This window comes from Marinobacter sp. NSM (assembly GCF_052380025.1).
In the GTDB taxonomy this organism is placed as follows: Bacteria; Pseudomonadota; Gammaproteobacteria; order Pseudomonadales; family Oleiphilaceae; genus Marinobacter.
Genome location: NZ_JBQTCK010000008.1, coordinates 1 through 115,343, shown reverse-complemented (window position 1 = coordinate 115,343; position 115,343 = coordinate 1). Strand labels below are relative to the sequence as shown.

General features: G+C 57.4%; 98 protein-coding genes and 1 tRNA gene (1 of these 99 running past the window's edge). 36 read left to right on the top strand and 63 right to left on the bottom strand.

The annotated features are described in order from the left end of the window. The 18 genes from pheS to ACTZWX_RS15935 all read right to left on the bottom strand — a co-directional run. On the bottom strand, nt 1–566 hold the 5' portion of the coding sequence (gene pheS, locus ACTZWX_RS16020) for a phenylalanine--tRNA ligase subunit alpha (protein ID WP_444714762.1). The gene continues 433 nt to the left of window position 1, outside the view; 566 of the gene's 999 nt are visible here — the first part of the coding sequence; the start codon lies at nt 564–566; the stop codon falls past the left edge of the window. Between the two features lie 138 nt (nt 567–704). Next, nucleotides 705–1,058 carry a 50S ribosomal protein L20 gene (rplT, locus tag ACTZWX_RS16015; protein WP_022989373.1) on the bottom strand — a complete coding sequence of 118 codons (354 nt, stop codon included), beginning with the start codon at nt 1,056–1,058 and terminating at the stop codon, nt 705–707. A 50-nt stretch (nt 1,059–1,108) separates the two neighbouring features. After that, nucleotides 1,109–1,300: a 50S ribosomal protein L35 gene (gene rpmI / locus ACTZWX_RS16010; protein WP_007151842.1), complete on the bottom strand. Its 192-nt coding sequence runs from the start codon at nt 1,298–1,300 to the stop codon at nt 1,109–1,111. A 94-nt stretch (nt 1,301–1,394) separates the two neighbouring features. After that, entirely contained in the window at nt 1,395–1,940 is a 546-nt protein-coding gene (gene infC, locus ACTZWX_RS16005; protein ID WP_072677721.1) for a translation initiation factor IF-3, read from the bottom strand. Next, the gene (gene thrS, locus ACTZWX_RS16000) at nt 1,937–3,862 is read right to left on the bottom strand and encodes a threonine--tRNA ligase (RefSeq protein ID WP_444714761.1); all 1,926 of its coding nucleotides are present in this window, start codon (nt 3,860–3,862) and stop codon (nt 1,937–1,939) included. The genes infC and thrS overlap by 4 nt, the downstream gene beginning before the upstream one ends. A gap of 151 nt (nt 3,863–4,013) precedes the next feature. Beyond that, nucleotides 4,014–6,614, bottom strand: coding sequence for a TRAP transporter permease (locus tag ACTZWX_RS15995; RefSeq protein WP_444714760.1), 2,601 nt, complete (start codon nt 6,612–6,614; stop codon nt 4,014–4,016). A gap of 81 nt (nt 6,615–6,695) precedes the next feature. Then, nucleotides 6,696–7,679 (bottom strand): TAXI family TRAP transporter solute-binding subunit, encoded by a 984-nt coding sequence (locus ACTZWX_RS15990; protein WP_444714759.1) that lies wholly within the window; start codon nt 7,677–7,679, stop codon nt 6,696–6,698. A 186-nt stretch (nt 7,680–7,865) separates the two neighbouring features. Beyond that, complete coding sequence (locus tag ACTZWX_RS15985) at nt 7,866–10,250, bottom strand: efflux RND transporter permease subunit (protein ID WP_444714758.1); 2,385 nt, start codon at nt 10,248–10,250, stop codon at nt 7,866–7,868. A 46-nt stretch (nt 10,251–10,296) separates the two neighbouring features. Further along, the gene (locus ACTZWX_RS15980) at nt 10,297–11,445 is read right to left on the bottom strand and encodes a WD40/YVTN/BNR-like repeat-containing protein (RefSeq protein ID WP_444714757.1); all 1,149 of its coding nucleotides are present in this window, start codon (nt 11,443–11,445) and stop codon (nt 10,297–10,299) included. Nucleotides 11,446–11,585: 140 nt separating this feature from the next. Then, nucleotides 11,586–12,974, bottom strand: coding sequence for a DUF1329 domain-containing protein (locus ACTZWX_RS15975; RefSeq protein ID WP_072677725.1), 1,389 nt, complete (start codon nt 12,972–12,974; stop codon nt 11,586–11,588). A 177-nt stretch (nt 12,975–13,151) separates the two neighbouring features. After that, on the bottom strand, nt 13,152–15,794 hold the full coding sequence (pepN, locus tag ACTZWX_RS15970) for an aminopeptidase N (protein WP_444714756.1): 2,643 nt from the start codon (nt 15,792–15,794) through the stop codon (nt 13,152–13,154). 30 nt (nt 15,795–15,824) lie between these two features. Continuing rightward, the gene (locus ACTZWX_RS15965) at nt 15,825–16,661 is read right to left on the bottom strand and encodes a DUF2797 domain-containing protein (RefSeq protein WP_444714755.1); all 837 of its coding nucleotides are present in this window, start codon (nt 16,659–16,661) and stop codon (nt 15,825–15,827) included. After that, nucleotides 16,658–16,957, bottom strand: coding sequence for a YeaC family protein (locus ACTZWX_RS15960; RefSeq protein WP_058093123.1), 300 nt, complete (start codon nt 16,955–16,957; stop codon nt 16,658–16,660). Before ACTZWX_RS15960 ends, ACTZWX_RS15965 begins: the two co-directional genes overlap by 4 nt. A gap of 175 nt (nt 16,958–17,132) precedes the next feature. Next, complete coding sequence (locus ACTZWX_RS15955; protein ID WP_197492793.1) at nt 17,133–17,822, bottom strand: rhomboid family intramembrane serine protease; 690 nt, start codon at nt 17,820–17,822, stop codon at nt 17,133–17,135. A gap of 2 nt (nt 17,823–17,824) precedes the next feature. Beyond that, nucleotides 17,825–18,838, bottom strand: a complete 1,014-nt coding sequence (locus ACTZWX_RS15950) for a metallophosphoesterase (protein ID WP_444714754.1) — start codon at nt 18,836–18,838, stop codon at nt 17,825–17,827. Nucleotides 18,839–18,840: 2 nt separating this feature from the next. Next, nucleotides 18,841–19,725, bottom strand: coding sequence for an NAD(+) kinase (locus ACTZWX_RS15945; protein WP_058093152.1), 885 nt, complete (start codon nt 19,723–19,725; stop codon nt 18,841–18,843). A gap of 112 nt (nt 19,726–19,837) precedes the next feature. Further along, on the bottom strand, nt 19,838–21,067 hold the full coding sequence (locus tag ACTZWX_RS15940; RefSeq protein WP_072677731.1) for a DNA repair protein: 1,230 nt from the start codon (nt 21,065–21,067) through the stop codon (nt 19,838–19,840). Nucleotides 21,068–21,206: 139 nt separating this feature from the next. Beyond that, a complete protein-coding gene (locus ACTZWX_RS15935) occupies nt 21,207–23,270 on the bottom strand; it encodes an oxidoreductase (protein WP_444714753.1) in 2,064 nt (687 codons plus the stop codon). 139 nt (nt 23,271–23,409) lie between these two features. Between ACTZWX_RS15935 and ACTZWX_RS15930 the strand changes: the two genes are divergently transcribed. Next, nucleotides 23,410–24,453 carry an AraC family transcriptional regulator gene (locus tag ACTZWX_RS15930; protein ID WP_444714752.1) on the top strand — a complete coding sequence of 348 codons (1,044 nt, stop codon included), beginning with the start codon at nt 23,410–23,412 and terminating at the stop codon, nt 24,451–24,453. A gap of 24 nt (nt 24,454–24,477) precedes the next feature. Here ACTZWX_RS15930 and ACTZWX_RS15925 read toward each other — a convergent pair. Next, nucleotides 24,478–24,554: transfer RNA gene (locus tag ACTZWX_RS15925), tRNA-Asp, on the bottom strand. Nucleotides 24,555–24,677: 123 nt separating this feature from the next. After that, on the bottom strand, nt 24,678–25,709 hold the full coding sequence (locus tag ACTZWX_RS15920) for an AraC family transcriptional regulator (protein ID WP_138436662.1): 1,032 nt from the start codon (nt 25,707–25,709) through the stop codon (nt 24,678–24,680). A gap of 247 nt (nt 25,710–25,956) precedes the next feature. On the opposite strand from ACTZWX_RS15920, the gene ACTZWX_RS15915 reads away from it, so the two are divergent. Further along, complete coding sequence (locus ACTZWX_RS15915; protein ID WP_444714751.1) at nt 25,957–26,829, top strand: MaoC family dehydratase; 873 nt, start codon at nt 25,957–25,959, stop codon at nt 26,827–26,829. Between the two features lie 47 nt (nt 26,830–26,876). On the opposite strand, the gene ACTZWX_RS15910 is transcribed toward ACTZWX_RS15915, so the two are convergent. The 3 genes from ACTZWX_RS15910 to ACTZWX_RS15900 are packed head-to-tail and all read right to left on the bottom strand — an operon-like array spanning nt 26,877 to nt 31,561. Further along, nucleotides 26,877–28,442, bottom strand: a complete 1,566-nt coding sequence (locus ACTZWX_RS15910) for an ATP-binding response regulator (RefSeq protein ID WP_444714750.1) — start codon at nt 28,440–28,442, stop codon at nt 26,877–26,879. A gap of 51 nt (nt 28,443–28,493) precedes the next feature. Continuing rightward, complete coding sequence (gene fixJ / locus ACTZWX_RS15905) at nt 28,494–29,114, bottom strand: response regulator FixJ (protein ID WP_058093114.1); 621 nt, start codon at nt 29,112–29,114, stop codon at nt 28,494–28,496. 38 nt (nt 29,115–29,152) lie between these two features. Continuing rightward, the gene (locus tag ACTZWX_RS15900) at nt 29,153–31,561 is read right to left on the bottom strand and encodes a Lon protease family protein (protein WP_444714749.1); all 2,409 of its coding nucleotides are present in this window, start codon (nt 31,559–31,561) and stop codon (nt 29,153–29,155) included. Between the two features lie 239 nt (nt 31,562–31,800). Between ACTZWX_RS15900 and ACTZWX_RS15895 the strand changes: the two genes are divergently transcribed. After that, the gene (locus ACTZWX_RS15895) at nt 31,801–32,178 is read left to right on the top strand and encodes a PilZ domain-containing protein (protein WP_444714748.1); all 378 of its coding nucleotides are present in this window, start codon (nt 31,801–31,803) and stop codon (nt 32,176–32,178) included. Here the strand turns inward: ACTZWX_RS15895 and ACTZWX_RS15890 are convergent, their stop codons facing one another. The 3 genes from ACTZWX_RS15890 to pncC all read right to left on the bottom strand — a co-directional run bounded on the left by ACTZWX_RS15890 (nt 32,179) and on the right by pncC (nt 34,540). Beyond that, entirely contained in the window at nt 32,179–32,649 is a 471-nt protein-coding gene (locus ACTZWX_RS15890) for a flavodoxin family protein (RefSeq protein WP_444714747.1), read from the bottom strand. Nucleotides 32,650–32,832: 183 nt separating this feature from the next. Then, nucleotides 32,833–33,876 carry a recombinase RecA gene (gene recA / locus ACTZWX_RS15885; RefSeq protein WP_374786946.1) on the bottom strand — a complete coding sequence of 348 codons (1,044 nt, stop codon included), beginning with the start codon at nt 33,874–33,876 and terminating at the stop codon, nt 32,833–32,835. A gap of 163 nt (nt 33,877–34,039) precedes the next feature. After that, nucleotides 34,040–34,540, bottom strand: coding sequence for a nicotinamide-nucleotide amidase (gene pncC / locus ACTZWX_RS15880; RefSeq protein WP_444714746.1), 501 nt, complete (start codon nt 34,538–34,540; stop codon nt 34,040–34,042). 103 nt (nt 34,541–34,643) lie between these two features. Here pncC and mutS point away from each other — a divergent pair, with 103 nt between their 5' ends. Together mutS and fdxA are read left to right on the top strand one after the other, a co-directional pair. Next, nucleotides 34,644–37,277, top strand: a complete 2,634-nt coding sequence (gene mutS, locus ACTZWX_RS15875) for a DNA mismatch repair protein MutS (RefSeq protein WP_444714745.1) — start codon at nt 34,644–34,646, stop codon at nt 37,275–37,277. A gap of 163 nt (nt 37,278–37,440) precedes the next feature. Further along, a complete protein-coding gene (fdxA, locus tag ACTZWX_RS15870) occupies nt 37,441–37,764 on the top strand; it encodes a ferredoxin FdxA (protein WP_011785560.1) in 324 nt (107 codons plus the stop codon). A gap of 111 nt (nt 37,765–37,875) precedes the next feature. Here fdxA and ACTZWX_RS15865 read toward each other — a convergent pair whose 3' ends face one another. The 5 genes from ACTZWX_RS15865 to ACTZWX_RS15845 all read right to left on the bottom strand — a co-directional run bounded on the left by ACTZWX_RS15865 (nt 37,876) and on the right by ACTZWX_RS15845 (nt 44,260). Further along, the gene (locus ACTZWX_RS15865) at nt 37,876–38,901 is read right to left on the bottom strand and encodes a hypothetical protein (protein ID WP_152437647.1); all 1,026 of its coding nucleotides are present in this window, start codon (nt 38,899–38,901) and stop codon (nt 37,876–37,878) included. A 132-nt stretch (nt 38,902–39,033) separates the two neighbouring features. Continuing rightward, entirely contained in the window at nt 39,034–39,984 is a 951-nt protein-coding gene (locus ACTZWX_RS15860) for a DegV family protein (RefSeq protein ID WP_444714744.1), read from the bottom strand. A 118-nt stretch (nt 39,985–40,102) separates the two neighbouring features. Then, nucleotides 40,103–40,921: a metal-dependent hydrolase gene (locus ACTZWX_RS15855; protein WP_444714743.1), complete on the bottom strand. Its 819-nt coding sequence runs from the start codon at nt 40,919–40,921 to the stop codon at nt 40,103–40,105. 246 nt (nt 40,922–41,167) lie between these two features. Continuing rightward, nucleotides 41,168–42,538 carry a solute carrier family 23 protein gene (locus ACTZWX_RS15850; RefSeq protein ID WP_354444125.1) on the bottom strand — a complete coding sequence of 457 codons (1,371 nt, stop codon included), beginning with the start codon at nt 42,536–42,538 and terminating at the stop codon, nt 41,168–41,170. A gap of 93 nt (nt 42,539–42,631) precedes the next feature. Beyond that, nucleotides 42,632–44,260 (bottom strand): acyl-CoA synthetase, encoded by a 1,629-nt coding sequence (locus ACTZWX_RS15845; protein WP_444714742.1) that lies wholly within the window; start codon nt 44,258–44,260, stop codon nt 42,632–42,634. A 149-nt stretch (nt 44,261–44,409) separates the two neighbouring features. Here ACTZWX_RS15845 and ACTZWX_RS15840 point away from each other — a divergent pair, with 149 nt between their 5' ends. Continuing rightward, nucleotides 44,410–45,900 (top strand): sensor histidine kinase, encoded by a 1,491-nt coding sequence (locus ACTZWX_RS15840; protein ID WP_444714741.1) that lies wholly within the window; start codon nt 44,410–44,412, stop codon nt 45,898–45,900. Nucleotides 45,901–45,906: 6 nt separating this feature from the next. Then, nucleotides 45,907–46,563, top strand: coding sequence for a response regulator transcription factor (locus ACTZWX_RS15835; protein ID WP_152437642.1), 657 nt, complete (start codon nt 45,907–45,909; stop codon nt 46,561–46,563). Here the strand turns inward: ACTZWX_RS15835 and ACTZWX_RS15830 are convergent. Further along, complete coding sequence (locus tag ACTZWX_RS15830) at nt 46,544–47,971, bottom strand: aminotransferase-like domain-containing protein (protein WP_354444133.1); 1,428 nt, start codon at nt 47,969–47,971, stop codon at nt 46,544–46,546. The genes ACTZWX_RS15835 and ACTZWX_RS15830 overlap by 20 nt on opposite strands. Before the next feature lie 203 nt (nt 47,972–48,174). On the opposite strand from ACTZWX_RS15830, the gene ACTZWX_RS15825 reads away from it, so the two are divergent. The 3 genes from ACTZWX_RS15825 to ACTZWX_RS15815 are packed head-to-tail and all read left to right on the top strand — an operon-like array spanning nt 48,175 to nt 50,519. Then, nucleotides 48,175–48,480: a hypothetical protein gene (locus ACTZWX_RS15825; RefSeq protein WP_444714740.1), complete on the top strand. Its 306-nt coding sequence runs from the start codon at nt 48,175–48,177 to the stop codon at nt 48,478–48,480. Continuing rightward, nucleotides 48,477–49,283, top strand: a complete 807-nt coding sequence (locus tag ACTZWX_RS15820) for a PhzF family phenazine biosynthesis protein (protein ID WP_444714739.1) — start codon at nt 48,477–48,479, stop codon at nt 49,281–49,283. Before ACTZWX_RS15825 ends, ACTZWX_RS15820 begins: the two co-directional genes overlap by 4 nt. Before the next feature lie 45 nt (nt 49,284–49,328). Then, entirely contained in the window at nt 49,329–50,519 is a 1,191-nt protein-coding gene (locus tag ACTZWX_RS15815) for an NAD(P)/FAD-dependent oxidoreductase (protein WP_444714738.1), read from the top strand. A gap of 6 nt (nt 50,520–50,525) precedes the next feature. On the opposite strand, the gene ACTZWX_RS15810 is transcribed toward ACTZWX_RS15815, so the two are convergent. Genes ACTZWX_RS15810 through ACTZWX_RS15800 form a run of 3 tightly spaced genes read right to left on the bottom strand, consistent with a single transcriptional unit; the run spans nt 50,526 to nt 54,519 of the window. Continuing rightward, entirely contained in the window at nt 50,526–52,085 is a 1,560-nt protein-coding gene (locus tag ACTZWX_RS15810; protein WP_444714737.1) for a phospholipase D family protein, read from the bottom strand. A gap of 17 nt (nt 52,086–52,102) precedes the next feature. Next, nucleotides 52,103–53,029: a universal stress protein gene (locus ACTZWX_RS15805; protein ID WP_444714736.1), complete on the bottom strand. Its 927-nt coding sequence runs from the start codon at nt 53,027–53,029 to the stop codon at nt 52,103–52,105. A gap of 2 nt (nt 53,030–53,031) precedes the next feature. Next, nucleotides 53,032–54,519, bottom strand: coding sequence for a SulP family inorganic anion transporter (locus ACTZWX_RS15800; RefSeq protein WP_444714735.1), 1,488 nt, complete (start codon nt 54,517–54,519; stop codon nt 53,032–53,034). A 319-nt stretch (nt 54,520–54,838) separates the two neighbouring features. Here ACTZWX_RS15800 and ACTZWX_RS15795 point away from each other — a divergent pair, with 319 nt between their 5' ends. Further along, entirely contained in the window at nt 54,839–56,119 is a 1,281-nt protein-coding gene (locus ACTZWX_RS15795) for an MgtC/SapB family protein (RefSeq protein ID WP_444714734.1), read from the top strand. On the opposite strand, the gene alkB is transcribed toward ACTZWX_RS15795, so the two are convergent. Beyond that, a complete protein-coding gene (alkB, locus tag ACTZWX_RS15790; protein ID WP_444714733.1) occupies nt 56,078–56,773 on the bottom strand; it encodes a DNA oxidative demethylase AlkB in 696 nt (231 codons plus the stop codon). The two genes, ACTZWX_RS15795 and alkB, sit on opposite strands and share 42 nt — an antisense overlap. Before the next feature lie 86 nt (nt 56,774–56,859). On the opposite strand from alkB, the gene ACTZWX_RS15785 reads away from it, so the two are divergent. Both ACTZWX_RS15785 and djlA read left to right on the top strand, forming a co-directional pair. Continuing rightward, nucleotides 56,860–59,661, top strand: a complete 2,802-nt coding sequence (locus ACTZWX_RS15785; protein ID WP_444714732.1) for an HD domain-containing phosphohydrolase — start codon at nt 56,860–56,862, stop codon at nt 59,659–59,661. Between the two features lie 50 nt (nt 59,662–59,711). Next, nucleotides 59,712–60,494 (top strand): co-chaperone DjlA, encoded by a 783-nt coding sequence (gene djlA, locus ACTZWX_RS15780; protein ID WP_444714731.1) that lies wholly within the window; start codon nt 59,712–59,714, stop codon nt 60,492–60,494. 9 nt (nt 60,495–60,503) lie between these two features. On the opposite strand, the gene ACTZWX_RS15775 is transcribed toward djlA, so the two are convergent. Further along, a complete protein-coding gene (locus ACTZWX_RS15775; protein ID WP_444714730.1) occupies nt 60,504–61,112 on the bottom strand; it encodes a methyltransferase family protein in 609 nt (202 codons plus the stop codon). Between the two features lie 184 nt (nt 61,113–61,296). Between ACTZWX_RS15775 and ACTZWX_RS15770 the strand changes: the two genes are divergently transcribed. Continuing rightward, nucleotides 61,297–62,763 (top strand): amidase, encoded by a 1,467-nt coding sequence (locus tag ACTZWX_RS15770; RefSeq protein ID WP_444714729.1) that lies wholly within the window; start codon nt 61,297–61,299, stop codon nt 62,761–62,763. Here ACTZWX_RS15770 and ACTZWX_RS15765 read toward each other — a convergent pair. Together ACTZWX_RS15765 and ACTZWX_RS15760 are read right to left on the bottom strand one after the other, a co-directional pair. Continuing rightward, a complete protein-coding gene (locus ACTZWX_RS15765) occupies nt 62,733–64,601 on the bottom strand; it encodes a sensor domain-containing diguanylate cyclase (RefSeq protein ID WP_444714728.1) in 1,869 nt (622 codons plus the stop codon). The two genes, ACTZWX_RS15770 and ACTZWX_RS15765, sit on opposite strands and share 31 nt — an antisense overlap. Before the next feature lie 164 nt (nt 64,602–64,765). Beyond that, a complete protein-coding gene (locus ACTZWX_RS15760) occupies nt 64,766–65,482 on the bottom strand; it encodes a pseudouridine synthase (protein WP_444714727.1) in 717 nt (238 codons plus the stop codon). A gap of 167 nt (nt 65,483–65,649) precedes the next feature. On the opposite strand from ACTZWX_RS15760, the gene ACTZWX_RS15755 reads away from it, so the two are divergent. Next, the gene (locus ACTZWX_RS15755; RefSeq protein WP_444714726.1) at nt 65,650–67,275 is read left to right on the top strand and encodes a methyl-accepting chemotaxis protein; all 1,626 of its coding nucleotides are present in this window, start codon (nt 65,650–65,652) and stop codon (nt 67,273–67,275) included. Here ACTZWX_RS15755 and ACTZWX_RS15750 read toward each other — a convergent pair. Continuing rightward, entirely contained in the window at nt 67,272–70,355 is a 3,084-nt protein-coding gene (locus tag ACTZWX_RS15750) for an efflux RND transporter permease subunit (RefSeq protein WP_444714725.1), read from the bottom strand. The genes ACTZWX_RS15755 and ACTZWX_RS15750 overlap by 4 nt on opposite strands. Nucleotides 70,356–70,360: 5 nt before the next feature. Next, entirely contained in the window at nt 70,361–71,443 is a 1,083-nt protein-coding gene (locus ACTZWX_RS15745; protein WP_444714724.1) for an efflux RND transporter periplasmic adaptor subunit, read from the bottom strand. A gap of 341 nt (nt 71,444–71,784) precedes the next feature. Between ACTZWX_RS15745 and ilvG the strand changes: the two genes are divergently transcribed. The 3 genes from ilvG to ilvD all read left to right on the top strand — a co-directional run bounded on the left by ilvG (nt 71,785) and on the right by ilvD (nt 75,550). After that, nucleotides 71,785–73,482, top strand: coding sequence for an acetolactate synthase 2 catalytic subunit (ilvG, locus tag ACTZWX_RS15740; RefSeq protein WP_444714723.1), 1,698 nt, complete (start codon nt 71,785–71,787; stop codon nt 73,480–73,482). Beyond that, the gene (locus ACTZWX_RS15735) at nt 73,479–73,760 is read left to right on the top strand and encodes an ACT domain-containing protein (protein WP_444714722.1); all 282 of its coding nucleotides are present in this window, start codon (nt 73,479–73,481) and stop codon (nt 73,758–73,760) included. The genes ilvG and ACTZWX_RS15735 overlap by 4 nt, the downstream gene beginning before the upstream one ends. Nucleotides 73,761–73,873: 113 nt before the next feature. Next, nucleotides 73,874–75,550 carry a dihydroxy-acid dehydratase gene (gene ilvD / locus ACTZWX_RS15730; RefSeq protein WP_444714721.1) on the top strand — a complete coding sequence of 559 codons (1,677 nt, stop codon included), beginning with the start codon at nt 73,874–73,876 and terminating at the stop codon, nt 75,548–75,550. On the opposite strand, the gene ACTZWX_RS15725 is transcribed toward ilvD, so the two are convergent. The 5 genes from ACTZWX_RS15725 to ACTZWX_RS15705 all read right to left on the bottom strand — a co-directional run bounded on the left by ACTZWX_RS15725 (nt 75,547) and on the right by ACTZWX_RS15705 (nt 79,744). Beyond that, complete coding sequence (locus ACTZWX_RS15725) at nt 75,547–75,726, bottom strand: hypothetical protein (protein WP_444714720.1); 180 nt, start codon at nt 75,724–75,726, stop codon at nt 75,547–75,549. The two genes, ilvD and ACTZWX_RS15725, sit on opposite strands and share 4 nt — an antisense overlap. Before the next feature lie 322 nt (nt 75,727–76,048). Beyond that, nucleotides 76,049–76,492, bottom strand: coding sequence for a cyanase (gene cynS, locus ACTZWX_RS15720; RefSeq protein ID WP_444714719.1), 444 nt, complete (start codon nt 76,490–76,492; stop codon nt 76,049–76,051). A 28-nt stretch (nt 76,493–76,520) separates the two neighbouring features. Further along, complete coding sequence (locus ACTZWX_RS15715; protein WP_444714718.1) at nt 76,521–77,429, bottom strand: ABC transporter ATP-binding protein; 909 nt, start codon at nt 77,427–77,429, stop codon at nt 76,521–76,523. Nucleotides 77,430–77,486: 57 nt separating this feature from the next. After that, on the bottom strand, nt 77,487–78,317 hold the full coding sequence (ntrB, locus tag ACTZWX_RS15710) for a nitrate ABC transporter permease (protein WP_444714717.1): 831 nt from the start codon (nt 78,315–78,317) through the stop codon (nt 77,487–77,489). Between the two features lie 2 nt (nt 78,318–78,319). Beyond that, nucleotides 78,320–79,744 carry an ABC transporter substrate-binding protein gene (locus ACTZWX_RS15705; RefSeq protein ID WP_444714716.1) on the bottom strand — a complete coding sequence of 475 codons (1,425 nt, stop codon included), beginning with the start codon at nt 79,742–79,744 and terminating at the stop codon, nt 78,320–78,322. A gap of 302 nt (nt 79,745–80,046) precedes the next feature. On the opposite strand from ACTZWX_RS15705, the gene ACTZWX_RS15700 reads away from it, so the two are divergent. Then, nucleotides 80,047–81,945 carry a sigma 54-interacting transcriptional regulator gene (locus ACTZWX_RS15700; protein ID WP_444714715.1) on the top strand — a complete coding sequence of 633 codons (1,899 nt, stop codon included), beginning with the start codon at nt 80,047–80,049 and terminating at the stop codon, nt 81,943–81,945. Nucleotides 81,946–82,401: 456 nt separating this feature from the next. Here the strand turns inward: ACTZWX_RS15700 and ACTZWX_RS15695 are convergent, their stop codons facing one another. The 4 genes from ACTZWX_RS15695 to ACTZWX_RS15680 all read right to left on the bottom strand — a co-directional run bounded on the left by ACTZWX_RS15695 (nt 82,402) and on the right by ACTZWX_RS15680 (nt 87,939). Next, on the bottom strand, nt 82,402–83,736 hold the full coding sequence (locus ACTZWX_RS15695) for a sodium-dependent transporter (RefSeq protein WP_444714714.1): 1,335 nt from the start codon (nt 83,734–83,736) through the stop codon (nt 82,402–82,404). A gap of 553 nt (nt 83,737–84,289) precedes the next feature. Next, nucleotides 84,290–85,468: a thiolase family protein gene (locus ACTZWX_RS15690; protein ID WP_444714713.1), complete on the bottom strand. Its 1,179-nt coding sequence runs from the start codon at nt 85,466–85,468 to the stop codon at nt 84,290–84,292. Between the two features lie 480 nt (nt 85,469–85,948). Then, a complete protein-coding gene (locus ACTZWX_RS15685; protein WP_444714712.1) occupies nt 85,949–87,097 on the bottom strand; it encodes an acyl-CoA dehydrogenase family protein in 1,149 nt (382 codons plus the stop codon). Nucleotides 87,098–87,177: 80 nt separating this feature from the next. Beyond that, entirely contained in the window at nt 87,178–87,939 is a 762-nt protein-coding gene (locus ACTZWX_RS15680) for an SDR family NAD(P)-dependent oxidoreductase (protein ID WP_444714711.1), read from the bottom strand. Nucleotides 87,940–88,043: 104 nt separating this feature from the next. Here ACTZWX_RS15680 and ACTZWX_RS15675 point away from each other — a divergent pair, with 104 nt between their 5' ends. From ACTZWX_RS15675 to ACTZWX_RS15620, 12 genes are all read left to right on the top strand, one after another. Next, nucleotides 88,044–88,454, top strand: coding sequence for a MerR family transcriptional regulator (locus ACTZWX_RS15675; RefSeq protein WP_444714710.1), 411 nt, complete (start codon nt 88,044–88,046; stop codon nt 88,452–88,454). A gap of 76 nt (nt 88,455–88,530) precedes the next feature. Then, entirely contained in the window at nt 88,531–89,697 is a 1,167-nt protein-coding gene (locus tag ACTZWX_RS15670) for an isovaleryl-CoA dehydrogenase (protein ID WP_138435632.1), read from the top strand. Nucleotides 89,698–89,929: 232 nt separating this feature from the next. Continuing rightward, entirely contained in the window at nt 89,930–91,537 is a 1,608-nt protein-coding gene (locus tag ACTZWX_RS15665) for a carboxyl transferase domain-containing protein (protein ID WP_444714709.1), read from the top strand. A gap of 14 nt (nt 91,538–91,551) precedes the next feature. Next, nucleotides 91,552–92,355: an enoyl-CoA hydratase-related protein gene (locus tag ACTZWX_RS15660; protein WP_444714708.1), complete on the top strand. Its 804-nt coding sequence runs from the start codon at nt 91,552–91,554 to the stop codon at nt 92,353–92,355. Nucleotides 92,356–92,360: 5 nt separating this feature from the next. After that, nucleotides 92,361–94,355, top strand: a complete 1,995-nt coding sequence (locus ACTZWX_RS15655) for an acetyl/propionyl/methylcrotonyl-CoA carboxylase subunit alpha (protein ID WP_444714707.1) — start codon at nt 92,361–92,363, stop codon at nt 94,353–94,355. Then, complete coding sequence (locus tag ACTZWX_RS15650) at nt 94,355–95,263, top strand: hydroxymethylglutaryl-CoA lyase (protein ID WP_444714706.1); 909 nt, start codon at nt 94,355–94,357, stop codon at nt 95,261–95,263. The genes ACTZWX_RS15655 and ACTZWX_RS15650 overlap by 1 nt, the downstream gene beginning before the upstream one ends. Before the next feature lie 226 nt (nt 95,264–95,489). Continuing rightward, on the top strand, nt 95,490–96,065 hold the full coding sequence (locus ACTZWX_RS15645) for a peroxidase-related enzyme (protein WP_432210645.1): 576 nt from the start codon (nt 95,490–95,492) through the stop codon (nt 96,063–96,065). A gap of 53 nt (nt 96,066–96,118) precedes the next feature. Then, nucleotides 96,119–97,819 (top strand): AMP-binding protein, encoded by a 1,701-nt coding sequence (locus tag ACTZWX_RS15640; protein ID WP_444714705.1) that lies wholly within the window; start codon nt 96,119–96,121, stop codon nt 97,817–97,819. A 282-nt stretch (nt 97,820–98,101) separates the two neighbouring features. Next, nucleotides 98,102–98,698 (top strand): PIN domain-containing protein, encoded by a 597-nt coding sequence (locus tag ACTZWX_RS15635; protein ID WP_444714704.1) that lies wholly within the window; start codon nt 98,102–98,104, stop codon nt 98,696–98,698. A gap of 98 nt (nt 98,699–98,796) precedes the next feature. Then, on the top strand, nt 98,797–99,414 hold the full coding sequence (locus tag ACTZWX_RS15630) for a hypothetical protein (RefSeq protein WP_444714703.1): 618 nt from the start codon (nt 98,797–98,799) through the stop codon (nt 99,412–99,414). Nucleotides 99,415–99,630: 216 nt separating this feature from the next. Next, nucleotides 99,631–99,909 carry a type II toxin-antitoxin system RelE/ParE family toxin gene (locus ACTZWX_RS15625; RefSeq protein ID WP_152437606.1) on the top strand — a complete coding sequence of 93 codons (279 nt, stop codon included), beginning with the start codon at nt 99,631–99,633 and terminating at the stop codon, nt 99,907–99,909. A gap of 10 nt (nt 99,910–99,919) precedes the next feature. Continuing rightward, nucleotides 99,920–100,234, top strand: coding sequence for a HigA family addiction module antitoxin (locus tag ACTZWX_RS15620; protein WP_444714702.1), 315 nt, complete (start codon nt 99,920–99,922; stop codon nt 100,232–100,234). Nucleotides 100,235–100,301: 67 nt separating this feature from the next. Here ACTZWX_RS15620 and ACTZWX_RS15615 read toward each other — a convergent pair whose 3' ends face one another. Continuing rightward, the gene (locus ACTZWX_RS15615; RefSeq protein WP_189571006.1) at nt 100,302–100,556 is read right to left on the bottom strand and encodes a Txe/YoeB family addiction module toxin; all 255 of its coding nucleotides are present in this window, start codon (nt 100,554–100,556) and stop codon (nt 100,302–100,304) included. Further along, nucleotides 100,553–100,804: a type II toxin-antitoxin system Phd/YefM family antitoxin gene (locus ACTZWX_RS15610; protein WP_444714701.1), complete on the bottom strand. Its 252-nt coding sequence runs from the start codon at nt 100,802–100,804 to the stop codon at nt 100,553–100,555. The genes ACTZWX_RS15615 and ACTZWX_RS15610 overlap by 4 nt, the downstream gene beginning before the upstream one ends. Before the next feature lie 269 nt (nt 100,805–101,073). Here ACTZWX_RS15610 and ACTZWX_RS15605 point away from each other — a divergent pair, with 269 nt between their 5' ends. Next, entirely contained in the window at nt 101,074–102,000 is a 927-nt protein-coding gene (locus tag ACTZWX_RS15605; protein ID WP_444714700.1) for a TauD/TfdA dioxygenase family protein, read from the top strand. A 53-nt stretch (nt 102,001–102,053) separates the two neighbouring features. Here the strand turns inward: ACTZWX_RS15605 and ACTZWX_RS15600 are convergent, their stop codons facing one another. Next, complete coding sequence (locus ACTZWX_RS15600; protein WP_444714699.1) at nt 102,054–103,331, bottom strand: MFS transporter; 1,278 nt, start codon at nt 103,329–103,331, stop codon at nt 102,054–102,056. A 37-nt stretch (nt 103,332–103,368) separates the two neighbouring features. Continuing rightward, entirely contained in the window at nt 103,369–104,259 is an 891-nt protein-coding gene (locus ACTZWX_RS15595) for a LysR family transcriptional regulator (RefSeq protein ID WP_444714698.1), read from the bottom strand. 109 nt (nt 104,260–104,368) lie between these two features. Here ACTZWX_RS15595 and ACTZWX_RS15590 point away from each other — a divergent pair, with 109 nt between their 5' ends. The 3 genes from ACTZWX_RS15590 (at nt 104,369) to ACTZWX_RS15580 (ending at nt 106,138) form a co-directional block, all read left to right on the top strand. Then, on the top strand, nt 104,369–104,809 hold the full coding sequence (locus ACTZWX_RS15590) for a DoxX family protein (protein WP_444714697.1): 441 nt from the start codon (nt 104,369–104,371) through the stop codon (nt 104,807–104,809). A gap of 36 nt (nt 104,810–104,845) precedes the next feature. Beyond that, nucleotides 104,846–105,610, top strand: a complete 765-nt coding sequence (locus ACTZWX_RS15585) for a dioxygenase family protein (RefSeq protein ID WP_444714696.1) — start codon at nt 104,846–104,848, stop codon at nt 105,608–105,610. A gap of 141 nt (nt 105,611–105,751) precedes the next feature. Then, on the top strand, nt 105,752–106,138 hold the full coding sequence (locus ACTZWX_RS15580) for a hypothetical protein (protein ID WP_444714695.1): 387 nt from the start codon (nt 105,752–105,754) through the stop codon (nt 106,136–106,138). Nucleotides 106,139–106,240: 102 nt separating this feature from the next. Here ACTZWX_RS15580 and ACTZWX_RS15575 read toward each other — a convergent pair whose 3' ends face one another. The 9 genes from ACTZWX_RS15575 to ACTZWX_RS15535 form a co-directional block, all read right to left on the bottom strand. After that, complete coding sequence (locus ACTZWX_RS15575) at nt 106,241–107,236, bottom strand: branched-chain amino acid ABC transporter permease (RefSeq protein WP_444714694.1); 996 nt, start codon at nt 107,234–107,236, stop codon at nt 106,241–106,243. Nucleotides 107,237–107,238: 2 nt separating this feature from the next. Beyond that, complete coding sequence (locus ACTZWX_RS15570) at nt 107,239–108,126, bottom strand: branched-chain amino acid ABC transporter permease (protein WP_432210626.1); 888 nt, start codon at nt 108,124–108,126, stop codon at nt 107,239–107,241. Nucleotides 108,127–108,234: 108 nt separating this feature from the next. Beyond that, nucleotides 108,235–109,446 (bottom strand): ABC transporter substrate-binding protein, encoded by a 1,212-nt coding sequence (locus ACTZWX_RS15565; protein ID WP_444714693.1) that lies wholly within the window; start codon nt 109,444–109,446, stop codon nt 108,235–108,237. Nucleotides 109,447–109,525: 79 nt separating this feature from the next. Then, nucleotides 109,526–110,248 carry an ABC transporter ATP-binding protein gene (locus ACTZWX_RS15560; protein WP_444714692.1) on the bottom strand — a complete coding sequence of 241 codons (723 nt, stop codon included), beginning with the start codon at nt 110,246–110,248 and terminating at the stop codon, nt 109,526–109,528. Next, nucleotides 110,245–111,048, bottom strand: coding sequence for an ABC transporter ATP-binding protein (locus ACTZWX_RS15555; protein ID WP_058092359.1), 804 nt, complete (start codon nt 111,046–111,048; stop codon nt 110,245–110,247). Before ACTZWX_RS15555 ends, ACTZWX_RS15560 begins: the two co-directional genes overlap by 4 nt. A gap of 88 nt (nt 111,049–111,136) precedes the next feature. Further along, nucleotides 111,137–111,553, bottom strand: coding sequence for a PaaI family thioesterase (locus tag ACTZWX_RS15550; RefSeq protein WP_444714691.1), 417 nt, complete (start codon nt 111,551–111,553; stop codon nt 111,137–111,139). Then, entirely contained in the window at nt 111,550–113,199 is a 1,650-nt protein-coding gene (locus tag ACTZWX_RS15545; protein ID WP_444714690.1) for an AMP-binding protein, read from the bottom strand. Before ACTZWX_RS15545 ends, ACTZWX_RS15550 begins: the two co-directional genes overlap by 4 nt. 268 nt (nt 113,200–113,467) lie before the next feature. Continuing rightward, nucleotides 113,468–113,770: a CopG family antitoxin gene (locus ACTZWX_RS15540; RefSeq protein ID WP_444714689.1), complete on the bottom strand. Its 303-nt coding sequence runs from the start codon at nt 113,768–113,770 to the stop codon at nt 113,468–113,470. After that, nucleotides 113,757–114,044 carry a DUF4258 domain-containing protein gene (locus tag ACTZWX_RS15535; RefSeq protein WP_444714688.1) on the bottom strand — a complete coding sequence of 96 codons (288 nt, stop codon included), beginning with the start codon at nt 114,042–114,044 and terminating at the stop codon, nt 113,757–113,759. Before ACTZWX_RS15535 ends, ACTZWX_RS15540 begins: the two co-directional genes overlap by 14 nt. A 195-nt stretch (nt 114,045–114,239) precedes the next feature. On the opposite strand from ACTZWX_RS15535, the gene ACTZWX_RS15530 reads away from it, so the two are divergent. Further along, nucleotides 114,240–115,265, top strand: a complete 1,026-nt coding sequence (locus ACTZWX_RS15530; RefSeq protein ID WP_444714687.1) for a DUF2235 domain-containing protein — start codon at nt 114,240–114,242, stop codon at nt 115,263–115,265. The last annotated feature ends 78 nt before the right edge of the window (nt 115,266–115,343 follow it).

Genomic DNA, 115,343 nt, shown 5'->3' with positions numbered 1-115,343 from the left:
CAGATCATCCGGAATGGCGGCTTGCCGGCTTCCATGGTGCGGATCTGAACCGGGGAGGTATGGGTCCGCAGCAGAGTGCCGGGATTGAAATAGAAGGTATCGTGCATGGCACGGGCCGGGTGGTGCCCGGGAATATTCAGCGCTTCGAAGTTATGGTAGTCATCTTCGATTTCCGGCCCCTGCTCCACGCTGTAACCGGCACGGGCAAAAATTTCCTCAATACGCTGCAGGGTGCGGGTGACCGGGTGCAAGCCCCCCAGGTCCTGGCCGCGCCCGGGCAAGGTCACATCAATGGATTCGGCGGCCAGCTTCGCCTCTATGGCGGCTGTCTCAAGGTCTGCCCGGCGCGCATTGATAGCCTGCTCAACCTGCCCCTTGGCTTCATTGATCTTCTGGCCGGCGGCAGGACGCTCCTCCGCAGAGAGTTTGCCCAGAGTTTTCGCCTGCTGAGTGATCACCCCCTTCTTGCCGAGGTATTCCACGCGAATTTGATCAAGTGCCTGAAGGTCGTTCGCGTTTTCTACCGCGTTCAACCCGTCCTGAACCAGTTGCTCCAGGTTTTCCATTGACCCTGCTCCAAACCAGAAATGGGGTAGGTTAAAACAAAAATAGGGGAAGAGCGTGCCCTTCCCCTATCAGAGGGCGCATTCACGATGACATGAAGCACCCGGATCGATCAGTAATCGATGAAAGAGCTTAAGCGATCACAGGGATGCTTTGGCCTTCTCAACCACAGCGGCAAACGCCTGCTGCTCGTTCATGGCCAGATCAGCCAGAACCTTACGATCGATTTCAACATTCGCCTTCTTCAGGCCAGCGATCAGACGGCTGTACGACAGGCCGTTTGCACGGGCGCCAGCGTTGATACGGGCAATCCACAGAGCGCGGAAAGCGCGCTTACGGTTGCGACGGTCACGGTAGGCGTACTGACCAGCCTTGATAACCGCCTGCTTGGCAACGCGGAATACACGACTACGAGCGCCGTAGTAACCCTTGGCCTGCTTGAGAATCTTCTTGTGACGACGACGTGCTACCACGCCACGCTTTACACGAGCCATACTTTAATCCTTCTACCTTTACTTTCTAAGGAACGTTTCGCGCGGCTGGATCAGCACGCGGTCATGCGCTTGATAGATGCAACATCCGACTTGGCGATGAGCTTGGTGCCGCGCAGCTGACGCTTACGCTTCGGGCTCTTCTTGGTCAGGATGTGACTGGTGAAGGACTGCTTGTGCTTGAAGCCGGTGGCGGTCTTCTTGAACCGCTTGGTAGCTCCGCTTTTGGTTTTCATCTTCGGCATTTTTAAAACTCCGCATTCTATTATGAATAAAAACAACTGTGCCCCTGAACGACAAATCCCCCGCCGCTGCGGGGGACCCGTACTGGGATCAGGTTCACTTCTTCTTGCGGGGAGCCACAATCATAGTCATCTGCCGGCCTTCCATTTTCGGCCGCATCTCAACCGTTGCAAGTTCTTCAACGTCGGCTTCGATCCGAGCCATGAGTTTCATACCAATTTCCTGGTGTGCCATCTCACGGCCACGGAACCGAATTGTGATCTTGCCGCGGTCCCCGTTCTCAAGGAAACGTACCAGGTTGCGTAGTTTGACCTGATAATCCCCTTCTTCCGTTCCTGGTCGGAACTTCAGCTCTTTGACCTGCGTCTGCTTCTGTTTTTTCTTGGCAGCCGCCTTGGCCTTTTTCTCTTCAAAAATTTTCTTGCCGTAGTCCATTATCTTACAGACGATCGGATCGGAATCCGTAACCTGCACCAGATCGAGGGTGGCTTCTTCCGCCATGCGGATCGCGTCCTCGATGGGTACTATCCCGACCTGATTGCCTTCGGCATCAATCAGACGGACTTCAGTTGCGTCAATGTTCTCATTGATAGGCGCTTTTGGAGTACGCCCACCCCGATTCGTTCGCTGTTTAATAATCAGATCTCCGTTTTGTTTCTGCCTTTTCGGTCGACGTCGGCTGCAAGCAGCTGTTCAAACTCGTCGACAGACATGGTGCCCAGATCTTCACCTTTGCGAGTTCTTACTGCAACGGCGTTGTTCTCGATTTCTTTATCGCCAACAACGATCAGGTAGGGAACCTTGTTAAGAGTATGCTCGCGGATTTTAAAGCCGATCTTCTCGTTTCTCAAGTCAGCATTAACCCGATAGCCCAAAGAATCCCACTTTTTGGCCAGATTCTGACAATAATCACGCTGGTTATCGGTAATATTCAGCACCGCAACCTGTGTCGGAGCAAGCCACGTGGGGAATGCGCCTTCGTATTCTTCGATCAGTATACCGATAAACCGCTCAAAAGACCCGAGAACCGCCCGATGCAGCATAACCGGGGTTTTCCGCTCGGAGTTATCGGCCACATATTGGGCACCCAGGCGGCCCGGCATTGAGAAATCTACCTGAATGGTACCACACTGCCACACCCGGCCGAGACAGTCCTTCAAGGAATACTCAATTTTGGGACCATAGAAGGCACCCTCACCCGGCAACAACTCCCAATCAACCCCCTCGCGGTTCAGGGCTTCTTCAAGGGCAGCCTCCGCCTTGTCCCAGACCTCATCCGAACCTACGCGTTTCTCCGGACGAGTGGACAATTTGTACAGAATCTCGGTAAAACCGAAGTCCTCGTATACTTCGTGCAGCATTTTCATGAACGCCGACACTTCTTCCTGGATGGCGTCTTCTTCACAGAAGATGTGGGCATCATCCTGAGTGAATCCACGCACCCGCATCAGGCCATGAAGAGCCCCGGAGGCTTCATTTCGGTGGCATGAGCCGAACTCTGCCAGGCGCAGCGGAAGGTCCTTGTAGCTTTTCAGACCCTGATTGAACACCTGTACGTGGCACGGGCAGTTCATGGGCTTGATGGCGTAATCGTGTTTCTCAGATTCGGTGGTGAACATGCCATCCTTGAACTTGTCCCAGTGCCCGGACTTCTCCCAGAGCGTGCGGGACACCACCTGCGGGGTCTTGATTTCCTTGTAGCCATGCTGGTGTTGCTTGGCCCGCATGTACTGCTCAACTTCCTGGTACAGGGACCAGCCATCCGGATGCCAGAACACCATGCCGGGAGCTTCTTCCTGCATGTGGAACAGGCCCAGCTTCTTGCCAATCTTTCGGTGATCCCGCTTTTCAGCCTCTTCCAGGCGATGCAGATAGGTTTTCAGGTCTTTCTTGTTACCCCAGGCAGTGCCGTAGATACGCTGCAATTGTTCATTGCTGGTATCACCGCGCCAGTAGGCACCCGCCACCTTGGTGAGCTTGAACGCTTTCAGCTTGCCGGTGCTGGGCACGTGAGGACCACGGCACAGGTCGATGAAGTCACCCTGACTATAGAACGACAGATCTTCCTCACCGGGGATATCCTCGATGATCCGGACCTTGTATTCCTCGCCCATTTTTTCAAACAGTTTGACCGCTTCCTCCCGGGACATGATGGAACGGGAGACCGGCAGATCCTGTTTGGCGAGTTCTTCCATACGCTTTTCGATGCGCGCCAGGTCTTCGTTGGTAAACGGACGCTCGTATTTGAAGTCGTAGTAGAAACCGTTCTCGATCACCGGCCCGATGGTTACCTGGGCACCGGGGAACAGATCTTGTACCGCCATGGCCATCAGGTGGGCGGTTGAGTGGCGAATCACGTCTACGCCGTCTTCATCGCGCTCGGTTACGATAGCCAGCTCTACATCGGTTTCGATCAGATGACTGGTATCCACGAGCTTGCCATTCACTTTTCCGGCCAGGGCGGCCTTGGCAAGGCCTGCACCAATATCGGCGGCCACATCATGAACGGTAACGGGTTCGGCAAAACTGCGATGACTGCCATCCGGCAGGGTAACGACGGGCATGATTCTCTCCTGATGGTTTCTCAGCGGTGATCTATACCAAAGATCACATGTTGGCCGGGCTCCGTGATACAAACCACGGGCCGGTTTGAGGGCGAGTCTAACAGAAAAAAACCCGGCAGCAACGCCGGGTTTTTACTAAGTGCCATGAGCACTACGCCGTTTGAGGTGATGCGTCTTCCCTGGCTTTGCGCTTGAGCTGGCCAAACGCCACCAATCCAAGCAACAACAGCGCGGGAATAAACATTAATTCCCTCGGTGGCCGGTCAAGTTTTGCCTGAACTGCTTCGATATTCCAGCCAAACTCGATACCGGCATCTTCCGCAGCGCTGCCAAAATCAACAAAATTCACCGCCAGCACATCACCCTGATCGGACACGTCCAAACCGACAGCTGACAGCCGTTCCTCCGCTGACCCACCAGCCGGAATATCGAGCTGAACATAGGTGGTCACGTCACTGCCATCCAGCCCCATGCCAGATACCCGGAAAACCGTTGTGTCATCAACCGGTACCGTCTCGACGTACTCCATAATCGCGCTGCCCTGCCGCTCTTCATAAGGCGGATAGATCATGTCCCACCAGAACCCGGGCCGGAACATGGTGAAGGTAATCAACAGCAGGAGCAGGCTTTCCCACTTGTAGCTGCGGGTAAACCAGAAACCCTGTGTCGCGGCGGAGAACACGAGCATGGCCGTTACCGCGCTGGCCACCGTGATCAGCAGGTCGACCCACCCGGTCAGGCCAATCAGCAACAACTGGGTGTTGAAGATGAACATGAACGGCAGGATGGCGGTACGGATATCGTAGGTAAAACCCTGAATACCCGTTCGAATGGGGTCCGCACCCGAGATAGCGGCTGCCGCGTAGGCGGCCAGACCCACGGGCGGCGTATCATCCGCCAGTATCCCGAAATAGAAGACAAACAGGTGCACCGCAATCAGAGGCACCAACAAACCATTCTGGGCTCCCAGGGTGACAATCACCGGTGCCATCAGGGTCGACACTACAATGTAATTCGCGGTCGTTGGCAACCCCATACCAAGAATCAGGCTGATCACTGCGGTGAAGATGAGCATTAACAGCAGATTCCCCCCTGAGAGGAACTCCACAAACTCTGTCATCACCAGTCCGATTCCCGTGAGGGTTACCGTACCCACCACGATGCCAGCGGTGGCGGTGGCAACACCAATGCCCACCATGTTGCGAGCGCCGGTGGCCAAAGAGTGCGCCAGATCAACAAAGCCGCTGGCAAACTCTCGCAGCACCTGGCCGCGGCTGCGGAAAAGTGTTTTCAGCGGGCGCTGAGTTATCACGATAAAGATCATGAACAGGGTCGCCCAGAATGCAGACAACTGGGGCGAGAAGCGCTCGACGGTCAAACACCAGACCAGGACCACCACCGGTAACAGGTAGTACAGACCGGTTTTTACCGTCGGGCCAACTTCCGGCAGTGCTCCCATTTCCTGATTGGGGTCATCGGCCTCAAGCTCCGGGTATCGGGTGGCATAGCCAACCAACCCTACGTATACCGCTATCAGCAGCGGGCCAAGCACCCAGGGCGCCGCCTCACCAAGAATATCCTTGGTCCAGCCCACACCATAGTATACCGCAAAGGTGAGCACGATCAGGCCGATCAGAATCACGACCCAATTCAGCATTCGCTGCGCCAGGGAGGGACGATTCGGCCGTTCAATGCCCTCCATTTTCAGCTTGCAGGCTTCAAGGTGAACAATATAAATCAGTGCCACGTAGGAGATCAGAGCCGGCAGAATGGCGTGTTTGATCACTTCCAGGTATGAAATGCCCACATACTCAACCATCAAAAACGCGGCAGCGCCCATGATAGGCGGTGTGAGCTGCCCGTTGGTGGATGCGGCAACCTCAACAGCACCGGCCTTGGTAGCCGGAAAGCCAACACGCTTCATCAGCGGAATAGTGAACGTACCCGTGGTGACCACATTGGCAATCGATGAGCCGGAAATAACACCACTCAAACCACTGGAAACCACCGCAGCCTTCGCCGGGCCACCACGCATATGGCCGAGCATGGCGTAGGCCACCTTGATGAAGTAGTTGCCGGCTCCGGCGCGTTCAAGTAAGGCACCGAAAAGCACAAAAAGAAACACAAAGCTGGTGGATACACCCAACGCCACCCCGAAAACACCCTCGGTGCCCAGCCACTGGTGGGACGCCAGCTTGTTGAGGCTGACCCCTTTGTGGGCGATAACATCCGGCATGTAGGGGCCAGCCAGGGAATAGGTGATAAATACCGCCGCAACAATGGTCAACGGCAACCCCAAGGCCCGTCGCGTTGCTTCCAGAAGCAGCACCAGGCCGCCTAGCGCAACCCAAAGATCCATAGTGATGGGCGCACCTGGGCGCGTAGACAACTCGTTATAAAAAACAAACAGATAAGATGCAGAAAACGCAGCAGCAAGTGCCAGTATCCAGTCATAGACCGGCACCTTGTTGGCATGCACCCCCTTGATCATGGGGAATGCTGAAAACGCCAGGAAAACCGCAAACGCCAAATGAATGGAGCGGGCTTCCGTGGAATTGAAAATACCGAAGTTCAGAATAAACGGCAGCGGCGATGCAATCCAGAGCTGAAACAAAGACCAGCAAAGGGGCACGATAAACAGGATGACAGATGCCGGTCCGGTGAGAGCCCTGCCTCCGGTTTCTGTCTGCAACAGCTGATCGACCTTGGCGGCGTCAACACCCGCCCCGGTACCGGGGTCGTTCTTCGCCATAGAATGTACCTGTGATAGGAAATAACCTAGATGGAATCAGCAGAGCGGGCCGGACGCCCGCCCTGCCGGCGACGGGCCGGATCAGTCGATCAGGCCAGCCTCACGATAGTACTTGGCGGCACCCGGGTGCAGAGGCGCACTCAGGGCGTCAGAGACCATCTCTTCCTTCTTCAGGTTACCGAACGCGGGATGCAGGCGCTTGAAGCTGTCAAAGTTCTCAAAGACCGCTTTAACCACTTCATAAACCACATCGTCTGCCACATCGGTTGAAGACACAAAGGTTGCTGCCACACCGAAAGTGGTTACGTCCTGGTCAGACCCACGGTACATTCCACCTGGAATAACGGCTTTCCGGTAGTACGGATTGTCGTCGATCAGCTTCTTGCTGGCGGCATTGTCCACGTTTACCAAAACACTGTCACAGGAGGTGGTGGCTTCCTTGATGGCACCGGAAGGGTGACCAACGGTGTAGAAGAAAGCATCAATATTGCCATCACACAAGGCCTGGGACTGCTCGGCCGCTTTGATTTCCGCAGCCAGGGCGAACTTGTCCATACCCCAACCCATTTCGTTCATCAGAACCTCGGCGGTGGCGCGCTGGCCGGAACCCGGGTTACCTACTGACACCCGCTTGCCTTCAAGATCTTCAAAGGTCTTGATACCGGAGCCTTTGCTAGCCACTACGGTGAATGGCTCAGGGTGCAGAGAGAAGACAGCGCGCAGCTTCTCGTTTTTGCCGGCGTCTTCGAACTGGCTGGTGCCGTTGTAGGCGTGGAACTGCCAGTCGGACTGAGCCACCGCCAGATCAAGCTCCCCCCCGCGAATGGCGTTCAGGTTGTACACGGAACCACCGGTGCTCTCGACCGAACAGCGAATACCGTGTTCTTTTCGGTCCATATTCACCAGACGGCAGATAGCACCGCCGGCAGGGTAGTAAACACCGGTCACGCCGCCTGTACCAATGGTCACGAAGCGCTGCTCCTGAGCGGAAACGGCTGTCGATGCGGCCCCGAGGCTCACGGCAGCAGCAACGGCAAACGCGGACGCTTTGAGTTTTAGTGTCATGTGTGCTCTTCCTTCTTTTCTTGGTCTTTATTGTCAGTTGCCCGATTCAAAGTGCGGACAAACATCCCGGTCGTTTAAGAACATAGACCACTTCGGGACATAAATAAAGAATGCATTAGCTCGCTAACCGTCTGACCCAGCAACAAAAAAGCCCGCGAGTGCGGGCTTTTTTTGCAGTTCCGGCGATTATTTCGCCGCTCTTGCCTTGGCAAGCATTTTGTCTGGGCGCAACAGGAAGCGCGCCAGTGCGGGCAGCAGCCAAATGGCACCCACCATGTTCCAGAGGAACATGAAGAACAGCAGGAAGCCCATATCCGCCTGGAACTTGATCGGCGAGAAGATCCAGGTCACCACACCAAGACCCAGAGTCACACCGGTAAAGATAACCGCCTTGCCGGTTGAGCGCAGAGTCTCATAATAGGCATCCTGGAGCGTCTTGCCCTCCAGCAGGAACTTCTCCAGCTTGCTGTAGATGTAGATACCGTAGTCGACGCCGATACCTACCCCCAATGCGATCACCGGCAGAGTCGCCACTTTGATACCGATACCCGAGACCGCCATGATCGCCTCACAAAGGATGGAGGTCAGGCCCAGCGGAATCACAATACAGGCCACCGCCCGGATCGACCGGAAGGTCAGGAAGCACAGCAAGCTCACCACGCTGTAGACCAGCAACAACATAATGTCTTTGGCATTGGAGATGACTTCGTTGGTAGCGGCCTCAATACCGGCGTTACCTGCGGCGAGCAGGAAAGTGTGCTCGTCGTTGTTGAAGTTATCGGCAAACTCCTCAACACGGTCAACCACGGTCTGCAGGGTTTCGGCCTTATGGTCCTCCAGGAACACCAGCACCGGCGTCAGATCACAGGTGGTGTTGATCAGGCCTGCGGGCGCCTCACGAATGGAAGCGTTGATGATGGTCTGGTTACGGGAGATCTCGTACCACTTCCAGCTACCCTCGTTCAGGGCCTTGGTTACCATCTTGGAAACATCAGCCAGGGAAGCAGAGCTCTGCACACCCGGAGTGTTCTGCAGCTCCCACTGCAGGCGATCCATCGCACGCAATACGTTGTACTGGGTGCACTGCTCTTCCTGGGTTTTCACCATCACCACCAGAACGTCAGCACTGGTGGAGTAGTTGTTGATGATGAAGGAGTTATCCTTGTTGTAGCGGGAATCCGGGCGCAGCTCCGGCGCACCTTCGTCCAGGTCACCAACCTTGAGGTCCTGCTTGTAGTATAGACCCAGACCAAGACCAATCACCGCAATCAGCAGGGAAATCGGCGCAACGCCAGGATGGGAGAAGTACGACATGACCCGCCATTTGCGCTCCTGTTTTTCCCCGTGATTCTGCACATGCCGGACACCGCCCTTGGAAATACCGATGTAAGACATGATCAGTACGTGCAGCACCAGGTTGGTGATGATCACGAACGCCACACCCAGACCGGCCGCAATGGCCAGATCACGGATAACGTCGATTTCGATAAACACCAGGGTCAGGAAGCCGAAGGCATCGGAAATCAGCGCCAGCATGCCCGGAATATACAGGGCCCGGAACGCAAGCCTGGCCGAGGTGATGGCATCAAAGCCTTTACCTGCCTCGACGGCCATGGCGTTGACGATCTGCACGCCGTGACTGATACCGATCGCGAAGACCAGGAACGGAACCAGCACCGAGTATGGGTCCAGCCCGTAACCCAGCAGCTTGAGGGTACCAAGCTGCCAGAACACCGCAATGATCGATGTGAACACCGGCACCAGGGTGCCTGCGATACAACGGGAGTACCAGAACAGCAACAGCGTGGTCAACAGGATGGTGATCCCCGCAAACCAGGCAATGGAGGCAATACCCTCAATCAGATCACCCACTTTCTTGGCGAAACCGACAATGTGGATATTGACGTTAGGGTTCTCCGCTCCATACTTATCGCGAATTTTTTCTTCGAGCTGGCGTGAGAACTCACCATAATCCAGCGCTTCTCCGGTTTCCGGGTTCTTCTCGTACAGTGGCGCGTAAACGATGGTGGAACGGAAGTTATCGGAAATCAGGCGCCCTACTTCGTTGGAACGCAGGATGTTCTGGCGCAACTGCTCCAGGCTTTCACGGGAACCGTCGTAGCCATCAGGAATGACCGTACCACCCTGAAAGCCCTGCTCTGTTACCTCTACCCAGCGTACGTTGGAGGTCCACAGCGATTTGAGGCCGGAACGGTCTACCCCATTCAGGTAAAACACCTCGTCAGTAATTTGCTGCAGGGTTTCCATGTACTCAGCGGTAAAGATATCGCCTTCTTCCACGGCCACCGCAATCCGGACAAAGTTACCCAGGTTCTCCAGATCGTCCCGGTGTTCGAGCATATTGACGATGTAAGGATGCTCAAGCGGAATCATTCGCTCGAAACTCGCATCTGGCTGGATCTTGACGGCGTTATAGCCAAGGAACAGCGTCAGAATGAAAAATGCAACCAGGATCGGTGCCCGGTTATTGAAAATCAGCCGTTCGAGAAACGGCTCCGCCTTTGGCGTTGTCAGGTAATGTTCACCCCTGTCGTGCATCGGGTTAGACATTAAAAAGCCCCTCTATCCATTAATCTGTTGATGCCACACCAGGGCGTTAATTCGGATTCCGGCCACGAGAGTCGGTGAACTTGACACCGCCCTCGCCAACCAGAAGAAGATCGGTTCCTTGCAGGGGGACAACGGCCATCACACCTTCCCGATCATTACGGAAGTATACGCGGAAGCTTTCGCCGCCATTGGTACTCATAAGCACGGCGCCACCGTTACCCACCAGGGTAATCCTGCCGTCATCCGCAACTGCACCGTTATTGATGGTTGCACCGCCTTCGTTGGGAACCACAGTCCAGCCGCGGCCAAGGTCGGTCGAGCGGAAGGTGTTGCCCCGCAGACCAAACGTCAATACCTCGTTAACCTGACCGGTACCCATAACCCCAAACAAAGACCCCTCATAGGGACTTTCGCGGCGTTCCCAGGTATCGCCACCGTCCACGGACACATGGATCTGCCCGGCTTCACCAACCGCTACCAGAGCGCCACCGGTAACCTGGGTGATGCTGTTAAGGTGAAAGTTCTGAGGATTATCCAGGTTCGGCGCCCAGTCTTCCCAGTTTTCGCCACCGTCCTGGGTTCTCAGGATCATGCCGTAGGCACCTACCACAAACCCGTGGCTGTCATCTTCAAACCAGACATCCAGGAACGGGTTTACCGGCCCGACATCCTGGTCTGCCTGCATGTTCTCAAGGGTAAAGAACAGGTCGTCAAGCGCCCACTCCAGGTCCGCTTTCTCATCGTCTTCAGCCTGTTCGATCTGCTCTTCCAGCTCGGCTATTTGAGACTGTTTGCTTTCAATGGCCAGAGTTGAAGCCTGATTGCCGTCCAGCTGCAGGGTCCAGTTCTCGCCACCATCCGAGGAGTGCAGTACCACCCCACTATGGCCAACCGCCCAGCCGTGTTGCTCGGTGCCAAAGTCCACAGCATTGAGTGTCAGGGAAACCGGCACAGCGCCCTGCACCCAGGTGCGTCCCTCATCATCCGAGAAAATCACGTGCCCACGCTCCCCAACGGCAACAATCCGCTCACCGGCACGCGTTGCGTCATTCAGCAACGATTCCGGCGCCAGCAGTGTCGGGCGGGCAGGAGTTTCAAGAATATCTGGCACCGCAAATGCCGCGGGGGCTGCCAGTACCATGGAGACCCCCAGACAGGCAGACCCCAGTGTCTCGCATATGAACCTATTAGCCATTCAAATTGCCTTTACGTTGATTGTATCTTGTTGCGTTATCCCTGAGCCTCGCAGAAACACAAACAAACCGGCAGCCATAAGGCCGCCGGTATATCTGGCACCACTACTGCCACCCCGGGATCAGACTGTGCGCCGAGTCCTTAGCGCACACTCCGCCGGCGCAGCGAAGCCGGTGAGAAATAACGTTTATTCGGTACATCGTCGGTAAACACCCGAGTACCGGATTCTTCCGTATCCAGACCCAGAACGTGGTAACGGCGAGCCTGAAGATCGTGGTATACGTCCAGCACTGTCCACACGCCGGGCAGTTCATAATAGTTCTTGGGGATGCCCATGGTCACGCGCCACAGCTCTCCACGACCGTCGTACTGGTCCAGCAGCACGGTATTCCAGCTGTCCGCATCCACATAGAAACGACGCTTGCCGTAAATGTGCCGCTCGCCCTCCTTGAGGGTAGCCTCTACCACGTGCACGCGGTGCAGCTCCCAGCGGGTCAGATCAGGATTCAGATGGGAAATACCCAGAATTTCGGAATACGGTGTGCCTCTTTCGCCAATCCGGTAGTTGTTATAAGGGATGTAAATTTCCCTCATACCCTCGTAGTTCCAGTTGTAGCGATCCATGGCACCGTTGAAGATATCGGTGTCATCCGCGGTGCGCAGGTTATCGGCCGCCGCGATCGGAGAATCGTAACCGAGGTTCGGTGCACGGCGAACCCGCCGCTGGCCAGCATTGTAACCCCAACCGTTGCGCGGGTTGATGATCTGGTTGAGTGTCTCGTGAATCAGAATGGCACCACCGGCCAGGCGGGGCGGCGACTGGGTGAACGAGAGGTAGTAGAAGATGACGTTATCGAGATCCGCCTCGCCGCCTTCGGGATTATAGAAGTTGAAGAAGGCTTCCTGCTGCGAGGTCACCAGACCATAATCACCGTTGGTCTGAACCGCCACTTCGCTGGAACGACGGGTAACGGAAATCCCTCGCCACCGGGTCAGATGGTTCCAGACCACCTGCCAGGCCTTTTCTTCATCGGTACCGTGCAGGATCGGGAACGGGTAACCGCCAAACGCACCGCTCAAGCCCTCGGCCTGCCCGACGATTTCCGCGTTGACTGCATTCTTGCGGGTATTCTCGGCAACCCAGTCGGGCACGGCATGAGTGCGTCGCGACTGGTACACGGGAATACGGAATGTGGTTGGGTAGGTACGGAGCATGGCCCTGACACCATCGGTCAGGTACTCGTCGTACTGCTCCATATTGGAGGCGGTGATCGTGAACAGCACCTGGTCATCCGGAAACGGATTGATGTGGTGCTGCCCGCTGCCCTCGTAACCGGCCGGGGGCTCTGTCAGCCCGCCAGTCCAGGCAGGAATGGTACCAGCTTCATTGCCAGCCTTGATGGACCCGAAGGGCGTCAGGTCCTGACCGAGGCGGTTTGCCTCAGCGGCAGACACACCGGCGTGAACCGGTGCAGCTGCAAACGAAAGCGCAAGCAGCCCGCCAAAAAATGCGTTCTTGTTGTATCTCATTGTGCAACCTTAAATCCGTCTGGGAGCCTCTACAGGGCTTTATTGTTATGGTCTGACGTAATCGCAGACTTTCCATCAGATTAGCCGATTGAGCAATATTGTCTATCGACCGAAAGTGCGATTTTGTATCTGGCCGTGACGACGGCTTTACAATCACAGCCAGATATCGAGCCGGCGTCAGTCCGCCAGGCTCTTGTAAACCACCTCGTATACGTCTCGCGAAAGCTCGGCTTTGTCGCGTATCCGCTCAAGGGCGGATTTCATCTGCTCACTGTATTGTGATGAAAACTTTTTCCAGCGGGTGAGCGGAGACACCAACCGGGCCGCGATTTGCGGATTACTGTCGTCCAGCCGGCAAACCTGTTCTGCCAAGAACCGGTAACCACTGCCATCCGGCTTATGGAAAGCGGCCAGGTTCTGGCCAGCAAACACCCCGACCACAGAGCGCACCTTGTTGGGGTTCTTCCAGTCAAAGGCTGGGTGGTCCAGCAACGCCTGAATCTTTGCCAACTGCCCGGCCCGGTCACTGGAGGCCTGTACCGAAAACCACAGCTCAACCACCTGCGGGTCATCCTGGAAACGCTCGAAGAAAGCCGCCAGGGCCTGGTTCCGCTCCGATTCAAAACCGGAGTTCACCAAGGCGCGCAGGGCGCCGAGGCGGTCCGTCATATTATCCGCCTGTTCAATCTGCTCAACGGCCAATGCCCGGCCCTGCTCATCATCAATGTGAAGTAACCACGCAAGCGCCGTGTTGCGCAGACTGCGACGAGCAATGGCACCCGGCGTCAGCTGATAATCGCCCTGACCAGCGTTGCGCTGATAACAGGCCAGCAGGTCATCGCGGAGCGCCTGGGCCAGATGCGTCAGAACCTGCTCCCGGGCGTCATGAATGGCCGGCACATCGGCCTGCTCGGAAAGCTCTATCAGATAGGCTTCCGAAGGCAACAGCAGCATCTTGGCCACAAGCGCCTGGTCCAACTCGGTATCGTTCAACAACAGGCGATAGGCTTCCACCAGCCGTGGTTCAATTTCCGTGCCCTGGGGCGCGCCAACCAATGACTGAATGACATCGACCGCCAGTTTCTGGCCAGAATCCCAACGGTTAAAGCCGTCCGGGTCGTGACTCATCAGGAACAACAGCTGTTCGCGGGTCCAGGGGTAATGAACACGAACCGGCGCGGAGAAATCCCTCAACAGCGACGGCACTGGCCGCTCCTTGAGACCATAAAACTCAAAGCGGTGCTCCGATTCAGTCAGCTCAAGCACCCGCTCAACCGGGCCACTCTGCTCATCTGCGTCCAAATTCAGGGGCAGAGGCTGACCCTCGGAATCCAGCAGGCCCAACCCAAACGGGATGTGCTGCGGTAGCTTCCCGGTCTGCCCGGGTGTATCCGGAACCGACTGCCGAATATCCAGGCGGTACACACCCTGCACCTCATCGTAATGATCCGTTACCGCCAACACCGGCGTGCCCGCCTGTTCGTACCACAGGCGGAACTGGCCCAGGTCGCGACCCGAAGCGTCCTCCATGGCTTTGACAAAGTCATCGGTAGTGACGGCCTGGCCATCGTGGCGCTCAAAGTACAGGTCACTGCCCTTGCGGAACATGTCATCGCCGAGCAGGTTATGAATCATCCGCACAACTTCCGCCCCTTTCTCATAAATGGTAAGGGTGTAGAAGTTGGAAATTTCCATATACGAGGCCGGCCGGACCGGATGGGCCATGGGGCCCGCATCTTCGGCGAATTGAGCGGTGCGCAGCAGGGTAACGTCTTCAATGCGCTTGACGGTGGGCGAGCCCATATCCGCCGAGAACTGGGAATCCCGGAATACCGTAAAGCCTTCTTTCAGACTCAGCTGGAACCAGTCCCGGCAAGTAACCCGGTTACCGGACCAGTTGTGGAAATACTCATGGGCAACAATGGCTTCGATACGCTGGAAAGCGGCATCCGTAGCCGTGTCCTGGCTGGCCAGTACGCAGGATGAATTGAAGATGTTCAGGCCCTTGTTTTCCATGGCACCCATATTGAAATCATCCACTGCTACGATCATGAAGATATCAAGATCGTACTCACGGCCATACACCTCTTCATCCCAGCGCATCGAACGCTTGAGCGCATCCATAGCGTAATCGCACTTGCGGGCATTGCGCGCCTGAACGTAGATGCGCAAATCAATATCGCGACCAGAAACGGTGGTAAACGTATCCCGTTTCTCGACAAGGTCACCCGCCACCAGCGCAAACAGGTAGGCCGGTTTGGGGAACGGATCTTCCCAGGTAACAAAGTGACGGCCGTTCTCTAAGTCGCCCTGCTCAATGGGGTTACCATTGGAAAGCAACACCGGGTAGGCAGACTTATCGGCTTCAACGCGGGTCTGGAAGCGCGCCATCACATCCGGCCGGTCCGGATAATAGGTGATACAGCGGAAACCTTCGGCCTCGCACTGGGTGCAGAACATGCCCGATGACTTGTACAGGCCCTCCAGGCGGGTATTGTTCTGCGGCTCTATCCAGGTGACGACCGCCAGCTCAAACGAATCCGGCACCACTGGAATCACCAGCTTGTCACCCTCGTTCTGATACTCGCCACTGGCCAGCGGCTGACCGTTCAGGGATAGAGACTCCAGGGTCAGGCTGTCACCGTCCAGCTCCAGTGGCGTGCCACTCTGCCCGGCCGCGGGGTTCTGGCGCATGGACAAGGTACTGTGCACCCGCGCGCCGTCCTCGAATAATTCAAACCTCAGGCTTACATGGTCCACCAGATACGCCGGCGCCTGGTACTCGCTCAGGTAGATGGTTTGTGGCTGGTTGGTACGCATTCACACTCTCCAGACAGTAGACTTCCGCGCTCAGTCAAGAACCCGGAACCGGACTTCGTAGCCGGTAAATTTTCGAATATTGATCACACCGGTATCGAGCATCAGGTACTGGCCCTTGATGCCTTCCAGCCGACCTTCCACATCCGGTGACTTGTCCAGATTATGGGTTTTCACTTTCGACGGCCACACCTGAACCGGATAACCAAGCCCCAGTGAGGCCTCGTCTACAACTCGCAGACTGTCTTCGCCATGGGTTCGCCGCAGCTCTGCCAGATCAGGCTCTATCACTGCCAGCAGCCTCTGGCGCTCCTGCACCAGGTCCAGCTCCGGCACATCGCCTTTGAGCATTGCGCGCCAATTGGTCCGATCCGCCACGTGGGCCTTGCAGGCGACTTCAGCCAGGCCCGCAAGATAGCGGCTGGCAACACGCAGCATCGGTATGGCATCCACAGCACCCTGGTCTATCCAACGGGTTGGCACCTGTGACGCACGGGTAATGCCGACTTTCAGGCCGCTGGAATTAGCCAGGTAAACCACATGTTCCACCATGCAGTTCTGCTCTCCCCGCTCAGGTTCACGGCAGGTGCCCAGATGAAAGTGACACTTCTCCGGGCTCATGATGCAACTGTCGCAGGCTGCCAGCTTGCGGAAACACGGGTAACAGTAACCCTGATTGAAACTCTTTTTGGTGGTGCGGTCACAATGAATGCACCGGATCACGCCGTCATAATCAAAGCGTACTTGACGGCCGATCAACTCATTCAGGGCTATCGGAGTGTCGCCCACCTTGAGGGTGTAGGTCACCGGGTCACCGGCTTTTGCCGGCATCTTCCGAAGGCGGCCGGTTACATCAATTGACTCGCTCAAACCTTGACCTCGACGAACTGGTCTGGATCCACATCGTTGCCGTTCTGGCGATCTTTACGAAACTGCACGGACGGATCACAGGCGGTACCGGCTTTCTCGCCTCGGTCCAGATAGCCCACCCGCTGCTCTTCGGGCACATTGTGTTTGTTCTCGTAATAGATCACCGCTTCCAGGCTGATTTCCCGCTGCTCGCGGGTCATTGCCCTTCCATCAGGCCATTTACCAAGCTCGATAGATTGCTTGAGGTTCCGGTATACCGTCGGATCCAGCCGCTCAATGAGTTCGTCGTAGGTCATTACCCACCTCCTGAAAAATAATTCATAAAAAAATCGGCAAATCCGTTTGACAGATGGTAATGATAACAATTATCATTACCTCACCAGATGACGACGGTCGTATCATTTGGTCTCTCTCATCAGGAGCTAAAAGCTCTTTTAATGCCCCACCATTTGGTGGGGCTTTTTTTTGCCTTCACCGAAACCGCCCCCGGGCGGGCATCACCGCTGCCACCGCCAGACCACCCACAAAGCCTCCCAGGTGAGCCTCGTTAGCCATCCGGCCCAGACCAATCATTTCCGGGATAGGTGTAAAGCCGATCACCATCCAAACCAGGGCAAAGGTGACCAACGCCGGTGGAAACTGGAACCTGGGCCGGCGTTGCTGGCTCAGCCAACAGTAACCAAGGATGCCATAAACGACACCCGACAAGCCTCCGAACAGGGGGCCAGACACCAGATACTGCAACAGATTGGCGGCCAGACTGGTTACCAGGAACAGCGCCACCAGGCGGGCGCGACCATCAATCCATTCAATCTGGCTGCCCAGAAACCAGAGCATGACCGAATTGAAAATGATGTGGGTCCAGCTGAAATGCAGGAAATCCGGTGAAATCAGGCGCCACAACTGCCCGCTTGCCACTGTCGCAGAAAGCGCATCCAGCCTCCCGCCCAGGGAACTGAACACGTCCCAGGAATAGTGCCTCGGATCGACGATCATCATGGCCGCGGCCAGAGGGTTTTGCCCCATGGAAGTCAGCCACACCATGGCAACGGCGATGCCGATCATGCTCACAACAAACGGTGCATGCCGGGGAGCCGGCTGCCAGCGCCCGCTGGGGGTAATCGGAGATGATGTATGTTGGTCCAAACTAACCTCGCTGATACTTAGCGCACCACACTGTCTTCACTGGTGGGATAATCTGGCTGCTCGGGACGATCCACCTCTACCCAGACAAACTTGTCGCGGGAAAGTGCCTTTTCATCATCCAGCCTATAGGCCACCAGCTTGCCGTACTTTACGGCACTGTAATCGATACAGGCCACATTCGACTTCAAGGGCGCCGGCTCACTATCCATCCAGTAATGCCCGACGAAGACCGGCGGCGCATTCAGCGGGTAAGTAATCAGCTGTTTGCGCTCATCCTCCCGCAAGGTCATGGACGCCACTTCCGGTGGTAATGGGTCTGGCTGAAACACTACATCGGCGTATGTTTGTGGGTTGTCGGCCCAGAACTTGGTGCGGAAGAATTCCCGAACATAGCCATCCCGCCCGGTAATCTTGACCCCGGGCGGCAGGCGCAAGTCAGTGCCACGCAACAAGGTGTCCATCACCTGGCCGGCGAAAGATTCAATGGCGGCCGAGGCATGAAGAAAGTCTTCATCAATACAGGCACCGCCCTGATTCTGCCGGAACTTGTCGATCAGATCCTGATCCCAGCAGGCATGCACCACCCGGAAGTGCTCCTCTTCGATAAACAGCGGAATGGTGTAAAACCACTCCAGAAAATCGTTCCACTCATGGGGATACGCATCGAACTGCTCGAGGGTTTCCTTGATAAGGCGGTCATGGCGAGGGTTGTGCTCGCGCAGGAATTGCTTGCCACTGCCCGGCCGAGCCCGGGTGCAGTAGCCAAGGGCATTGTATTCATGGTTGCCCATAACGATGCGGGCGGCACCGTGCTCCACCATGTCCCGAACCAGATGCAGGGCCTCACGGATTCTTGGGCCCCGATCGATGATGTCGCCAATAAAAATGGCCTGGCGCCGAGGATGCTGGTAAATGCCGTTCTGTTTACGATACCCCATTTGCTGTAGCAACCGCTCCAGGGTGTGGGCGCAACCGTGAATGTCACCAATAATGTCGTAACCGCGGCTCGCGGTTGAAGTCTGTCCCGCCATAATCAACTCGCTGCTATTTCGCTTGCCCAACCCAGCTTGTCACGGCAGGTGGCATAGAAATTGTGATCGGTCGGGTGGATCAGACGGATCTTGAACGGCTTTTTGGTAATTCGGATGATATCCCCGGGCGCACAGGCAATGTTCATCTGGCCATCAAAGCTGACTTGCGGGTAGGTTTCGTTGGTTTCACCAATCACCAGTTTGATTTCACTCTTGCCGTCGACCACGATCGGGCGACTGCTCAGGGTATGCGGGAACATGGGCACCAGCACCACAGCATCCAGTTTCGGGTGCATGATGGGACCACCTGCTGACAGGGAATAGGCGGTTGAGCCGGTGGGCGTGGCAACAATCAAGCCATCGGAACGCTGGCTGTAAACAAAGTGGCCATCAATGTACAGGTCAAAACCGATCATCCGGGTAGACTTACCGGGGTGCAGCACCACATCGTTCAGGGCAGAACCGTAGCCCAGGGGCTGGCCATTGCGTTCCACATGGCCATCCAACAGGAACCGCGATTCCTCGATATATTCACCCTCAAGCACCCGGGCCAGGCGCTCTTCGAGGTCAGATGGAGAAATATCCGTCAGGAAGCCCAGGCGGCCGCGGTTGACCCCCAGAATCGGGATCTTGGATTTGGCCAGTTCACGGGCGGCACCCAGCAAACTACCGTCCCCGCCCACGACGATAACCAGGTCGCAGATTTCGCCCAGCAGTTTTTTGCTGGCGACCTGCAGGCCATGGCCCGGAATCATGGTGGAGGTATCTTCCTCGATGATGACGTGGTAGTTGTTGGCCGTCAGGTACTGCTTGAGCTGCCGCAGAGACTCAACCACCTTAACGCTGCCCATGCGCCCGACAATGCCGATATTCCTGAACTGATCCATGAAGTATCCCGTGGTGTCTGAATGAGACAGGAAAGGCATGGCCCCTCCTGTTCTGTAACGAACAGAGCCACAGTTTAACGAATCTCAGGCAGATACTGAAAAAAGATCCGCGTCAGGACCGGTGCTGCTCGCAATGATCATCTACCCCTGGCTGGAATTCCGCCGGCTGGGTCACACGCATGATCGGCTCACCGCAGGCATTTCCGTCACTATCCACGTGGCGACAAACCGGGTGCTCGTAGTGTGCCAGCCAGTCTTTGTAGGCCGGCTCGTTCATACCGCAACGCTCGGCGGCATAGGCCACCGGATTGCCAAAATAGGTATCGATATCGTCATAAGGCAGTGTGATATGGCCCACGCCGGGATGATAGGCAACCAGGAATACGGATTGGCTCTGCAATTGTTCCAGCAGCGAATCCTCGGGTGGAACCTGGTGGCGAAGCTCGTGGTTTTCCTGCTCAAGAGCAACAATTTTGTCATCCCGAAGCTCCAGCTCCCTTTGCTTGCGCTCCAGCTGTTCATGCAGCAGAACGGTCTCGGCGTCAGCATTTACGTCCTTACGCTGGCGGGCATCGCCCTCCGCCATTTTTTCCTGCATGGAGAGATATTGTTCGTTGCGCCGAGCCAGGCGCTGTTTGAGCTGTTCATTGCTGATCCGGGTGCGTTCGTATCGCTGCTCCAGGTCTGACATTTCGCTGCGCAAAGCCTGCATTTCGAGGCGATGTTCACGCTGGAGGTCTGCCAGGGAATCCCGGTGCACACTTTGGAGGGTTTTGATCCGGAGCCGCTGTTCACGGAGGATCTGGGCAACGCGGGCCCGGTCGCGGTTATCCTCGACTGGCTGCTCCACACTCGCCGTGGTCAGAACCGGAATATTCTCTTCTTCCGGTTCCACTTTCTGGAAACGCAAAGCGTTGGCTTCAACCGCTTTGCGGATCAACTGGAAGTGGTTACTGCCCGGCGTCATGTCCGGGTCCCAGAGCTCCTGGGCAAATGCCGGATCAGGGCACTGGCTCCGGCAAACCAGCCGGATAGCACCGCCGCCCATATCCGGCCCCTTGGCGCCTTTCTCTGCCAACGCCTCGATAGGCACGTTCCAGTGACTGTCGGCCCGCCCCTCGTCATCAAACCAGATACGGAAGAAAACCAGCGACCGAACCGTCAACTCCGGTGAAAGGTTTACCAGCACCGCCCGAACATCTGTCTCGGCAAGATCAGACAGGCCAACATAGCCATCCAGAAACGCGCCGAATTCAGACAACCGCATCTGCCGGGCAACCTGACTGCCCTCCATAAAGAAAACCGCCGCGTAACCCTCGGCTGCCTGCCCGGCATTAACCATTCACTTTCTCCATGCTTCGGAAAACTCTTGTTATGGACGCCCGATGCGGGAAGAGAGTTCCATCCCCCTCCCGCTCTTCACCTCCATAGTCTAGCCAGACCTTAACCGAAACACAGAGAAAAACTGCAACGTTTTGTGATCAGATCTCCGCTGCCAGGCGGCTACCCTGATCAATGGCCCGCTTTGCATCCAGCTCGGCGGCCACATCCGCACCACCAATCAGGTGCACCGGCAAACCGGCTGCTTCAAGGTCTGCCTGAAGCTCACGCAGCGGCTCCTGACCAGCACACACGATGATGGTATCCACCGGCAACACTTTATCTTCACCCTGCTCGGCACCTTTCGGTGTGATGGTGATGTGCAGGCCTTCGTCATCAATCTTGCGATAGCTGACTCCGGGCACCATCTGCACGTTGCGATGCTTGAGCGAGGTGCGGTGAATCCAGCCCGTGGTCTTGCCAAGGTTCTTGCCTACCTTGGAGGCCTTGCGCTGCAGCAGGTAAACCTCACGTGCGGGCTCCGGCACCTGTGGCTGAACACCCTGGATACCGCCGCGGTGTTCTACGGTCAGATCCACGCCCCATTCCTTCATGAAGTGTTCGGTGTTCAGGGAAGGCGATTCACCCTTGTGGACAATGAATTCAGACACATCAAAGCCGATACCGCCCGCACCGATGACAGCAACTTTCTGACCCACCGGCTTACGCTCCAGCAGCGCATCCAGGTAACCAATCACCTTCGGGTGATCGATGCCCTCGATATCCGGTGTGCGGGGTTCAACGCCGGTGGCCAGAACCACCTCGTCAAAGCCACCGGCCTTGAGGTCTTCTGCCGTGACGCGGGTATTGAGCCGAACGTCAACGCCATGCTTGTCGAGCATCACCCGGAAGTAACGCAGGGTTTCGTAAAACTCTTCCTTGCCCGGAATGCGCTTGGCCACATTGAACTGGCCGCCAACCTCGCTGCCGGCGTCAAAGACTGTGACTTTATGCCCGCGCTCCGCGGCAACCGAGGCGAACGCCAGGCCGGCAGGGCCGGCACCAACCACCGCAACTGACTTGGGCGTAGCCGTCTTCACATAAGCCAGTTCGGTTTCATGGCAGGCACGGGGATTGACCAAGCAGGACGTCAGCTTGCCGCTAAACGTATGATCAAGACAGGCCTGGTTACAGCCGATACAGGTATTAATCTCCTCGGCACGATCTTCCACAGCTTTGCGCACCAGCTCAGCGTCTGCCAGGAATGGGCGGGCCATGGACACCATATCCGCATCACCTTCTGCCAGAACCTTCTCGGCAACGTCCGGCATATTGATCCGGTTGGTGGTTACCAACGGAATACTGACCTCGCCTTTGAGCCGGGCCGTTACCTTGGTAAAGGCACCACGGGGCACGGATGTGGCGATGGTCGGCACACGGGCTTCGTGCCAGCCGATACCGGTGTTGATGATGGTGGCGCCCGCCTTCTCGATTTCCTTGGCCAGGTGCACCACTTCTTCCCAGGTACTGCCGTCTTCGATCAGATCGAGCATGGACAGGCGATAAATGATGATGAAGTTTTCGCCCACGCGCTCACGAACCCGGCGAACGATTTCAATGGGCAGGCGAATGCGGTTCTCGTAACTGCCACCCCACTGATCGGTGCGGTGGTTGGTGTGTTTGACAATGAACTGGTTAATGAAATAACCCTCGGAACCCATGATCTCCACGCCGTCGTATCCGGCGCGCTGGGCCAGGGCAGCGCAGTTCACGTAGTCGTCGATCTGCTTCTGGATGCCGGCTTCGTCCAGCTCTTTGGGCTTGAACGGATTGATCGGCGCCTGGATAGCTGAAGGTGCGACCAGCTCAGGGGAATACGCGTAACGGCCCGCATGCAGGATCTGCATACAGATTTTGCCATCGGCCTCATGCACCGCCTGGGTAATCACCTTGTGCTTGTCAGATTCTTCTTCTGTGTTCATCTTGGCTGCGTGCTGGAATACCGCACCTTCGGTGTTCGGGCCGATGCCGCCGGTTACGATCAGGCCAACGCCACCAAGGGCACGCTCAGCGTAAAACGCAGCCAGACGCTCGAACCCGTTTTTCACTTCCTCCAGGCCGGTATGCATGGAGCCCATCAGTGTGCGGTTACGCAGGGTGGTAAAGCCAAGGTCCAGTGGTTCAAGCAGGTGCGGGTATTTGGTCATGCCCGGTGATGCAGCCATGGGTAAACTCCTCATCGATTGTAGGATCGGGTAGCGATCGCTCCCGTTGTTATGGCCCCTACACTACCCAGCTCCCGCCAGCGCAACAATATCCAAAAAGAACATTTTATTATCCCTGGATAACACCAATAATACGATCATGACCAATACATCCAGACCCAACCAGAATTCGCTGGGCGACATCAGCCTGCTCTATGCTTCCGTGTTGCTGCGCGCCACTGAGGCCGAAGGGGGTGATGCCGAAAGGCTAAAATCCCAGTTCCATCTGAACGACCCCGAGCTGGCTGCGCCGGAGGGACGCATCAGCATCCCCAGATTCATGCGCCTGGGCCAGGCTGCCATCGCCACAACGGGCAATCCCGCCCTGGGCCTGCGTATGGGCGCCCTGACCCGCCCCATCGACGCCGGCATTGCCGGCCTGGCCGCAGAAACCGCCAACACCGTACACCAGTCCCTTGCCACACTGATACGGTATGCGCTGCTAAGCAGCCGGAACTCCAGAGGCGAGCCAAGTCTGGCGGCTGAACATCGTAAGGCCTGCTTCTATTCGATCAGTCCATACAACCAGTACAACTACTTTGTCGTGGACTCCATCCTTGCCGCCTGGACCCAACTGATCAGATATATGACCGGCCGCTACGACATCCTGGAACGGGTACGAATTGAGTATCCCTCGATCGGGCTGGACGAGGTATTCGAGAGCTGGTTCCGCTGTCCCGTGGAATTCGGCGCGAAGGAAAACTCGATTCGTCTGAAAGAGAGCGTTTGGCTTCAGTCACCGAGTCAGGCGCACCAAGGTATGCACGAAAAACTGACCGCCTGGTGTGAACAGGAGCTGCAGCAGATTCGCAAAGGCTGGAGTGTGGCTGACAGGGCCCGGTACCTGATGACGCCGTTATTGCGGGGAGAAACACCCACCATTGAAACCCTGGCCAACCGAATGGGAACAACGCCCTGGACACTGCAACGACAGCTTGCCAGTGAAGGAACCGGCTTTCGGGAGTTGCTGGACAACACTCGACGACAACTCGCACAAGACTATTTGCAGGAGACCAACAGTTCGCTTTCGGAAATCGCCTGGCTCTTGGGGTTCGCGAACCCACCAGCCTTTCATAAGGCTTATCGGCGCTGGTATGGCATAAGCCCTGGAGAATACCGGAAACACATCAAGGGGAATAACTAAGGTAAAGCAAGGGGGGGATAAAAATGGCGGAGCGGACGGGACTCGAACCCGCGACCCCCGGCGTGACAGGCCGGTATTCTAACCAACTGAACTACCGCTCCGCGTTTGCTGCCTAACAGCCTGTTTGATGACTGCTCGGTGACAACGAGGGCGCATTATAAAGAGGCCCCCGTTTATGTCAACGCTTTTACTGAACTTTTTTCCAGATTTTTCCAACCCCCCGGTTACATGGCGTCAACCATGGCATCTTTACCCTGGGCCGTCTTCCGGTATTCGATGGGGGTCATGCCAGACCAACGCTTGAACGCCCGGTAGAACGTACTGGGTTCGGAAAAACCGGTGAGGTACACAATTTCATCAATTGACTCATCGGTGGTGGCAAGGAGCTGCCGCGCCAGCCGATAGCGGAAATCCGCCAACACCTGGTTGAAACTGGTTTCGGCCTCGGTAAGCCGGGTGCGCAAGGTTCTTGGTTTGATACCCAGCCGTTCTGCAACTGCATCCAGGGTCACCTCGCCGCTGTCCAGCAACTCCGCGATAATGCGCTCTACCTGGCCGACGATGTCTTTCTTCTCAAGCCGAGCAACCTGTTCACTGGCAAAACGCTCATGCAGCGCCAACAACTCTGGCTCGGCATGGGGTGACGCATGAGACAGCATCTCGGCCGGGAAATACAGCCGGTTTTCCTCGGCGCCGAAGACTACGTCACAGCCCACCACTTCGCGAACGTGCTCTGCACCCTGCTCCCGCTCATGCTCGAACTCGATTCGGGAGGGGTAGAAGTTGCCATCGGTGATGGACTTAAAGAAGGTAATCAGACCCTGCACAAAGCACTCATTGAAGTGCTTGAGTCTGCGAATCTCGTCTGAGGCAGCATCCAGCACCATACAGGCTTCATCGCCTTCGATGAAAAAATCGGTGTTGGCTGCGTCACTGAGCAGGCGCTGATAGTTCTGCGCCCGACGCAAACCTTCGCCAAAGGTCGGACTACTCAGAAACAGATACTCGAGCACCTGGCCCTTGTAGGCGGGAAGCAGTGGCCCAAGGTGCAGGCCTATGTCCGGATCACCGGATACGTCCTCCACAGCCTGCCAGAAATAAACCTGAGCGCTGTGGGGAGTGCGAAGCTGGTCTGTGTAGACGTAGTTCTCGTCAACGCCGAGGCGGCTGAATATGGCATCGGTATCGACACCCTTTTTCTTCATCGCCTCATAAATCAGGCGCAACATCACGCCCGCATCACGTAGTTCCTGCATAGTATCCCGCTATTTTATTTATATGGTTACTACTTTGACCCACCGGACAGTGCTCAAGGCACGGCGGGTCAATGCCCGATCTGGAGGGGTTTGCCAGACTGCGAGGCCGCCACGACTTTCGTCTTACATTAGAGCATATCAGGCCACAGACAGACAGTTGTACCAGAATGTAGAGAAAATCGGTAATTACGTTACTGATTCACGGGAAACTACCCGGCCGAGCAGGCCAACAAGGGAGATGAATACCATGACAGAACCACTGATTTATCGCAGCACCCCACCCTCGCTGCTGCCCATGTTCGGCAGAGCACTGCTGCCAAAATCGCACAAGCCCGGCGCTAACACTGAGATCCCGGAATTGCAGGCTGAGCTGCTGGGCGTGGCAACCGACACGCCGATGTTGTCCCGCTATCTTAACGTGTGCGGATTCAAGCCTGGCTCCACCCTGCCCATGACCTGGCCGCACATCCTTGCTTTCCCTCTGCACCTGAAATTGCTGACCGACAAACGGTTTCCGCTGCCTTTACTGGGCCTGGTGCATTTGCGCAACACCATCACCCAACACCGACCCATCCAGACCGGCGAAAACCTGGATATCCGGGTTACGTTGGGCAATCAGCAGAGCACGGAGCGCGGCATCGAGTTCGACCTGATCACCGAGGCGCGCTCAGCGGGCCGGCTGATTTGGGAGGAGGTAAGCACCAACCTGTTCCGGATGGCAACTGCTGAAAGTGGCAAGCCGAAAGCGCAACCGCCCAAACTCGAAACCTATCCGTTCAGCGAGTCCATCACGGCACCGGAGAACCTCGGGCGACGGTACGGGCAGGTATCCGGGGACCGCAACCCGATTCACATGCACGCATTGAGCGCCAAAGCCTTTGGCTTTCCACGAGCTATCGCCCATGGCATGTGGAGTAAAGCCCGGGCGCTGTCATTGCTGGAACAGCAGGCTGACTGGCAATCCGGCCCTGTGCGGGTGAGCTGTCAGTTCAAGAAACCCCTGTTTCTGCCCGGCACCGCCCAACTGAACTGGCAGACCGCCAGCGACGCCTGGGATTACCAGCTCCTGAACAGCAAAGGCGATGCGCCACACCTGAGTGGTCGTATTGAATGGCTATAACGGCGGGATAAACACATCGATCTGGCCGCACACCGCCAGATCGATGCTCAATCTGCGGCGCAGGGCTGCCCCTCAGCATTGGCAACAGGCAGCGTAAAGTAGAAACAGGCCCCCCCCTCTTCCGGACGCTCATAGCCAATGTCGCCACCCTGGGCCTGAATCAGGGACCGGCAGGTGGCCAGGCCAATGCCCATGCCTTCATCCTTGGTGGTGTAGAAGGGATGAAACAGCTTTTCCTCGGCATCCTCCGGCACACCCACCCCGTGATCGAGCACCTGAATGCGCACACACTGGTCACCGCACCGGCGGGCACTGACTTCCACAGGCGTGGATGATTCAGCACTGCGAGTGGCTTCAAGGGCATTACGGATCAGGTTAAGGGCAACCTGCTGCACCTGAATTGGGTCTGCCAGTACGTCTGGCAGGTCATCTTCAACGCGGACATCAATACCGCCCTCGTTGTTCCTCATATCCACTTCCGCAAACTGCCGGGTATCCTCAAGCAGCACCGAAACAGACAACACTTCTTTACCGGTGGCGGGCTTTTTCATGAATCGGCGGATGCGGCGAATGATCTCGCTGGCGCGGTGCGACTGTGCTTCGATCTTGTCGAGAGTTTCCTGAAGCAACACAAGGTCCGGCTGCTCCTTGGCCATCATGCGCTTGGACACCCGGGCATAATTGGTGATAGCGGTCAGCGGTTGATTGACCTCATGGGCGAACCCCGCGGCCATCTCTCCCATGGTGGTCAGGCGTGAAGTGTGGGCCAGCTGGTCCCGCTGCTCCTGAACCAGGGCCCGCGCTTCCTCCAGGGCCAGTTCGTTGTCCAGTTCCACGGTAATGTCCCGAAACACAACCACCGCGCCGTGCAACTCGTCGTCATCCAGTTTAGGGGTGGAACGATACTCCGCGGGGAAGCCACTGCCATCTGCACGCAACAGCCGGATATCACGCTGGTTTTCCGCCACACCTTGCCGGCAGGTGGCCATCACCGGCAGGCTGTCCTGGCACTCCGCTGATGTCGAAAAGTGCAGTTCGAAAAAACTCTTGCCGATCAGGTCTTCCGCCGGGCACCCCATAATCATGGCGGCTGCGGGATTGGCAAATTCGATGATGCCGTTCTCGTCCAGGCCGTAGATGCCCTCGCTGATGGAGTTCAGAATCCGCGCCTGATCGCTCTGCAGCTCGCGGTTCCGGGCCTGGAGTTGCCGCTCGAGGCGAATCACCTGGGCGTGGGTCTTTACCCTGGCAATCACTTCCAGAGACTGGAATGGCTTGGAGATGTAGTCTGCACCACCCAGGCTGAAGCCTTTCACCTTGGCCTGCAGGTCGTCCAGGGCTGACAGGAATACAACGGCACAATCTGAAGTATCCGGATCGGCTTTCAGGCGCTCACACACCTCATAGCCGTCCATTTCCGGCATCATGATATCCAGCAGAATCACTTCCGGATGATGGCGGTGGGCAAGGTCCAATGCTTTCTCGCCTTCGTTGGCGATCAGAAGCCGGTAGCCTTTGTCTTTCAGGGTCTCGTAGAGGACTTTCAGGTTCTGCGGGTTGTCATCAACCAGCAGAACCGTCACCTCGGAGTTCTCACTGACAACTTCAGTCATAGAAACATGGCCGGTTAAAAACGTCATTGTATGATGACGATACCGACAGACCTAGTCGATAAGTTCCTTTACGGACAGAACCATACGCACCAGATGTGCCAATGAATGGGTGCCCATCTTGTGCATCACACGGGACCGGTGAATCTCAACGGTGCGCTGGCTGATCTCAAGCTCGATGGCGATCACCTTGTTGGCCTGGCCCGCAATCATCCGATCCATGATTTCACGCTCGCGGGGTGTCAGGCTCTTGATACGGCGAACAATCTCCTGGCGCTCATCCAGGGATTTCCGCTGCTCACGGTCCTGCTCCAGCGCCGCCTCGATCTTCTCCAGCAACGCCTCTTCACGATAGGGCTTCTGGATAAAGTCGACGGCACCTTCCTTCATGGCATCGACGGCCATGGGAACGTCGCCATGCCCCGTCACGAAGATAATGGGCAGGATCGAATGCTTGTCGTTGAGTTTTTTCTGCAGTTCCATGCCGTCCATACCCGGCATACGGATATCCAGCACAATGCAGCCTGCCATCTGGTCGGAATAATCCGCCAGAAAGGAGCCAGCGCTTTCATAGGTTTTCACCGGCTTGCCATCGGATTTCAGCAACAATTCCAGTGAATCGCGGACGGCCTCGTCGTCCTCTACCACATACACAGTCTGCTGGATATCAGTCATGGATCTGTTTTCTCCTGTCCGTTTTATTATGGAGCCGGTCAGTGGATGGACGGATCTTTGTGATCGTCCCTGGCATGTTCCTGCCGTTCATGTTCCCGCATTTTCTCGAGCCGTTGCTGGATAATGCCAAAAACGCTTTGCTTGGGGTACCTGCCTTTGTCATCGGCCTTGCCCGCCGGTTTGCCAAGTAACAGTGTAATGGCCTCTTCCACACGGGCAACCGGATACACCGAAAACTTGCCCGCCTTCGATGCCTTGACTACTTCGCTGTCCAGCATCAGGTTCTGCACGTTGGTGACCGGAATAATCACCCCCTGTGAGCCAGTCAGGCCACCTTTAAGCTCACAGGTGGCGTAAAAGCCTTCTACTTTCTCGTTGACGCCGCCGATCGGCTGCACCTCGCCAAACTGGTTCACCGAGCCGGTAATCGCAAGATCCTGCCGCACCGGAATACCAGACAGTGCAGAGATCAACGCGCAAAGCTCGGCCAGGGAGGCGCTGTCACCGTCCACTTCACCGTAGTTCTGCTCGAAGGTCAGACTGGCCGACAGGTGCATCGGGTCGTTCACCGCAAAATGGGAGGCCAGCCAGGAGCTGAGAATCATCACCCCCTTGGAATGGATATTGCCACCCAGCTTCACGTCCCGCTCGATGTCCATGACACCGCCATCACCATAGTAGCAGGTTGCCGTTACCCGGTTGGAAAGACCAAACTCGAAACCGCCGGTAGACAGCACCGACAAAGCATTCACCTGACCGACGCAGGTGCCGGTTGTGGTCACCAGGGTGGAGCCGTCCCGAACCGAATCGTAAAAATGATCGCGGATACGGCTGCTACGGTAACGGGCACTCTCCAGCGCGCGCTCAACGTGCACTTCAGAGATCAGTTTGGCACCCGCCTGTCGCGCCCAGAAATCGGATTCCCGCAAAAGGTTGGCGATGTCCGCTGCATGCAGCGAGAGCCTGTTCTGATGTTCGGCCATGCGTGCGCTGTGTTCGATTATACGGGCCACCGCTTTGTTGGTGCAGTGCAGTAGCTTCTTCTCCACCACCAGACTGGCAATGAACTTGGCATACAGCAGCTGGCTTTCCTCGGTACGGTACATCTCGTTTTCGAAATCGGCCGTCACCCGGAACAACTCGGCAAATTCGGAATCGTATTCCTGCAGCAGCATCCAGGTTTCGCGATCACCAAACAGCACGATTTTAACATCCAGAGGTACGGCTTCCGGCTCAATGGAAATAGTCCCGGAAAGAGTCAGCTCCCGCTCCAGGGAATTGATCTGCAGGGTGCGGGAGCGCAGGGCGCGCTTTAAACCATCCCAGACAAATGGCTGCTCCAGCACCTTGATGGCATCCATCAGCAGGTAACCACCATTAGCCTTGTGCAGACTACCTGGGCGAATCAGGGAGAAGTCGGTGAACACGGTACCTTTGAATGTAACGTTCTCCACGTACCCGAACAGGTTGTGGTAGGTCGGATTGTCTTCCACCACCACCGGCACCTCATTGGTTTTCTGGTGCACCAGTACATTGATCACGTAGCGCCGGGGCGTTTTCTTGTCCAGTGAGGCGTAGGCGATCGCCGCCTGCTCTTCGTCGTCCTCAAGGAAGATATCCAGGTTGTCGACCAGGTCTTTGCGAACGGCCTCAAGATAGGCAACCACGTCTGGCTGGTCATTGTAGCGCTTGACCAACTCATCAATCTGGTGGCCCGAGATGCCTTCGAGGGTTTCCTGGTTCAATGCCTGTTGCTTCTCGGCGTACTCCTGCTCCCAATCGGCCAGTTTGCGAAGGGCCTGGCGGAGTTTCTTTTCAAGGGCGTTGATGGTGTCTTCAAACTTGTCGCGCTGCTCATCGGTCAGCGCCTGGAAGCTCTCCACGGTGTGGGGCTCATCACCATTCATGGCAACCAGCCGATAGCCACCCGGCGTGGTTACCGTGAGGCTGACTTTCTTGCGCCGCGCCTGCTTGGCGACTTTCTCGAGCTCATCTTCCTGCTTTTTGCCGTACTCGTTCTTGAGATGCTCGGAGCGCTCCAGGAAACTGTCACTGTCAAACGTCTGGGGAATCACCTTCACCAACCGCGACATCAGCTTGTCCATGTCCTGTTTGAGCTGGGTGCCCATCCCTGCCGGCAGTTGCAGCAAACGAGGGTTACGCGGCTCATCGAAGTTGGCCACGTAACACCAGTCGTGGCTCTGCTGTTCGGTATCGACGTGGTGTTCCAGGTACCGGAGCATCATGGTGCGCTTACCCAAGCCATTGCGACCTACCGCATACACGTTATAACCACCGTGGGGCATGGCGAGCGCAAAACGAACCGCTTCCTGAGCGCGGTTCTGGCCAACTATCTCAGCCAACGGCTCCAGTTGCCGGGTGGTTTTAAATGGCAGGTCTTTGAGAACGCAGGCTTTGTACAGCTGATGCAAGGGCAGTGACTTCAAGTTCGATTCCCGTTGAGTTCGGTTTTGAATATAAGCTATGGCTGGCATTGTAGTGTTTGAGCATCAAGCTGTCGCGTACCACTGTCGCTTTTATCGGATGAGGCCTGAAGCCTGGCAATTTGCCAACCGGATCACAAATTCCCTCTTGGTCATTTTTCAGGCAGGCCGTCGATTACTACACTTCCATGCCCGGACGGATTCCGGACACAACAAGTACAATACGGGTGATGGTCAACGCAATGACGAATTATTCCGCAGATCGCCGCATCAAGGATCGTTTTTCGGCGTCGTGTCTCAGGGTACAACTCCGTGAGAGGGCGTTCTTTGGTCGCGGAAAGCAGCCGGTGGCGGTAACCTGCCTGGATCTCAACCGTTACGGCATGGCAGTGCTGTGCCCTCGGCCGGTAGACTCCGGCGCACGTTTGTTTCTGGACATTGAAGGCAAATACATCAGCGAGTCGCGCATTGACGCCCGGGTGGTGTCATGCCAGCCGTTTCAGACCGGCTTCCGTGTTAGCCTTCAGTTCAGCTATTGCCTCGACAAGAAAGGATATTCCAGAGCGATCGATAATGCCCTTTCCCGGATTGAAGGTTTCTACAACCGGTTTGCCAGCTAATCAGATCAGGCCAGCATCCAGGCTGGCCGCTACGTACATGCCCAGTTCCTCGCACTGCTGTTCGAATTCATCCTTGTAATTTCCCCTGCATAGCAGGGGCTCCTGTATCCGTTTCCAGCGCAGGCCGGTGGTGATGCTGTCAATTGCACGGCGGGTGCCAGTGCCGTCGTGGCCAGCGCGGATGTAGTAGGCAAAGGGCAGGCCCTGGGTTTTCTCAAGGCAGGGGTAGTAGCTTCGGTCGAAGAAGTCTTTGAGGGCACCGGACATGTAGCCGAGGTTTTCGGTGGTGCCGAGGATGATGGCGTCGCAGGCGAGGATGTCTTCGGGGCCGGCGTCGAGTGGGGCTTTTACCACGACTTCTACGGCTTCGATGTCGGGGTGACGGGCGCCTTTTTCTGTGGCGTTCCGGAGTTTCAGGGTATTGGGGGATGGGGCGTGGGCTACTATCAACAACTGCTTTTTTATCGTCATAGTATTCCAACCTTATTCCTGCACCTAACTAACGTGCCAGGTCAGCACAGTGGGGAGCTTTTCCGGGAAACGCTACAAGCACATCCATGTGCGCTTCGCTCCGGCCATCCATGGCCTCCGAGATTCCCGGAAAAGCTCCCCACTGCGCCGCCCCCAACTTTACAGAGGGCGGTCCGAAAAAAGTTACAACAGCTCGCCGTTTGCTTCCACTGGCGCTTCTGCCGCTTCTTTCTTCACCGGCTTGGGCATCAGTTTGTCGCGAACCTTGGCTTCGATTTCGTTGGCGATGTCCATGTTCTCTTCCAGGAACTTGCAGGCGTTGGCTTTGCCCTGGCCGATCTTGTCGCCGTTATAAGCGTACCAGGCGCCGGATTTGTCGACAAAGCCTTCTTTAACGCCCATGTCCAGCACTTCGGCCATGTGGTAGATGCCCTTGCCGTACATGATCTGGAACTCGGCCTGCTTGAAGGGCGGAGATACCTTGTTCTTGACGACTTTTACGCGGGTCTCGTTACCAACCACTTCGTCGCCCTCTTTGACAGCGCCGATGCGGCGGATGTCCAAGCGTACGGAGGAGTAGAATTTCAGGGCGTTACCGCCGGTGGTGGTTTCCGGGCTGCCGAACATGACGCCGATTTTCATACGGATCTGGTTGATGAAGACCATCAGGCAGTTGGCGTGTTTGACGTTACCGGTCAGTTTACGCAGAGCCTGGGACATCAGGCGGGCCTGGAGGCCTACGTGGCTGTCGCCCATCTCGCCTTCGATTTCGGCTTTCGGTGTCAGTGCGGCAACGGAGTCGACGATGATCACGTCAATGGCGTTGGAGCGCACCAGCATGTCAGCGATTTCCAGGGCCTGTTCGCCGGTGTCTGGCTGGGACACCAGCAGGTCGTCTACGTTTACGCCCAGCTTTTCCGCGTAAATGGGGTCGAGCGCGTGCTCGGCGTCAATGAAGGCGCAGGTTTTTCCGGCCTTTTGGGCTTCCGCAATAACCTGCAGGGTCAGTGTGGTTTTACCGGAGCTTTCCGGGCCGTAGATTTCAACGATCCGGCCGTAAGGCAGACCGCCAATACCCAAGGCGACGTCCAGCCCGAGGGAACCGGTGGATACCGCAGGAATGGCTTCACGGGGCTGGTCGCCCATTTTCATCACGGCACCTTTACCGAACTGGCGCTCAATCTGGCCGAGTGCTGCGCTGAGTGCTTTCTTGCGATTGTCTTCCATTGGTACCTGACCCTCATTTTCCGGGGCCGCTGAGCCGCGATTGGGCCAACAGCAGCGAAATTCAAAGCGATGACACCGGAGGCATCCAGTGTTTTCCTGTATATTTGAACAGTATTAAAACATAAGCCTTCGCTGAGACCAACCCCTGCCCGGGTGAAAAACGTCACAGTGTTTTCAGAAACTCCGTAACCCCTTGCAGAACATACAAAACCGACTTGCGTCGCACCTGATCCCGGTCGCCGTCAAAGCACTGCAGGCTGGTTTCGATGCGGTCCGGGCCGGTGCCCCAGGCGAACCATACGGTGCCTACGGGCTTTTCATCACTGCCGCCACCCGGGCCGGCAATGCCGCTGATGGCCACGGCTATGTCCACATCCGCAGCGCGGATGGCGCCGGCGACCATCTGACGAACCACTGGCTCGCTTACCGCGCCATGTTCGGCGAGCACCGATTCTTCAACCCCCAGAATGGCCTGTTTCGCCTCGTTGCTGTAGGTCACCAGTCCGGCCATCAGGTACGCAGACGACCCCGCCCGGTCAGTCAGCACTTTGGCCACCCAGCCGCCGGTACAGCTTTCTGCAGTGGCGATGGTTTTACCGTGCTCGGCGAGCCAATCACCCAGCGTGTTTCCAGCACTCTCCAGTTGTTGGTCAGAGGCCTGCATAACAATCTCCCTGTGTCTGTTGCCAAACCCTTCGTTTCATCACGGGCATTATTTTCTTACAATCCCCGCTTTCACCCAACAGTACGATCAACCGGACAAGTCCATGTCAGCAGCCCAGACCGATCTTTCCAAGCACACCCCAATGATGCAGCAGTACCTGAAGATCAAGCGGGAACACCCGAACGAGCTGGTGTTTTACCGCATGGGTGATTTCTATGAGCTGTTCTACGACGACGCCAAGAAAGCGGCTGAACTGCTGGATATTACCCTGACCGCCCGGGGCCAGTCCGGCGGTAATCCGATCCCGATGGCGGGCGTGCCTTTCCACGCCGCTGAGGGGTACATTGCCCGCATGGTGCGCGCAGGTCAATCCATTGCCATTGCCGAACAGATTGGCGACCCGGCTACCAGTAAGGGGCCGGTTGATCGTCAGGTGGTGCGCGTGGTTACACCGGGCACCCTGAGTGATGAGGCGTTTCTGGAAGACCGGCGAGACAACCTGCTGGTGTCGATTTTCAGCTACAAGGAACAGTTCGGGTTCGCGTCGCTGGACATCTCCAGTGGCCGGTTTTCGGTTGCCGAGCTAGAGAGCCTGGAAGACCTTCAGGGGGAGCTGCAACGCCTTCGGCCGGCGGAGATTCTGATTAGCGAGGACTTTCCCTACGGCGAGGTGCTGGAGGGCTTCACCGGGATTCGTCGCCAGGGTCCCTGGCTGTTTGAGATGGATTCCGCCCGGCGGGTGATTACCCAGCAGCTGCAGGTTAAAGATCTGACCGGTTTTGGCTGTGAAGATCTGCACCTGGCAATCTGCGCCGCCGGCTGCCTGCTGCAGTACGCCCGGGAAACCCAGCGTACCGCCCTGCCCCACATTCGAAAGCTTACCCGTGAGCGGCGGGAAGATGCGGTGATCCTGGATGCCGCCAGCCGCCGCAACCTGGAAATAGACACCAACCTGATGGGTGGCCAGCAGTACACCCTGGCCTGGGTGATGGACCGCACAGCCACGGCCATGGGCGCCCGGGAACTGCGCCGTTGGCTGAACCGGCCACTCAGGAATGTCGAGGCAGTATGCCAGCGCCAGCAGGCGGTCTCGGCACTGCTCGACGGCTTTCATTACGAGCCCGTCCACGACTTGCTCAAGCAGGTGGGTGATATTGAGCGGATTCTGGCCCGTGTGGCGCTGCGTTCGGCACGCCCCCGGGATCTTGCACGCCTGCGTGACGCCTTCCAAACCCTGCCGGAGCTGCAGGAGGCTTTAAAGCCCGTCAACTCACATCACCTGGTAAAGCTGGCCACGGTCATCGGCGAATACCCGGAGCTGGCGGACTTGCTGGAGCGGGCCATCATCGAGAATCCGCCCGTAGTTATCCGGGATGGTGGCGTAATTCGTGAGGGGTTCGACGAAGAGCTGGACGAACTGCGCAATATCAGCGAGAACGCTGGCCAATACCTGCTGGATGTGGAAACCCGGGAGCGGGAACGTACCGGCATTTCCACCCTAAAAGTGGGCTACAACCGGGTGCACGGCTATTACATCGAGATCAGCCGCGCCCAGTCAGACCAGGCGCCGGTGGATTACATCCGCCGCCAGACCCTGAAGAACGCTGAGCGGTTCATTACACCGGAACTGAAAGAATTTGAAGACAAAGCCCTGAGTGCCAAGAGCCGTGCTCTGGCCCGGGAGAAAGGCCTGTACGACGACGTACTGGAAGCCGTCGCCGAGCAGTTGGCACCGCTGCAGGATGCCGCACAGGCCCTGGCGGAACTGGACGTGCTCAGCAACTTTGCCGAACGCGCCACCAGCCTGCGCTTCACCGCCCCGGAGTTTACCGAGGAACCGGGTTTTGATGTGGAAGAGGGCCGGCACCCGGTGGTGGAACAGTTGTTGGACGAACCCTTCGTACCTAACAACCTGCTGATGGACACCAGGCGGCGCATGCTGGTGATCACCGGCCCGAACATGGGTGGTAAGTCCACCTACATGCGCCAGGCCGCGTTGATAGCCCTGCTCGCCTACACCGGCAGCTTTGTACCTGCTAACCGGGCGGTACTGGGGCCGGTAGACCGGATATTCACCCGCATGGGCTCTTCCGATGACATCGCCGGTGGCCGCTCCACCTTTATGGTGGAAATGACCGAAACCGCCAATATCCTGCACAATGCCACCGAGCACAGCCTGGTGCTGATGGATGAGGTTGGCCGCGGGACCAGTACTTTTGACGGCCTGTCGCTGGCCTGGGCCACGGCTGAGCACCTGGCCAGGGACATTCGCTGCTACACCCTGTTCGCCACCCACTACTTCGAACTGACCCAACTGGCGGATGACCTGGAACATGCGGTGAATGTTCACCTGACGGCCACCGAGCACGACGACTCCATCGTTTTCCTGCACAATGTGCACGATGGCCCGGCCAGCCAGAGTTATGGCTTGCAAGTGGCCAAACTGGCGGGGGTGCCCCAGGATGTGATTCGTAATGCCAAGGCGCAGCTCGCACATCTGGAAGGCAGCGCCGGCCCGCCCAATGGAACGACAGGCGGTGCCGCTGAAACGCCATCACCAGCCCCCAAAACGGCTAAACAACCGGCTGCCGTGGAGTCGGTGTTTCAGGGCGATATGTTTGCCAGCGCGGAGCCGAGCGTTGTAGAGGACGCCTTGCAACAACTGGACATTGATGGGCTTTCACCACGGGATGCCCTCAATCAGCTCTACGAGCTGAAAGCTTTGCTGGCAAAATAACAGGAAACTGGGCCAAACTTGATCTGTGTAATAAGGTTATAGCAGCCCAACGCTTGCGGCTGCGGGGGGCGCTCCCTACAATATCGCGCACAAAATTATAGATGGGGCCGGAACATCAGGGCTCCTGATGAGACCGATTACTTTACGAACCAGGGATCTGACTATGGCGTTTATCGTTACTGATAACTGCATCAAGTGCAAATACACCGACTGCGTGGAAGTCTGCCCGGTGGACTGCTTCTACGAAGGCCCCAACTTTCTGGTGATTGACCCGGACGAGTGCATCGATTGCGCCCTGTGCGAACCCGAGTGCCCGGCCGAGGCCATCTTCTCTGAAGACGAACTGCCGGCTGGTCAGGAAGCGTTCGTTGAGATCAACGCCGAGCTGGCTGGCAAATGGCCGAACATCACCGAGAAGAAAGACCCGCTGCCAGACGCTGAAGAATGGGACGGCAAGCCTGACAAACTGAAGTACCTGGAGCGCTAAGAATCTCCAGCATTACTTCAACAACAAAAAGGCCGGACGACAAACATCGTCCGGCCTTTTTGTTTGAGCCCGAGTCTTGACGGCCTTAGGGCAAAGAAGCCACCAAACAGACTAAGCCAGCAATTTCTTGGCTGCGGCAGATCGATAAAATGCCCCCAAACGCCGGCGTACCAGCGCTTCGAGGTAGCCCTCTTCGGCCAACACCTCCACGATGGGCAGCGCCAGGGATTCTACTTCGGTCACGATAACCTCTCGCGTCACCCCGACATCCTGCAACAGGTCCATGACCGGGCGATCGCCATACTTGGCAAAAAGATGCTCCACCACCGCCCGGGCGCAGCCTTCAAAGTAGCCGGTTTTCCGGAAATTCAGCCAAAACTCGTACCCCATAACCACAAACTCCTGCAACTCCACATCACCCAGCCCTTCTTTGAGCTCAGCAATGGTGCGGCCTTCCAGGGATACCCAGGCAGCCATCACGGTATCTCTCAGCTCATCATCAGACAGCGCCTTGTGCAGGAATTGCTCACTGCGGGAAATCAGCCCCGGCAAACTGTCTGCCAACCAGGCCTTGATGCGCCGCTCAAACGTTTCGTCCAGCCCGGGCACCGCCCTATTGGCCATTTTCTTGCCGAACTTCATCATGGAGCCAACACCAGGCACAGACCGGGTAATCAGGTTGTCTTCATAGAGGTAATTGACCAGACCGTGGTAGACCACGTTGGACACCAGCTCCTGGTAGACCGGGTGCGCCATGATTTCGGCAATAATGCGCTCCCGTTGGTGACGTAGCTCCAGGGCTTCTTCGATGAACCCGCTGGCCTGTTCACGCGACAGGATATCGCCCAGGGTGGTGTCAGACTGGACCGAGGCATTCATGACCTCGGTCGCCATTTCCGCGGCCAGCTCCGGAATACCGGCGTCCAGCTCCATATCCACCACAATACGCTGGATCACGCCCATCACCTGGTCCGCACTTACCAGTCGGTTCAGGGTGACACTGCCCGCGTGATCGAGCAGCTCGTCTACCTCGTTATCGATGAACTTTTTCAGTTTTGCCCCTTTGAGTGCAGACATCTCGTGTTTGACATGTGCTTCCAACAAAGTATCGGCAAGGCTTGGGCTTGTCTTTGACATAAACCGGGCATCCTTTTGGCTAGGGTCCTGAACGTTGCCGACGAGGCTAACACGAACTGGCCTGGCGCGGGTTCGCCGGAATTACCCCGGTTGGGGCAATGCAGGGCCAGTCTTGGCCGACAGGCCTGGAGGCTACTGGAAATCGTTGAAGATGTGGGGCTCGGCGGCCAGGGCGAGACAGATACTGCCCGGGCCCACGTATATGGCACTGGTAATACCCATTTGTGACAGCAACAGCTCTACCCCATTGCTTTCACAGGCATCGCGCAAGCGGTTCAGGCCTGGCAGATCTTCGATCTCCGTCCAGGTCAGGCCGCAGGACAAGCTGACGTAAGGCGTTAATAAACCGGCTTCAACCCGGGCAACCGCGTAATTCATCACCTTCTCGACCGCCATATCAAAGCTGCGGGTTTTGACCACTGGCTTGCCCTCAGCGCCCTGCCCAAATATGACCGGAATGATATTCAGGGCCTTGCCCAGGAACGCCGCCAAAGCCGAAACGCTCTTGTCGCCACGGCGTCGGGCCCGCTCGCGGATATAGTGAAGATCTCTGGGGATCACACAGGTATAGATCTTGTCGGTAAACGTCTCGACCTCATGCCGAAGGGCATTCTTGGAAAGCTTTTGCTCAATCAGTTTCAGAGTATAGGCTGCCAGCAAACCCTGCCCGGCAAAGATCTGCTTACTGTCGATCACCCGCATGGAGAACTTGCCATCCCGGCCAGCGGCCTTACGGGCCTCCTCGTAATGAGCCATGACGGAGTTCATGGCTTCCGCGGCATTCTGGAAAATCTGGCTACGGCTTTTGGTGACGGTTTCGCAGATGGCCACATCGAACTCGGTCACAATCTTTTCCATAAACAAGTCATGGATCTGTTCGGCAGTGTAGGCTTTGGTTTCCGCTTCATGACCCTTGCCCAACAGGCCACTTTGATAAAACTCCTGAGTACGAACCGGGCAATGTTTATCGGTGTAGGTCTGGCCGTCGATAATCGCGGTTACCGGCAGAACGAACAGGTCGTGCTTCCGGGCAAATTCATAGGGAAGGTCACAGGCGGAATCTACAATCAGGCCAACGCGCATGCTGTGTGTCTCCGGGTGCGGGCAACACCTCATCTGGGCATGCCCTTTATTGTCATTATTTTTGTCGCGCTACAGTCTTGCACAGATTGGTGAAAATTTCAGCACCCACCTCAGGCTGTCAAACCTCCAGTTCTCTCAGGTTATCTTCCAGTAGTCGCCGGTTGTCTTGCTGCCATGGGTGGAAATCTTTCCGGAAATAGGCCAGAAATTCCGGCAGGCAATTGCGCAGAACGCCGGGCTTCCCCCAGAGAAAATTCAGCCCGCCTAACCAGGTTTTCAGACTCCAGAGTTTGCCATCCGTCTTCAGCAGGCTGCAGGTGTTGATGAAGGTGTACTTGAAGAAATTCCAGGTGACAAACAAAAAGACAATCCGGCGCAACCGCTCGTTGCCAACGCAAGCCCGGTACACGTCGAACGCCACCGACTTGTGCTCGGTTTCCTCGATGGCATGCCAGCGCCACAACCGTTGCATTGTCGGCGTAGCGCCCTCCATCCACTCGGGATGGCTGAGAATGGCGTTGGCCAGCACGGCGGTGTAGTGCTCTGCCCCGCAGGTTCCCGCCAGTTGCCGACTTGGCGGCAGTCGGCCCACCCACTCCATATGTTTCTGGAACCGTCTGTCCAGGGCATCAATATCATACCCTCGGGCCTTTAGCGCTTCGTTGTAGTCTTTGTGCTCCCGGCTGTGCAGCGCTTCCTGGCCGATAAAGCCTTTGATTTCTTCTTTGAGTTTCGGGTCGGTGATCTGGTCCCGGTACAGGCGAACGGCGTTGATGAATTGCTGCTCGCCATCGGGAAACTGAAGGGACAAGGCATTGAAAAATGCCGTGCGGAAGGCATCGTTGCCGTGCCAAAGGGTTTTCAACTCGTCACGAACATCAAAACGCAGATGCCTGGGTTTGACGGCGACGCCGTCCGGTGTGGAACTGATGGTCATTCCGGCCCCCTTTTGTCGGTTTGTTGTTATTGAAGCACTCGACATTGGATAAATTTTCACCAGTTACGACAGTGTACCCCCGTGTTCCGGATAACTGGAAGGGGCCAGCCTGAAAAATTCGACAATTTGTCATGAAATGACAAACTGTCAGCACACTTTTACAAACAAAAAAAGGGAGGCATCTAGCCTCCCAAGGACACACAGTGGGTTGGTGCCGCCATCGTCATAACGGCACCGGGTTTAGTGTTACTCGCTCTTCTCGGCGCCCGGGGCCTCCGGGTCAGAGGTAAACTTCAGCAGATGCGTACGCTCAATCAGGTAGTAGAGGATGGCACCGGTGGCCAGGCCCCAGCCTGCACCGTACACCGCCAGGACCACACCCATGGTGCCGGCAATGCCTCGCTCGGTGTTGTTCTCCAGTTGCTCCAGGCCCACCATCAGACAGATGTAACCGGTCAGCAGCAGGGTCAGCGACAGCGCAATCGGCAGAACCGGCTGGAAAAAGCTCACCAGCGGCAGAACAAACAGCGCGATAAAGCCGGTAATCCAGAAGGTGCCACCACCACTGTAAATGGAATCCATGGCGTTGCGGCCGTACTTGTAGCGCTCTGCCATGGTGGCCGTGACCGCCGTCCAGATCGGGCCTGCCAGGCCAGGGTACGGAGCGAAGAAGGCGTGGCCACCATTTCGGATAGCGGTTACCAGGTGAACACGGTCGATGCTGTTGTCGATGTCTTCATCTTTACGCAGGTGGTCCACACGATTCATCAGGGACTGACCCACGACGATATCGCCGAAGGCAATCACGTAAGCGATGACAGCGGTCGGAATCGCATACAGGAAGATATTCAGATCCGGGAAGCCAACGGTAAATGGCAGGTAGTTCCACAGTTGATCAAAAGCGGGCTTGGTGATACCCCACTGCACATCCGGTACGGCGTATTCACCAGTGGCAAAACCTACCAGAATGGCAACAACCATACCCGGTACCATGCCGTAGTTGGCAATCTTGCGAGCGATGTTGCTCTTGTCAACGAAACCCTTGAAAGACACTGAAAACATCAGGTACAGACAGACCAGGCCACCGACAATCAGGGAGATTGGCGTGTTGGCCAGACGACCACCGGCTTCGATTTCACCCATCAGGGCCGCAATACCGGCACCGATAATGATCCCGCCCTTCATGGAGCGTGGAATCCACTCAACCAGTTTACTGCCCAGGCGGGTAACACCCAGAACCAGGAAGATCAGGAACACCAGGAACTGCAAGGCGAACAGCGCCTGGATTGCCTCAGGGCCGGGCTCGTAGTCCGAGAGGAACAGCAAAACCACAGGAATGCCCGGGGTAATCCAGCCGGGGACCAGGGGCACGCCCAGCAGGGCCGGCAGCATGAAGCCAATACCGCAGATAACCACATAAGCCAGGGCAACCTCGTAAGGCACACCAAGGTAGGTTTCAAGCAGGGGAATCATCGCCAGGCTGACCACAAACATGATCAGGGCCTGGACCATCTCCGCGAACTCCCAGCGATAGTGGACGAACGGCAAACGGATCTTGAAGGGGCCGGCCGGCCAGAACGGCTGTTCTTCGCCGTTTTTTCTGTGGAACATTTGCATTACATTACCTCCGCGCACACCGGTTTAGGGTGCCAGTCAATGTTGTTTTTGTGACGAGGTGTGGCGGCACCGAAGGGTGCCGCCGTTCGGGGATCAATTCAGCTCTTTGGCCTGGTCCCGCAGTACGAATTTCTGGATCTTGCCGGTGGATGTTTTCGGCAGTTCCGAGAAGACCACGGTTTTGGGCACCTTGAATCGTGCCAGGTGCTCGCGGCAGAAATTGATGATTTCTTCTTCAGACACATCCCCTGCCTCTGGCTTGAGGGTGATGAAGGCACAGGGCGTTTCACCCCATTTCTCATCCGGCCGGGCAACCACCGCAGCTTCCATCACCGCCGGGTGGCGGTAAAGGGTGTCTTCCACCTCGATGGTGGAGATGTTCTCACCACCGGAGATGATGATGTCTTTCAGGCGGTCTTTAATTTCCATGTAGCCGTCTTCGTGCCACACGGCCAGGTCACCGGTGTGGAACCAACCACCCCGGAAGGCTTCTTCCGTGGCACTCGGGTTCTTCAGGTAACCTTTCATCACGGTGTTGCCGCGCAGGAAGATCTCGCCAATGGTCTTGCCGTCTTTCGGGACCGGCTGCATGGTGTTGGGGTCAGCCACCATGGTACCGCCCAGGGTGTGATAACGAACGCCCTGGCGCGCCTTGATCTGGGCACGCTCACGTAACGGCAGCTCATCCCATTCCGACTTCCAGGCACACACGGTTACCGGGCCGTACACTTCAGTCAGACCGTAAACGTGAGTCACCTTGATGCCCATTTCCTCAATGGAGCCAATCACCTGGGCAGGGGGCGCTGCGCCGGCGGTCATGGACTTCACTTCGTGATCAATACCCGCCTTGGCTTCTGGCGAGGCATTCAGCAGCGCGTTCAGAACAATCGGAGCGCCACACATGTGGGTAACCTGGTGGTCACGGATCAGCTGCAGGATCTTCTCAGGGTCTACCCGGCGCAGGCACACGTGGGTACCGGCCATGGCGGTAATCGTCCAGGGGAAACACCAGCCGTTGCAGTGGAACATCGGCAGGGTCCACAGGTACACCGGGTGCATGTCCATGGACCAAACAGTCTGGTTACCCAGGGCATTGATGTAGGCGCCGCGGTGGTGATAAACCACACCTTTGGGGTTACCCGTGGTGCCGGAGGTGTAGTTCAGGGAAATGGCATCCCACTCATCGGCCGGGAAGCTCCACTGAAACTCGGGGTCACCCTCTTGCAGGAAGGCTTCGTAATCGAGGTCGCTGACCTGGACACCCTCACCGTACTCAGGATCGTCCACATCAATCACCAGGGGCTTGTGCTCAAGGTGACGAACCGCATCTCTAACTACCTGGCCGAATTCGCGGTCGGCAATCACGACTTTCGCCTCACCATGCTCCAGCATGAAGGCAATGGCCTCGGCATCCAGGCGCACGTTCAGGGTGTTCAGTACTGCGCCGATCATGGGCACACCAAAGTGGCATTCCACCATGGCCGGAATGTTAGGCAGCATCACCGCCACGGTATCGCCCCGGCCGATACCCCGGCCTTTCAGGGCAGAGGCCAGGCGCAGGCAACGGTCGTAGGTTTCTGCCCAGTTGCGACGGATGGCACCATGGATGATGGCCGGATAGTCCGGATACACACTGGCGGTGCGCTCGATAAAATCAATGGGGGACTGAACTGCGTAGTTGGCATCCCGGGGCGCAAGGCCTTGGTCGAAGATCGAAGTCATTGGCGTGGTCCTCTAACTCAGATGTTGTTCTTATGGCATATTCAGAAGAATAGCCAAAGCAGCTATACTTCAAATTGCCCGAGATGGTAGAAGATAGAAAAAATACTAGAAACTCTACCATGGTATTATAGGATAATTGCTATAACTTTATGGCCAACAGAAAGAACTCCAGTAGTTTCAGCCAACTAATACCCAATGATCCGCAGCCGACTCTCATTGTCAGTCGCAAATTAGAGGTGCTGGCCAGCAATAAAGCTGCTGATACCCTGACACTCCAAGCAAAGCTGAACCGCCCGGAACAGTTGTTGCCGATAAACGCGACGGCTCTGGCCAACTCGGCCCTGGACCAGGCGCGGGCCATTGAAGCCGTGGAATCCCGGTTTGCCGACCACATCTTCCTGTGGAGTTTCATTCCGGACTTAGAGAACCAGCAGGTACTGGTTCGGGGCCGGAACGCCACCAACGATATTCTTTCCCTGGAAGAGGCCGTTCGCTCCAACCGCCTGTACCGGCTGATTACCGAGAACACCACAGATCTGATATCCCGGCACGCTCCGGACGGGCGCTTCATTGATGCAACCCCGGCGTCCTGGCGCCTGCTCGGCTATTGGCCTGAAGAGCTTCGGGGCAAGGCACTGGAGGAGGTATTCCGGGGTGACAACGTGGCCGAGCAACTGGCCCTGACCCGCCACCGGCTGCGGGAAGACGGCTACGCCACCATGACGCTGGAGATTATTCACCGCAACGGAAGCCGCCGCTGGTTCGAGATTGCCAGCCGCGCCATCCGGGAGACCTATACCGGCGCAGTGGTGGAGGTGATCAGTGTATCCCGTGACATCACCGCCCGGGTGGAGTCCGAGGAGCAGAACCGGCTGCTGGCAGATGAACTGGCCCACACTGCCCGCCTGGCCACCCTGGGTGAGCTGGCCTCCAGCATTGCCCATGAGATGAATCAACCACTGGCGTCGATCGTGAATTTCGCGTCCGCCAGCCAGCGCTTTCTCAAAGAAGCGGACAAACATCCCGAGAAGCTGCTGAAAGTTGACGACGGCCTTCAGAAGATCGTGCACCACGCCAATCGGGCATCCGAAGTGATCAAACGCCTTCGAGCGTTCCTGCGCAAAGGCCAGAAGCGCATGGGGCCGGTATCCCTGAATTCGGTGATTACCGAGGTTGCCCGTCTTTGCCAATGGGAAGCGGAGAAGAACGGCGTCCGGATCTATGAAAACCTGGCCGCAGACTCCCCCACTATCACCGCAGACCCGGTGTTGCTTGAACAGGTGTTGATCAACCTGATCCGGAACGGCATCGATGCCAATGTGGAAGCCGGGGCAGGCAAAGACAGTGCAGGCCCCTCCCGGATCGTGGTCAGCACCTGCGTCAACGACCAACAGGAAACCCTGATTCAGGTCATCGATGAGGGCCCGGGGCTGGACGACGAAGGCATCCGCCAGATGTTCCAGCCGTTCTACACCAGCAAGGCCAAGGGGCTGGGACTTGGGCTGTCCATGAGCCGTTCCATCATTGAGGGATTTGGCGGCTTTCTGGACGCTACCCGCACAGACACCGGCGGCCTTTCGCTGATCTGCCGCTTCCCCCCCGGCAACACCCGATGCACCCCAAAATCAACCCAGGAGTAAGCCCCGATGTCTGGTACCACCCAGTCAAACGCCAACACCGTTTACGTAGTTGATGACGATGCCGGTATGCTGGAGTCCACCCAATGGCTGCTGGAATCGGTCGGGCTTGAAGTCAAAGCCTACAGTGATGGTCGGCAGTTTCTCGACGCCGTGGAAGGCCAACGCCCCGGTTGCGTGATTCTGGATATCCGGATGCCCGGCCTTGGCGGGCTGAATGTTCAGGAAGAACTGCAAAAACGGGGGCTGGAGATTCCGATCATTTTTGTCTCCGGCCACGCCGACGTGCCCATCGTGGTCCGTGCCTTCAAATCCGGCGCCTTCGACTTTATCGAGAAGCCTTTCAACGAGCAGCTACTGCTGGACAGCGTGCAGCAGGCGCTGCAGGCACCCGCCGAGCCCGAGCCACCCGTTCGATCCGATGCCGATACCGAAGCGCTGATCAGCACCCTCACCCGCCGGGAACGGGATGTCTTTCTGCCCCTGGCCCAAGGCTACACCAGCAAGGAAATCGCCGAACAACTGGACGTCAGCGTCAAAACCATCGACCTGTATCGGGCCAGGGTAATGAAACGCCTGGGCGCCGAGCGGCTGCCGGATGTCACCGGCATTGCCATCGCAGCGGGACTGCTGAACCCGGCAAATCTCAGAACCGGTCCGGGCTGACCCCGGACTGTACTTCCCGGGCGATGGCGCCCAGCCGATCAACCGCGGCTTCAATCCGGCCGGTCCAGGGATTGCCGCCGTTCAGCCGCAAGCAATTGTCGAACTTGTTGGCGGTGGAGAACATCAGCCCCGGGGCCACGTTGATGTTTTCCCTCCGGGCCCGTTGGTAAACCTCGGTACCCGACACCCCCTCCGGCAGCTGAACCCAGAGCACAAATCCGCCCTGGGGCCGGCTCACCGCTGTCCCTTCCGGAAAAGTTCTGGCAATGGCCGAGCGAAGCCGGTCTGTTGACTCTTTGTAGTGCTGCCGGGCCGAGCGGAGGTAACGGTCATAGCCACCCTGTTCCAGGAAATGGGCCACCGCCAGTTGTGGGATGGTCGATGTCGCCAGATTCACGAAATACTTGTGCTGCCGGGCGGCGGCCATATGTCGGCCAGGGATCATCCAGCCAAGCCGAAGGCCCGGCGAGATGGTTTTGGAGAAGGAGCTGCAGTAAATCACGTTGTCGGCCTGGTCAAAGGCCTTGGCCGGGCGCGGGCGCTCGCCGGTATGGAAAAGGTCGCCGTAGATATCGTCTTCAATCAACGGCACCCCGGCGGCCGCCAGCATGGAAACCAGCTGTTGTTTGCGCTCGTCGCTCATCCGGGCACCCATGGGATTGCTGTGGTTTGGCACCACCACGCAGGCTTTCAAGGGCCACTGTTCCAGGGCAAGCTGCAGGCCTTCCAGACTGATGCCGTCTGACGGATGGGTGGGGATTTCAATCACCCGCAGGCCCACCACTTCCAGCGCCTGCAGGATGCCGGGGAACGAGGGTGACTCCACGGCGACGATATCCCCGGGCTGGGTCACCGCCCGCAGGGCCAGAATGATGGCCTCCTGGGCTCCGTTGGTGGCCAGCACATCATCTGGTGCAACGGGCACTCCGATGGTGGCCATTCGCTGCGCAATCTGGCGCCGAAACGATTCCTTACCGGGAAACGCATAGTCGAGGGTTTCCAGGCCTCGCCTCGCCGCCCATAACGTGCTCTGCTGAATCTGCCGGACCGGCAGGTAGTCCGGGTGCGGAATGGCTGTGGCCAGAGGCACCATGCGCTTTTGTTCGTCGGCACACAGGTCCAGGGTCATTTCCCGGGCAGACACCGGTACCGGACGGCTGCGCTGTTCCGTCATTCTTGGTTCCGGCAAGTCTCGGGCTGGCCGGCGCACGAAATATCCGCTGCGTTCCCGGGCCTGCAGGTAACCACGTGCTTCCAGAGTCTGGTGGGCCTGTAGCACGGTTGAAATACTGACACCGAACTGCCGGCTCAATACCCGCACACCAGGCACACGCTCCCCTTCCCGGTATACACCATCAAGGATCAGCGCCTGGAGCTGGTCCGCCACCTGGTTGTAGAGCATTCCCATTTTTGTTCTCTCCAGTGCTGTCCTCTCTGCGTTCTATTCCAACAGAACCGGCGCCACGATGAGCAGTACAGTTTCCCAACTTTTCAGGCAGTACAGTTTCCATTTTTCTGCATCTGTACCGATTCAATAACACTGTATCTGAATCTGTTATGGAAATCCGATGAAACCAATAATGGTTCCTGAATCAGAAAAGGAGTTTCATCATGGCAACGGCAACCATCCCAAAACCCGACTCGCGTTCAACGCGCCCCGTTCACCGCGCCACCCGGAACGATGTGCTGGGTCTCTATGCCACAGAGGGCACGCCGGCCGCCGGCACACTGATGACAGCCCTGCAGGCCCTGGCCCGTGAGGGCATCCGTGTGATACCTGTTGGCAACCGTCACTGGGTTCTTCGGGGCGCCGCGCCGCTGCCCGAGATTCACTGTTACAGTGAGCAGGAGCTACATGGAATCTCAGTCTCACCAGCCAGACGCCTTTTACTAACAACCCACAAGGACAACCCATGAAGACCAATATCTACCAGGTGGATGCTTTTACCAATGAACTGTTCCGGGGAAACCCTGCGGCGGTGATGCCCCTGGACAGCTGGCTTCCGGAGCAACAGATGCAGGCCATCGCGCTGGAGAACAATTTGTCCGAGACCGCTTTCCTGGTGCCGCTCCCGGAGCAGGATGACGGCGACTTTCACGTGCGCTGGTTCACCCCGACAGTGGAGGTTCCCTTGTGCGGCCACGCCACCCTGGCCTCTGCCTGGGTGGTGTTCAATCGTCTTGACTGGCAGCGGGATACGGTTCGTTTCCAGTCGAAAAGCGGCCCCCTGGCGGTTACTCGCCGTTCCGATGACTGGCTGGAACTGGACTTTCCCAACCTGGCCTTTCAATCCGGGCCAACGCCAGAGTTAATCCGGAAAGCGCTGCCAAACGCCCCCGAGCGGGCGTTCTACGTGCCTAATGACACCAACTACATGGTGGTTCTGGACTCGGAAGCTGCGGTAACCAAAGCTGCCCCGAACCTGGCGTTGCTGGCAGAACTGGGCAATCAGGGGCTGATCGTTACCGCGCTGGGAACCCAGTGCGATTTCGTCAGCCGTTACTTCGCCCCCGGAGCGGGTATCGACGAGGATCCGGTAACCGGTTCCATCCACAGCGTGCTGGTGCCCTACTGGGCTGAACAGCTCGGCAAACAAACCCTGGAAGCCCGCCAACTCTCTGCACGCGGTGGCGTTCTGCGATGCGAGCTCAGAGGTGACCGGGTAGCCATCGCCGGCCAGGCGGCGTTTTATATGGAAGGGTCCGTTTACCTGCCCTGAGGCTGATATACTGCCCGCCATTTTCAATTAGTGGTGGGCAGCTCTATGGCAGATTCAACATCCCGGTACGATGTCATCATCATCGGCGCAGGCGCTGCCGGGTTGATGTGCGCGGCCACCGCCGGTTATCGCGGCCGCAAGGTGCTGGTGATCGACCATGCCAACAAGCCGGGCAAGAAAATCCTGATGTCTGGCGGTGGCCGCTGCAATTTCACCAACCTGAACAGCACACCTGCGAACTTTCTCTCAGACAACCCGCACTACTGCATCTCGGCCCTGAAGCGCTATACGCCGCAGGATTTTGTAGAGCTGGTGGACCGTCACGGGGTGGAGTATGAAGAGAAAGCGCCGGGGCAACTGTTCTGCAAAGACAGCGCAAAGGACATTCTCAATGTGCTGCTGACCGAGTGCGAATGGGCCGGCGCCGAGATCCGTATGAACACGTCGGTGTCCGGCATCCGCCAGCAGGGCTCCGGTTTTTCCCTGAAGACCAGCGGCGGCACACTCGGTTGCGAATCCCTGATTGTCGCCTGTGGTGGACTATCGATTCCCACCATGGGTGCCACTGGATTCGGTTACGAGATTGCCAAACAGTTTGGCTTGAGCGTGCTGCCCACCCGCGCGGGGCTGGTGCCCTTCACCCTGCACCCGGAGCTGAAACAGCAACTGGCGCCGTTATCTGGCGTTAGCTGCCCTGTCGATGCCCACTGCCACCAGCAGCACTTCCGGGAACCCATGCTGGTAACCCATCGGGGCCTGAGCGGCCCCGCGATGCTGCAAGTATCCAGTTACTGGCAGCCGGGCGATGCGGTACACATCAACCTGTTGCCGGCTGAGAACATTCACGAAGACCTGCTGGCCCTGCGCAGCAGCAAGCCACAATCCACCATCGCGCACTATCTGAACCAGCACCTGCCGAAACGATTCGCCCAGGCATTCAACGAGCTGCACGGATGGAGCGGCCCCCTGCAGGGGTATCGCAACCAGGAACTGGAACAGGTTGCCGGCACGCTTGGCAACTGGACCATCAAGCCGGCAGGTACCGAGGGCTACAGAACCGCCGAAGTAACGCTGGGCGGAGTGGATACTCGCCAGCTATCCTCCAAAACCATGGCGGCCCTGGATCACCCGAACCTGTACTTTATCGGGGAAGTGGTGGACGTTACCGGCCACCTGGGCGGGCATAACTTCCAGTGGGCGTGGGCCTCCGGCGTGGCGGCGGGCAACGTGGCCTGAATGGCCTCAGAGATACTTCTCGATCGACAACCAGGACAACATCCGGGAAGCCGCCCGGCGCCAGAATCCGGTCTCGGGTTCCTGATAAACCTCCCCATCCCGGGATTGCCACACCAGGCTACCCTGCTCGTTCAGGCTCACCCGCCAGCTGTTCTCCGGCGCCATGGCGCGCTCAATATCTTCGGCTACCGCGCGCGCCAGTTGCGGACTGCGAATCACCAGCACCGTTTCGCCGTTGAGGTAGATAGAACGCAGGTTCACGTTAAACGAGCCAATAAACAGCGTTTCCCGGTCAAACACCACGGCTTTGGAATGCAGACTGACCACACCGCTATCGCAGGCCTGTTCGTTGGCCACCCAACGTTTACAGGCGGGTGCGTCGGGTCGCAGCTCGTGCAGGTCAAAGCCCTGCTCCAGCATCTCACGCCGCCAACGGGCGTAGCCGGAATGATTGGTGACCAGATCATTGGTGGCCAGCGAATTGGTGATCGCCGCCACCTTCAGCCCGTGGTTGCCCAGATTGTCCAGCCCGTTCAGCTGCTCGTCTGCCAGAATCAGGTAGGCAGACTCAATCAGAATTTCCTTGCGGGCCGATTCGATCAGATCAAACAGGGCCTTTGCGGTGTTTCGCGGTTTGTCTGCCGGCGCTTCCAGGTCTTCCGGTGGCGGATCGAACACCAGCTCGGCCTCCGCCTTCACCATGTCAGCGAACCACCCTGCCAGCAGGGATTCCGCCTGGTTCCTGCCCTGGGGTACCGACGCAGTAAAAGGCAGCGGCTCGGTGGTGGCACGGCTGAGTCCGGACAAGCGGTCACCCGCACGCTCCGATTCCGGCAGCTCATACAATTGCCCCAGCGGGTAGGACCACGGGCTTTGCCAGTAGGCCTCAAAGTTATCGGTCATGGCGCCAGCCAGCGGCCCGAGCACCATGACGTCGCGATCCCGGAAATTCAGTTCCAGGTGTTCATCAAAGTACTCATCGCCAATGTTGCGGCCGCCGGTGATCCCTACATTGCCATCCACCACAAAGGTCTTGTTGTGCATGCGCCGGTTGATGCGGTCGAAGTCGGTGATAAACGACAACCAACGGCCAACGCCCTTGCGGGAAGGAGAGGGATTGAAAATCCGGATGCTGATGGCAGGGTGGGCCTCCATCATGGCAAACAGGGATTCCTTGCCGGCCACATTGATGTCGTCCAGCAACAGGCGAACCTGCACGCCCCGGTCTGCAGCGGCTACCAGGCGGCCAGCCAGGTACCGGCCGCTGGCATCGTCGTTCCAGATGTAATATTGGGCATCAATGCGCTGACTGGCGGTTTCAATCAGGGCGCTGCGAACCACAAAGGCATCGCGGCCCGTGTCGAGCAGCCCAAACGCAGAGAGTCGGGATTCGGGATCAAGGTGCATCCGGCGCTGATCCGTTGTGAAGGAGTCTGCCACCGAGGATACCGCCAAAACCGGGCCATGGTCGACCGGCGGCAATCCCCTTGCGCAGCCGGCAAGCAGCCCCGCAAACAATAACAGGCTCAGCCTGGTGATCAACGGGACTACTTGCCGGGTCAGCATGGCCGGGGGATTCCTTGTCAGCGAATGATAACCAGTGGTTTTTTAGCGGTTTTCAGCATGGTTGTGGTGGTACTGCCCACCAGGAACTGGCGAATTCTGGAATGGCCGTAGGCGCCCATGACTAAAATGTCGATGTCATGTTCCGCCTGATACGCGTGCAATGTAGGCTCCACATCCCCCGCGCGAATGGCCAGGGTGATATCGACACCCAGCCCGGACAACATCTGCTCTGCCTGCTTGAGCTGTTCCCAGCGGTCGGCGGTATCCGGGCCAACCATCACCAGATGCAGGGGCATGCCTTTGAGTACCGGGCTCTGGGCAATCAGTTCCACCCCTCGGAAAGCGGTGGGGCTGCCGTCGAACGCCAGCATGGCACTTTTCGGCTCACTATAGTCATCCGGCACCAGCAGGATGGAGCGATGCACACTTCGGATGACGGTTTCCAGCTGGCTGCCGATGTGGATATCACGGTCAGAACTGCTTTCACCGTGCAGCCCCATCACAAACAGGCGGGTCTCTTTCTCAAGGGCCACCAGAGACTCAGTCAGATTACCGTGGCGCTGGCGCTTGACGGCCTCCTCCGCACCGGCGGCCTTCACCCTGGTTTCGGCTTCATCCAGCATGTGATGGCCGTGCTCCAGCGCCAGTTTGGCCCGCTTTCGGTCCAGTTGCGCAAGTTCGTCCAGCAACTGCTCACGGCTGCCAAGCCCGATGTTGCCCGCCAGATCCGGCTCCGCCGGGTAGCGTTCTTCGTCCAGAACATGCAAAAGCATCAGGGGCGTTTCCATGTGCCGGCTGGCCCAGGCTGCGTAATCGCATACTGCAGGTGCTGCCCGGGAGCCATCGATACAGGCCACTACTCGTAACATATCTGCCTCGCCTTGCTGGTCATTTTGATTTTTATTATGGCTTTGAATCATCGCGTTTTCTTTGGCCTCAGTCATGTTCAGTGCCCCATCAGGCTGTCGACAGCATCCGGCTTGTCATGCACGCCGAAGCGGTCAACGATGGTAGCACTGGCCTGATTCAGGCCAATCACCTCAACATCCGAACCTTCCCGGCGGAACTTGATCACCGCCTTGTCCAGGGCGCCAACCGCTGTGATGTCCCAGAAATGGGCACGGCTGAGGTCTATCACCACATTATCGACTGCTTCTTTGAAGTCAAAGGATTCCAGGAACTTTTCTGATGAACTGAAGAACACCTGGCCTACCACGGTGTAGCGGCGAGTGTCGGTGCTCTCATCCAGCTCGGATGTAACCAGCATGTAGTGACCCACTTTGTTGGCGAAGAACAGCGCCGCCAGCAGCACACCCGCCAAAACACCGAAGGCCAGGTTATGGGTCGCAACCACTACGACTACCGTCACCACCATAACAATGTTGGTGGACAAAGGGTGCTCTTTCAGGTTCTTGATGGAACCCCAGCTGAACGTACCGATGGATACCATGATCATAACCGCCACCAGTGCTGCCATCGGAATCTGCACCAGCCATTTATCCAGCACCAGAACCATAATCAACAGAAACACGCCTGCGGACAGGGTAGACAACCGGGTACGGCCACCGGATTTGATGTTGATGATGGACTGGCCAATCATCGCGCAGCCTGCCATGCCTCCCAGCAAACCAGAACCGATGTTGGCAATACCCTGGCCCTTGCACTCACGGTTACGATCGCTGTTGGTGTCGGTCAGGTCGTCCACAATCGTGGCGGTCATCATGGATTCCAGCAAGCCAACAACCGCCAGTGCGATAGAATAAGGCAGGATAATCATCAGGGTTTCGAGGTTCAGTGGCACATCAGGCCACAGAAAGATGGGCAAGGTGTCCGGTAGCTCGCCCATATCGCCGACAGTTCGGATATCCAGGTTCAGGGCCATGGCAACACCGGTCAGGACAACGATACAGATCAGTGGTGAGGGCAGAATCTTGCCGACCTTGGGCAACAGTGGAAACAGATAGATAATACCCAGCCCGGCCGCCGTCATGGCATAAACGTGCCAGGTCACGTTGGTGAGCTCCGGCAACTGGGCCATAAAGATCAGGATGGCCAGGGCATTCACAAACCCCGTGACCACAGACCGGGACACAAAGCGCATCAATCCACCCAGTTTAAGGTAGCCTGCGGCAATCTGGATCACACCTGTCAACAGGGTTGCCGCCAGCAGGTACTCAAGGCCATGCTCCCTGACCAGGGTCACCATCAGCAGGGCCATGGCACCGGTTGCCGCCGAGATCATGCCCGGCCGGCCGCCCACAAAGGCGATGATCACGGCGATACAGAAAGAGGCATACAACCCGACTTTCGGGTCTACGCCGGCAATGATGGAGAAGGCAATGGCTTCCGGAATCAGCGCGAGGGCAACAACGATACCGGCGAGCAGGTCGCCTCGAATATTGGAAAACCAGTTTTGCTTTAGTGATTGCACCATGATTGGGGATATCCAACTGAACAATGAAAAATAAACGGCTGCCATGCACTCGGGCACGGGCGGGTATCAGGAAACCTGAAAAGAAGTCTGGGCGAGGCCAGTTAAGGGAGCATGAACGCTATGGCGGAAGGATCGTCACGGTTATGGAATGCTTCGCTTTAATGAAAGTCAGACTACTGTCGAATCGGGGCGGCGAAGCTTACCAGAAGCGGCCCTGAAAAGTAAGGTAAGACTTTTTACCGCACCAAAGAGATGCATCAGCGCCTGCCAATTGCCTAGAATAGGTGTCCGATACCTTCAAACCCTGGGATTTTTACCTGTGGACGATGTGGCAGACCTGTTTATCGCGGCAAACCAGACCACCATTAACCTCACCATCGCCCTATTGCTAGGCGCCATCATAGGCATCGAACGGGGCTGGGATGCCCGGGAACAGAAATCAGGAGAGCGCATCGCCGGTATTCGTACCTTTGCCCTGATTGGCCTGTTGGGAGGTATCTCTGCAGTGCTGGCCCTGGAGATCACGGTCTGGGCTTTTCCGGTGATGCTGGTCAGCGTGGCGGCCATTGGCCTGGTGGCCTACAGCGAAAGGCTGGAGCACATTCGCAACTTCAGCATCACCGGTATGGTAGGCATGTTGCTGACCTTCTGTTTCGGCGCCATCGCGGTGGCCGTAGACCCGGTCATGGCAACTGCAGCAGCAGTGATAACCGCCATCATTCTCGATAATAAGGAAGAAATTCACGGCTGGGTGCAAAAGCTGCAGGCCCATGAGCTGGATGCGGCTCTCAAGCTGCTTCTGATTTCCGTGGTAATGCTGCCATTATTGCCCAACACCACCATGGGCCCAGGTGGAGTCCTCAATCCCAGGGAAATCTGGTGGATGGTTGTGTTGATTGCCTCCATCTCTTTCGTCGGTTACTTCGCCATCCGGGTCGCCGGTGCCCGCAAGGGCATATTGTTTACCAGTCTGTTCGCCGGCCTCAGTTCATCTACCGCCCTGACCCTGCACTTTTCCAGGCAGGCCTCGAAAAATCCGGACTTCAACCCTCAGTTCGCCGCCGGCATTCTGATTGCCTGCGGCACCATGTTCCCACGTATCCTGGTGTACTGCCTGATCATCAATACAGCGCTTCTGCCCAGCCTGATATGGCCCGTCGCGGTGATGACCATGCTGCTTTATGGCCCGGCCCTGTTGATCTGGACGCGACACTCACGCCAGTTCCAGGTCAGCCAGCCAAGCCTGAGCCAGAACCCGCTGGACCTTTCTTCAGCCCTGGTGTTCGGCCTGCTGCTAACCGCCATCCTGGTGCTGGGTGAGTTTCTCAAGAACAGCTTCGGTGACGCCGGCATCTATGCCTTGGCCGCTACTTCCGGTGTGGCCGATGTCGATGCCATCACCCTCTCCCTGACACGTATGTCTAATGATGGCCTGGGAATGAATACGGCCGTGCTCGGCATTGTCATCGCGGCCGCAGTAAACAATCTGGTGAAATCCGGCATGGCGTGGACGATAGGCAACCGGCGAACCGGTTTACTGGTGGCAGGCCCCATGGTGTTATCCCTTGCCGCCGGGCTGTTGATCGCCTGGCTGCAGTGACATTCGGCCGGCCCGACGAAAGGTCAGATTGTAACGGCAAGAGCCCGTCAAAGGGTGGTGGCCCGCTTTGAGCGTCAGCACGCCGTGATAGAACAACCGGGCAGGCCCTCCCCAAACCACCACATCGCCGTGCTCCAACGGGATTTTCACAGGTTTGTCTGAGCGTCTTGGGCCGCCAAACTGGAAGGTTATTGGCAAACCGAGGGAAACGGAGACAATGGGCCAGGAGAATTCCTGCTCGTCTTTGTCCTGGTGTAACCCCATGCGGGCACCGCGCTGATAACGGTTGATCAGGCAGGCATCCGGCACAAACCCCCGATACCCCGCTGCCTCGGCGGCGTTCCGCGCCAGCTCTTTAAAAGACTCAGGGATCTCAGGCCAGAGCAGACCAGATTCCGGATCGGTGGACTGGTACCTGTAACCCGACCGGTCGGTCACCCAGCCCAGTTCGCCGGCGCAGGTCATGGCGGCCGACATGCTGTGGCCACCCGGCGTTACCATGTGCCGAAACGGTGCTTTGCTGGCCACCTCTCCGATGGCTTGCATCAGATCCGGGGCCGTATTCCGGGCAAACCGGCGCAATACCACAACGCCCTCACCCACCGGTTCCTGCCATGGTTCACCATCACTGAAATCAAACAGATCTGTTGTCATAACCTGATCATTTTCATCAACATTCAAAACACCTCGGCGGTCAGGGTCTACACTTAGAATACCTGTTTTCCATTTAAGGCTCGCCCATGCTGCCGAACCGCCAGACCGCACAGGTTTCGCTCGCTTTTCTGATCGCGTCCGCCATAACCCTGGGCATGCTCATGCTCACCCTGGTGCTGGTGGGCCAGAGTTTCAGAGGCATGGAGCAGGCCAAACTAACGGCGGCAGAGGCCACGGCACGGCAACTGGCCACCAGCGTGGATGACCGTATCAACGCCATTACCCAGCCGCCCTCCACCGCCCTGGCAGTGCTCCGACATGACCCGTTAACGGGCGCAACCAACCTGGATGAACGGCTGGACCGACTGCCAGTGCTGGCCGATATTCTGTCCAGCAGCCCCATCGTCAGTGCTATTTACGCCGGTTTTGGTGACGGCGATTTCTTTCTCTTCCGCACCTTGAGCAGTTCGGGGGCCGTGCAGTTTCCGGATGCTCCCACTGGCAGTCACTTCCTGTTGCAAAGCCTCGAACGGGAAGATGAGCAACGGGTTGGGATATGGCGTTTCTACGATCAGGGTCTAAACCTGATCGAGCATCGGGTGCTGGAAAGTTATGACTACGATCCCCGCCAACGCCCATGGTATCAGGCAGCCCAGAGCGTCAGCGAACTGCAGCTATCCGCCCCATACGTCTTCTTCACCACTCAGGAAACCGGGCTGACACTGTCGCAGCGGGCCCATGCGCAGCCTTCCACGGTGCTCGGCATTGACGTCACGGTGACCGATCTCGGCGCCCAGCTCTCGCAACTGCGCCAGACACCCGGTAGCCAACTGGCCATAACCAATGATCGTGGACAGTTGCTGGCCAGTTCAGAGTTTGAGGACGAGGCCGGTGCCGTTATCCAAACCGCCCGGCTTCAGCAGAAGGAGAAGGGCGTCGGTGGCTTTTCCGCAGAAGGGCGCGACTGGTACGGTGTTGCCGTGGCACTGGACGCCCTGCCGAATGAGTCGCTGTCGATAGTTATTGCCATTCCCTCGGATGAATTGCTTGCAGAAGTCTGGGCAGCACTGGCCAGGCAAACCCTCATTGCCGGCGCCATCGCCCTGCTGTTGCTGGTCATCGGCTGGTTTCTGGGGCGCCAGGTGGGCAAGCCGCTGGAGCAACTGACAGACAGAGTCAGCCAGCTGTCACGCTTCCGTTTCGACACCAAGGTTCGTTCCGAGTCTCACATCCGTGAGGCGTCGCAGTTGGGCATTGCGCTGGACGAGATGGCCCATACCATCCGCAGCTTCCAGAACATTTCCACCGTACTGAACCGCGGCCAGGACCTGAACCAGCTGCTGCAGGATATTCTCGAGCAGATCGTCAGTATCGTGGGCCAGAAACGCGGTGCGATCTACCTGTTCAACATTCACGATCAAAAACTCGAACTGACCGTGAATGGCGGCCTTGAAATACCCAGTGCACTCAGGTCTATCCCCCCTGCCGCCGATGACAACGAACTGATCCGTATTCTGCGCAGCCACATTCCGGGCCACTCAGTGTTTGCCATTCTCCGCAACCGCCGCCGCAAACTGATTGGCGTGTTGATTATCGAGATCGAGCACGGAGACAAAACAGAACTGAGCGATGACCTGATCCAGTTTGTTGACGAGATTGCCGGTTCTGCCGCCGTTGCCATCGAAACCCGTGAGCTGATCGAAAGCCAGCAGGCCCTGCTGGACGGCATCATTCAACTGGTGGCCAACGCCATCGACGCCAAATCACCTTACACCGGAGGCCACTGTGAGCGGGTGCCCAAGCTGGCACAGATGCTGGCTGATCAGGCTGAGTCCGCCAGCGACGGCCCGTTTGCCCGCTTCAGGATGACCGAAGACGAACGTTATGAATTCCGACTGGCAGCTTGGCTACACGACTGCGGCAAGATTACCAGCCCGGAATATGTGGTTGATAAGGCAGTCAAGCTAGAAACCATTCACAACCGGATACATGAAATCCGCACCCGTTTTGAGGTTCTACACCGGGATGCCGAAATCCACTACCTGCGGGCATGCCTGGCCGGCGACAATGAGAATCAGGCCAGACAACAACGGGATCAATTGCACCAGGTCCTGCAGGAAGAATTTTCCTTTCTGGCCCAGGTTAATCAGGGCAGCGAATCCATGTCAGATGAAGACGTGGCGCACATTCGCGAGATTGGCAACCGCACCTGGCTGCGAAACTTCAATGATCGCCTGGGTTTGTCCGACGACGAACAGCAGGCTCTTGAACAACAGCCGGCACCCGAGCTGCCAGTAATGGAAACGCTGTTGACAGACAAACCAGGCCACTTGCGCAGCTGGGGCGACAATATTCCCCCGGTGCGCAAAGACGACCCCCGTAACCGCTGGGGTTTCGATATGAAGTTGCCGGAACACGCCTACAATCGGGGGGAACTGCACAACCTCACGGTGCGTTATGGCACCCTGACTGAGGAAGAGCGATTCAAGATCAACGAGCATATAGTGCAGACCATCTGCATGCTGGATGCGCTGCCACTGCCCGATCGATTGGCCAACGTGCCGAGGCTCGCCGGCACCCATCACGAGCGAATAGACGGCACAGGCTATCCATGCCGCCTGTCGGGCCAGGACATGACGGTTCCAGAAAAAATAATGGCCATTGCCGATGTATTTGAAGCACTCACCGCCGTCGACCGCCCCTACAAACGGGGTAAAACCCTCTCTGAATCCCTGGCGCTGATGGCCGGTATGGTGGACAAGGGGCATCTGGACAAAGACACCTTCAACCTGTTTTTGCAGTCCCGCATCTGGCTAACCTACGCACAACAGCACCTGCGGCCGGAACAGATTGATTCGGTGGATGAAAGCCAGTTCATGAAGCTCTGACCAAAAACACGTATATTCTACAGACTGATTTACTCTCAAAGGATGTCTGAATGCTGTTCGCAATGATTTTTGGAGGCCTGATCGGTTATGCCTTTGGCCGGTTTCCGGGATTTCTGGTGGGGGCTGCCATTGGCGCATTCCTTTTCCAGCGGATGAAGAGCCGGCTGATAGGCAAGATTCAGAGCCTGCAAAACAACTTCGTTGAATCCGTGTTTGCCGTCATGGGCGCCCTGTGCAAGGCCGACGGCGTGGTGACCCGGGACGAGATTAAACTGGCGGAGGCGATGTTTGAACGGTTTCGTTTGAACGAAGAGCAAAAAGCCATCGCCCGGGACGCCTTCAACCGTGGCAAGCAACCGGATTTCGACCTGGACGCGGAGCTCAACCGCTTTTTGCAGAACTCCGGCCGCCAGCCCGCCTTTCTGCAGATGTTCCTGCAAGTTCAGGTGTCTGCGGTGGCCGCAGATGGCCAGGTACACCCGGCCGAGCACGAGATGCTGGTACGTATTGCCAGGGGCCTTGGCCTGCCAGAAAGCCAGGTAGACCAACTGGAGGCCATGCTGCGCGGCGCCCATGCCGGGCATGCCGGCGGCAGCCCGAACTACTCCTCGGGGCAGCAGATTGAGGACGCCTACAAGGTATTGGGGGTATCCGCCTCTGCCTCCGATGCAGAGATCAAACGCGCTTACCGCAAGCTGATGAGTGAGAACCACCCGGATAAACTGGCCGGGCGCGGCATGCCCGAGAGCATGCGGGAGATGGCGGAAGAGCGCACTCGTGAAATCAGCCACGCCTACGATGTGATCAAAGACGCACGAAAACAGGCATCCTGACGACAGACGTCAGAACCAGCGGGGCACCCTTGCCCGGTAAACCTCATAGTCCTGGCCAAAACGCTGAGCCAGGGCTTTTTCTTCCTCTTTTGCCTGGCGGGTAATCACCAGCACACCCGCCACCAGGCAAACCAGCGAAAACGCACTGGGCAATGCCAGAAAAAAACCCAACTGCCCGGTCATAACCGCCAGAAACAACGGATTTCGGGAACGACTGTAAGGGCCTTGAGTCAGTAGCCTGGCATTATCTGCAGAGGGTGCGATACCAGAGCGCCAGTCTTCGTGCATATACGCCTGCAGGTAGTTCACCGCCGTAAACGATGCCAGCAGTAACACCGCACCGGCCAACAGGACCGGCCAGTGATACAGCCAGGCAAATACCCCGAGCCAGTCATCCAGGTCGACAAAAATCCGTGCCAGACACACCAGAAGAATCGCTGCCCGAAAGACATTGAAGATATGGCGATGCCACCAGGTCGCTTTGCCCCGGGCACCGTAATGAATGTGGCTGAACCCCATACGGGCGTATAAGCCCAGTGTTCTGGCGGAGAACTGCAAGCCAATCATCAGAAAAAAGATGCCGAGAAACGTTCGGACAGCGGGTTCAATCAGATCCATCTATGCATTCTGGTTCAACAGGTTGGCCATCAGCTTACTGTCTGATTCCGGTTATTGAAAGTGATCAGAATCAATCACCCGTTCGCGGGTTTTAACGGAGCATGTGATGGGATACCCAAAATGACATACCATCACGTTTTAAGGTGAGTTATCGTTAGACGATCTGATCAGTCTGGAGTACACCATGCAGTCCGAGCACCAAGGTCCGTTCCATTGTTTTCGTGATGATGCCGTGGGCGAAGATGACGCAACCGCACTGGCGGCGCGCATTCGTGCAGGTGAAGTGTCAGCGCTGGACGTCACGAAAGCCGCCATTGAACGGGCCGAAATGGCACAGCCAGTGATCAACGGACTGGTTGCCACGGATTACGACCGAAGCCTCTCGCTTGCTCGCAGCCTCGCAAAGCCTGAGGCCCCGTTTGCCGGTGTACCCACGTTCATCAAAGACAACACCGACGTTCAGGGCCTGCCAACACGCCATGGCTCGGCGGCCGTGCCCAGCAATACCGCCAGCAAGACCAGCCCGTTCGCTGAGCAGATGCTGGCACAGGGCTACCTGTGTCTGGGCAAGAGTACGCTGCCGGAGTTCGGCTTCAATGCCACCACCGAGCCGGCCCATGGCGCCGCCACCCGTAACCCCTGGAATCTGCGATATTCCTCCGGCGCCTCCTCAGGTGGCGCTGCGGCTCTGGTGGCCGCCGGCGTTGTGCCTGTGGCCCATGCCAACGATGGTGGCGGATCGATCCGAATCCCGGCAGCCTGCTGTGGGCTGATAGGGCTAAAACCCACCCGGGGCCGTGTGGTGGATAACGAGGCCGCCAAAACCTTGCCCATCAATATTGTCAGTGACGGAGTAGTCACCCGCTCTGTACGGGATTCCGCAGGCTTCATTGCAGCCGCGGACGAGTATTTACGCAACCCGGCCCTTCCCCGGGTGGGCCATGTGCAGGGTCCGTCTGGCAAGCAGCTGAGGATCGGAGTGGTTCTGGACTCGGTGACCGGCCACAAGACAGATCCGAAAACCCGCAAAACCGTGGAGACCACCGCCCGCTATCTCGAGAAACTCGGGCATATCATCGAGCCGATGAATGCTCCCATTCCAGCGTCTTTTCCGGACGACTTTGCACTGTACTGGGGATTGCTGGCCTTCGGCGTTAAACTGCAGGGGCGCAAGTTGATGCACCCTCAGTTCGATAAGCGGCAAGTTGACGGGCTGACCAACGGACTGGAGAAAATGTTCCGGAAGAAACTCTGGAAATTGCCTGCGGCGCTCTGGCGGCTCAAGCGCTCGCAGCAGGACTATGCGCGGCATATGTCCCAATACGATGCCGTGCTGACCCCGGTACTCGGCCAGACGACACCGCCACTGGGGCACCTGAGCCCGACAGTACCGTTTGACCAGCTGTTTGATAGGCTGACCCGATACGTCTGTTTCACTCCGTTAGCCAACACCACCGGGGCACCGGCCATCTCCGTACCCATGGCACTCACAGACGCGGGCCTGCCCGTTTCCGTTCAGTTCATGGCTCGACACGGTGATGAGCGCACCCTGCTGGAACTGGCTTACGCGCTTGAAGCCGACCATCCGCTACCCCTCATCTCACGCCTGGGCGATAATCGCTACGCGGGTGATGTGGCACTGATGGCCTGACCCTGATGCCGGTTGGCCACTACACGATTACGCCCCTGCCCCTTGGCCTCATAGAGCGCCTCGTCTGCGCAGGAAAAGATTTCCTTGGTGGCGTCGGCACGGGCCGGTGACACACTGCACACGCCAATACTGACGGTCAGGTGGAGCATTTCACCGGACACCCGGAAGGCGGTCTTCTCGATTTCCTTCCGAATCCGCTCTGCTACGCGCTCGGCACCATCTCCGGGAGTATCCGGCAGCAGTACCACAAACTCTTCACCGCCATAGCGGGCAGCGAGATCCTGGGGGCGCGTCACGTGGCGCTTGATACACTGGGCCACCATTTTCAGACAATCGTCGCCGACCAGATGGCCGTAGGTATCGTTGAATTTCTTGAAATGGTCGATATCCAGCACCAGCAGTGACACCACTTCCTCAAACCGGTAAGCATGTACCACGGACGACTGGAAGGCCTTGTCGAAATGCCCGCGATTTTTCAGGCCCGTTAGCGGGTCTGTGGCATTCAATTCCAGCAACTGCTCGTTCAGGGTTTCCAGATCACGGGTACGTTCCTGCACCCGCTCCTCCAGCATGGCATTGGCCTCCTGCTGCACCCGCAGCGACTTTTCCTGGGCCAGGCGAGCCTTGCGTTCTTCACGCAGGAGCCTCTGCTGGGCAGCAAATGAACGCTTCTTCTCCCGGTTCAGGCGATCTGCCAGGGCCAGTGAGAGCAGGATTACACCGAGTGCCGAGCCCACCTGTGTGGCATTCTCTGTCAACAGGTTACGCGGCAGGAAGGTGAACTTGTTCAGGGCCAGTACAATTCCCCCAGACAGCATGAACACCCAGGCAACGGTGTAATAGCGAGCCGCCGGATCTTTCTTGATCCAACGCATCACACTAAGCACCAGCATGGTCGAACAGCCCACCGCAGCGATCAGAATGGTGGGCAGAATCATGTGCTTGTAGGGAATAAACAGACCTGCCCCAGCCATCAGGCCCGCGGCCTTGATCATCGCCATGGTCCACCGGTTCAGCAACGGGTGATTCTCACGGGTGACGCTGATAAAGCGGATACTGAAGGCCCCACCAAAGACAATCACCAGATTCAGAAACACAATGATGGACTGATCGTTCCACCAGGTGCCCTCCGGCCAAAGGTACTGGAAGCCAACCCCGTGCAGACTGGCCAGAAACAGGGGCATGGTGGTGATGTAGCCAACGTAGTAGAGAAAACTGCGCTCGCCCACGGCCATGAACACAAACAGGTTGTACAGGATCATCACCAGAACAATGCCGTAGTAGATACCTTCCAGCATACTGCGGCCCTGGTCTGCAGCATAAAACGCATCCCGCTCCCAGAGTGTCAGCGGCACCTGCATGGAGCTGGTGGTGTTCACACGAAGGTACACGGTAACCGTCTCGTTGGCTGGCAACAGCAAAGGCACAACAAAATGACGGTGGTGGATGGGCCGGTCGTAGAACGGCCGCTTGTCGCCCAGCAGCAGAGGTTCCTGGGCGTCAGGCAGGTAGACTTCGATATGGTCCAAGACCGGGTAACCAATTTCCATGAAATTGACGGCTTCCACTCCGGTAACGTTGGTCACTCGGAAACGGAACCAGTACACATCATCGCTATAGCCGAAGTTCGCACTTTCGTCGCCACCGGCGGTCCAGGATTCATCTGGTAACTGAGTGACCTCCGAGAAGGAGGTTCGCTCGTTTTCCAACCAGTAATCGACATGGGGCGCCAGTTCCAGTCGTTTCGAGTGCTTGTCCCAGGTTGCCGGCTCTGCCAACACTGACGATGGCAGCAGAAGACTGAGGGCAAGAATGAGCAGTAACGAGAGTCTTGGCACAGCGGGCCTCGGGTATAAGCATTTAGTGTAGTTATGTGCTTATCAACGAGTATGCACCAAGCTTGGGCGCGGCGCCTGCCACTACTACCAATCGACGCAAAATGACAAAAAAAGATACACAATGGTTATTAATCAAACACTTTTAGCCAATTGTTAAACGAGGCCTAAGAAAACACTTCAAGCACCCGGAGAAAGCTCTCTTCCGGCTCGGATACCAGTGTCAGCTCTTCGCCGGAGACCGGGTGCAACAACGACAGCCGGGTAGCCGCCAGCATCAACCGGCCCTCGCCAAACCGTTCAGCAAAATACCGGTTATGGCGCCCCCGGCCATGGTTGGCGTCGCCAATGATGGGATGATTGATGTGCTTCATATGGCGGCGTAGCTGATGCTTTCGGCCGGTTTTCGGGTACAGCTCAACCAGGCTGTACCGGCTGGAGGGGTAGCGTTCAATGGCCACCGGAATCTCAGTAGTCGCCAGCCTTCGGAAGTGAGTGAGCGCTTCCCGCACAGGCTGTTCAGTTCCACGTAAACGCCGGTCTTCCGGCTCATCTTTCAGCGGGTGATCAATCACCCCAGATTCTGGCGCCCAGCCTCGGACCATGGCCAGATAAGTCTTCTCCACCTCGCCCGCCATCATGGCCTGGCCAACTGCGCGGGCAGTGTCCGGATCTCTGGCAAACAGCAAAACACCGGATGTGGGCCGATCCAGGCGATGCACCGGGTACACATGCTCGCCGCCATTCAGCGCACGGGCGTATTGCAGGGCAAACTCGGTTTCGTGTTTGTCGATAGGGCTTCGGTGCACCAGCAAGCCTGCCGGCTTGTGAACCGCCAGCAGTTGTGCGTCTTGGTAGAGAACAGTCAGCGGATTAGGTGTCATCATATTGCAACAAAAAGTTCACATTCTTTTCGGCATGAAAGTCTCATGTTCCAACTCAACCAGCCGATTTAGTATATAGATGACAACAACATATATAGCGCCACAATCATAAAAACGCCGCAACGAATGATCTGGAACAAGCCAACACCGAAACCGGAACCTAAACCATGAACTGGTATTCAAAAAGTATGCTGGGCCGTGTCCTGGTCATCATACTGGCGACGAACCTGACGGTTGCTGCCGTGGCGATGGTGTACCTTAACTTCTCCCTGAAAGTCAAAGATGATTTCAATGAACTGGTAAGCAGCAAAATGGTCAGGGCTCTCGAGGCCCAGGACATACTCTCAGATTTCAAAACCCAGGTTCAGGAGTGGAAGAACGTGCTGATCCGGGGGTCGGATGCAGATCAGCTCGAAAAGTACTGGCAACAGTTCCTGAAAGAGGAAGCCTCAATCCAGGCGCAGCTTGGTTCCCTGATCCCGGCAGTGGAAGCCGCCAGCGCGAAGTCCTTGCTGACCGACTTTCAACGGGCTCACCAGGAGATGGGGCGCGCCTACAGAAAGGGCTATGAGGCCTTTACTCGCTCAGGTTTTGACGCCAACGCTGGCGATGTCGCCGTGCAGGGTATTGACCGGGAGCCGGCCCGTCTTATCCAGGAGGCGACTCAGAGTATCAGGGAAGATGGGTTGGTCGTGGCCTCTACCCTCAATAAAACGGTAACTGAACGCAGCTGGATCGTGTCCGCACTTTTGATAGCTGCCATTGTCGCTGGAACGATCGTGCTGATCTTCATGCTGGTTACCAGTGTTGTGAGACCGGTGCAGAAACTTACCTCCCAGATAGCACGTCTCGGCAAGGGAGACCTGTCTGACCCGGTGACGATGCAACGTTCTGACGAATTGGGCAAACTGGCGGGCGCCGCCCGGAACCTTCACGGGTTCCTCAACGATACAGGCACCCAGCTTAGCCAGAATGCCGCCCAGCTCAATACGACCGGCGAGTTAATCCGCGCCAATGCTGATAACATCGCCAGCCAGTCCGATCTTGCCCACCAGCGGATCGAACAGATAGCCACTGCCATGAATGAGATGTCTGCGACGGCCGAGGATGTTGCCAGCCACGCCGCATCGGTTGCATCGGAAGTGAGCCAAACCTCGGAAGAGACTGGCACCGCAGATGCCCAAATCAACAAAGCAGTCGAAAGCATGCAAAGGCTGACCAACCAGATTCGCAGCTCGGCAGAGACCGTCAATCAGCTTGCCAACGATGGCAAGAAGGTGAGTGATGTGATGCGGGTCATTCGGGAGATTGCCGACCAGACCAACCTGTTGGCGCTGAACGCTGCGATAGAAGCAGCCCGGGCTGGCGAGGCAGGCAGAGGCTTTGCCGTGGTGGCCGACGAGGTCCGCAACCTAGCCGCCAAAACCCAGGATGCTACCGTCGAAATTGATCAGATCATTGCAGCCATCAGCGGCGCTTCCCGTGATGCCACCGAGTACATGCACGCATCAGAAGTAGTAGCGCAGGAGAGCAACGAAGCCGTCGAAGCGGTTCGCAGTACCCTCGCAGAAATCAACCGCCGGATGGCCAGTATCAGTGATGCCACGACCCAGGTCGCAACGGCAGCAGAACAACAGACCAGCGTATGTGAAGACATCAATCGCAATGTAACCGGCGTGTCAGAGACCTCCGGGGCCATGCATCAGGCCGCAGAGGACAATCTTCGCACCGTGCCGGAACTTGAGGCCATGGCGAGCAAGGCCCGGGAACTGGCTGATCGTATCCGGCACTAGTCGCTTTGAGTGCGACCGGTCAGTCTGGAAAAGGTCTGGCCGGCCTTATCCCCCAACACCAGCAGCGCCGGCGTCAGGAGCAATGTCAGCAGGGTGGCAAAGGCAAGGCCCCCGGCAATGGCGCTGGACAACTGAGTCCACCATTGCGTTGAGGGGGCGCCCAGTCCGAACGACGGCTCCAGCAGGTTGACGTTGACGCCCAGAACCATGGGCATCAGGCCCAGAATGGTGGTAATGGCCGTCAGCAGCACCGGCCGCATACGCAGGCAACCGGTTTCCAAAGCGGCCTCGTAGGCTGCCTTACCGTCTTTCTTCATCTGGTTGAAGGTATCAATCAGGATGATGTTGTTGTTCACTACAATGCCTGCCAGGGCAATGATTCCCATACCCACCATCACCACCCCAAAGGACTGGCCGTTGACCAGCAGTCCCAGCAGCACGCCGGCGGTCGACAGCACAATCGCCGACAGGATCAGGAAAGTCTGGTAGAGAGAGTTAAACTGGGTAACCAGTATCAGCAGCATCAGGCCCACCGCCACCAAAAAGGCTGTGGTCAGGAAGGTGGCCGCCTGTTGCTGGTCTTCATTCTCACCGGCGAAGCGAACGCTTACCCCCTCGGGTGGCTCTGGCATTTCGGCCTGCAGGCTGCGCAAGACCTCATCCATGCGCCGGCCCGGGGCAACGTCGGATTTGATGGTGATGGTGCGTTGGCCGTCTACCCGCACAATGGAGCCGGTTTTATCCCCCGGTTCGAGGCTGACAAATTCCGACAGTGGCACCTGGCCGCGCGGGGTGTGGATGGTCTGGCGTTGCAGGTGGTCCAGCTCCCGCCAGTTGTTTGGTACCCGCACAGCTATATCGACTTCATCCCGAACATCTTCCGGCCGGTAGGTAGCCAGCACCAGACCGTTGGTGACCAGGCGCACGGCACTACCTATACTCAACACGTCGGTACCAAAACGGGCCGCCGCCTCCCGGTCTACCTGCAGGCGCCACTCGATACCCGGCAGACTGCGGTCATCCTCAATATCGGCGAAGCCACCCAATGCGCGCATCTGCCGCTGTAATTCATCCACGTAGCCATCCAGTTCGCCACTGTCCATACTGCTGACCTGAAGCTCAATGGGCTTGCCCTCTGCCGGGCCACCTTCCTGCTTGCGAAACTCCAGCTCGATACCAGGGATGTCCCTGGTTCGTTCCCGAAAATCCTCCAGAATGTCGGTGGCGGTGCGGCGAGTAAACCAATCGTTGAACTGGAACTGCAACACCCCGATGACATCCGGCGCCAACTGGCTGCTGGTTGACAGCATGGAACGCGCATACAGGGCTTTTACTTCCGGCATATTCTGCAGGCGCTGCTCCACCTGGCGCACAATGGCGTCTCGCTCCCACACAGATAGATCACCCCGGGCACGCACCTGCACCTGGGCAGAGTCCGGTTCCACACTCGGGAAAAATTCCACGCCGTGGTTGAAACGGCCATAGGCCGCGTAAATCAGGATAATCACTCCCAACGCACCCAACAGCGTTAACCCCGGGCGGCGCAGCAAGGTGCCAAGGGTACTGCGGTAAATGATCATGAACCGCCCTTCCGTGGCGTCCTGGTGCACACGCCGGCCGCCACTGACACCACCCATCACTGGCAGGAACACCAGCGCCATCGCCAGCGAGGCGATCAGGCAAATCAGCACCGTCATCGGCAGGAACTTCATGAACTCGCCCACAACCCCGGGCCAGAACAACAGGGGCACAAACACGGCGAGCGTTGTGGCGGTTGAAGCTATAACCGGCCAGGCCATTCGCGAGGCGGCTTCTACCCAGGCGGTTTTCACCGGCTGACCATCGCTGAGGTTCCGGTCCGCCAGCTCAGACACCACAATGGCGCCATCCACCAGCATGCCCGCTACCAGAATCAGGCTGAACAGCACCACGATATTGAGGGTAAGCCCCATGCTCCAGATCACCAGAATACCGGTCAGGAAGGCGCCCGGAATGGTCAGGCCCACCAGGAACGCGGAGCGGGGCCCCATGGTGGCAATGACCACAATGATCACCAGCACGATGGCGGTCATCACGTTATTCAGGAGGTCAGACAGAATATCCCGGACTTCATCGGACTGATCCATGATGTAGCGAATGTCCAGAGTGTCTGGCAGCCGTGGTCTGGCCTCGTCGATCAGCGCGCGGATTTTCTCGATGGTTTCAATGATGTTGGCGCCTGAGCGTTTGGACACTTCCAACACCAGTGCCGGCTCGCCATTGATGCGGGCAAAACCGGTAGGGTCTTTAAAGGTACGCTGCAGCATAGCCACATCGCCAAAGGTAACCACCGAATCGCCGTCTACCTTCACCGGCATCGACATCACATCCTCTATGGTCTCGATTACCCCCGGCACTTTCAGGGCCATACGGCCATTACCGGTGTCCAGGGAGCCGGCGGCAACCAGCTGATTGTTGCGCGTGACCAGAGAGGCCAGCTGGTCGAAGTCAATGCCGTAGCTTTCCAGCACCTGGGCATCCACCACGATTTCCAGAAGATCCTCGCGGTCACCACCAATATCGACTTCCAACACTTCGGGAATCGCTTCAATGGCATCCTGCAGGCGACGGGCAATCGTGATGAGTTCACGCTCAGAAAGTGGGCCAGACAAGCCGATCGACAGTACGGGAAACAGGGAGACGTTGATCTCATTTACCCGGGGCTCGTCGGCTTCCTGGGGCAACTTGGTGCGGGCTGTATCCACCTTTTCCCGGACATCCTGCAACGCTTTGTCGGGATTGAAGCCTGCATCAAACTCCAGCATCACCGAGGCGTGACCTTCCGAGGCGTTGCCCCGCATCTCCTTGATGCCCTCCAGGGATCGCAGTTCCTGTTCCATGGGACGCACCAACAGTCGTTCAGCGTCTTCGGGGCTGATGCCCTCCAGGGTCATGGATACATAGATCATGGGTATGGTGACGTCAGGGTTGGATTCCTTGGGAATCGCCTGATAGGCCGCCATGCCGCCCAATAACAGAAACAGGAACAGCAACAAGGTGGTGCGGCTGCGGTCCATGGCCGCCGAAATCAGCGCTCGCATGGCCGTTAACCCCGCCGATCCGAGCGATCAACGGGCTCAACCTGTTCACCCTCGGCCACAAAACCGCCACCACGGGTAATCAGGCGAATCTGCTCCGGCAGGCCAGACACCCAGGCACCGTTGGTGGATACGCTCAACAGCTGGACGTTCCGGAAAACCACAGTGTTGCTGTCATCCACATATTTCACGCCCGGCCGGCCGTCATCGTCCAGGCTCAGAAACGCCGGTGAGATAAAAATCGCATCCTGCTCGGGCAACCGGATGTTCAGGTTGGCCGTGCCCCCAGCCGCGCGTTTTTGTTCGGGATTCTCCACAACAATTTCAACGGCAAAACTGCGGGTTTCGGGGCTTGCCGCGCTGGCAACAAAGCTGACGACACCGGCCAGCCGTGTGCCATCCAGAAGATTAACCTCCACTGCCTGCCCCGGCTGAACATCCTTCACGGTTTGCTGTGGAATTCTGCCGGTGGCTTTGAGCCGGTCAATCTGCACCAGTTCCAGCATCGGCGTACCCACCTGCACAAGATCGCCCTGCTCCACATCTTTGCGGTTAACCACGCCGTCAAACGGGGCCTCGGGCCGAAGGTGCCTGACCGCGAGTTCCGCCGCTGCCAGCTCCGCCCGGGCTGCCGCCAGGTCACTCTGTAGTCTGAGAATATCGGTCTCCGCCGCCAGGTTGTTGGCTCTCAACCGGCGCGCGGCGGCAAGGTCAGCCTCCAGCTTTTGAATGTTGGCGCGCCAGCGCTCTACCACGGCGTCCCGGCCATCAACAGACAGCTGCAACAACTCCTGCCCGGCACGAACGTTCTGCCCCAGCTCTACTTGCATTCGCTCAACCGTGCCGGCTACCCGCGAACCCACCATCACCGAACGCCAGGGCTCAAGCTGGCCCTGCAGTTTCAGAGTTGGTTGGTAACGGGTTGCTTCAAGAGTCTCAATTTCAACCCGAATCCTTTCTGCATCCTGCACCTGTGGCTCATCAGGTGCTTCTTTACTGGCTACCTTTACGTCGCCAGTCGCCATCCAGACAACCAGCAGCACAAGAATCAGAAGTGACAGCCCGAGAGAGCCCAATTTTGCTTTCGTCATGTAACACTCGCCACGGAATCGTTCTTATTGATGGCCCTGACAACCCGCGATAGGCGGGCGAGGCCACATTTCCGGCAATAAACGGTTGCAACCGGATTTAAACGTGGGTTAGATTCTACACAAATTGTTTGAATCAATTCAGAGCAGACTGTCGATTTTATGAATCTCAACGCAGTGGTTGCCTTCGTGAAGCTAGTCCTGGTGGTCGTGGTACCGTCCGGGGGCTTTTGCGTGGACAAGCAGGTGAGATAGCGACAACCTGACAAAGACACCAGAAACCCCCGGCACCGAAAGGTCCCGGGGGTTTCTTTTTTGCGGCAAAGAAAAAGGGAAAAACGACCATGAACGGCGCACAGCACATTCTTGAAGCGTTCCACCGCCATAACATCAACACCGTTTTCGGCTATCCGGGTGGCTGCATCATGCCGCTATACGATGCCCTGGTGGACGATGTGGGTGTGGAGCACGTGCTGTGCCGCCACGAACAGGCGTGCGCCCTGGCGGCCGACGGCTTTGCCCGGGCCAGCGGTGAGATCGGCGTTTGCATCGCCACCTCCGGCCCCGGTGCCACCAACCTGATTACCGGCGTTGCCAATGCCTACATGGATTCCGTTCCCATGCTGGTGATCACCGGGCAGGTTCCATCCGGGCTGATCGGCACCGATGCCTTCCAGGAAACCGACATTCTGGGCATGACCCTGGGCATCGTGAAACACAGCTACCTGGTGGACGACGCCGAGGCGCTGCCGGCCATCATGGAAGAAGCCATTACCCTGGCCCAGAGCGGCCGGCCCGGGCCAGTATGGATAGACATTCCCAAAGACATGCAACTGGCAAAGATCAGTGCACCCGTCGCCACTCCGGCTTTACAGCCCGAAGCCCAGTGCCCGGATATTTCCGAAGCTCTGGCCATGCTTTACTCAGCCAAACGCCCCCTGCTCTACAGTGGCGGCGGCGTGTCCCTGGCCCGCGCCGAGGACAGCTTCCGTACTTTTGCCAACGCGTCAGCCCTGCCCGGGGTTGTGACTCTCAAGGGGATTGGCAACCCCGGCAAAAACCATCCTCACAGCCTCGGCATGCTGGGCATGCACGGCTCACGGGCGGCCAATAAAGCCGTGGATGAGTGCGACCTGCTGTTCGTGGTCGGCGCCCGCCTGGACGACCGGGCCACAGGTAAACTGGATGGCTTCGCGCCCAACGCCCGGATGATTCACATCGACGCCGATGCCGCCGAGATCAACAAACTGAGACCGGCAGACCTGGCCCTGCGGGGTGACCTGAACCGGATATTGCCTGCGTTCACCGAGGCCTTGAAAGCGAAGCCTCTGGCCATTGCAGACTGGCAGAAACAGTGCCGAACCTGGCACACCACCGGCGGCTTCCAGGCCGCGGACAACGAAGAGGCTCTGGCGCCAATCACCGGCCCCGCCTTTATCCGCCAGCTCTCCCGCATTGCACCGGATGACACGGTGATCGCCTGTGACGTTGGCCAGCACCAGATGTGGGTAGCCCAGCACTACGAGTTCGACCACCCGCGCCACCATCTGACCAGTGGCGGCCTGGGCACCATGGGCTTCGGCCTGCCAGCGGCCATCGGCGCCCAGTTTGCGAACCGTCGCGGTACCGTCATCAATGTCACCGGCGACGGCTCGTTCATGATGAACGCCCAGGAGCTGGCCACCATTCGCCGCTATAACCTTCCACTCAAGCTGATCATTCTGGACAACCAGTGCCTGGGCATGGTGCGCCAGCAGCAGGAGCTCTTCTACAACAACCGGGAAAGCCACATCAACCTGGACGACAATCCCGACTTTGTGGCCATGGCGCGGGCGTTTGATATCCCGGCCCTGCATATTGAGCGCACCGATCAGATTCGTCGGGGTATTGAGACGATTCTGGCTTACGACGGGCCCATGTTGCTGCACGTGGCCATCAGCCGGGAGGAGAACGTCTGGCCCATCGTGAAACCCGGGGCCAGCAACCGAGACATGATTGACGAGAACCGTCGCACCACCACCAGCAAGGAGCACGTAGCATGAGCGCGCAAGCACAAACAGCGTTACCGAGTTATACGTTGAACTGTCGGATGAATCAGGAGGCGGCGGCGTTGGAGCGGCTGTGTCAGGTGGTTCGGGTTCGGGGGTTCCAGATTTCGCGTATGTCTATGGAGTCTGCCGATGATCATCTGGACATCGCCCTGACTCTCTCCGGCAGCCGGCCTATTGCGATGTTACGCTCTCAGTTGGAGAAGCTGCATACGGTTGTTGATGTTGCCCTTCAGGAACAGGGGGCGTCCGTTCGCTCCGTTTCTGTCTAGGAGCTGGCTTGGGCTCCTAGCCTGTTGGTTTTGCGGGCGGGTACGCGGGGTGTGTGGTATTTTGCTGGTGAGAGACTGATTTCGTTTACAACATTGGATTGGGAGGTATTGCTATGACCACGGACAAACGACGTCGTTATTCCGCACCGGTGGTGGATGGTATTAACAAGTCTGCCAGTCGCGCGATGTTGCGTGCGGTGGGGTTTCAGGATGAGGACTTTCGGAAGCCGCAGGTAGGTATTGCCTCTACCTGGAGTAATCTGACGCCCTGCAATATGCACATTGACGGTCTGGCCCGGGAAGCGGCCAAGGGGGCAGACGCAGCCGGTGGTAAGAGTCTGATTTTCAATACCATCACGATTTCTGACGGCATCGCCAACGGCACGGAGGGGATGAAGTATTCGCTGGTGTCGCGGGAGGTGATTGCGGACTCTATTGAGACTGTGGCCGGTTGTGAGGGTTTTGACGGGCTGGTGGCAATTGGTGGCTGCGACAAGAACATGCCGGGCTGCCTGATGGGGCTGGCGCGGCTGAACCGACCGTCGGTGTTTGTTTACGGCGGTACCATCATGCCTGGCAAGAATCACACCGATATTATCTCCGTGTTCGAAGCAGTGGGCGCCCATGCACGCGGGAACATGGACCTGATCGAGGTGAAGCAGATCGAGGAAACGGCGATTCCCGGGCCGGGTTCCTGTGGCGGTATGTATACTGCCAACACCATGGCCTCGGCCATTGAGGCCATGGGCATGAGCCTGCCCGGTAGTTCGGCGCAGAATGCGGTGTCTGACACCAAGTTGGCCGATTGTGAAGCTGCGGGCGCGGCGGTGCTGAAGCTGCTGGAAGCGGATATCAAACCGTCAGACATCATGACTCGAGAGGCTTTCGAGAACGCAATTACCGTGGTCATTGCTCTGGGCGGTTCCACCAACGCGGTGCTGCACTTGCTGGGCATGGCCAGCACGGTTGGTGTGGAGTTATCGCTGGATGACTTCGTGCGCATTGGCAAACAGGTACCGGTGCTGGCTGACTTGCGGCCGTCAGGTCATTACATGATGTCTGAACTGGTAGCCATTGGCGGCATTCAGCCGTTGATGAAGATGCTGCTGGAGCGGGGCCTGTTGCACGGCGACTGCCTGACCGTCACTGGCAAATCCCTGGCTGAGAACCTGGCGAGCGTTGCTCCCTACCCTGAAGATCAGCAGATTATCCGGGCCTTTGAAAACCCAATCAAACAGGACAGCCATTTGCGCATTCTGTACGGCAACCTGGCACCAGAAGGCTCCGTTGCCAAGATCACCGGAAAGGAAGGCACCCACTTCTCCGGCCGGGCGCGAGTGTTCCACTCCGAAGAAGAAGCCCAGGAGCGCATTCTTGACGGCACCGTGGTGGCCGGCGATGTGCTGGTCATCCGCTACGAAGGCCCCAAAGGCGGCCCCGGCATGCGGGAAATGCTAAGCCCCACCTCCGCCATCATGGGCAAAGGCCTCGGCAGCGATGTTGCGTTGATCACCGACGGCCGATTCTCCGGCGGCAGCCACGGCTTCGTGGTCGGTCACATCACCCCGGAGGCGGCTGTTGGCGGGCCGATTGCCTTGGTGGAAGACGGCGACACCATCACCATTGACGCGGTCAACAACTCCATCACTCTGGAGATCTCTGATGAGGAAATGGAGAAACGCCGCCAGGCCTGGACGCCACCGGCACCAAGGTTTACTCGTGGGGTTCTCGCCAAGTATGCCCGGGTGGTCAGCTCTGCCTCCACCGGGGCCGTTACTGACCTGCCCTAGCCCGGCTGGGGCTCCTGGCCTTCCCGGTTTGCGGGCTGGGGGTCTGGCTTGGGCTCCCAGTTTTCCGGTTTGCGGGCTGGGTCTGGCTTGGGCTCCTGGCCTTCTGGTTGAGGGGCGGGTACGCGGGGTATGGGGTATTTTTCTTCTGGGAAAAACAACTCGCTGCGCTCAGACATCTTTTTCCCTGCCAAAAAAAATTCCCCATACCCCCCTACCGACGTGCAGCACAGGAATACCTAGGGTAAAAGCAAAGAAAATATCCCGAAGTGCGCGTGACCGTTTTACCGAATCGAGCCTTTCCCTTCCTGAATGCAAAAACGACAAGTGTTTTTATCAAGCGGATGCCCGCCAATGCCCGTCAGCGCGGGGTGGTTGTTGGATTTTTTGCCGGAAAAAGATGTCTGAGCGCAGCGAGTTGTTTTTCCAAAAAAATTCAACAGCCACCCCGCAAGCCCGCCCGCACAACGGGAAGGCTAGGGGGCGGACAAACTCCAATAATTACCAGGCCTTGTAAGGCAGGAACTTCCCGTTAAGTGTAACCACCACCCGGTCACCCTTGGGATTCTCCTCCTTCTCGATATCCATGGTGAAATCAATCGCACTCATGATGCCATCACCGAACTTCTCATGGATCAGCTCCTTCATGGTGTCGCCATACACACCCACAATCTCGTACAAACGGTAGATCAGCGGGTCCTGGGGCACACCGCCTTCCCAGGCTTTCTTCGGGCACACCTGCAATGCTTCTGCCACTGGCTTATCCAGGCCCAGGGTTTCGCACAGGGCGAACGCCTTGTCTTCGGTGAAGCTGTTCATACCCAGGCAAACTGAGGTGGTGAACACCGGCGACATACCAATGGATTCGGCAATGGCTTCCCAGGTCATGCCCTTGGCAACCTTGGCTTCCAGGATTTTTGCGGTCATCAGTTCTTTGTTCATCATGAGTATTTCCTCTTGTGGACAATCAACATCAAGCATTCACCGCTCTCGCGGTGGTTTCGGTCTTGGTCTCGGATTCGGCCGGCGCCGGGTAGGGCGTCAGCTCATCGGTGCTGGGGTCTACTACTCTCGGGCTGCCATCCCGCTCCGGCAGCGCTGAGCCACTGCGATTCACCAGAAAATCCACCAGGTAATGCCGGATCTTTTGATGGGCGGGGTTCTGGAAAATGGTGGCCCGGGAGCGTGGATGGGGGAGGTTTACCTTCACGCTTTCAGCGATGCGGGCGTTGGGGCCGTTGGACATCAGGAAGATGCGGTCAGACAGCAGAATGGCCTCATCCACATCGTGGGTGATCATGAACACAGTCTGGCGGGTTTCTTCCCAGATTTTTACCAGCTCGTCCTGAATCACCCCGCGGGTGAGGGCATCCAAAGCGCCGAAGGGTTCATCCAGCAACAGCAGCTCTGGCTGGGTAGCGAAGGCGCGGGCGATGCTCACTCGCTGGCGCATACCGCCAGATAGCTGGGAGGGCTTGCGGTCCATGGCGTGGTCCAGGCCGACCATTTTCAGGTAGCGCTCGCTGTGCTTTCGCACCCTCTCTTTGGACCAGCTGGGCCAGCGAGCCTTTACCCCAAAGATGATGTTGTTCAAAGCGGTTTTCCAGGGCAAGAGGCTGTAGTTCTGAAACACTACGCCGCGCTCCAGGCCCGGGCCTTTCACTTCCTTGCCGTTCATCACCACGTTGCCGGTGCTGGCCTCATCCAGGCCAGCCAACACGTTCAGGATGGTGGATTTGCCGCAGCCGGAATGGCCGATGATGCACACAAATTCACCTTTCTGCAGGGCAAAACGGATGTCTTCGAAGACCGTCAGTTCACCGCCCTGGCCATCCGGGTACACCTTCGACAGGCCGTCTACTTCCAGGAATGACTTACTCATAGCAATTCTCCAATCGGAGGGTTCTGGCGGGCGCTCGCTAAGCGGCGCCCTGCCCGCTCATTCTTTGTATTCAACCAGTGTCTGGGCTTTGCCCAGGGCCAGGTCCAGCAGCATGCCCACCACCCCGATCATCAGGATGGAGAAGATCACACTGGCCAGGTCGAGGTTGTTCCACTCGTTCCACACGTAGTAACCAATACCGGTGCCGCCAACGAGCATCTCCGCAGCCACAATCACCAGCCAGGCAATACCGATGGAAATGCGCATACCAGTCAGGATGGTGGGTGCTGCGGCAGGCAGGATCACCGTGACAGCGGTTTTGATCGGGCTCAGTTCATGGGTGCGCGCTACGTTCACCCAGTCCTGGCGCACGTTGGCTACGCCAAAGGCGGTGTTGAGCAGCATTGGCCAGATGGAACAGATGAAGATCACAAAGATGGCCGACTGCTCCGAATCCTGGATCACGAACAGCGCCAGGGGCATCCAGGCCAGGGGCGATATAGGCCGCAGCACCTGGATGTACGGATTCAGTGCCTTGTACATCAACGGCGACATGCCGATCAGAAAACCCAGGGGCAAGGCCACGGCCATGGCCCCGAGAAACCCGGTTAACACCCGGTAAATGGAATAGGCCAGCTGAGTACCAATACCTTTGTCGTTCGAGCCCCGGTCATAGAACGGGTCTGACAACTCGGCAACGGCATGCCGGATGATTTCTGATGGCGGCGGCACACGAGCCTCCTGATCAGCGCCCCCCATCAAAAGCTCGTATTCACTCAGCTCACCCTGCTGGGGTGCAATCACCTGGGTACTGAACTCCCAGATACCCAGGAACAGCACCAGAAACACCAGGGAGAGCATGCCTGCACGTACGCTAGTCGATGCCATGATCAGGACCTCCGGATATCAAAGCTCTGGACATACTCCTCCGGCTTGGCCGGATCGAAGGTCTTGCCCATGATGGTGTGGTTTTTATAGGTCTCGCTGGGCGCGCTATAACCCAGCTCTTCCATAACCTTGCGGGTTTCACCGGCCACATAGACCTGCTCCGCGATGCCCCGATAATCCACATCGCCCTCGATGTAACCCCAGCGCTTCATCTGGGTCAGAATCCATACGCCCATGGAATGCCAGGGGAAGGGATCGAAATCGATCCGCGCCGGATCATCCTTCACCTCACCCAGGCCGTCGGCATACCGGCCGGTCAGTACCTGCTGAATGACTGGCACCGGCTGGTTCAGGTAGTTTCGCGGGGCGATGGCTTCGGCGATTTCCTTGCGGTTCTCGGCTTTCTGCGAGTACTGGGTGGCATCGATGATCGCGCGCAGCAACGCACCATAGGTATTGGGGTTTTCACTGGCGAATTGCTGGCTGCAGGCGAAGGCACAGCAGGGGTGCCCTTCCCAGATATCTTTGGTCAGCATATGAATGAAACCCACCTTCTCCCACACCGCCCGCTGGTTGAACGGGTCTGGCGAGAGGTACCCATCGAGGTTGCCCGCGCGCAGGTTGGCAACCATTTCAGGTGGTGGTACCACCCGGATCTGCACGTCTCTGTCCGGATCAATACCGTGCTCGGCCAGGTAGTAGCGCAACAGGAAGTTGTGCATGGAGTATTCGAAGGGCACGCCAAACTTGAACCCTTTCCACTGTTTCGGGTCGCGTTTGTCCTGGTGGTCCACGTGCAGCACGATGGCCTGGCCGTTGATGTTCTCCACCGCCGGCATAATGAAGCGCTTGGCGGTGGAGCCCGCACCCATGGTCATGGCCAGGGGCATGGGAGTCAGCATGTGGGAGGCATCGTATTCGCCATTCAGGGACTTGTCCCGGGCCACCGCCCAACCGGCTGTTTTACTGACCGTAACGTCCAGTCCATAGCGCTCGTAGAAGCCCATTGGGTGCGCCATGATGATCGGCGTGGCACAGGTGATCGGCACAAAGCCAACGTTCAGCTTGGTTTTCTCCAGCTTGCCCAGAGACTCCTTCACCGCCGCCTTGGCTTTGTCCATGGGGAACACGGAACCGAGCAACGCGGCTGCGGTGCCTGCGCCCATCATCTTCATAAAGCTGCGGCGGCTATGATCGTTGTGACCAAACACCGAGCGCACCACGGCGCTCTCTATGGCTCGGTCCATCATGGCTTCCGAATCCATCGAGTCAGCGGATGCCAGTTCGCTCGGCTGCGATGACTGCCGCAGATTCAGCGACACGCTCGGCATACCATCACCCGGCTGACACTCCGGGCAACCACAGGTTTTCGCGTGGATCAGTGACTGATCGCCATCAAATGGGTTTCCAAGGCTTTTTGTCGTCATGGTGCACTCTCCCTACTCTCAGATAGTTTTTGCACTCTTTCGGTGCAACAAAGACTCTGGTCTGGCGCAGGCCGGGTTTTGGCCAACGCCATTCGCACGTTCTGAGATAGCTATTGCGGGGTTCGTGCCAACTTTCAGAAATTCTCTATCCGACTGTTTTTATAGACTTTTAAGAAATTCCCAATGATTCGGACGCGCTACGACATTTCGTACTCAACGATTTTTCGTAGCTTCTGCTTCGATTTTTCGTAGTTGGCACGTGCTTTGTTTGGTCTGTGCCATGCCCCAAATGGACCCCCGAGATGAACCACCCTGAACACGCAGACAGTTACCGCTGGATTGACCACCTGCCCGAGGCTGCCCTGCTGGTAGATGCCGGTCGGGATCTGATCCTGGCCGCCAACAGCGCCATGGGGCGAATGGCGGGCACAGACCGGCACTCCATCGCAAACAAGTCGTGCACCCAACTGTTTGCAGACCAACGGCCGCAGCTGATCAACTTCACTGAGGAAACCTTGTTCCGCAGCCACGGCTGGAGCCGGGATTTCCACATCAGGCATCGGGACGGCCACGCGATTGAGCTGGAGATTTCATCATCCTGCGTGGGTGAGGCAGAGGCACAAACCTTGTTGCTACTGCTGCGCGACCGGCGGCAGCTGAGAACACTCAGGGAGCGCCACGAAGCCAACCATTATCACCGTGGCGGCTTGTTGGAATGGCGGCGTGTGGAAGAGTTGTTCAAGGATATGGAGCGGGAAAACCAGCTGATTCTCCACGCCGTTGGCGAAGGCATTTACGGGGTGGACGCCGAAGGCCGCACCACCTTCGCCAATCCCGCCGCCGAGCGCATGCTGGGCTGGCGCATGGATGAACTCATGGGGCGCGTGATACACCGTGTTGTGCATCACTCCCACGAAGACGGCAGCCTGTTCCCACTGAAAGAATGCCCCATCTACGGCGCTTTCCGGGATGGCAGCATCAAGCGCGTTGGCGACGACTGGTTCTGGCGCAAAGACGGCACCGGGTTCCCAGTGGAGTACACCAGCACCCCGATCATGGACAACGGCCACCCGGTGGGTGCGGTTGTGGTGTTCCGGGACATCTCCGCCAGACTGCAAGCCCAGAAGGAACTGCAGTCAGCACTGGAAGAAGTAGAGAGCCTGAAACGCCGGCTGGAAATGGAAAATGCCTACCTACAGGAAGAACTCAGCGCGGAGTTCCACTTCCACGAGATTCTTGGGCAGAGCGATGCCATCAAGGCCATCGTGCGGCGCATCGGCATGGTGGCTCCGACAGACGCCAACGTTCTGATCACCGGCGAATCCGGCACCGGCAAGGAGTTGATTGCCCGCGCCATCCACCAGGCCAGCACCCGACGAGACCGCCCGCTGATCCGAGTGAACTGCGCCGCCATTCCAAAAGACCTGTTCGAAAGCGAATTCTTCGGCCACATCAAGGGCGCCTTCACCGGCGCCGTTAACGACAGAATCGGCCGCTTTGAACTGGCCGATGGAGGCACCCTGTTTCTGGATGAGGTAGGCGAAATTCCATTGGAACTTCAGGGCAAGCTCTTGCGGGTGCTTCAGGATCAGCAGTTTGAGAGAGTTGGCGAGAACAAAACCCGGGCCGTTGATGTCAGAGTCATTGCCGCCACCAACCGGGATTTAAAAACGGAGGTGCAGGAGAAGACCTTCCGGGAGGACCTGTACTTCCGACTTAACGTCTTCCCGGTCGAGTCCATTCCCCTGCGCAGGAGGCTTGAAGACATCCCGATGCTGGCCCAGGAGTTCCTGAACCGGGCGTGTCAGAAATTCAATCGACCGCCACTGATTCTGACAGAGCGGGACGTGGTTACCCTCAAGGCCTATCACTGGCCGGGCAATGTCCGGGAGCTGGAAAACGTGATCGAGCGCCAGGTGATTACCGCCGATGGCCGCCTGGACCTTGACCTTCCGGGTGTCGAACCTTCTGCGCATGCCGCAGCGAACTCAACGCCATCGCGTCATTACGACAGTGAGCTGTTAACTGAGGCTGATCTGAAGGAGCTGGAGAAGCAGAACCTGATTAAGGCGCTGAGAATGACCGGCGGGCGCATCTTCGGAGATGACGGGGCAGCGGCACTACTTGGCATCAAGCCGACGACTCTGAACTCACGCCTGGGCAAGCTCAAGCTTGATGCTCGGCAGTATCGGGCTTCCTGAGTGTTGGCTTGGGTTTCTGGACTTCTGGCTTGGGCTCCAAGCCTGTTTGGTTTGCGGGCGGGTACGGGGGGTATGGGGTATTTGTCTTCTGGGAAAAACAACTCGCTTCGCTCAGACATCTTTTTCCCTGCCAGAAAAATACCCCATACCCCCCTACCGACGTGCAGCACTGGAATACCGAGGGTAAAAGCAAAGAAAATATCCCGAAGCGCGCATGACCGTTTTACCGAATCGAGCCTTTCCCTTCCTGAATGCAAAAACGACAAGGGCTTTTATCAAGCGACTACCCACCAATGCCCGTCGGCGCGGGGTGGCTGTTGGATTTTTTGCCGGAAAAAGATGTCTGAGCGAAGCGAGTTGTTTTTCCAAAAAAAATCCAACAGCCACCCCGCAAGCCCGCCCGCAAACCAGCAGGCTAGGAGCCCAAGCCAGCCCCCACCTCCACAGCAAGGGAGGCTACGAGCTAAAGCCAAGCTGGCTGAGCGCGTAGGTGACTACAATCCAGAGCAGCACCAGCACCGGCAGAAACCGACCGACCAGGTAAATCCGCCATTCCCACCAACGGCTCTCGGTGCCCAAAACGGTCCGGATTCGCTGCGGGGGTATAAACCAGCAGAACAAGGCGGCCCCGAGCACCCCGGAGAATATAATCACGTTACCGCCAGCCACCCGGTCGATCACATCCAGCACAGGCTCACCGGCAATGGTCCATTCCAGAGGCGTGAAACTCAATGCCGATGCTGTACCGAGCACCAGCATCACCACGGTGACGATACTGACAGCCACCGCATTACTGAGGCGGAACTCCTCCGCCACTGCGGCAATCATCACCTTCAAGCCCGCCAGGCTGGAGCTAAACGCGGCCATGAAGAATAACGCGAAGAAAAGCACGCCAACCCAGTAACCACCACGCATATCCTCAAACACCTGCGGCATGGTGACAAATGCCAGCTGACTGCCTTCGGTAGGCTCCATGCCCAGACTGAACACAAACGGGAAGATCATCCACCCCGCCAGCAAGGCAACGCTGGTCTCAGTACCGGCAACCACAAGACAAGCCCGGGGCACATGCGTTTTTCGAGGAATAAAGCTGCCATAGGTGACCAGATATCCCTGCCCGATGGCGAGGGTGTAAAACGCCTGACCAAAGGCAAACGCCCACAAACGACCGTCTGCAAGACGGCCCCAGTCTACGTCAAAAAAGAAGGATTTGGTTTGCTCCCACCCCGGGGTAGTCGAGGCAAACAACATCAGGCCGACCATCACCACAAGCAGAGCGGGCATCAGCATTTTTGAGAAGACTTCAATCGCCTTCACATCTCGGGCCAGGATGATGGCAGCCAGTACGGTTACGATCAGGAAGTACCATAGCGAGTTGTAACCGGCACTGTATTCACTGAACACACGCAGGTCATCCGTGGCCGCATCCACCGCATAACCCAGTGTCCAGCCGGTGATCACCAGGTAATAGCTGGTGATAGCCATGGTGATCAGCACCACAAACCAGCCATAAAGGGCGCCAAACCGGTTCACCTGTCGGAAGGTCTGAACGGTACTACCCTCAGACAACCGCCCGGCGGCAACCTCCAGAATCATAATGGGCAGGACCACAATCACCAACGCCAGCAGGTAAGCCACCACGAAGGCCCCACCGCCGTTTTCCCCAACCATGTAGGGAAAGCGCCAAAGGTTCCCGAGGCCAACGGCGGCCGCTGCCATGGAGAACACAAAGGCCGGCTCTGAACTCCATTGCTTTCTGGATTCTTCAATAAACTCGTGGCGTTTGGTCACCTTTGCCTGGCTCCCTTGGTCTGACTTATCTGCACCAGAGCCTAACAAATCAGCCGTTAAGGTTCATGACTGGGGTCAACGCGTTCCTGGTTCCTGGACTTCGGGCTTGAGCTCCTAACCTGCTGCTCCTGGCCTGCTGGTTGAGGGGCGGGTACGCGGGGTATGGGGTATTTTTCTTCTGGGAAAAACAACTCGCTTCGCTCAGACATCTTTTTCCCTGCCAGAAAAATACCCCATACCCCCCTACCGACGTGCAGCACTGGAATACCGAGGGTAAAAGCAAAGAAAATATCCCGAAGCGCGCATGACCGTTTTACCGAATCGAGCCTTTCCCTTCCTGAATGCAAAAACGACAAGGGCTTTTATCAAGCGACTACCCACCAATGCCCGTCGGCGCGGGGTGGCTGTTGGATTTTTTGCCGGAAAAAGATGTCTGAGCGAAGCGAGTTGTTTTTCCAAAAAAATCCAATAGCCACCCCGCAAGCCCGCCCGCAAACCGGAAGGCTGGGAGCCCAAGCCCCCCGCCAATCAGTCAGAGAGCTCAGAGCGGAACTCAGACCACCTCGATGGCTACTGCCGTAGCCTCACCACCGCCAATGCACAGCGATGCAACACCACGCTTCAGGCCGCGCTGCTTGAGGGCATTGATCAGGGTGATGATGATCCGGGAGCCGGAGGAGCCAATGGGATGGCCCAGGGCGCAGGCGCCGCCGTGCACGTTGACTCTCTCCGCTGGCAATTTCAGCTCGTTGATGGCGGCCAGGGTGACCACCGCGAAGGCTTCGTTGATCTCGAACAGGTCTACATCATCCAACGTCCAGCCGGCTTTCTTCAGCACTTTTTCGATCGAGCCGATGGGGGCCAGCGTGAACTCAGCCGGCAAGCGGGCATGGGTGGCGTGGGCCACGATTCTGGCTTGTGGAACAAGGCCTCGGGCATCTGCTTCAGCCGCTGAAGTCAGCACCAGGGCAGAGGCGCCGTCGCTGATAGAGCTGGAGTTGGCGGCAGTTACCGAACCGTCTTTGGCGAAGGCTGGTTTCAGTTGCGGGATCTTTTCGGGCTTGGCATTGCCGGGTTGTTCGTCGGTGTCGACTTCGGTATCACCACCTCGGCCGGCAACGGTCACCGGAATAATTTCATCCCGGAACCAGCCGTTCTGGATGGCCGCCAGCGCTTTTTGCAGGGAACCAATGGCGAACTCGTCCATGGCCTGGCGGGTGATGTTGAATTTATCAGCGGTGCGCTGTGCGAAGACGCCCATCAGCCCGCCTTCGTAGGCGTCTTCGAGGCCATCAAGGAACATGCTGTCCATCACCTGGCCGTGGCCCATGCGCATGCCGGCGCGGGCTTTGGGGAGCAGGTACGGTGCCTGGCTCATGTTTTCCATACCGCCGGCGACCATGATGTTGTTGGTACCGGCTTTGATCTGGTCATGGGCCATGATGACGGCTTGCATGCCGGAGCCGCACATTTTGTTGATGGTTGTGCAGCCACTGCTATCCGGGATACCGGCGGCGCGGGATGCCTGGCGCGCGGGTGCCTGGCCGAGGCCGGCGGGCAGTACGCAGCCCATGATAATTTCCTGAATGTCTGCCGGCTGCAATCCTGCGCGTTCAATGGCGGCCTTGATCGAAACGGCACCCAGCTCCGGGGAGCGCACCGAGCTCAAAGAGCCCATCATCCCGCCCATCGGGGTTCTTGCGGAGCCGGCTATTACGATGTCGTTGTTCATGTTTTATGTTCTCCTTCAACGGAATCTAGTTGGTGTACTGGTTTTGTTGATCGGTCTTGTTTGGGCTCCTAGCCTTTCGGGTGTGCGGGCGGGTACGCGGGGTATGGGGTATTTTTCTTCTGGGAAAAACAACTCGCTTCGCTCAGACATCTTTTTCCCTGCCAGAAAAATACCCCATACCCCCCTACCGACGTGCAGCACTGGAATACCGAGGGTAAAAGCAAAGAAAATATCCCGAAGCGCGCATGACCGTTTTACCGAATCGAGCCTTTCCCTTCCTGAATGCAAAAACGACAAGGGCTTTTATCAAGCGACTACCCACCAATGCCCGTCGGCGCGGGGTGGCTGTTGGATTTTTTGCCGGAAAAAGATGTCTGAGCGAAGCGAGTTGTTTTTCCAAAAAAAAATCCAACAGCCACCCCGCAAGCCCGCCCGCACATCCGGAAGGCTTGGAGCCCCACTCAAAACCAACCAAAGAAGTCAGCGCCCAAGCACCGACCGGGCAATAATCTCTTTCATCACCTCTGAAGTACCGCCGTAAATCCTCTGCACCCGGGCGTCGATAAAGTTCCGGGAAATCGGATACTCGGTGGTGTAACCGTAGCCCCCAAACAGCTGTAGGCAGCCATCGGCCACCCGGCACTGCATCTCCGTGGCGCTGTACTTGGCCATAGACGCCGTGGGCGCATCCAACTTGCCGTCTTCGTATTCGCGGATGCACTGATCAACAAACGCCTTGTTGATGCGGTAGTCGGTTTCCATGCGGGCGATTTCGAAACGGGTGTTCTGAAGCTGGCTGAGTTTCTGGCCGAACAGTTCCCGCTCCTGGGCGTAGGCAATGGTCAGGTCCAGGGAGCCACGGGCGGCGGCAACGCCGAGGGCGCCGATCACCAGGCGTTCGCGGGGCAGTTCGCGCATCAGGTACATGAAGCCCTGCCCTTCTTCGCCCAACAAAGCGGATGCGGGAACACGCATGTCGGAGAAGAACAGCTCGGAGGTGTCGCCAGAATGCTGGCCGATTTTGTCCAGGTTGCGGCCTTTGCTGAAGCCCGGTAGCGAAGTATCCACCAGGAACAGGCTGATGCCTCGGGCCCCGGCTTTGGGGTCGGTTTTGGCGGCGACGATTACCATGTCGGCGTGCTGGCCGTTGGTGATGAAGGTTTTGGAGCCATTGAGGATGTAGTCGTCACCATCTTTTACCGCGCTGGTGCGCACGGCCTGCAGGTCGCTGCCGGCGCCGGGTTCGGTCATGGCGATGGCGCCGACGGCTTCGCCGGAAACCATTTTGGGCAACCATTGCTGGCGCTGCGCCTCGTTGCCGATGTGGCTGAGGTAAGGCGCGACGATGTCCGAATGCACCATCACATTGGTGGACAACGCCCCGAACCCCATGCGGGCCATTTCTTCACCCACCACCACAGAAAACTGGAAAGGCGCACCAATGCCGCCGCAGACTTCCGGCACGTCGACACACAGTAAACTGGCGTTGCCCAGGGTGTTCCATAGCTCCCGTGGCACAATGCCGCTTTTCTCCCAGGCCTCGTAGTGCGGTTTCACCTCGGCTTCCAGAGCCTTGATCACCGACTCCCGAAACATGGCCAATTCTTCTTGATCGACGTGGTTGGTCATATCACTCACCTGTTGTTATTTGTTCGCTTGTGGCGAATCCTGTTGCCTGAACCCGCTTGTGACGGGTGGTTTGCGTCAATTCACTTGGGCGCCATGCGCAGGGCGCAATCCAGGCGAATCACTTCGCCGTTCAAAATCGGGTTGCGCACCATCTGGTCTACCATCATGCCGAACTCTTCCGGCTTACCCAATCGCTTGGGGAACGGCAGTGTCGCCGCCAGGCTGTCCTGCACTTCTTCCGGCATACCGGCCATCATCGGGGTCATAAACAGGCCCGGAGCAATGGTGTTCACGCGGATACCTTCACGGGCCAATTCGCGGGCGGATTGCAAAGTTAACGCCACAACCCCGCCCTTGGAGGCACTGTAGGCAGCCTGGCCGATCTGGCCCTCATAGGCGGCCACAGAAGCAGTATTGATGATCACGCCTCGCTCGCCATCGGCGTTCGGCTCACGCTGGGCCATATCTGCTGCGGCCAGGCGCAGGATGTTGAAGGTACCAATCAGGTTGACCTGGATCACCTTGCTGAAGCTGTCCAGCAGCATCACACCTTCCCGGCCCAGAATCTTCGCCGCCGGCGCAATGCCTGCGCAGTTAACTGCAACACCACAGGGGCCATGGGCTTCCCGCGCGACGTTGATGGCCGCTTCGGCACTTTGTGCGGAGCTTACATCGCACTCAAGGAAGATCCCGCCGATGTCTGCGGCCACTTTCTCACCCTGTTCTTTCTGAAGATCCAGGATGGCCACCTTGCACCCGGCCGCCGCCAAAGCCCGCGCTGCGCCCTCGCCCAGCCCGGAAGCCCCGCCTGTTACAATGGCCGCCACATTCTTGAATTCCATCATGCACTCCTATTCTCAGGATTGTATTTGTTCAAAATCGGACCCGAAAACTACTTTACGTTTACGTAAACTTTATCTAACCTTGGTCTAAAAAGGAAATCGTGATGAACGAAAAAAGAACCTTCAGCATCAGCGAGCTCTCCCAGGAGTTCGACGTGACAACCCGAAGCATCCGATTCTACGAGGATCAGGGCCTGCTCAAGCCCACCCGAAGGGGCCAAACCCGGATCTTCAGCACCAAAGACAGGGTTCGGTTGAAGCTCATTCTCCGGGGCAAGCGCATGGGCTTCTCCCTGGCGGAAACCAGAGAATTGTTCGACCTGTGGGACGAAACCCTCACCGGTAACGAAAAACAGCTTTTGAAAATGCTGGAAATCCTCGCCGACAGGCGCGCCCAGCTAGAACAACAGAAAAACGACATCGCCCAGGCGGAAATGGAAATCGACACCGCCGAAACCCGGTGCCGCGAAGCACTGGAAGAGCTGCAGAAGAAGAAACAGCAGGGCACAGGATAAAAAGAATCCAAACAAACCGCCACCTGAGCGTGACGAAGCACACAGACCCGATTCAAGAACAACAAGGTAGCCAACGATGAAATCACAATACTCAGAACTCAATTTTGGTCTCGGCGAAACCCTCGACATGCTGCGCGAACAGATCAACGGCTTCGCCGCCGCTGAAATCGCACCTCGTGCCGAAGAAATCGACCGCAACAACGAGTTCCCCATGGACCTGTGGCGGAAAATGGGCGACATGGGCCTGCTGGGTATCACCGTGGGCGAACAATACGGCGGCTCAGACATGGGCTACCTGGCGCACGTCATCGCCATGGAAGAAATCAGCCGCGCCTCCGCCTCCGTTGGCTTGTCTTACGGTGCCCACTCAAATCTGTGCGTTAACCAGATTCACCGCAACGGCACCGAAGAACAAAAACAGAAGTACCTGCCCAAACTGGTCAGCGGCGAACACATCGGCGCCCTGGCCATGTCTGAGCCCAACGCCGGCTCCGACGTTATCTCCATGAAACTGTCCGCCCGCGACGAAGGCGACCACTACGTCCTCAACGGCAACAAAATGTGGATCACCAACGGCCCGGACGCCAACACCTACGTGATCTACGCCAAAACCGACGTCAAAGCCGGCTCCAAAGGCGTCACCGCCTTCATCGTAGAACGCGACTACCCCGGCTTCAGCCGCCACCAGAAACTCGACAAACTCGGCATGCGTGGCTCCAACACCTGCGAACTGGTGTTCGAAGACTGCAAAGTACCCAAAGAAAACGTCCTCGGCGGCGAAGGCAACGGCGCCCGCGTTCTCATGAGTGGCCTCGACTACGAACGCCTCGTCCTCTCCGGCGGCCCGCTGGGCATCATGCAAGCCGCCATGGACGTGGTCGTACCCTACATCCGCGAACGCAAACAGTTCGGCCAGGCCATCGGCGAATTTGAACTGGTACAGGGCAAAGTCGCCGACATGTACACCTGGATGAACACCGCCAAATCCTACGTCTACATGGTCGCCATGTCCGCCGACCGCGGCGAAACCACCCGCAAAGACGCCGCCGGCGCCATCCTCTACTCCGCCGAAATGGCCACCAAACTGGCCCTGGACGCCATCCAACTGCTCGGTGGCAACGGCTACATCAACGAATACCCCACAGGCCGCCTGCTGCGAGACGCCAAACTGTATGAAATCGGCGCGGGCACGTCTGAGATCCGGCGGATGCTGATCGGGCGGGAATTGTTCCTGAACAAGTAACGTTTTGCGCGGAAATCACTGACCAACTCAAACGAGGCCCTGCGGAAAGCACAATTACCCAGACGGCCAGCACCTAAAGTCAGACAAGGTGCTGGCAGGATGCCCTTCCGGGAATCTCGAAGGCCATGGATGGCCGGAGCGAAGCGCACATGGATGTGCTCGTAGCGTTTCCCGGAAGGGCATCCTGCCAGCGCCGCGCCCCCACAAAAGGGCCGATGCACGGACTATTAAAATGACGATACTCCAAAGCAAAATAAACCCGAGGTCCGATGAGTTCCTGGCCAACCAGAACGCCATGGCCAAAGCCGTCGCAGACCTGAAAGAAAAAGTCGCCACCATCCAGCAAGGCGGCGGCCCAAGCTACCAGGAACGCCACATCGCCCGCGGCAAACTGCTGCCCAGAGAGCGCATCAACCGCCTCCTCGATGACGGCTCCCCGTTCCTCGAAATCGGCCAGTTCGCCGCCTACAACGTCTACGACGAAGAAGTCCCAGCAGCTGGCGTCGTCGCCGGCGTGGGCCGCGTCTCCGGCACCGAATGCATGATCATCGCCAACGACGCCACCGTCAAAGGCGGCAGCTACTACCCGCTGACCGTCAAAAAGCACCTGCGCGCCCAGGAAATCGCCCTGGAGAACCGCCTGCCGTGCATCTACCTGGTCGACTCAGGCGGCGCCAACCTGCCCCGGCAGGACGAAGTCTTCCCGGACCGCGACCACTTTGGCCGCATCTTCTACAACCAGGCCAGAATGTCTGCCGACGACATCCCCCAGATCGCCGTCGTCATGGGCCTGTGCACCGCCGGCGGTGCCTACGTGCCCGCCATGGCGGACGAATCCATCATCGTGCGCGATCAGGGCACTATCTTCCTGGCCGGCCCGCCACTGGTCAAAGCCGCCACCGGCGAAGTGGTCAGCGCCGAAGACCTGGGCGGTGCAGACGTGCACTGCAAAATCTCCGGCGTGGCCGACCACTACGCCGAAAACGACGCCCACGCCCTGGACATCGCCCGGCGCTGCATCTCCAACCTCAACCGCCGCAAACCGGTCGACGTGGAAATCCGCAAGCCGAAGGCGCCCCTGTACAGCGCGGACGAAATCTACGGCATCGTTGGCACTGACTTACGCAAACAGTTCGACGTGCGCGACGTGATCGCCCGCATTGTCGACGGCTCCGAATTCGATGAATTCAAACGCTACTACGGCCAAACCCTGGTCACCGGCTTTGCGCACATTCACGGCTACCCGGTGGGCATCATCGCCAACAACGGCATCCTGTTCAGCGAGTCCGCGCAAAAAGGCGCGCACTTCATCGAGCTGTGCTGCCAGCGCAACATCCCGCTGCTGTTCCTGCAGAACATCACCGGCTTTATGGTGGGCCAGAAATACGAAGCCGAAGGCATCGCCAAACACGGCGCCAAGATGGTGATGGCGGTAGCCTGTGCCAACGTACCGAAGATCACCGTTCTGATCGGCGGCTCTTTTGGCGCGGGCAACTACGGCATGTGCGGCCGCGCCTACAGCCCGGATTTCTTATGGATGTGGCCGAACGCCCGTATCTCTGTAATGGGCGGCGAACAGGCCGCCGGCGTACTCGCCACCGTCAAAAGGGAAGGCATGGAGCGCAAAGGCCAGGACTGGAGCAGCGACGAAGAAGCCAAATTCAAGCAGCCGATCATCGACACTTATGATCACCAGGGCCACCCCTATTACGCCAGCGCGCGCCTGTGGGACGACGGCGTGATCGACCCGGCCCAGACCCGCGAAGTGGTTGCCCTGAGCCTGTCTGCCACCCTCAACCGACCCGCCAAGCCAACACGCTTCGGCGTGTTCCGGATGTGATGGAGGACATCGCCATGACCGATCAGGAACCAGCGGTTCGCCTCAATCACCGCGCCAAGGGCGTCACCGAGGTCGTCCTCAACCGCCCAGACAAACGCAACGCCTTTGACGACGTCATCATCCAGCAACTGATCAAGGCGCTGGAACAGGTAGACACAGACAACAACACCCACGTTGTCATCCTGCGCTCCGAAGGCAAACACTTCTCCGCCGGAGCGGATCTGGGCTGGATGCGCCGCATGGCGGACAACAGCCGACAGGAAAACCTGGACGACTCGCGGCAACTAGCGCGGCTGATGAACGTGCTCAACCACCTGGCCAAGCCGGTGATCGGCCTGGTTCAGGGAGCCGCCTTTGGAGGCGCCGTTGGCCTGGCCGCCTGTTGCGACATCGTACTGGCCACCGAGAAAGCCAGCTTCTGCCTGAGCGAAGTCAAACTGGGCCTGATTCCCGCCGTGATCAGCCCCTACGTGGTGCGTGCCATCGGTGAGCGCCAGGCCCGGCGCTACTTTATCAGTGCCGAAGTCTTCACCGCCCGGCAAGCCGAACACTTCGGTCTGGTGCACGAAGTGTGTGAAGACGAAAGCGCCATGGAACGCCGCTGCGACGAACTGCTTTTGCAGCTTGCCCTCAACGGGCCAGAAGCCATGAAAGCCGCCAAAGATCTGGTATTTGCCGTCAGCCACAAGGTGATCGGCCAGGACGTGATCGACGACACCGCACAACGCATCGCGGACATCCGGGTGGGTGCAGAGGGACAGGAGGGCCTCAGCGCCTTTCTGAACAAGCGCAAGGCCAACTGGGTTCCGGAGGAATAACAACAATGTTCAGCAAAATTCTGATTGCCAACCGCGGCGAAATCGCCTGCCGGATCATCCATACCGCCCATCGCATGGGCATTCGCTGCGTTGCCGTGTATTCCGATGCAGACGCCGACGCCCGGCATGTGGCCATGGCCGACGAAGCCTTCCACATTGGCCCGGCCCCCAGCTCCGAGAGCTACCTGAAAGCCGACAAGATCATTGAAATTGCAAAAGAGAGCGGCGCCCAGGCCATCCATCCGGGTTACGGATTCCTGTCTGAGAACACCCAGTTCGCCGAAGCCTGCGAAGCCAACAACATCGTGTTCATCGGCCCGCCCTCCTCCGCCATCGCAGCCATGGGTTCCAAATCCGCCGCCAAGGCCATCATGGAAAAAGCCGGCGTGCCGCTGGTGCCCGGCTACCACGGCGACGACCAATCCCCGGAAACCCTGCGCCAGGAGGCTGAGAAATGCGGTTTCCCACTGCTGCTGAAAGCTGTTGCCGGTGGCGGTGGCAAAGGCATGCGCGTGGTCGAACGCATGGAAGACTTCGACGACGCCCTGGCCGCCGCCAAACGGGAATCAAAGAACGCCTTCGGCAACCCGGACATGCTCATCGAACGCTACCTGACCCAGCCGCGCCACGTGGAAATCCAGGTGTTCTGTGATCAAAGCGGCAAGGGCGTGTACCTGGCGGAACGGGACTGCTCCGTGCAGCGCCGCCACCAGAAAGTCCTGGAAGAAGCCCCAGCGCCGGGCCTGAGTGACGAAACCCGCAAAGCCATGGGCGAAGCCGCCGTTAAAGCCGCCCAGGCCATCAACTACGTGGGCGCTGGCACCGTGGAATTCCTCTACGACGTAGACGGCTCCTTCTTCTTCATGGAAATGAACACCCGCCTGCAGGTGGAACACCCGGTCACCGAAATGGTCACCGGTCAGGATCTGGTGGAATGGCAGCTGAAAGTGGCCTGGGGCGAACCCCTGCCACTGGAGCAATCCGAGGTAAAAACCCGGGGCCACGCCCTGGAAGCCCGCATCTACGCCGAAGACCCGGACCAGGACTTCCTGCCCGCCACCGGCAACCTGCGCTACCTGAGCACGCCGGATGAAAGCGCCCATGTGCGGGTGGACACCGGTGTTACTGAAGGCGATGACATCAGCATCCATTACGACCCGATGATCGCCAAACTCATCGTGTGGGACGAAACCCGGGACCAGGCCATCAACCGCATGGTCCAGGCCCTGGAGCACTACCGCATTGCCGGCGTGAAAACCAATATCCGCTTCCTGCACGCCCTGGCCGACGCCCAGCCGTTTCGGGAGGCAGAGCTGACTACCGGCTTCATCGAGGACCACCGGGCACTGCTGTTCCCGAAATCCAGGCTGGATACCCACAAAGCCCTGGTGCTGGCTGCCGGCTTTGTGCTGGAACAACGCAAATCCCGGGAAGTGATCAGCACCGACCCCTGGTCGCCCTTTGCCCGCCAGAACAGCTGGCGCATGAACTCCGAATACGCCCAGCCGCTGCAGTTGCAGGTAGGTGAAGACGTCCACGACCTGAAAATTCTGGAGCGGGACGACCGCTACCAGGTGTTTGTTGGCGGCAGTGTGTACAACCTCACGGCCAAACTGGACGACGACTACCTGCAGGCGGTCATCAACGGCCATCGCATCAGCATCCACGGCAATCTGCAAAACGACCAGCTGGTGCTCTTCTACGAGGGCGACACCTTCAACTGCACCCTCTACAAAGAAAGCTACGGCTTTGAGGAAATGGCCGGCGAAGGCAGCCTGGCCGCCCCCATGAACGGCGCCATCGTCGCCGTGCAAGCGAAGGTCGGCGACCAGGTCAAAGCCGGCCAAAGCCTGGTGATCATGGAAGCCATGAAGATGGAACACGCCATCAAAGCCCCGGCCGACGGCGTTGTCACCGACATCTTCTTCGCCGAAGGCGACCAGGTCTCCGAAGGCGCCGAGCTGATCGCCATCGAAGTCACCGAAGAGGAGGCAGGCTGATGGCCTTTCCCAAACAGGTGCGCCTGGTTGAGATGAGCCCCCGGGACGGCCTGCAAAACGAGCCCGGCGCAGTGATTGCCACCACCATCAAAACCGGCCTCATCGACCGCCTGGCCGACTGCGGCCTGAGCCACATCGAAGCCGCCAGCTTTGTGTCGCCCAAATGGGTGCCACAAATGGCCGACGCCGCCGAGGTGATGGCCGGCATCACCCGCAAACCCGGCGTACGCTACTCCGCCCTCACCCCCAATCTGAAAGGTTTCGAGGGCGCCCTGGCCGCGAAGGCAGACGAAGTCGCCGTATTCGGCGCCGCCTCGGAAAGCTTCACCAAAAAGAACATCAACTGCACCATCGCCGAAAGCCTGGAACGCTTCGCCCCGGTGCTGGAAGAAGCCCGCAAACACGGTATCCCCGTGCGCGGATATGTTTCCACCGTCATGGGCTGTCCCTACGAAGGCGACATCGCCCCGGCACAAGTCGCCATCGTAGCCAAAGCCCTGTACGACATGGGCTGCCACGAAATCTCCCTGGGCGACACCATCGGCGTAGGCACCCCGCTAAAAGCCAAACGCATGCTCGAAGCCGTCGCCGCTCACGTGCCCATGGAAAAACTCGCGGCCCACTTCCACGATACCTACGGCCAGGCCCTGGCCAACCTGTACGCGGTGCTGAAGGAGGGTGTGAGCGTTATTGATGCCTCCGTCGCTGGCCTCGGCGGCTGCCCCTACGCCAAAGGCGCATCCGGCAATGTAGCCACCGAAGACGTGCTATACCTGCTTAACGGTCTGGGCATAGAAACCGGCGTTGATCTCGAAAAGTTAGTAGCCACCGGCGACTGGATCAGCAACCAGCTGAACCGCCACAACGGTTCCAAAGTCGGACAAGCACTAGGCGGACACTGCCAATGATCGAATTGGGGAGCCGGTACACCTTCCCGGGACTGTCTGCAGCATGGATGCTGCAGACAACGTACATGGGTTCGGCCGAGCGTTTAAGAAGCGAAGCTTCTTGCGACAGCCGAACGACCGCAATCTGCGATTGCGGGCCGGACCCGCTCACGGGTATTCACAGCGTGTCCCGGGAAGGTGTACCGGCTCCCCAACACGCCCAAGCAAGAAGGCTAGGAGCCCAAGAATGAGCAACAAAAACGTGGTAGCCCTGGATCTCCCCATCCCGGAGATCAGCGACATGCCCGAAGACACCCAAAAGTACTTCCAGATCTGCCAGGAAAAACTCGGCATGATCCCCAACGTACTCACCGCCTACAGCCACAACCTAAAACAGCTCGAAGGCTTCACCCGCCTCTACAACGAACTCATGCTCGGCGAAAGCGAACTCAGCAAACTCGAGCGGGAAATGGTGGCCGTTGTGGTCTCCTCAGAGAACAAATGCTTCTACTGCCTGGTCGCCCACGGTGCCGCCGTTCGGGTACTGAGCGGCGACCCAGCTCTGGGCGAACACATGGTGATGAACTACCGCAGCGCCAAACTCGATCAACGCCAGCGCGCCATGCTCGATTTCGCGTCCCTGCTCACCCGCACACCCGCCCTTGTTACCGAAGAACACACCCAGGCCCTGCGAGACGCCGGCCTGAGCGACCGGGGCATCTGGGACCTGAGCAACCTGATCGGCTTTTACAATATGAGTAACCGCGTGGCCATCGCCAGCGACATGCAACCCAACCCGGAATACCACAGCCAGAGTCGCTAGCAAGTGCGTTGACTTGCCAGCCCTCAATTACAAAAACAAATGGAGGCAGAGATATGAGCAAGACTCTCCCAAGTTCCAATCCCAGCTATACGAGCAGCACCGCCGATAAACCGCTACTGGGCATGACCATCGGCGACATGCTCGACCGCACCGCCGAAAAATTCCCCAACAACGACGCCCTGGTGTGCCTGCACCAGGACATCCGCTGGACCTACAAAGAGTTTGTCGACAAGGTCAACGAAGCCGCCCGCGCCTTTATGGCCATCGGCGTCAAACGCGGTGACCGGGTAGGCATCTGGTCCCCCAACCGCTATGAGTGGACCGTTACCCAGTTCGCCACCGCCAAAGTCGGCGCCATCCTGGTAAACATCAACCCGGCTTACGGCGTGCACGAACTCCAATACGCCCTCAACCTGGCCGGCATCACCACCCTGGTCACCGCAGACAGCTTTAAAGCCTCCAATTACCGGGCAATGATCTACGAGCTGGCACCCGAACTGAAACGCAGCGCCCCTGGCAAACTCAAAGCCGATCACCTGCCAGACCTTCGCGCCGTCATCAACATGCACGAAGACAAGCACGACGGCATGTGGACCTGGAAAGAATTCATCGGTTTTGCCAGCGACGTGTCCGAAGCCGATCTCAGCAAACGCCAGAGCGAGCTGCAGTTTGATGACCCCATCAACATTCAGTTCACCTCCGGCACCACTGGCAACCCCAAAGGCGCCACCCTCACCCACCACAACATCCTCAACAACGGCTACTTTGTGGGTGAAAGCCAGCGCCTGACCGAGAACGACCGCCTGGTCATCCCCGTGCCCCTGTACCACTGCTTCGGCATGGTGATGGGCAACCTGGGCTGCATTACCCACGGCACCGCTATGATCTACCCGGGCGAAGGTTTTGACCCTAAAACCGTACTGCAGGCCGTGCACCAGGAAAAGGCTACCGCCCTGTACGGCGTACCCACCATGTTCATCGCCGAACTGGCCGACCCGGAGTTCGACAGCTACGACCTTTCCACCTTGCGCACCGGCATCATGGCTGGCTCCATCTGCCCGGCCGAGGTGATGAAGAAGGTCAACAGCAAGATGAACATGAAGGAGGTGCAGATCGCCTACGGCATGACCGAAACCAGCCCGGTCTCCACCCAGACCAGCTCCCAGGACCCGTTCGAAAAACAGGTGACCACCGTGGGCCGAACACAACCTCACCTGGAAACCAAAATCGTCGACCCAGGCACCGGCAACGTGGTGCCCCGCGGCGAAATTGGCGAACTCTGCACCCGCGGCTACAGCGTGATGTTGAAGTACTGGAACAACGAAGAGAAAACCCGCGAAGCCATCGACGACGCCGGCTGGATGCACACCGGCGACCTGGCCACCATGGACGAAGACGGCTACATCCAGATCGTCGGCCGCATCAAGGATATGGTGATTCGCGGCGGCGAGAACATCTACCCGAAAGAAATCGAAGAATTCCTCTACACCCACCCCGCCATCGAAGACGTGCAGGTAACCGGCATACCCGATGAGAAATACGGCGAAGAACTGATTGCCTGGGTAAAACTGCGCCCAGACACAGACCCGGTGACTGGAGAAGACCTGCAGGCCTTCTGCAAAGGCAAAATCGCCCACTTCAAGATTCCGAAGAACTACAAGTTTGTCGACTCCTTCCCGATGACCGTCACCGGGAAGATTCAGAAGTTCAAAATGCGGGAGATTTCGATTGAGGAGATGGGGTTGAAGAAGTAAGCCATCCCCCTGCGCCAGTCACACCCTTCAGACCCCGGCCTTGTGTCGGGGTTTTTATTTTTCTGCGGTGACTTCGCCTTGGGGCTTCAATCATGAAGCGCTCTTCGTTTTTGCGCGGCGTTATTACAAGAATTCTGGATAGTTGTTTTGCAGGACCATGATTTATAGGCTATTTTGTTGATTAGCTTACAAACCAAGCGGTGATCGTGAGGCGGTCGCGTTTTTGTTGGCGGTGTGACTGCTGCCTAATTGCTGCTAGGGCCAAAAACAAGGAGAGTCTGCTTGGCAACAAACTATGTCTTGATAGATTTTGAAAATGTGCAGCCGAGTAACCTGGAGGTTCTCAAACGGCACCCTTTCAAGGTGGTGGTTTTCGTTGGTGCGAACCAGGTAAAGATACCGTTTGACCTAGCTGCTGCGATGCAGGGGCTTGGTGATGCTGCACGATATATAAAAATTACGGGCACAGGCAAAAACGCTCTCGATTTCCACATTGCCTATTACATTGGTGAGCTGGCTGCCAAGGACTCAGGTGCGTACTTCCACATCATTTCCCGAGATACCGGTTTTGACACGCTGATCAAGCATCTCAAATCGCGTGGCATCAAAATCCAGCGTGAGCGAGACTTAGCGGAAATTCCTGTAGTAAGAATGTCCACGGCTACCTCTACCGACGATATGGTGTCCGCCATCGTGAAAAACCTGGCAGGCCGGGGGCAGTCTCGCCCTCGCAAGGTGAAGACGCTCTCTAACACCATCAATTCGCTATTCACAGAGAAGCTGTCGGAACAGCAGCTAAGCTCAATTGTGAAGGACCTTGAGCAGCGTAAATACATAAAGGTGAATAACGGCAATGTTTCGTACCAATTGCCGCACTAGCCCTAACAATCGCAGGTACGGCGACGTCTTTTACATTGCGGCTTCGCCTCCATTCCAAAGCCGCGCATGCTGCGGGCGTTAGTTCGTAAGGAGAGTTCGTGGAACAAGGTGTGGTAGAGGCAACTTCTATGGCGGTTTGGCTAGACCCGAAGATAGTAGTGCCGGCTGTAAGCGTTGTGCTTGCGTCCGTTATAATGCCAGTCTTGCTCCACTACTCAAAAGCGAAAAGGGAGCGTGAAGACAAAGTCTTCGAAATAAGGACAAAAGTATATACCGAATACTTTCGAAAATTCGAAGAAGCTGCCGCAGGAGTGGGTGTTGATTATGAAGAGTTTTCAAAGGTGACGCTGCGAAATGCGTTTCGAGACTTCCTTGAAGCCAAAAGCTCTCCTGATGCCCTAATCAAATTTCAGGATGAAGTTGGGAAATTTCCTCATCAGATTCAGGATTCTTATAGAAAGGCTACTCAAGAAATTACAACGCTCAAAATTCTGGGGTCTGACAGGCTTTTCTATTTAACCTCAGAATTTGAACAGCTAAATCAAGAAATTCTGGAGATGTCTTCTGAATTGCTGGGTGAAATGCAGCAAGCCCTTGCGTCGCAAGAGTTCGAGACGCCAATTGCTAAGAAAATGAAGGATAAAGGGCAAAAGATTAAGAACCTTAAGGACGAAATTATTAACCAAATGCGTTCAGAGCTGAATCTAGGAAAATGAACTAACAATCCCAGGCACAGCGACAGCTTTTTCATTGCGGCTGCACTCGAGCCTGGGCTACCAATCCCCGGAGGATTATGAAAAGCTCAGTGCGTAAAGTGTCCACCAAAGTGGTGCAATATCACCGCGCTTGCTGCAGGCGTTATGCCTTTCTCCAGACCTACCTGCCAGATAATAACGGTTGACGTTATTGACGAAGGGCGTCATTATTGAACCATGATCATATCGTTCAAGTGTAAGGATACCGAGAAACTGGCAAGTGGACGCCGCGTCAGGCGCTTCGTCAATTTCGAGCGAGTTGCCTTGAGGAAAATTCGGCAACTCCAAGCTGCAAGCCAGTTGGATGATTTGAAAGTACCGCCCGGAAATATGTTGGAGCCATTGCATGGTGACCGCCAAGGCCAGCACAGCATTCGAATCAACAAACAGTTCCGGGTTTGCTTCCGCTGGACCAAGGCTGGCGCGGAAGATGTCGAAATTGTTGATTACCATTAGGAGGTGGCTCATGCGCAACATTGATGCTGTCACGCCAGGCGAGTTGCTGAAAGAAGAGTTTCTGGAGCCGATGGGCATTTCTCAATACCGCCTGGCCAAAGAAATTGGGGTGCCTGCTCAGAGAATAGGCCAGATCATTGCGGGAAAACGTTCGATTACCGCAGACACGGACCTGCGACTCTGTCGCTTCTTTGGTTTGTCTAACGGCTACTGGTTGCGAGCTCAGGCAGCCTACGACACTGAGATTGCGGAAGATGCCCTGGAGGATCAGTTAAAGAATATTCGTCCGTGGACTGCTGTATCGGAAATTGGGCACACGGCATAACCAACGGCTGCACAGTGACCGATTTTCCGCCGCTTAGCGGCCTCAAACCGGTGGGTAAGGCGTTAAATCAGTAGTGGTACCGGAGCTGGGCGATAAGCAAAGCGTCGTCCGTGACTTTGTAGACCATGCGGTGTTCTTCGTTGATCCGTCGAGACCAGTATCCGGCGAGGCTGTGTTTGAGGGGTTCTGGTTTGCCAACACCTTCGAACGGTTCTCGCTTGGTTTCTTTGATCAGCTTGTTGATTCGGTTGAGAATCTTTTTATCGGTCTTCTGCCAGTACAGATAGTCTTCCCAGGCGTTCTCGGAGAAGATGAGTTTCATTCAAGAAGTTCCCTTTCTTGCCCTCCGCCTTGCTCCAACTCGGCAACGGATTCCAGCAAACGGCGGGCGTTCTTTGGTGCGCGCAAGAGGTATGCGGTCTCTTGCAACGCCTCATAGTCCTCAAGAGAGATCATGACCACGGATTGTGCCTTGCTCCGGGTGATGATCACAGGAGAATGGTCTTCACAGACCTGCTCCATGGTTTTTGCCAGATTGGTTCTAGCGGCTGTGTAGCTAATGGCATCCATTAGACTGCTCCTGTACAGGATGTTGTTCGTGTGCAGAATACCGTACAGGCAAAGATTTAACAATCGGCGAAATGAGCGGGGCAGGCTCCAAATCTGGTCTCATCACATTCATCACGAATCCTTTACCATTGGGGGTTGTCACTGCAACACACTCAGTTAAGCTGGACGGAATTCACCCAGTGAGGTAACTCGCAACTATGGGACAAACATCCGAAACATACAGCAGCAGCCTGCCAACCATTCCTTCACTCGACCCTGAGCGAGTCTCGTTGATCGAGCAGGCGGGGTTAACCGTCAAACAGTTAGAACCGCTTGGCGTTGAGATCTACGGGGCCGATGTTCGCGCCGGGCTCCCCGAGCCTGTCATAGAGGCGCTGGAAGTGGAAATGGCGAATCGGGGGTTCATCGTCTTCAAGCAGCAGACCGATCTTTCGGCCGATGAACTGGTCGAGGTGAGCAAATGGTGGGGCGCTCACGAGATCCACTCAACCCACGGGGTTCACCCTGCCACACCAGGTCGAAACAGGCACATCTTCCGCTGTTCCAATGACAGCCGCCACGGGATCCTGGGCGTGGGGCCTCAGTGGCACAACGATGGCAGTTTTGAAGCTGCCACTTTTTCGCACTCTGCTTACTACATGGCTCGCGCGCCGGAACAGGGAGGCGGCACACACTTCGCTCACCAGGGCGCGGCCTTTGATGCCCTGCCCGCGGAAAAGCAGGCCTTCTGGGAGCGCCTTGTGTCGGTGAATTCCGCGTCCAGCGTAACCCACCCCGTCGTCCACACGCACCCGGTGTCCGGAAGGAAGAGTGTATGGCTTCATCTGGGGATGACCGGGGGTTTGTTGAACGAAGAAGAAATGAAGGCGCTTTTCAATGACTACAACGATCTGATGAACGCGTCGTTCGAGAAGGGTTACGGGATTCGCTACCACTACGACACGGGTGATCTGCTCTACATTGATAACTGGGCACTGGCCCACAGAGCGGCACCGGAAGCACACATGCCAGCTGAAAAGCAGGGGTTGCGGATCATAGATCGTGTCACGGTCAAATCAAAACAGGATCTGGCGCCACACTTTGGCTTGCCGCAATACATCAATATCAGCGGGCCTCACCCATTTAATAAAGATGGCGTCTGGCAGGCCGGTGGCGTGGGATTCCTGTGGAAGGATGACATCCGCCTGCAAAACTGATCCCAGCCGGAATCAGTTTTGCGGCAGGGCTGAGCCTTTAATATGACATCGGTTTACTTATCCTGATCCGGGGCTTCGATTTTCACAGCCCGATACGGCTCCCCCTCCTCAGTCTGCAACTGATAGTCATAAGCCGCCTGCAGGCCGGTTTCATCTTCGCCCTGTTCTTCTGCGCCCTGTTCAAGGGAGCGCGGGTAAAGCGGCGAAAGCAGTGCCGCCAGAATGCCGATGGCGGCAAACATGGCAAACGCATCCGCATAACTGAACTCGTTCACCAACATACCCACGATGGGCGAGCCGACGGCCTGGCCAAGGGATACCGATATAAAGGGTAGCACCGGCCCCACAGACAACCGACCGGGTAGCAGGCGGATGCCAGTCATCAGGTACAGGCCGGTCAGGCTCATGTAGGCCAGGCCAAATACCAGCGCGGAAAACACTGCTGTCACTATATTGCCGGGGCTGGCGGCGAGCAGGGCCAGGCTGGCTGACAGCATCATCAGCATCAGCGCCTGGGTGATGGGTGGGTTGTTGCGATCGGCAAGGTCTGCAACCACGGCACCGCCCAGCCCTGCCAGACCTACCCCCAGCCACAGCCAGCCGGTAGAGCCCGATGGTAAGGCACCCACAGTAACCGCCAGGTCCGGCGCAAAAATCCAGTACGCGGCGGACACAAAGCCCATCACGAAGGCGAACAATGAGAGCCGCAGCAGGCGCACCCACTGCAGGGTAGTAATGGCGGGCGGCGGCGCAGCGTTCGCCGGCATCACTCGTGAAACCGAGGGGATTAAATACCAGGTTGCCAACACCCCAATAACGGCCAGAACCGCAAAGGAGCCATACGCATAGCGCCAGGCCTCGGCCAGTAACAGAATAGCTGGCGCGGCGATCACCACCCCCACACTGGTACCGGCGTTCATCACCGAGCTCACACGCCCATGCAGTGAGCGTTTTACCAGTGCCTGCATGGCCGCGGTCAGTGCCGGCATCATCAGGCCCGTACAAATGCCGCAGGCGAACACGCCCACACCCAGCGACAGCGCACCCGACGCCTGGCTGATCAATGCCAGGCCAACCGCACCAAAGCTACCAGACAGCACCGCTGTGTTGCGGGCGCCCAAGCGATCAGCCGCCAGCGGCGCGACCAGGGTCGCCAGGATAAAACTGATGAGGGGAATCGCGCCGATGATGCCGATCATATCTGGCGACAGTTCCAACTCTGACCGGATCGGCGGCACGAACAAGCCGAAGGCGAAACGGGCCAGCCCGAAGCTGATCGCGATCAGGGCGGCACCCAGGAGGGCAAACGAGGTACTTGAAGGAAACTTCATGTCACCTCCGGCAGGCTACTGTAAATTTACGGCGGCACTACACAGCGTCTGGCAACGTTGCAACCAGGAAGTCCACCAGCGCCCTCACCTTGGGCGTAACAAACTTGCGGGTGGGATAAACCGCATATACCCCCAGTTCAGCAGAGCAGTATTCAGGCAGCAACTCCACCAGCCTGCCCGAGTCCAGATCATCACGCAACAGGAAGCTCGGCTGGTACACCACCCCCTGGTGAGCCATGGCGGCTGCGCAACAGGTGTCACCGTTGTTGGCGTACATCCAAGGGCGCACCCGCGTGCTGACGGGCCCATCAGGTCCCTGAAACTGCCATTCGTTACCACTGGCCAGATTGCTGTAGGCAATGACCTTGTGGTGCATCAGGTCTTCAGGCGTTTCGGGTACACCGTTCGCCCGGATGTATTCGGGAGAGGCGCACACCATCAACCGGGTATTGGTGAGGCGACGGCTCACCAGTGTGGAGGTTCGCAGGCTGGCAATACGAATGGCCAAGTCAAAGCCTTCTTCAACGATATCCACGATGCGATCAGACAGGTCGATGTTTAACTCCACATCCGGAAACCGGGCGTGGAACTCGCCCCACAACGGGGCCAGGTGTCGAATGCCGAAACTCACGGGTGCGTTGATGCGCAGCACACCCTTGGCGACGCTGGTGCGCGAGGTCAGTTCCGCTTCAGCCTCTTCCACCCCCGCCAGCAGTTCCCGGCAACGAACGTAGAACACTTCCCCTTCCGCGGTCAGGGACAACCGTCGGGTGGTGCGGTGTAGCAGTCGCACGGTAAGGCGCGATTCCAGCTCGTTGATGTAGCGCGACACCGCCGCTTTCGACACACCCATGGTCTCGGAGGCAGCCACAAAGCTGCCGGCCTCCACAACAGCGCAGAAGGTCTGCATTTCCAGTAACCGATCCATCCTATTGTTCCACTTTTCGAGACAGTTAATCTTCTTTATGCACGTTTATCCCAAAAATAGATCTCCGTAAAGTAGCCCCATACTCAATCACACAGAAGGAAACACGGTCATGAACAACGCACTCATCAACAGACTGCTCAATACCAACGCTGGCTGGGGCGCCCTCGCATTGCGTATTCCGGTGGGCCTTATCTTCGCCGCCCACGGTGCCCAAAAATTGTTCGGCTGGTTCGGAGGCTACGGCCTTGAAGGCACCGGGCAATGGATGGATTCTATTGGCCTGAGCCCTGGCTACCTGATGGCCCTGCTGGCCGGTGGAGCGGAGTTTTTCGGAGGTTTGGCGCTGATTATCGGCCTGCTGGTTCGCCCTGCCGGTGCGGCTCTGGCCTTCGCCATGGTGATTGCTATTTTCAGCGTGCACATCCAGAACGGCCTGTTCATGAGCAACAATGGCTACGAATTTGGCCTGGCCTTATTGGCAGCGTCTGTTTCACTGGTGTTCAGTGGCGCCGGGCGCGCATCGGTTGACCGCCTTGTGACCGCTCGCTGAACGACACATCGGATTCTGAAGAAGGACCAATGCGCCATGACCAGTCTGTTTGTATCCCACGGCGCCCCCACCTTTGCACTGGAGCCGGGCCTGGCAGGCCCGGCCCTTACCCGGCTGGGGCAACAACTTCCAAGGCCTGCTGCTGTGCTGGTGGTGTCGCCCCACTGGATGACACCCGAGTTGCGGGTAGGCTTTGCCGAAACACCGGCAACCATCCACGACTTCAACGGTTTCGAACCCGCGCTTTATGAACTCGAATACCCGGCTCCCGGCCACCCGGCTTTTGCCAGAATGGCGCTTTCACTCCTTGAGGAAGCGGGCTGGAAACCCGTCGCCGACGCCCAACGCGGCCTGGACCACGGTGCCTGGGTGCCGTTGCGGCATCTTTACCCGGACGCGTCTGTACCGGTATTCCAGGTGTCCCTGCCGGGTTGGCTCGACAGCCACTCTGCGTGGCGCCTGGGACAGACGCTCGCCCCGTTGAGGGATGAGGGTGTTCTGATCATCGGCTCCGGCAGCCTGACCCATAACCTGTATGAGGTCCGCTGGCGCGACAAACGGGCAAGCGAATACGCCCGGGAATTCAGCCACTGGGTTCGGGAAGCTGTAATTGCAGGCGACCATGAGCGACTCGTCAACGCCCTGGCCCTGGCTCCCCATGCTCGCCGCGCGCACCCCACTATTGAGCATTTCCTGCCACTGCTGGTTGCCCTTGGTACCGGTGATTCTGATGCCCGGGGCACGGTAATAGAAGGCGGCATTGAGCACGGAGTGCTTTCAATGGATTCCTTTGTGTTCTGACGGCTGGCTCCACCCGGCATTCACACTGATAGAGTGAGCATTAATCCCGCCTCGGTTCTTTCTGCTACCTTTATAAATAGCTGCCGAGATGTATATATGAGGTAGGAGCAGCCAGAAAGAAGCACCACGGAGGTGATTTCTATGCGTATCGCAAAAGAGGATATACCTGTTCGAATTGATGTTCCGGGGGCAAAAGCACGACAACAAACCGATTTTGGCGATGTATTCGGTTACAACACCATGGGAGCTGAATACTTCTCCTTTGGTGCCGGCACCGACATCACCGAGTTGCTACACGGGCTTGAGGGCGACCGCTGTCAATGCCCTCACTGGGGTTATGTAGTGAAAGGGGAAATCACGGCCCTGTATTTGGATGGCAGTGAAGAAACCTCCCGTAGCGGGGATCTATTCTACTGGCCACCCGGCCACAGTGTGCGCGCCGAGCAAGACACCGACATTGTAATGTTCAGCCCGCAGCATGAGCATGGGTTGGTGATTGACCACATTCGGAAGCAGGTCATCAACTGAGAAGTCTTTGTAGTAATACGGCGCCCTGGTTGTCCTTAACCTGACTTTAACGCCCTGCTGGCTGTTGGCAGGCCTCTTTGCCAACAGCCGCTCAGGCCGGATTCACCCCAGGTTTTTCCGCAGGAATTTCTGGATTTCACCAACAATCCCGCTACGGAACGCCAGTACGGTAAGCACAAAGATACCGCCAAGGATCGGATCCACCCAATCCCTCAGTGGCCCCTGGGACAACTGGTATTCAATGTTGACCACAAAGGTGGCGCCCACTATCGGGCCGAGCAAGGTACCCATACCACCGACCAGCGTCATCAGTATGACCTCACCGGACATGTGCCAGTGTGCGTCATTAAGCGAGGCCAGCTGGAACACCACCGATTTCATGGAACCCGCCAGCCCGGCCAGCGCCGCCGAAATCACGAACGCCAGCACTTTATAGCGGTCCACGTTATAGCCCAGTGACACCGCCCGGGGCTCATTCTGCTTGATGGCCTTGAGTACCTGGCCATAGGGACTGCTGACAATACGCTGAACCAGCAGGTAGCAACCGATGAACACCGCCAGCACGAAGTAGTACATGTTCAGGTTCTTCGAGAGGTCAATCAGGCCGAACAGGTGGCCCCGCGGGATGCCGTGCATTCCGTCTTCGCCGCCGGTAAATTCCGACTGCACGAAGAAGAAGTAGACCAGCTGCGCCAGGGCCAGGGTGACCATGGCAAAGTAGATCCCCTGCCGGCGAATGGACAACAAGGCAAACGCCAGGCCCAGAGCGGTCGCCACCAGAGTGCCTGCAATAATCCCCACTTCCGTGGTCAGGCCTGAATAGTTGCTGAGCAGGTAACCGGTGGTGTAGCCACCGGTGGCGAGAAACGCCGCATGCCCAAAGGACAGCAGCCCGGTAAAACCGAACAGCAGGTTAAAGGCCACCGCAAAGAGTGCGAAGCACAGGATCTTCATCAGGAAGACCGGGTACATCGCGAAAGGCACTGCCAGCAGCAAGAGCAGCAGTACGCCGTTGAGGAGCATCTTCCGGCGATCCTGGGCCTTTTGCTGGTCGATGATCGCCTTTCGCACATCGGCGGGATTAAAGGATTGGCTCATGATTATGCTTCCTTACCGAACAGGCCGGAGGGTCGGAACATCAACACCACCACCATGACCAGGAAAATAACGGCAGACGACGCGGGTGGGTAAAAGGTTTTGGTGAGGCCTTCAATCACGCCCATCAGAATGCCGGTGATAATCGCCCCGCCAATGGAGCCCATACCGCCAATTACCACCACCGCAAACACCACAATCAGCGTATTGGCGCCCATTCCGGGCGTGACGGAGTAGATGGGTGCGGCAAGCACACCGGCAAAAGCCGCCAGCGCCACACCAAAGCCGTAAGTGAGACTGACCAGCAGGGGCACGTTGATGCCAAAGCCCTGCATGAGCTGGGAATCTTCCGTGCCGGCACGCAAGTAGGCCCCCAGCTTGGTTTTTTCAATCATGAACCAGGTGCCAAAACACACCAGCAGCGCCACCACAATCACCCAGGCCCGGTAATAAGGCAGGAACATAAAGTCCAGCTTAATGCCGCCCTTGAACATATCGGGCATGGCATAGCGCAGGCCAGACACACCGTAGATATTGGTGAGCACGCCCTGAATAATCAGCGCCACCCCGAAGGTGAGAAGCAGGCTGTATATGTGATCCTGCCCGGCAATTCGCCGCAGCAGGAAAAATTCGATCAGCACCCCGAACACGCCGACCAATAGCGGCGCCATAAACAGGGCGACCCAATAGTTGACGCCCAGGGTGTTGAACATAACCACCGTCAACAGGGCACCCAACATATACATGGCACCGTGGGCGAAGTTGATGATCTTCAGCAGGCCAAAGATGATCGCGAGGCCCAGACTTAACAGGGCATAGAAGGCGCCATTGATGAATCCGATCAAAAGCTGACCGGAGAGCACAGCAAGAGGGACGCCGAAAATCATGGTCATGGGTTTAACTCCACAAGCAGCACATACATTGGTATTGAGCTTGTCGGCTCAGTGACACGCCGGGCACGCCCTGCCCTGTTGCAGGGCGTGCCTCAGCTTTCCTCAGCCTCAGTTAGTAACCAGTTTGCACTTGCTCTCAGAGAGTGGGCGGTAGGCTTCATCGGCCGGAATGGTCCGCAGAATCTTGTACAGATCCCACTCATTCTTGGACTCCGCCGGCGTTTTCACCTCGGCCAGATACATGTCGTGCACCATCCGGCCGTCAGCACGGATACGACCATTGGTGGCGAACATGTCGTTGATGGGTGTGTCCATCATCTGCTTGCGAACGGTTTGGGCATCGTCCGATCCTGCCGCGGCAACCGCATTCAGGTAATGCAGGGTGCTGGAGTAGATACCCGCGTGCACCATGGTGGGCCGAACACCGGTTTCTTTCATGAAGCGGTCTGACCACTCCCGGGTGGCATCGTTCATGTCCCAGTACCACCCAGTGGTGAGCTGGATACCCTGGGCTGTATCAACACCCAGTGCGTGTACGTCGGTCAGGAACAGCAGCAAGGCGGCCAGGGTCTGGCCGGCCTGGGTGACGCCGAATTCACTGGCGGTGGTGATGGCGTTGGTGGTGTCTGAACCGGCGTTGGCCAGGCCAACGACATCCGCACCGGAAGCCTGAGCCTGCAGCACGAAGGAGGAGAAATCCTGGGTCGGGAACGGATGGCGTACAGAGCCGACGATCTCACCTCCGTTGGCCTCCACTACGCGGGTAACGTCTGCCTCCAGGGCGTGACCAAACGCGTAGTCTGCGGTCATCAGGTACCAGCTCTTGCCACCCTCTTTAACCACTGCACTGGCGGTGCCGTTGGCCAGCGGATAGGTGTCATACACATAGTGAATGTGGTTGGTGGTGCAGTGCTCATTGGTGATGCTTGAGGCAGCAGAACCGGAAACAATGCCCAGCCGGTCACTCTCCTCAAGGATCTTGCTGACTGCGATGGTGACAGACGAAGCCACCAGGCCCGCAACCATGTCTACCTTGTCGTTTTCCACCCAGCGGCGAACGGTACTGGAAGAAGCATCGGGATTATTACGATCATCAGCACTGACGACTTCGATCTTGGCGCCGTTCACAGTGCCACCGAAATCCTTGATGGCCATCTGCAGGGCCTTGAGGCCATTGGGGCCCGCCAGGTCACGATAGGTACCAGACATGTCGGCCAGGTAGCCGATCTTCACGGTATTATCAGAAATGGCCGCCTGCGCGCCACTCACCATCAGGGCTGAGGCAACGGCTGAGGTCAGAAGCTTTTTGGTAATTGTCATTATTGTATCTCCGCTACTGTCTTGCGTTGGTTGATGTTGTTGGAGTTATTGGTTTTGTTGCACTCGTTCTATCCGGAGTTCAGACCCCTAAATAGCCGTCCAGCACCGATTGTTTGGCACTCAGTTCATCGGCGTGGATTTCTTCCACAATCTGCCCATGCTCAACCACGTAATGCCGGTCAGCCAGCGGGGCTGCAAAGTGGAAATTCTGTTCAACCAGTATGATGGTCAGGCCTTTTTCTTTGAGCGCCATCAGCACCTCACCCAGCTTCTCGACAATCACGGGTGCAAGCCCTTCCGTGATCTCATCGAGCAGGAGCATATTGGCGCCAGTGCGCAGGATACGGGCCATCGCCAGCATCTGCTGCTCACCACCGGACAGCTTGGTGCCCTGGCTGAACCGACGTTCATACAGGTTTGGGAACATGTCGTAGATTTCTTCCAGGCTCATACCGCCACTGCGCACCACCGGCGGCAAAGTGAGGTTTTCCTGAACGTTGAGAGAGGAAAAAATGCCCCGGTGTTCGGGGCAATACCCCACTCCCAACCTCGCAATATGATGCGGCGCGCACTGCATGGTTTCTTCGCCGTTAATCATGATGGAGCCGGTGCGGCGGCCCACCATATTCATAATGGCCTTAAGGGTGGTGCTGCGGCCGGCGCCGTTACGGCCAAGCAGGGTAACCAGCTCGCCGCGCTTAACCATCAGGTCAACGCCATGGAGAATGTGAGATTCACCGTAAAAGGCGTGCAGGCCAGACACCCGCAACTGTTCGTAGTCTTTCTGGGGGTTCTGGCTCATTGTGCTGCCTCCGCCTGCTCGGCGGGACTCTTGCCACCGCGTTCTCCGCTGCCATCGCTGCCCATGTAAACTTCACGCACCCTCGGGTCTGCAGAGACCGCTTGATAATCACCTTCTGTCAGCACCGCGCCTTGGGCCAGTACCGTGATGCGGTCGCACAGTTTGCTGACCACACTCAGGTTGTGCTCCACCATCAGAACGGTGCGCCCTGCGGCGGCCTTGCGCACCAGTTCCACTACCCGGTCTACGTCTTCCGAGCCCATGCCCTGGGTTGGTTCGTCCAGCAACAGCAGCTTGGGCTCCATCGCCAGGGTAGTGGCCAGTTCCAGCGCGCGCTTGCGGCCATAGGCCAGTTCCACAGTGGTGGTGTTGGCAAACTCGATAAGGCCTACAGAATCGAGCAATTCCATACAGCGCTGGTTCAGCCGGTTCAGGGAAGCGCCGGATTTCCAGAAACTGAATGAGGTGCCCTCCGCGGTTTGCAGTGCAATGCGGATATTTTCCAGGGCAGTCATATGGGGAAACACTGCTGATATCTGGAAAGAACGGACGATACCCTTACGGGCAATGGCGGCAGACTTCAGCGAAGTGATGTCTTCACCGTGGTAGAGAATCTGGCCTCTGGTCGGGCTCAGGAATTTGGTCAGCAGGTTAAAGACCGTGGTCTTGCCCGCGCCATTGGGCCCGATCAGTGCATGGATATCACCCTGCCGGACCTGCAGGTTGACGTTATCAACCGCTACAAATCCTTTGAATTCCTTGACCAAGTTACGGGTCTCGAGAACGAACTGTTCACTCATGAGCCACTTCACCTTTTGTTATTGTTGTATTTAACAATCAACCCACAGATTAGATTGACGTATACGTAAACGTCAAGAACAAACTTGGTTATTTTTCCGGCGGTATGGAATAGGTCATGGTGGAGTGCGCAACGGGCTCCTCCGAACCCTCGGAATACACAAACACTTCACCCACACCGATGGTTCGCCCCACCTTGAGAATGGTCGCCCTGGCCCAGATAGGCGCATGAGCCACGGGTTTTCTAAGGAAGTTGATATTCAGGTTGGTGGTGACGGCCAAAGGCACCAGGCCAATCTTGCTGAGCAACGCGGCATACATGGCAACATCGGCCAGCCCCATCATGGCGGGGCCGGCCACTGTTCCACCCGGGCGCAGGTGTTCTTTATCTACCTCCAGCTTCATTTCTGCCCAGCCATCACCCAGTTCCTGCAGGGTGCCGTATGAGGCCCCCTGCGGAAACTGCTCTTCAAGGAAATAGCGCAGCTCCTCAAAGGTAATCTTCATACAGCGACTTCCTCTTTGGCCCGGTTGCGCAACACAAAGCGTTGGATCTTGCCGCTGGGGGTTTTTGGCAACTCTTCCACAAACTCGATTTCCCGCGGGTAGGCGTGGGTAGACAAGCGGTGACGGACCAGTTCCTGCAGCTCTTCTTTGAGCACGGCGTCGTCCGCCGGCTCCTGACCAGATTTGATAACCACATAGGCCTTGATGATCGAGCCGCGCTTTTCATCCGGCTTGGCCACCACACCGGATTCGGCCACCGCCGCATGCTCCAGCAGGGTACTTTCAACATCTGCTGGCCCTACGCGGTAACCTGCTGTGGTGATAATGTCGTCGTCACGGCCGCTGAAGGAGAAACTGCCATCGCCATGGCAGATCACCATGTCGCCGGTCAGGTAGTAGCCGTTCACGAACGGGTCTTTCTCGCCCCAGGTGTAGCCATCAAAATGGAACAGCGGCGACGCCTTGAGATCCACTGCCAACTGGCCGATTTCGCCCTCTCCCACCTCTTCATTTTTTTCGTTCAACGCCACTACTCTGTGGCCTGGCGATGAGAACCCCATAGAGCCCTGGCGAATCGGGTGGTCCAGGCCGTGGAAGTTGCAACAGGTCATACCGGTTTCGGTCTGGCCGTAATGGTCTTTCACCGGGCAGAAGTGACGACGGGCAATCCAGTTCACCACCTCAGGATTCAGGGGCTCGCCGGCGCTGCTGCACACCCTCAGGCCAAGATTCTCCCCTTCCGGCAGAACCTGATCGTTCGCCTTGAGCAGGCGATAGGCCGTCGGCGCCGCTGCCAGGTTGGTGATCCGGTACTTGCGGATCATCTCGTAGGTGGATTCCGGGGTGAACGGGTTGGGATTGAAATGGGTGGCATGGCCCATCAGCAGCGGGCCGGTGACTGCGTAATAGAGGCCATAGGCCCAACCGGGGTCTGCCACATTCCAGAACACATCGTCTTCGCGCAGATCGATGGCGTATTTCATGTAAACGTAGAACGCCAACAACGCCTTGGCGGGCACGGCCACGCCTTTAGCCTTACCAACGGTACCGGAGGTAAACATCTGCAGGAACGGATCGTTGCCAGTGATCATCGCCGGCTCGCACTGATCCGACTGTTCGGCCAACACCGCATCAAAATCGCGCACATCCGTACCGGCGGCTGCCGCGTTCAGGCACAGTACCGGCGGGCAATTTTTGACTTCTTCCAGCTTGGGGTAGTTGTCTGGATCGGTCACCACCAGCCGGGTGCTCGCCTTCTCCAGGCGATACTCGATAGCGCCGGAACCAAAGGCGGTGAACAGCGGCTGGTACACCGCGCCCAAGCGAAGGGTTCCGGCAATCACAATCAACAGCTCCGGCCCCCTGGGCAGAAGGCCGGCTACCCGGTCACCTTTGGTGACGCCCAAGGACTTCAGATAGTTGGCAAAACGTGCAGACGCGGCTTTGAGTTCAGCGAAGGTAAGAACGCCATCGCCACCGCCGATTTTTTCGTAATAGAGCGCAACCTTTTGCGGGTCAACGGCCCATCGGTCACAAATTTCGTGGCATACGTTCAGACCACTCTCCAGGCGTCCGTCCAGGATGTCCGCTTCCAGCGCGGCCGCATCAAACTTGTTGAACACATCATTGTATTGCGGAAGGCTCATCGTACACTCCGTTTGTTGTCGTTGTTGGTTGTACAAACCTAAGTCAGATTTAGCACAACCTTCACTTTACGTAAAGGTAAACTTTTGGCTAAATGAGAGCCGCATAACATGGGAAGCGGTCATTATTTTGGAAGGTTAGGAGGGGGCGATGCTAGGTACTATCCGCGTTACCACCAGACACAGATTGCTGAAACTATGGTTTGCGTTATATGTTTTTCGTCCACGTGAACTCCATTTGACGCGCTGTCTTCTCCGCCAGCGGCGCGCTTTAGCGCGTCCGCTGGCCTGACTTGTTGGCAGAGATGTCCTTGAGGCCGCCGGAGACATACTTGTGCAGGACACTAGAAACGAGAGACTGATAAGGAAGCCCTTCTTCCAACGCTCGACGTTGTAGTGCCTCCAGGTCGCGACTGGAGATGCGTATATTTATCCGCTTGTCTTTCTTGAAATTTTCTTCCGCTGACTTCGTCAGGTACTCCCGACGATCGGCATCCAGATCTGACTCGAACTCCCCGGATTCGTAAGCCTCCAGTAGCTCTTGCTCTTCGGGATCTAATTTAGTCTTGGCCATACTCTCCCCCTAGAAATGTCTTGGTGGCCTTGCGGCTGGGGATAACCGTTTTGAGAAAGATCTCTCTATCATTCTCGACGTACCGCACCAGCCAGGCGTAATCGTCAATCCTAACCACAAACAGGCGTTGATTCGGATACTTGTCCCTGTTGGGGTGAGGTCCATCATCAAGCAAAGCACCAGACTGAAGAGCAAACAGGACATCCTCAAAGGAAATTCCGCGCTCGCTCATCAACTGCTGGTTCTTTTCAGCATTCCAGTTAATTTGCTTCATGGGCCGAGCTTAGCAGAATGTGTGCCTATTGGCATCTTATCGACAATGACTCGTACGAACACATTCGTATATCCCGCCCCCATCGGCTTTAATTACCAGAGTTACTCATTCACAACAGCCAGGCGGTACTTGCCTGCCGGAGTTTTGGCTCTGGTGTATGGCAGCAAGGTGTTGGCATGACAGGAGGTCATTACCATGAAACGCATCGCCATTTGCTTTGACGGTACCTGGAACCGACCGGAAGAAAACATCGGCGAAGATTTTCCCACCAATGTTCTGCAGTTTGCCCGGGCTATTCGGCCCACCGATGACCAGGGCGTGGAGCAGGTGGTGTTCTACGATTGGGGCATTGGCTCCTATCACGATCAGCTTCGGGCCGGCGCCACGGGCAAAGGGCTGGAGAAGAATGTGATGGATGGCTACCGGTTTCTGGTGCACAACTACGAGCCGGGTGATGAGATTTTTATGTTTGGTTTCAGTCGCGGTGCCTACACGGCTCGCAGCCTGTGCGGCATGATCAATAACTGCAGCATTCTGAAGAAGATTCACGCCAATCAGATTGAAAACGCATTCCGGCTCTACAAAACCAAAAAACACTCTGCCAATGGCGAACATGCCATGGCGTGGAAGAAAGCCCATTCGGTGGAGCTGCGCACTCCCATAAAATTTGTGGGTGTGTGGGATACCGTGGGCGCTCTGGGGCTGCCGTTTACGTTTTTCGGGCTGATTAAAGATAAAGACCTGTTCTACGACAGGGAGATTGGCAGCAACATCGCAATCGCCCGGCATGCGTTGTCACTGGACGAGCAGCGTGAGGATTTTGAACCGACGCTGTGGGAGCCGAGGGAAGGCACAGACATTCAGCAGGTGTGGTTTGCCGGGGTGCACTCGGATGTCGGTGGCGGCTACGGACCGGATAAGGCGAACCAGATACTGGCAGATATCCCGTTACTCTGGATGGCAGACGAGGCGAGGAAGCAGAAGCTCCTGTTTAATCACAACCTGCCTTCCCAAACCCACCCAACGGCAGAGCAGCACAATGAATACAAGGGCAAGTACCGGCTGCTGGGCAAACTGGTTCGCACCATTCCCGTACCTGAGGCCAACCTGACCTACGTACACCCCAGCGTCAAGAAACGCTACGACAGCGGTTACCGCAGCGAGCCGATTGAGCAGTACATCAAAGCTCACGGGCAATGGCCGCCATTGTGGGGAGGGTAATTCGCAGGTTCGGTTTCGTGCTAGTCTGGCCAGGTTATCCATTGCCAAACACTGATTTATTGAACCCGAGATCTACAC

What these genes read in the sequence shown, in the direction of transcription:
- ntrB (WP_444714717.1), bottom strand. Translation starts at nt 78,317, where the DNA reads ATGGCATCGACTAGCGTACGTGCAGGCATGCTCTCCCTGGTGTTTCTG.
- alkB (WP_444714733.1), bottom strand. Translation starts at nt 56,773, where the DNA reads ATGACAACAGATCTGTTTGATTTCAGTGATGGTGAACCATGGCAGGAA.
- ACTZWX_RS15785 (WP_444714732.1), top strand. Translation starts at nt 56,860, where the DNA reads ATGCTGCCGAACCGCCAGACCGCACAGGTTTCGCTCGCTTTTCTGATC.
- ACTZWX_RS15950 (WP_444714754.1), bottom strand. Translation starts at nt 18,838, where the DNA reads ATGGCGGGACAGACTTCAACCGCGAGCCGCGGTTACGACATTATTGGT.
- ACTZWX_RS15920 (WP_138436662.1), bottom strand. Translation starts at nt 25,709, where the DNA reads ATGCAGGAACTACGTGATGCGGGCGTGATGTTGCGCCTGATTTATGAG.
- ACTZWX_RS15700 (WP_444714715.1), top strand. Translation starts at nt 80,047, where the DNA reads ATGAACCACCCTGAACACGCAGACAGTTACCGCTGGATTGACCACCTG.
- ACTZWX_RS15645 (WP_432210645.1), top strand. Translation starts at nt 95,490, where the DNA reads ATGAGCAACAAAAACGTGGTAGCCCTGGATCTCCCCATCCCGGAGATC.
- ACTZWX_RS15745 (WP_444714724.1), bottom strand. Translation starts at nt 71,443, where the DNA reads ATGACGAAAGCAAAATTGGGCTCTCTCGGGCTGTCACTTCTGATTCTT.
- ACTZWX_RS15820 (WP_444714739.1), top strand. Translation starts at nt 48,477, where the DNA reads ATGAAGACCAATATCTACCAGGTGGATGCTTTTACCAATGAACTGTTC.
- djlA (WP_444714731.1), top strand. Translation starts at nt 59,712, where the DNA reads ATGCTGTTCGCAATGATTTTTGGAGGCCTGATCGGTTATGCCTTTGGC.
- ACTZWX_RS15545 (WP_444714690.1), bottom strand. Translation starts at nt 113,199, where the DNA reads ATGAGCCTTCCGCAATACAATGATGTGTTCAACAAGTTTGATGCGGCC.
- ACTZWX_RS15715 (WP_444714718.1), bottom strand. Translation starts at nt 77,429, where the DNA reads ATGAGTAAGTCATTCCTGGAAGTAGACGGCCTGTCGAAGGTGTACCCG.
- ACTZWX_RS15840 (WP_444714741.1), top strand. Translation starts at nt 44,410, where the DNA reads ATGGCCAACAGAAAGAACTCCAGTAGTTTCAGCCAACTAATACCCAAT.
- rplT (WP_022989373.1), bottom strand. Translation starts at nt 1,058, where the DNA reads ATGGCTCGTGTAAAGCGTGGCGTGGTAGCACGTCGTCGTCACAAGAAG.
- ACTZWX_RS15650 (WP_444714706.1), top strand. Translation starts at nt 94,355, where the DNA reads ATGGCCTTTCCCAAACAGGTGCGCCTGGTTGAGATGAGCCCCCGGGAC.
- ACTZWX_RS15805 (WP_444714736.1), bottom strand. Translation starts at nt 53,029, where the DNA reads ATGACTGAGGCCAAAGAAAACGCGATGATTCAAAGCCATAATAAAAAT.
- ACTZWX_RS15610 (WP_444714701.1), bottom strand. Translation starts at nt 100,804, where the DNA reads ATGGATGCCATTAGCTACACAGCCGCTAGAACCAATCTGGCAAAAACC.
- ACTZWX_RS15640 (WP_444714705.1), top strand. Translation starts at nt 96,119, where the DNA reads ATGAGCAAGACTCTCCCAAGTTCCAATCCCAGCTATACGAGCAGCACC.
- ACTZWX_RS15860 (WP_444714744.1), bottom strand. Translation starts at nt 39,984, where the DNA reads ATGCGCGTTGGCCTGATTGTAGATTCCGCCTGTGACCTTCCCTATGAA.
- ACTZWX_RS15655 (WP_444714707.1), top strand. Translation starts at nt 92,361, where the DNA reads ATGTTCAGCAAAATTCTGATTGCCAACCGCGGCGAAATCGCCTGCCGG.
- ACTZWX_RS15960 (WP_058093123.1), bottom strand. Translation starts at nt 16,957, where the DNA reads ATGACCTACGACGAACTCATTGAGCGGCTGGATCCGACGGTATACCGG.
- thrS (WP_444714761.1), bottom strand. Translation starts at nt 3,862, where the DNA reads ATGCCCGTCGTTACCCTGCCGGATGGCAGTCATCGCAGTTTTGCCGAA.
- ACTZWX_RS15690 (WP_444714713.1), bottom strand. Translation starts at nt 85,468, where the DNA reads ATGAACAACGACATCGTAATAGCCGGCTCCGCAAGAACCCCGATGGGC.
- ACTZWX_RS15570 (WP_432210626.1), bottom strand. Translation starts at nt 108,126, where the DNA reads ATGACCATGATTTTCGGCGTCCCTCTTGCTGTGCTCTCCGGTCAGCTT.
- fixJ (WP_058093114.1), bottom strand. Translation starts at nt 29,114, where the DNA reads ATGACTGATATCCAGCAGACTGTGTATGTGGTAGAGGACGACGAGGCC.
- ACTZWX_RS15770 (WP_444714729.1), top strand. Translation starts at nt 61,297, where the DNA reads ATGCAGTCCGAGCACCAAGGTCCGTTCCATTGTTTTCGTGATGATGCC.
- ACTZWX_RS15580 (WP_444714695.1), top strand. Translation starts at nt 105,752, where the DNA reads ATGCGTATCGCAAAAGAGGATATACCTGTTCGAATTGATGTTCCGGGG.
- ACTZWX_RS15590 (WP_444714697.1), top strand. Translation starts at nt 104,369, where the DNA reads ATGAACAACGCACTCATCAACAGACTGCTCAATACCAACGCTGGCTGG.
- ACTZWX_RS15600 (WP_444714699.1), bottom strand. Translation starts at nt 103,331, where the DNA reads ATGAAGTTTCCTTCAAGTACCTCGTTTGCCCTCCTGGGTGCCGCCCTG.
- ACTZWX_RS15680 (WP_444714711.1), bottom strand. Translation starts at nt 87,939, where the DNA reads ATGGAATTCAAGAATGTGGCGGCCATTGTAACAGGCGGGGCTTCCGGG.
- ACTZWX_RS15940 (WP_072677731.1), bottom strand. Translation starts at nt 21,067, where the DNA reads ATGGTTAATGCCGGGCAGGCAGCCGAGGGTTACGCGGCGGTTTTCTTT.
- ACTZWX_RS15895 (WP_444714748.1), top strand. Translation starts at nt 31,801, where the DNA reads ATGACGAATTATTCCGCAGATCGCCGCATCAAGGATCGTTTTTCGGCG.
- ilvG (WP_444714723.1), top strand. Translation starts at nt 71,785, where the DNA reads ATGAACGGCGCACAGCACATTCTTGAAGCGTTCCACCGCCATAACATC.
- ACTZWX_RS15540 (WP_444714689.1), bottom strand. Translation starts at nt 113,770, where the DNA reads ATGGCCAAGACTAAATTAGATCCCGAAGAGCAAGAGCTACTGGAGGCT.
- ACTZWX_RS15775 (WP_444714730.1), bottom strand. Translation starts at nt 61,112, where the DNA reads ATGGATCTGATTGAACCCGCTGTCCGAACGTTTCTCGGCATCTTTTTT.
- ACTZWX_RS15830 (WP_354444133.1), bottom strand. Translation starts at nt 47,971, where the DNA reads ATGGGAATGCTCTACAACCAGGTGGCGGACCAGCTCCAGGCGCTGATC.
- ACTZWX_RS15975 (WP_072677725.1), bottom strand. Translation starts at nt 12,974, where the DNA reads ATGAGATACAACAAGAACGCATTTTTTGGCGGGCTGCTTGCGCTTTCG.
- ACTZWX_RS15935 (WP_444714753.1), bottom strand. Translation starts at nt 23,270, where the DNA reads ATGGCTGCATCACCGGGCATGACCAAATACCCGCACCTGCTTGAACCA.
- ACTZWX_RS15750 (WP_444714725.1), bottom strand. Translation starts at nt 70,355, where the DNA reads ATGCGAGCGCTGATTTCGGCGGCCATGGACCGCAGCCGCACCACCTTG.
- ACTZWX_RS15930 (WP_444714752.1), top strand. Translation starts at nt 23,410, where the DNA reads ATGACCAATACATCCAGACCCAACCAGAATTCGCTGGGCGACATCAGC.
- ACTZWX_RS15855 (WP_444714743.1), bottom strand. Translation starts at nt 40,921, where the DNA reads ATGACCATCAGTTCCACACCGGACGGCGTCGCCGTCAAACCCAGGCAT.
- ACTZWX_RS15800 (WP_444714735.1), bottom strand. Translation starts at nt 54,519, where the DNA reads ATGGTGCAATCACTAAAGCAAAACTGGTTTTCCAATATTCGAGGCGAC.
- ACTZWX_RS15675 (WP_444714710.1), top strand. Translation starts at nt 88,044, where the DNA reads ATGAACGAAAAAAGAACCTTCAGCATCAGCGAGCTCTCCCAGGAGTTC.
- ACTZWX_RS15565 (WP_444714693.1), bottom strand. Translation starts at nt 109,446, where the DNA reads ATGACAATTACCAAAAAGCTTCTGACCTCAGCCGTTGCCTCAGCCCTG.
- ACTZWX_RS15705 (WP_444714716.1), bottom strand. Translation starts at nt 79,744, where the DNA reads ATGACGACAAAAAGCCTTGGAAACCCATTTGATGGCGATCAGTCACTG.
- ACTZWX_RS15990 (WP_444714759.1), bottom strand. Translation starts at nt 7,679, where the DNA reads ATGACACTAAAACTCAAAGCGTCCGCGTTTGCCGTTGCTGCTGCCGTG.
- ACTZWX_RS15815 (WP_444714738.1), top strand. Translation starts at nt 49,329, where the DNA reads ATGGCAGATTCAACATCCCGGTACGATGTCATCATCATCGGCGCAGGC.
- ACTZWX_RS15985 (WP_444714758.1), bottom strand. Translation starts at nt 10,250, where the DNA reads ATGTCTAACCCGATGCACGACAGGGGTGAACATTACCTGACAACGCCA.
- ACTZWX_RS15725 (WP_444714720.1), bottom strand. Translation starts at nt 75,726, where the DNA reads ATGTCTGAGCGCAGCGAGTTGTTTTTCCCAGAAGAAAAATACCCCATA.
- ACTZWX_RS15555 (WP_058092359.1), bottom strand. Translation starts at nt 111,048, where the DNA reads ATGAGTGAACAGTTCGTTCTCGAGACCCGTAACTTGGTCAAGGAATTC.
- ACTZWX_RS15845 (WP_444714742.1), bottom strand. Translation starts at nt 44,260, where the DNA reads ATGACTTCGATCTTCGACCAAGGCCTTGCGCCCCGGGATGCCAACTAC.
- ACTZWX_RS15835 (WP_152437642.1), top strand. Translation starts at nt 45,907, where the DNA reads ATGTCTGGTACCACCCAGTCAAACGCCAACACCGTTTACGTAGTTGAT.
- ACTZWX_RS15530 (WP_444714687.1), top strand. Translation starts at nt 114,240, where the DNA reads ATGAAACGCATCGCCATTTGCTTTGACGGTACCTGGAACCGACCGGAA.
- ACTZWX_RS15625 (WP_152437606.1), top strand. Translation starts at nt 99,631, where the DNA reads ATGATCATATCGTTCAAGTGTAAGGATACCGAGAAACTGGCAAGTGGA.
- recA (WP_374786946.1), bottom strand. Translation starts at nt 33,876, where the DNA reads ATGGAAGACAATCGCAAGAAAGCACTCAGCGCAGCACTCGGCCAGATT.
- rpmI (WP_007151842.1), bottom strand. Translation starts at nt 1,300, where the DNA reads ATGCCGAAGATGAAAACCAAAAGCGGAGCTACCAAGCGGTTCAAGAAG.
- ACTZWX_RS15910 (WP_444714750.1), bottom strand. Translation starts at nt 28,442, where the DNA reads ATGACTGAAGTTGTCAGTGAGAACTCCGAGGTGACGGTTCTGCTGGTT.
- pncC (WP_444714746.1), bottom strand. Translation starts at nt 34,540, where the DNA reads ATGCAGGCCTCTGACCAACAACTGGAGAGTGCTGGAAACACGCTGGGT.
- ACTZWX_RS15550 (WP_444714691.1), bottom strand. Translation starts at nt 111,553, where the DNA reads ATGAAGATTACCTTTGAGGAGCTGCGCTATTTCCTTGAAGAGCAGTTT.
- ACTZWX_RS15755 (WP_444714726.1), top strand. Translation starts at nt 65,650, where the DNA reads ATGAACTGGTATTCAAAAAGTATGCTGGGCCGTGTCCTGGTCATCATA.
- ACTZWX_RS15585 (WP_444714696.1), top strand. Translation starts at nt 104,846, where the DNA reads ATGACCAGTCTGTTTGTATCCCACGGCGCCCCCACCTTTGCACTGGAG.
- ACTZWX_RS15850 (WP_354444125.1), bottom strand. Translation starts at nt 42,538, where the DNA reads ATGCAAATGTTCCACAGAAAAAACGGCGAAGAACAGCCGTTCTGGCCG.
- ACTZWX_RS15995 (WP_444714760.1), bottom strand. Translation starts at nt 6,614, where the DNA reads ATGGCGAAGAACGACCCCGGTACCGGGGCGGGTGTTGACGCCGCCAAG.
- pepN (WP_444714756.1), bottom strand. Translation starts at nt 15,794, where the DNA reads ATGCGTACCAACCAGCCACAAACCATCTACCTGAGCGAGTACCAGGCG.
- ACTZWX_RS15575 (WP_444714694.1), bottom strand. Translation starts at nt 107,236, where the DNA reads ATGAGCCAATCCTTTAATCCCGCCGATGTGCGAAAGGCGATCATCGAC.
- mutS (WP_444714745.1), top strand. Translation starts at nt 34,644, where the DNA reads ATGTCAGCAGCCCAGACCGATCTTTCCAAGCACACCCCAATGATGCAG.
- ACTZWX_RS15670 (WP_138435632.1), top strand. Translation starts at nt 88,531, where the DNA reads ATGAAATCACAATACTCAGAACTCAATTTTGGTCTCGGCGAAACCCTC.
- ACTZWX_RS15735 (WP_444714722.1), top strand. Translation starts at nt 73,479, where the DNA reads ATGAGCGCGCAAGCACAAACAGCGTTACCGAGTTATACGTTGAACTGT.
- ACTZWX_RS15890 (WP_444714747.1), bottom strand. Translation starts at nt 32,649, where the DNA reads ATGACGATAAAAAAGCAGTTGTTGATAGTAGCCCACGCCCCATCCCCC.
- cynS (WP_444714719.1), bottom strand. Translation starts at nt 76,492, where the DNA reads ATGATGAACAAAGAACTGATGACCGCAAAAATCCTGGAAGCCAAGGTT.
- ACTZWX_RS15945 (WP_058093152.1), bottom strand. Translation starts at nt 19,725, where the DNA reads ATGGATCAGTTCAGGAATATCGGCATTGTCGGGCGCATGGGCAGCGTT.
- ACTZWX_RS15535 (WP_444714688.1), bottom strand. Translation starts at nt 114,044, where the DNA reads ATGAAGCAAATTAACTGGAATGCTGAAAAGAACCAGCAGTTGATGAGC.
- ACTZWX_RS15980 (WP_444714757.1), bottom strand. Translation starts at nt 11,445, where the DNA reads ATGGCTAATAGGTTCATATGCGAGACACTGGGGTCTGCCTGTCTGGGG.
- ACTZWX_RS15760 (WP_444714727.1), bottom strand. Translation starts at nt 65,482, where the DNA reads ATGACACCTAATCCGCTGACTGTTCTCTACCAAGACGCACAACTGCTG.
- ACTZWX_RS15615 (WP_189571006.1), bottom strand. Translation starts at nt 100,556, where the DNA reads ATGAAACTCATCTTCTCCGAGAACGCCTGGGAAGACTATCTGTACTGG.
- ACTZWX_RS15685 (WP_444714712.1), bottom strand. Translation starts at nt 87,097, where the DNA reads ATGACCAACCACGTCGATCAAGAAGAATTGGCCATGTTTCGGGAGTCG.
- ACTZWX_RS15665 (WP_444714709.1), top strand. Translation starts at nt 89,930, where the DNA reads ATGACGATACTCCAAAGCAAAATAAACCCGAGGTCCGATGAGTTCCTG.
- ACTZWX_RS15810 (WP_444714737.1), bottom strand. Translation starts at nt 52,085, where the DNA reads ATGCTGACCCGGCAAGTAGTCCCGTTGATCACCAGGCTGAGCCTGTTA.
- ilvD (WP_444714721.1), top strand. Translation starts at nt 73,874, where the DNA reads ATGACCACGGACAAACGACGTCGTTATTCCGCACCGGTGGTGGATGGT.
- ACTZWX_RS15825 (WP_444714740.1), top strand. Translation starts at nt 48,175, where the DNA reads ATGGCAACGGCAACCATCCCAAAACCCGACTCGCGTTCAACGCGCCCC.
- ACTZWX_RS15595 (WP_444714698.1), bottom strand. Translation starts at nt 104,259, where the DNA reads ATGGATCGGTTACTGGAAATGCAGACCTTCTGCGCTGTTGTGGAGGCC.
- ACTZWX_RS15620 (WP_444714702.1), top strand. Translation starts at nt 99,920, where the DNA reads ATGCGCAACATTGATGCTGTCACGCCAGGCGAGTTGCTGAAAGAAGAG.
- fdxA (WP_011785560.1), top strand. Translation starts at nt 37,441, where the DNA reads ATGGCGTTTATCGTTACTGATAACTGCATCAAGTGCAAATACACCGAC.
- ACTZWX_RS15660 (WP_444714708.1), top strand. Translation starts at nt 91,552, where the DNA reads ATGACCGATCAGGAACCAGCGGTTCGCCTCAATCACCGCGCCAAGGGC.
- ACTZWX_RS15915 (WP_444714751.1), top strand. Translation starts at nt 25,957, where the DNA reads ATGACAGAACCACTGATTTATCGCAGCACCCCACCCTCGCTGCTGCCC.
- ACTZWX_RS15865 (WP_152437647.1), bottom strand. Translation starts at nt 38,901, where the DNA reads ATGTCAAAGACAAGCCCAAGCCTTGCCGATACTTTGTTGGAAGCACAT.
- ACTZWX_RS15560 (WP_444714692.1), bottom strand. Translation starts at nt 110,248, where the DNA reads ATGAGCCAGAACCCCCAGAAAGACTACGAACAGTTGCGGGTGTCTGGC.